This window comes from Streptomyces venezuelae (genome assembly GCF_008642375.1).
Lineage (GTDB): Bacteria > Actinomycetota > Actinomycetes > Streptomycetales > Streptomycetaceae > Streptomyces > Streptomyces venezuelae_G.
This window is the reverse complement of record NZ_CP029194.1, coordinates 4,076,998-4,190,567: the sequence shown is the minus strand read 5'-3', so window position 1 is coordinate 4,190,567 and position 113,570 is coordinate 4,076,998. Positions and strand designations below refer to the sequence as shown.

Sequence of the window (113,570 nt, the reverse complement as noted above, 5' to 3'; positions counted from 1 at the left end):
CGGCACGTGCACGGTCCGGACGTTGTCGCGGAAGTACCGCTTGATCTCGCCGACGACCGTCGGCATGGCGAAGGTCGGGAACTGCACGCCCCGGTCGGGGTCGAAGCGGTCGATGGCGTTGATCAGGCCGATGGTGCCGACCTGGACGACGTCCTCCATCGGCTCGTTGCGGGAGCGGAAGCGGGCCGCCGCGTACCGCACGAGCGGCAGGTTGGCCTCGATGAGGGCCCCGCGCACCCGGTGGTGCTCCGGAGTGCCCGGTTCCAGGTGCTTGAGCTGCCCGAAGAGCACCTGCGTGAGGGCGCGGGTGTCGGCGCCGCGGGTGCTCTGGGGGCGGGGGCGCGGGGGCTCCGCCCCACCTGCCTCGTGCTGGGGCGGGACCTGAGGCGCTGTACTGGCCGGCACGTTCACGCCACCCCTTTGGCTGGTCTTGCTGGTCGACTGGGTCAACAACGGTCAACTCATCCGTCAAAAGCGGTCATAGCATCACAAGACATGTCCACTGTGTGCAAGCACCGTATAGCCACGTGTTGAGGGCATGTTGGAGCAAAAGGGGAGGCCAGAACCCCGCGAGGCCCCCCACCATGACGGTGGGGGGCCTCGCCGGCGTGAATGCTCCGGGTGTGGCTAGAACGCGTAGTCCGCGATCACCCAGGTGGCGAACTCGCGCCACTGGGCGACGCCCGCCTGGTGGGCGGGGTGCTCCAGGTAGCGCTGGAGGGCGTCCTTGTCCTCAACGGCGGAGTTGATCGCGAAGTCGTACGCGATCGGCCGGTCGGTGATGTTCCAGTCGCACTCCCAGAACCTCAGCTCCGGGATCTGCTCGCCGAGCGCGCGGAAGGCCTCGACGCCGGCGACGACGCGCGGCTCGTCGCGCTCGACTCCCTCGTTGAGCTTGAAGAGGACCAGATGGCGGATCACGAAGGGCTCCTAGTTGATGAGTTCGGTCATGAACTCGCCGACACCCTGGGCGGCGCTGGAAATGCCCTCGAACCCTACCTGGACGAGATCGGCCGCTCTGGAGGGGGACGTGACGATCGTGTACAGCACAAAGACCACGATCGCGTACAGCGCGACCTTCTTCGCTTGCACCACTGCTCTGCCCTCCCCTGTCCCCCGCCGTACGACCGCGCCACTCTAACCGAGCCTTTATGGACCAAGGACCCGGAGATCGAGGCCTTTTGCCGCCCCCCGGAAGAGTGACGGGCGAGCAGGATGGATGTCGAGCCCGGAGGATCTGGCAGGAATCCGAAGGGCTTGTCGGAACCGGCCCGCACTGCGGGGTCCGCGCCGTGAGCTTCCCCCCTGACCGCGGCGCAGGCTTGTAGGACCGGTTCTCATCGGGGGGAGCGGCTTGTCCCCCCGATGCCGTTCCCCCCGTCCTACGGAGAAGGCCCCGGCCCACGCCACGAGCGCGGACCGGGGCCTTTCCCGTACGCGGCCACGACAGGACCGGAGATAAGCCGAAGGGCCCGGTGCCAATGCACCGGGCCCTTCGATCGAAGCGGTAGCGGAGGGATTTGAACCCTCGGTGAGTTTCCCCACACTCGCTTTCGAGGCGAGCTCCTTCGGCCGCTCGGACACGCTACCGAGAGAGAGCTTAGCCGAAGTTGGCGCTGCGATGAAATCCGTATCCCCGACGAGGTCAGCGGGGGTGTCAGCGGGTGCGGAAGAAGGCCGTCAGCTGCTCCGCGCACTCCTCGCCGAGCACGCCGTGGATCACCTCGGGGCGGTGGTTCAGCCGCCGGTCCCGTACGAGGTCCCAGAGCGAGCCCGCCGCGCCCGCCTTCTCGTCGAGCGCGCCGAACACCACCCGCTCGACGCGCGACTGGACGAGGGCGCCCGCGCACATCACGCACGGCTCCAGGGTGACGACGAGCGTGCAGCCCGTCAGGCGCCACTCCCCGGTCGCCGCGGCCGCCCGTCGCAGGGCGAGGACCTCGGCGTGCGCGGTCGGGTCGCCGACCGCCTCCCGCTCGTTGTGCGCGCGGGCGAGGACCTCGCCGTCCGGGCCGAGCACGACCGCGCCGACCGGTACGTCACCGGCGGGCGCGGCCGCGTCGGCCTCGGCGAGCGCGAGCCGCATGGCATCCCGCCAGGGATCCCGTACGGGGTCGGGGACGGGGTTCCGTACGGGGTCGGGCGCGCGGTCCCGTACGGGCTCGGGCTGGGGTACGGGACCGGCCACGGGGTCGGGTACGGGACCGGCCACGGGGTCGGGTGCGGGTACGGCGTGCGGCACTAGCGGACGGCCTCCAGGACCTCCGCGGCGCCCAGCGCGTCCGCGATCACCGACAGCGCGTCGCTGTCGAGCGCCCGGAGCTCGCGCTCCGAGAGTCCGAGGTCCGCGAGGACCAGCACGTCGCCCACGGGTGCGGACGGCACGAGCTCGGCCGCGACTCCGCCCGGCTCGTCGGCATCGTCGGCATCGTCGGCGAGGGGTTCCCCGTCCTCCGTGCCGTCCAGGTCCAGCGACTCCAGCTCGTCGAGCTCGGCGTCGAGGTCGTCGCCGAGGATCTCCCGGGTGAGGATCTCCCCGTACGAGGAACGGGCGGCGGCGGCGCCGTCCGAGACGTAGATCCGAGGGTCTTCCTCACCCTCGATCCGCACGATCCCGAACCACGCGTCCTCCTGCTCGATGTAGACGATCACCGTGTCGTCGTCCGAGGCCTCACGGGCGAGCTCGGCCAGATCCGACAGGGTCTCCACGTCGTCGAGCTCCGTGTCGCTCGCTTCCCACCCGTCTTCGGTGCGCGCGAGCAGTGCGGCGAAGTACACCTGACTCTCTCCCACTGATCAGAGGTGTGACGTTCCGGCGGTGCGCTCCTGATGCCCCGCCCAATCGGCATCGTGACAGAAACAGCGCGTTCAGGAGAGGTCTTCGGCTCTTGCGTCGTGCATCAGTCTGAAGGGCACCGCCATCGGGCGGGCGTGCGACCCCGGCGCACACAGGGGGCGCACGGCGGGCCGCGCCCGGCGGTCTCACCAGCGGAACGTCCGCATGCGCATGGCCTGGCGCATCCGGGCGGCCCGGGCGCGTCGCGGCTGCACGCGCTCGCGCAGCGCCTTGGCCTCGTTCAGCTCGCGGAGGAACTGGGCGCGGCGCCTGCGGCGCTCCGCGTCGGTCTCCGGTGCCGGCCGGTCGGCCGCCCCCTCGGCGGCTTCCTCGGCCGGTTCTTCCAGGTCGGGCATCGGCCACACCACCCCATCGCTGGGTCCCTGTGCCCCCACTTTCCCCCAGCGGCGTGGGTCGACGCCAGTGCGCGGCGGGCTACTGTTGAGTCATGCGTCTCCACGTCGTCGACCACCCTCTGGTCGCCCACAAGCTCACCACCCTGCGCGACAAGCGCACGGACTCCGCGACCTTCCGCCGTCTCGCCGACGAGCTGGTCACCCTGCTCGCCTACGAGGCCACCAGGGACGTCCGGACCGAGCAGGTCGACATCGAGACCCCTGTCACCCCGACGACCGGTGTGAAGCTCTCGTACCCGCGTCCGCTGGTGGTCCCGATCCTGCGCGCCGGGCTGGGCATGCTCGACGGCATGGTCCGCCTGCTCCCGACGGCCGAGGTCGGCTTCCTGGGCATGATCCGCAACGAGGAGACGCTGGAGGCGTCGACCTACGCCACGCGGATGCCGGAGGACCTCTCGGGGCGCCAGGTGTACGTCCTGGACCCGATGCTGGCCACCGGCGGCACGCTGGTCGCGGCGATCCAGGAGCTGATCAAGCGCGGCGCCGACGACGTGACCGCGGTCGTGCTCCTCGCCGCCCCGGAGGGCGTCGAGATCATGGAGCGCGAGCTCGCGGGCACCCCGGTGACCGTCGTGACGGCCTCGGTCGACGAGCGGCTCAACGAGAACGGCTACATCGTCCCGGGCCTGGGCGACGCGGGCGACCGCATGTACGGCTCTGCCGAATAACTCACGCAGCCGGCTCCGCCGAGTAGTCAGCACTTCCCGGTCGGTACGGGCGCGGGCCTGGTCAGGGCGACCAGGGCCGCGTCCGCCGCTGTTTTCGGGGTCAGCGTCTTGAACGCCGTCCCGATGATCAGGTCCACGTCCGCCGTGCCCCGGGTGTCCGTCTTGGTCGTGGCGCCCTTGAGCTGGGTGCCGAGGACCGGGAAGGCGCCCTTGGTGGCCGTGGGCGCGCCGAGCAGCAGCCCCGCGCCGGGGACCTTCTTGTCGAAGGCGGCGGGCGCGTTCCCCACCTTGCCGACCTTGAAGCCGCGCTTCTTGAGCTCGTCGGCGGTCGTCTTGGCGAGTCCGCTGCGCGGGGTCGCGTTGTAGACGTTGACCGTGATCTGGCCGGGCTTCGGAAGGGCGGCCACGGGCGGGGTCGTCGCCTTGGGCGCGGGTTTGCAGTCCGCCTGCTTCCCGGCGGTCGTCTTCTTGCCCTCGTCGCCGGAGAAGACGTCGACGAGCTGGAGTGTGCCCCAGCCGGCCGCGCCGAGCACGACCACGGAGGCCGCGGCCGCGAGGATGATCCTGCGCCGGCGGTGGGGGCGGCGCATGCGCGGGTAGACATCCCCCGTGATGCGGTACTTTCCGCCCATTCCGGGGGGTGTGAGCATGCTCATGAACGCAGCGTAATACCGCCCGTCGGCGATGCCTACTTGATGATCATGTGATCGCGTCCGGATGGGGGCGAACTGACCCCGAAAGGGTCAGTGGCGGTGGAACGTCAGTCGAGTTCCAGCACGCGGGCGTGCAGCACCTGGCGCTGCTGCAGTGCCGCGCGGACGGCGCGGTGCAGTCCGTCCTCGAGGTAGAGATCGCCGCGCCACTTCACGACGTGCGCGAAGAGGTCGCCGTAGAAGGTGGAGTCCTCGGCGAGCAGCGTCTCCAGATCCAGCTGGCCCTTGGTGGTCACCAGCTGGTCGAGGCGGACCGGGCGCGGCGCGACGTCCGCCCACTGCCGGGTGCTTTCCCGGCCGTGGTCGGGATACGGCTTTCCGTTTCCGATGCGCTTGAAGATCACACGGAAAGCCTACCGGGCGAGCGGCTCCCGGCGCAGCCACGCAAGGCCGGTGGGATGCTGGTGCGAACCGTGACAAAAGCGAAATCAAGGTGTCGTCATGAGCGTCAGTGAGCAGAGCGCACAGCCGCCCACCCCCCTTGCGGGGCCCGCCGCCGAGATCGCCGCCGGGTACGCCTTCGACGGTGCCGCACTCGAACTGGGGGCGCTCCTCTGGGACGGCGCCTGTCACCCGGACGCGCCGGTCCGCATCCCGCTGCCGATGCTCAACCGCCACGGTCTGGTCGCCGGAGCCACCGGCACCGGCAAGACGAAGACGCTCCAGCTGATCGCGGAGCAGCTCTCGGCGCACGGTGTGCCGGTCTTCCTCGCCGACATCAAGGGCGACGTCTCCGGGATCTCGGCCCCCGGGGAGGACGGCGAGAGGGTGCGGGAGCGGGCCGCGCAGGTCGGCCAGGAGTGGCGGGGTACGGGCTTCCCCTGCGAGTTCTACGGACTCGGGGGCATCGGCCCGGGCATCCCGGTGCGCTCCACGGTGACCGGCTTCGGTCCCGTACTCCTCTCCAAGGTGCTCCGGCTCAACCAGACGCAGGAGCAGTCGCTCGGCCTGATCTTCCACTACGCCGACTCCAAGGGGCTCGAACTGGTCGACCTCAAGGACCTGCGGGCGGTGGTGGCCTTCCTGGTCTCGGACCCCGGGAAGGCCGAACTGAAGGGGATCGGCGGGCTGTCGACGGTGACGGCCGGGGTGATCCTGCGGTCGATCACGGCCTTCGAGCAGCAGGGCGCGGGGGACTTCTTCGGGGAGCCGGAGTTCGACACGTCGGAGTTCCTGCGGACGGCGGCGGACGGACGGGGGACCGTCTCGGTCCTGGAGCTGCCGGCCGTGCAGGACAAGCCGCAGCTCTTCTCGACCTTTCTGATGTGGATGCTCGCGGACCTCTACAACGACCTTCCGGAGGCCGGCGACCTGGAGAAGCCGAAGCTGGTCTTCTTCTTCGACGAGGCGCATCTGCTGTTCAACGGGGCGTCGAAGGCCTTCCTGGAGTCGATCACGCAGACGGTCCGGCTGATCCGCTCCAAGGGTGTCGGCGTCTTCTTCGTGACGCAGACCCCGAAGGACGTCCCCTCGGACGTGCTCGGCCAGCTCGGCAACCGGGTGCAGCACGCGCTGCGCGTCTTCACCCCGGACGACGCCAAGGCGCTCAAGGCGACCGTGCGGACCTTCCCGAAGTCGCCGTACGACCTGGAGGAGGTGCTCACCGGGCTCGGTACGGGCGAGGCGGTGATCACCGTACTCAGCGAGAAGGGCGCCCCGACCCCGGTGGCGGCGACCCGGCTGCGGGCGCCGGAGTCGCTGATGGGCCCGATCGACGCCGCCGCGCTGGACGCGGCGGTGAAGGCGTCGCCGCTGTACGGGCGGTACGCGCAGGCGGTGGACCGGGAGTCGGCGTACGAGAAGCTGACGGCCGAGCAGCTGGCGGCGGAGGCGGCGGCCCTGGAGGCGGCTGCGGCGAAGGAGGCCGCGAAGGCGCAGGCGCAGGACGGAGCGAGGGCTCCCCGACAGAAGGAGGAGCCCTCGCTCGCCGAACAGGTGGTGGGCAGCGGGATCTTCACGTCCCTGGCGCGGTCGATCGGCACCCAGCTGGGCCGGGAGATCAGCCGCTCGATCTTCGGTACTGCCCGCCGTAAGAGGTGACCGCGATCGTGACCGTGACCGCTGCCGGGCGGTTACTCGGTGACCTCGTGGTGGTCGTTGTGCAGGCCGCCGCCGCTGCTCTCGCCACCCGAGGTCGGGACGGAGACGACCGGCTTGCGCAGGGAGGAGATGTCGTGGGCGTAGGTGCCCACGGCGTTGGCGATGACGTCGATGTTCGCGTCGAAGGCCGTCATGTTGACGTTCTTCAGGTCGTCGCCCTTGGCGTGGTAGTTCACGTCGTACGCGACACCCGCCTCGCCGCCGAACTTGGCTGCCTGGGCAGCGGTCTTGATGCCCTCGGCGCCGGTGAAGGTGCCGCCGGAGGGGATGCCGACCGCGATGAACGGGCCGTAGTCGGAGCGGCCGGAGAAGTCGGTGCCCTCGTGCGGGAGGCCGCGCTTGTCCATGAAGTCGGTGATGTCGCGCTCCAGCTGGGCGGAGCCCTCGGGGCCGGCGCCCTCGCCGACGTTGTCCGAGTTGTCGCCGTCGTACACGAACAGGCCGTAGTTCGGCGAGGCGATCATGTCGAAGTTGAGGTAGAGCTTGATCTCCTTCTTGGAGAGCTCCGAGAGGGTGTCCACGTAGTGCTCGGAGCCGAGGAGGCCGTTCTCCTCCGCGGACCACCAGGCGAAGCGGACCTTGTTGCGGACCTTGTCCTTCGACTCGGCGAGCTCCAGGGCGGCCTGGAGGAGACCGGCGGAGCCCGAGCCGTTGTCGTTGATGCCGGGGCCGGCGGTGACGGAGTCGAGGTGCGAGCCGAGCATCACGGTGTTGGCGGCGTTGCCGCCCTTGGTCTCCGCGATGACGTTGTTGGTGGTGCGCTGCTCCTGGAGCTGGCGGATCTCCAGGGAGAGGGTGACCGGGCCGTTGGCGAGGTCGGCGGCGAGCTGCTGGCCCTCGGCCAGGGTGAGACCGCCGGTGGGGATCTTCCCGGAGGCCGCGTCGCCGAGGGTGCCGGACAGGACGCCGGGGACGTTGTTGTAGATCGCGGCGGCGGCGGCACCGGCCGCGGCGGCGTTCTGCTGCTTGATCGCGAAGGAGCAGCCACCGCGCTTGATCAGCGCGATCTTGCCGGTGAAGGTGCCGGAGGCGAAGTCGCCCGGCTCGCAGCCGGTGGTGCCGTCGGCGTCGACGGGGACGGCCACGAGGCCGGCGTTGATGCCGCCGATCGGGGTGGACTTGGTGTACGTCATCGCCTTGATGTCGAGGGCCCGGGGGGCGGGGCTGACGACGGAAGCCTTCTCGGCGAGTGTCTGCGTGTACCAGAACTGGAACTTCTGGTAGGTGACGGCGTAGCCGGCCTTCTTGAGCTGCGTGTACACGTACGCGGCGGAGGCGTCGTGTCCGAGCGTGCCGGCCGCGCGGTGGCCGCCGGCCGAGTCGGCTATCGCCTGGAACTTCTGCAGGTGCTTGTAGGCGCCCTGGCCGGAGGTTTCGCGGACCAGCTTCTTCGCCAGCTTGGCGGCGTCGCGGGCCGGCGCGGCCGCGGGGTCCTGGCCGGCGGTGGCGGGAGAGGCGATGACCAGCGGGGTGGCGAGGGCGGCGGCGGCCAGAATGGCTGCGGCACGGCGCTGGGTTGCGTTCACAGAAGTCCTTCCCGGTACGGACGAGGTTGAGGGGAAGTTAGCGATCTCGGGGGGGTTCTGTGAACAGGTTCTGCGTAATTCCTCTCGCCTTGAGCAGGATTGACATCTGGAATTATCAATTCCCGGACGTTTTGCCAGCCTTGGTGACTTTCTCCCTCTTTTCACCATTCTCACCGTTCCCGGCATTCTTTCCCTTCGCGGCTTTCTCGGCCTTCGCGGCCGCCTTCATCTCCTGCTTGTGCGCGCGCACCTTCGCGAGCGACTCGGGCCCGGTGATGTCGGCGGCCGAGCGGTACGAGCCCTGCTCGCCGTACGCCCCCGCCGCCTCCCGCCAGCCCGTGGGCCGCACGCCGTACTGCTTGCCGAGCAGCGCCAGGAAGATCTGCGCCTTCTGCTTGCCGAAACCAGGCAGCGCCTGGAGCCGCGCGAGCAGCTCCTTGCCGGTCGCCGCGTCCGCCCAGACGGCCTCGGCGTCGCCCCCGTACTCCTCGACGAGGAAATGGCAGAGCTGCTGGACGCGCTGGGCCATCGACCCCGGATAGCGGTGCACGGCCGGCTTCTCGGAGAGCAGCGCGGCGAACTCCTCCGGGGCGCGGGAGGCGATCTCGTGTGCGTCGAGATCGTCCGCCCCGAGCCGCGAGGCGATCGTGTACGGGCCGGAGAACGCCCATTCCATCGGAACCTGCTGGTCCAGGAGCATGCCGACGAGCGCGGCGAGCGGCGAGCGGGCGAGCAGCGCGTCGGCCTCCGGCTGCTGGGCGAGATGGATCTCGGGGGCTGCCTTGGAACTCATGCTTCGATCATCCCGCCGGTCCCGGGCGCGCGCCCGGTGGGCTCACCCTCCCCCGAGCTCAGGGCCTCGCCCGCGCAGGGGGACCCCCCTCGCGAAGCGGTCCAGGGCCGCGAGGATCAGCTCCCGGGTCCGCAGGTCGCCCAGGTGCCCCGCGTCCTCGATCACGTGCAGTTCGGCGTCCGGCCAGGCCCGGGACAGCTCCCAGGCGGTGGTGGGCGGGCCGGCCATGTCGAGCCGGCCCTGGATCAGGACGCCGGGGGTGCCCGCGAGCCGGTGCGCGTCGCGGAGCAGGGCGCCCTCCGCGAGCCAGGCGCCGTGGGCGAAGTAGTGGGCGCAGATCCGGACGAAGCCGAGCCGGGTGTCGTCGACCCGGTCGGTGTACGGGGTGCCCTGGCCCTCCGTGGAGAGGACGGCGTCCTCCCAGGCGCACCAGTCGGCCGCGGCCTTCTCCCGCACGGCCCGGTCGGGGTGGTTCAGCAGCGCGGAGTACGCCTCCACCAGGGCCTGTGCCCCGTCCGCCCGGGGCAGGTCCTTCGCCCCGTCCGCCCGGGGCAGGTCCTTCGCCCCGTCCGCCCGGGTCGGGTCCGACGGCGCGCCGGCCCCGGCCCTGAAGCGCTCGTGGGCCTCGGGGAAGAAGCGGCCGGCTCCCTCGTACAGCCAGGCGATCTCGGAGCGGCGGGTGGTCGTGACGGCCGCGAGGACGATCCCCGTCACGCGCTCGGGGTACGCCTCCGCGTACGCCAGGATCAGCGTGGCGCCCCAGGAGCCGCCGTACAGCAGCCACTGCTCGATGCCCAGGTGCTCGCGCAGCCGCTCCATGTCGGCCACCAGGTGTGCGGTGGTGTTCACGGACATGTCGGCGGCCGGGTCGCTCGCGTGCGGGGTGGAGCGCCCGCAGCCGCGCTGGTCGAAGAGGACGAGCCGGTACGCCTCCGGGTCGAAGTAGCGCCGGTTGTGCGGCGAGGACCCGGAGCCGGGCCCGCCGTGCACGACGAGCGCGGGCCGGCCCGCCGGGTTGCCGGAGACCTCCCAGTGGACGAGGTTGCCGTCTCCCACGTCGAGCAGGCCCTGGTCGTACGGTGCGGTCTCGGAGTACATCCGCCCGAGACTACGGGCGGTGGTCCCGTGGGCGCTCCGCTACCGGCCCTTGATCCGTACCGCCGGGTCCTCGCACCACTCCAGGACCGAGGCCCATTCCCCGTACCCCGAGTCGGGGTTGAGGTGCTCGCCGCCCGGGACGTGGTCCGTGTCGAGGCCGAGCGGGGTGCCGTAGTGGACGTCCGCGCCCTCGGGGCAGTACGGGTCCCCGTCCCCGTACACGAGCCGTGCGCGCACACTCGCTTCCGCGAGGCCGAGGTCGAGGTCGAGGCCGTCGGCGAACGCGGCGATCTCCGGGATCGACGCCGTCACCTGCGGCGACGGCGGGGCGACGAGCAGCACCCGGTCGGCGTCCGGCCGCCGCGCCCCGGCCCGCAGCCACAGCAGCACCGACAGGCTGTGCGCGAGCACCACGAACTCCCCGTCGGCCGGCCGCTCGCCGTGCTCCGCGAGCGCGGCGAGCCAGTCGTCGAGGACGGGCGCGTCCGCCTCGGGCAGCTGCGGATACCGCACCTCGTGCCCGCGCGCCCGCAGCTCACCGGCGAGCCAGTGCTGCCAGTGACCCGGCGGACGGTGGTTCTGGAAGCCGTGCAGGATCAGATACGTGGTCATGCCACGATCCTGCGGCCGGGGCCCGCTTCCGGTCCAGCACCGTCCATGCGTCGGAAACCCGCCTCAGGCCCGCAGGGTCAGCAGCTCCCGCACCCCGGCCTTCAGGCGCTCGCTCGACAGCTCCTGCTCGACCGTCAGGTGGTGCATCACGTCCGGTGAGAACGACGCGAGCGCGAGGTGAGCGAGGAGCGTGGCGTCGGAGCCGGGCCTCAATTCCCCGATGAGCAGGGCCATGTGCGTGTGCATCACCCGGTAGGCGCCGCTGTGGTAGCGGGCCCGGGGCGCTGCGGAGTGGGCGGCGAGCAGGATCTCGCGCTGCTCGCCGACCCGGTCGACGAGGGCGTCGAGGAAGGCGTCGAGCCGCTCGGCGGCGGGGGCGCCGGGCCCGAGGGGCGGCGGACCGCTCATGTAGGCCTCCTGGAACTGGCGCTCGCGGTCGTCGAGCAGGGCCCACAGGAGCTGGGAGACGTCGCCGAAGCGGCGGTAGACGGTGCCGACGCCGATGCCGCTGGCGTGGGCGACCTGGTTCATCGTGACGGCCTGGGGGCCGTCCTCGGCGACGATCCGGGCGGCCGCGTCGAGGATCTTCCGCCGGTTGCGGGCGGCGTCCGCGCGCTCGGGGGCGGGGCCGCCGCCGACGGTGGGGAGCAGGCCGAGCGTCGGCGCGGGCGCGGGCGCGGGCGCAGTTGCAGGTGTGGGCGCGGGTGCAGGGGAGGGCGGGGTCGCGGCCGCGTCCCCGGTCCGCGGTTCTCTCGTGCTCATCCAGCCGGCTCCTGTCCTGTTCGCCTGTTCGCCCGTGCGCCCGATGCCCGTGTCCCCCTCCGTAGGCCTCGATCCGAGCATACCTGCCGCCCTTGCGAACCGGATAGCAATCCACTTAACCTCGGAACATCGAAGCGGAAAGTAATCCGGTTGAGGGAGTTCGTCATGTCCGTCAAGGTCGCCGTCATCTACTACTCGGCCACCGGGGCCGTCCACCAGCTCGCCCAGGCCGTCGCCGAGGGCGCCGAGAAGGCCGGTGCGGAGGTGCGGCTGCGCAGGGTGTCCGAGCTCGCCCCGGACGCCGCGATCGACGCGAACCCGGCCTGGCGCGCCCACGTCGACGCCACCGGTGGCGTGGAGGTCGCCACCCTGGACGACCTGGAGTGGGCCGACGCGTACGCGCTGGGATCCCCGACCCGCTTCGGGAACGTCGCCGCCCAGCTCAAGCAGTACGTCGACACCTCGGGCGGCCTCTGGCAGCGCGGCGTCATGGCGGACAAGCCCGCGACCGCCTTCACCAGCGCCCACAACCTCCACGGCGGCAACGAGTCGACGCTGCTCGCGCTCTACAACACCTTCCACCACTGGGGCTCGGTCATCGTCTCGCCCGGCTTCACCGACCCCTCCGTCTACGCGGCCGGCGGCAACCCCTACGGCACCTCGCACCCCGGCGCCAACGGCGCCCCTGAGGAGAACGTCCTCCAGGCCGCCCGCTACCAGGGCGCGCGCCTGACGCGGATCGCGAAGCGCCTGAAGGGCCTCGCGGACGACTGACGACTGACGACTGATTGCTGACGACTGACGACTGACGACTGACGACTGACGACTGACGACTGACGTTTGACGTCCGACGAGGAGCGCGGGAAAACGCGGAGCACCCCCAGGGGATGTCCCTGGGGGTGCTCCGCTTCAGAGGCTTTCGTTCTCCTACGCCAGCGACAGGAAGAGCTTCTCCAGCCGGGCCCGCATGGCGTCGCGGTCCTCGCCGTCCTTCCGGCCGTCCTCGATGTCGGTCAGGCACTGCTGGAGCCCGGTCGCGATGATCGCGAACCCGGCCCGGTCGAGGGCGCGGGAGGCGGCGGCGAGCTGGGTCACGACCTCCTCGCAGTCCCGGCCCTCCTCGATCATCCGGATCACGCCGGCGATCTGGCCCTGCGCCCGGCGCAGCCGGTTCAGTACGGCCTTGAGCTCCGCGCCCGCGAGATCGAGTTCCACGACTACTCCTCCACAGATACCCCGGGGGGTAATTTACTCCCCCGCACGGGGCTACGCCGAAGACCAAGGATGACACCTGCTCCGGGAGGCGGCGCTCAGCAGCCGTGAGCAGGGCTCATGGCGCGTAGCGGCGGAGGAACATCTCGACCCCGTCGGTGACGAGCCGCTCGCTCAGGTCCTCGGCGATCTCCGTCCCGTACTGCTCGAAGACCATCTGCGGGAAGACGAGCAGGGAGTAGAGCTGGAGCACCGCGACCTCCAGGTCGGGGATCTCCAGGCGGCCCCGGTCGGCGAGGGTGCGCAGCGCGTCGGCGACGGCGGGGTGGTGGCCGGCCGGGCCGTGGGCGTGCCAGGCGCGGCCCAGCTCGGGGAAGCGGTGCAGCTCGGTGGCGACGAGGGTGCGCAGCGCGCGGCCCTCCTCGTCGGCGCGTACGGCCCGGGCCCAGGCACGGCCGGCCTCGGTGAGGGCGGCGCGCAGGTCCTCGGCGTCGGCGAGGCGGGAGAGGTCCGGGCCCTCGGGGCCCTGGTGCAGCGGCTCGTCGAGGGCGCCGGCGACGACGGCGGTGAAGAGCGCTTCCTTGCTGCCGAAGTGGTTGTAGACGGTGACCTTGGAGACGCCCGCCTCGGCGGCGATGGCGTCCATGCCGACGCCGAAGCCCTCGCGGAGGAAGAGGTCGCGGGCGGCCCGCACGACGGCCTGCCGCTTGCGGGCGGCGCGGGCTCCGCCGGGGGCGGGCTTGGGGGCGTCGGGCTGCGCGTTCATGGCCGAACGGTACCAACTCAACTGTACCGTTGAGTTCAACTGTACTGTGCCGTACAGTTCAGTTATGCCCACCGACATCGCCGTACCGACCCCTGCCTCCACGCATCCACGCCGCTGGACGGCACTCGCGCTGATCTGCGCGGCCCAGTTCATGCTGGTCCTCGACGTCACCGTCGTGAACGTCGCCCTGCCGTCCCTCTCCGCCGACCTCGACCTCGACCGCACGGCCCTGACCTGGGTCGTCACCGCGTACACCCTCTGCTTCGGAGGGCTCATGCTCCTCGGCGGCCGGCTCGCCGACGCCCTGGGAGCCCGCCGCGTCCTCCTGGCCGGGCTCGCGCTCTTCACCGCGGCGTCCCTCGTCTGCGGCCTCGCCGCGAGCGCCCCCGTGCTGCTCGGCGGCCGCGTCGCCCAGGGCGTGGGCGCGGCGCTCCTCTCCCCGGCGGCGCTCGCCCTCGTCACGACCGCCTTCCACGGCGCCGAGCGCGCCAAGGCCCTCGGGGCGTGGGCGGCGATCGGCGGCACCGGCTCGGCCGTCGGCGTCCTCCTCGGCGGAGCCCTCACCGAGGGCCCGGGCTGGCCCTGGGTCTTCTACGTCAACGTCCCGGTGGGCCTGGCCCTGCTGGCCGCACTCCCGAAGGTCCTGCCGGACGACCACCGACGGCCGGGGCGCACGGGGCGCACGGGCGGCCGGCTGGACGCCCCCGGCGCCCTCGTCGTGACCGCCGCCACGGGCGCGCTCGTCTACGGCCTCGTCCAGGCGGGCGACTCGGGCTGGGCGTCCGCCGAGACCCTGCTGCCGCTGCTCGGCGCGGTCGCGCTGTACGGGATCTTCGTGGCGGTCGAGCGGGCGAGCAGCGCCCCGCTGATGGACCTCAGGATGCTGAGGCGGCGCCCGGTCGTCGCGGGCTCGCTCCTCATGCTGGTCGCGACCGCGCTCCTGATCTCGTTCTTCTTCCTGGGCTCGATGCAGCTCCAGCACGTGTACGGCCTCGGGGCCCTCCGTACCGGGCTGCTCTTCCTCCCGGTCGCCCTCACGACCGCGATCGGCGCCCACCTCGGCGCGCGCCTCGTGACGACGCAGGGCCCGCGCGCCTGCGCCACCGGCGGCCTGGCCCTGGCGGCCCTCGGCTGCCTCCCGCTGACGGTCCTCACCCCGGGCGCCAACCCCTGGGCCACCCTCCTGCCCACCCTGGCCACGGCTTCCTTCGGCCTCGGCGCGGTCTTCGTCGCGGCGACGACGACCGCCCTGGGCCTGATCACCCCGCACGAGGCCGGCCTCGCCTCGGGCATCGTGAACACCTTCCACGAGGTGGGCGGCTCGATCGGCGTGGCCGCGGTCTCCACCCTCGCCCTCACCACCACGACGGGCACGGGCTTCACGACGGCCTTCACCCTCTGCACGGCCGCAGCGGCCGCAGCAGCCCTGACGGCCCCCTTCCTCATCCCCCGAGGCACCCCCCGCCCGACGGGCGGCCCCCACGGGGTGCACTGAGGGCGGGCGGTGGGGCCCGGGGACTCAGCGAGCTCCTGAAGCGTCAGCGGCGGCCTTGCCACGGGAGGTCCGCCGCTGCTCGAACTGGCCCACGTGCGCGACGACCGAGGCGTGGAAACGGTCGACGGCCTCGTCGATGCTGCGGATGAACCCCGATTCCGTACCGCCCCGGCTGCCGCCCATGCCCTTGAAGAGCGACAGCCTGAAGCCGGTGATGGCCGCGCCGTCCTTGGGCAGCAGGTCGCCGGGCTCCGGGCGTAGCCGCTCCAGGGTTCCGCGGGTCCCGCTCCGCCCCTCCACGAGGGTCTCGACATGCAGGTCGGCTGGGGCCTCGTCCAGGACCCCGCAGGAGCCGCTTCGCGACCGAGAGAGGGTAGGCGCCCTCCGGTGCGGGGACGTCGATGGACGTACGGATCTTCCCGGTGCGGAGGTCCGCCGTGATGGCCAGGATGCTCTGCGCGCCGTCGACACGCAGCTCGGCGGCGAGCTTCCCTTCCTCGCAGAGCCGGTCGGCGAGTTCCGTACGCCGTGACTTCGGGTCGGTGCCCCGCTTCGCCCGCTGCACGGGCAGCGCCTTCTGCCCGAGCTCGCCGCCCAGCCGCAGACAGACCTGGCGGATGAGCCGCTCCCAGCTCTCCACGACCTCCACGGCGCGCGGGTCGCCCTGGCACAGGGTCTCGGAGTCGATGCCGTTGCGCACGGGCACCCACGACGGCCCCATGTTCTGGAAGCCGTGACAACCGGAGTTCTCGTGCTGGAGGTAGTGGAGCAGCTCCTGCAGGAGCCAGGCGTGGGCGGCGTTCCCCACACCTTCGTGACGGATCAGCATCTGCGCCTGATGGGCAACCTCGGCCCATGAGAGGTGCCAGAGCGAGACCTTGTGCTTGCGCCGCCCGTCGGTCTTCACGTCGACGAGCGGACTCCCCTCCAGGGCCACGTCGTTGGAGAGGGTGATGACGGCCTCGTACCCCCGCCTGGCGGCGATGTCCATGTAGTTCTGGACCTGCTCGGACTTCAGCGGGTTGCCGTTGGTCTTGGTCTCCACGAGCGCGGTCCAGAGCTTCCCGGCCCGCTCCACCCGGATGACGCCGTCCGGGCGCTTCGGGGTGTCGCCGTGCGGGAGGGAGACCTCGGTGAACGTCTGCATCCGGCCCGCGGGGGCTCCGAAACCCGCGGTGAGGCGACGGCCGAACTCCGGCACCTCCGCCATCACGGAGAGGAGCACCGAGGTCGCGCGCACCTCGCGCTCCCGATCGCTCTTGTAGGAGGGGACGGGGAAGAGCCGGGCGGGCTTCCAGGAGTCGTTCTCCGCCAGGGACTTCTTCGTGGCCTTGGGGAGAGTGACCTTCTTCTTGGCCGTCCGCGTGCCCCGGCGCCGGGCGGGTTCGGGATTCCCGCCGGGCGGGGTGGGGCCGTCCGCGACGCGGTCGGCGGAGGAGGTCGCCTGGGCGGGAAGAGCGACGGCGCCGGAGCCGGCACGGGGAGCCTGAGGAGCGAGAGCCGTACGGGCACCGGTATCCGTGCCCGTACTCGCTTCCGCACCCGTGTCCGCCTCTGCTTCCGCTGCCGTACTCGTACCCGCGGCGTCGCTCTCGTCGGCCTCGTCGCTCTCGTCGTCCTCGACGACGGTGATGCCGAAGTCGGTGGCGAGACCGGTGAGACCGGTCTCGTAGCCCTGACCCACGGCACGGAACTTCCACTCGTCGTTCCGGCGGTACAGCTCGCCGAAGATGAAGGCCGTCTCGACGGTGGCGTCCGTGATGGAGAAGCCGAGAAGGGCCTCGCCCGAGCGGTCGGTGACCGCCATGCGCAGGTCGTCCAGATCGCCGAAACGGGCGCCGCCGTACTGGCTCGCGGCCACGACGATGGTGACGATGTCCGAAGGGATCGCCGTGAGGTCCAGGCTGATCCGGTCCTCGCTGCCGTTCTCCGTCGGGACCTTGCCCAGCAGCTGCACGCTGCCGTCATCGGCGGCGGGGTGGTTGTAGAAGTAGAAGTCGGTGTCCCCCCGCACCTTGCCGCTGCCGTCGAGGAGCAGTACGGAGACGTCCGCGTCGCCGTCGCCGGACGCGCTGCTCCAACTGAGGCTGACGATCACCGCCCCGGCGTCCTCGCTGAGGGCGGTCAGCCCGATGTTCGCTCCCTTGGACATCTCCTGCATGCGTCCCCCCGGACCCCTCGCGATGTGATGTACGCCTCAGGGGAACCGTAACGTCCGCAACGGACGGACGGGGAGGCAATGTGAAAGTCGGACGAAAGACGTGGGTCCGTACGCCGAAGCCCCGAGAGATCCCTGCGGAGGGAGCGCTCGGGGCTCGGGGCGTGGCCCCGCTCGGTCCTGGCCCGGTCCTTGCTCAGTCCTGGCTCGGACCCCGCTCGTCGACCGGGCGGATCACCACCGCGTACTCCGGGGAGCCGGCCGGGGCCGGGCAGCGGGCGACCTGGGCGGCGATCTCCGTGACGCGCTCCAGGGAGGCGCAGTCGAGGAGCCAGTAGCCGGCGAGGACCTCCTTGGTCTCCGCGTACGGGCCGTCCGTGACGACCGGCCTGCCGTCGCCGTCCACCGTCACGAAGCGGGTCGTGGACGGGGCGGCGAGGCCCTGGCCGTCGAGCATCTCGCCGTTGGCGGTCAGCTCGGTGTTGATCGTGTTCATGTGGTCGAACATCGCCTTGAGGTCCGCCTTGCTCCAGGCGGGACTCGCGGCGGAACCGTTGCCCACCATCGCCTCGTAGTCGACCTGAGAGCCCTGCACCATCACCAGGTACTTCATGACGTCCTCCTCGTATCCGTGTCCGGTACTGCCTCTCGCAGGAGAGTCGGAGCCGGGAGGCGGTTCTCGACACCGCGCGGGATTCGGCCGGAAAAACGGGAGAAATCACCCGGGCGTCCCATGATTCCAGGGTGCACGCACTCAGCTTCTCCACCGCCTTCATCGCTTTCTTCTCCGTCGTCGGCCCGCCCAAGGTGCTCCTCTCCTTCGCCGGCCTCGCCCAGATCCACTCCGCCCGCCAGCTGCGCTCCGTCGCCCTCGTCTCCTCGGGCCTGGCCGTCCTCGTCGGGCTGGGCACCGGCATCACGGCCCCGTGGCTGCTGAACCTCTTCCACATCAGTACGCCCGCGCTCATGCTCGCGGGCGGGGTCATCTTCTTCCTCTACGCCCTCGGGCTCGTCCTCGGCTTCCACATCGGCCCCGTCAGCGTCCACCGGGACGCCCCGGACCTGGTCAGCGGCGTGCGCGAGTTGCTCACGCCGTACGTGGTGAGCCCGCTCGCCATGACGGCGATCCTCCTCGGGGGCGCCTCCGGCGACTCCTTCGCCTGGCGCTCGACCGTCGTCCTCGCCTACGCGGCCGTCATCGCCCTCGACCTGGCCTGCGTCCTGCTCCTCGCCGGCGTCCTGCGCCGCGCCCAAGGCACCACCATCGAGCTCCTCGGCCGGCTCCTGGGTCTGCTGCTCGCCGCGGTCGCCGTCGACCTCGTCCTCAACGGCCTCGCCGACCTGGGGGTCCCCGGGCTCGACGACAGTGAGTAGGCGCCGGTGATCAGGACGCGGCCAGCTCCCGCTCCAGCGGGGTGCGGAAACGGGGCGTCACCCGTACGTCCCCCACCCACCCCGCCAGCCGCGCCGACTCCGCCCCGATCGCCCGCTCCGCCTCCCCGCCCACGTCGGCCAGGAGCCGGTGGACGATCCCGCCGTCCGGCCGCTGCGCCCAGACCCCGACGATCCGGCCGTCCCACCACACCGTCGGCGCGATGTTCCCGCTGCGGTCGTACAGCGCGGCCCGGTGCCCGGGGTCCTGGTACCAGTCCCGGGCCTGCCAGCCCATCGCCGTCGGGTCGAGGGCCGGCAGCAGCGCCGCCCAGGGCTCCGGCGCCGGTACGGGTCCGAGGTCGTCCGGCAGGACGAAGCCCGTCCCGTCGGCCAGGGTCACCGCCACCGCCCCGACCGCCGCGAGTGCCGCGCGCACGTCCGTGACCTTCCACCCCGTCCACCACTTCAGGTCCGCCTCGGTCGCCGGCCCGCAGGCCGCCAGCCAGCGCCCGAGCAGCTCGGCCCGCGCCTGCGCCGCCGGCACCGCCGGGTGCTCCTCGGCGAGCGCCCAGCGGAACCGGCTCGACGTCCACGTCCCCTGCGGCCGCCCCCGGACGATCCGCCCCTCCATGCCGAGGACCCGCAGCGCCCGGCTCGCGACGGACTGGACGCCCTCCTGGCGGGTGCCCGGCCCGTACACGTACGTCTCCCTCAACCTCGGTACGGCCGCACCCAGTTCGGCTCCGGTCGCCTCCCCCCGTACGGCCAGCTCGGCGAGGACCAGGCGCTCGGTCTCCACGAGCCAGGCCTCGTCGAAGGAGCCTCCCGCCGCCAAGTGCCGCAGCAGCATGGTGCGTTCGCGGACGGCAGCGGGAAGGGTCGTCGAGGACTGGACGGCGGGCGCCAGAGAGGACGGGAAGACGAAGAGCGTGTGCCGCATGCCGTGCATCCGGACCAGGGACCGTTCCTCGTACAGCGCCCGCTCGACCGGCGCGACCGGCCCGGCCTCGCCCGCCAGCCGCGCCCCCACCGCGAGGAACACGCTCGCCGGGTCCGTCCCGTGCAGCGCCACCAAGGAGTCCCCGACCTCCTCGGCGCTCTCCGCCCGCGCGGCCCCGGCCAGCCGGTGCCGGACCGCGAGCCGGGCCCGGCGCTCTGCGTCGCCGATCGTTCTCGTACGCGTCTCACTCATGCGGCCAGCATGGATTCAGGCGCGGCCGGAGCGGAGCACATCCGCCCCAGCGAGCCGCGAGACGCGAGCCGCGAGACGCGAGCCGCGAGACGGGAGCCGCGAGCCGCGTGGTGCGGGGTGGCGCCGGGCCCGCCACCACCCGCTCGGCCACCCGCTCGGCCACCCTCCCGCTCAACCCGCCGCGCGCTCCTCCAACGGCCGTCGGCGCAGGGCGGGTTCCGTCAGGGCGCGCGGGCGCCAGACGCCGTCCGGCGGGTAGATGTTCGTCCCCGGCGGCACGATCGCGTCGATCCGGTCGAGGATCTCGTCCGTGAGGACCACCGGCGCCCCCTTCAGCAGCCCCTCCAGCTGCTCCATCGTGCGCGGCCCGATGATCACGGAGGTCACGGCCGGGTGCGCGGTCACGAAGGCGATCGCCAGCTCGGGCAGGCTGCACCCGATCTCGTCGGCCAGCGCGACGAGCTCCTCGACGGCGTCGAGCTTGGCGGCGTTGACGGGGAGCGAGGGGTCGAAGCGGTGCGGGTTGAGCGCGGCCCGCCCGCTGGTCAGGTCGATCGGCGCGCCCTTGCGGTACCGGCCGGTGAGGAAGCCGGACGCGAGCGGGCTCCAGGTCAGCACCCCCATCCCGTACCGCTGGGCCACGGGCAGCACGGAGGCCTCCACGCCCCGCGCGAGCAGCGAGTACGGCGGCTGCTCGGAGCGGAAGCGGCGCAGCCCGCGCCGGTCGGCGACGGCGTGCGCCTCGACGATCTCCTCGGCGGGGAAGGTGGAGCAGCCGAACGCCCGGATCTTCCCCTGCGTGACGAGGTCGCCGAGGACGTCGAGGGTCTCCTCGATGTCGGTGCGGGGGTCGGGCCGGTGGACCTGGTAGAGGTCGATCCAGTCGGTCCCGAGCCGCCGCAGGCTGTTCTCGACGGCGCGGGTGATCCAACGCCGTGACAGGCCGCCCTTGTTGGGGCCTTCGTCGCCCATCGGGAAGTACACCTTCGTCGCGAGGACGGTCGACTCGCGGCGCCGGGAGTCGCGCAGGGCCTTGCCGACGATCTCCTCGGACTCGCCGGCCGAGTACATGTCGGCGGTGTCCACGAAGTTGATGCCCTGGTCGAGGGCGGCATGGATGATCCGTACGGAGTCCTCGTGGTCCGGATTGCCGACGGCACCGAACATCATGGTGCCGAGGCAGTAGGTGCTGACGTCGATCCCGGTCCCGCCGAGTGTTCGATAGCGCATGCGCGCACTGTAGGAATTGGAGTGCACTCCAAGGCAAGGGGGCAAGGGGGCAAGGGCGGCGAGGGCGGCGAGGGGCAGGGGACGGGGGACGGGGACGGGGGCGAGGGGGTGAGGGGGCGAGGGGCGATCCCCGGGGCCGAGTGCCCGGTCACCGTCCGGCCCGACCCGGCGGCTCAGCCGCCCAGGAAGCCCGTGACCAGCGAGTGCAGCACCTCGGGCCGCTCCAGATGCGTGTCGTGCCCGGTGCCGGGCACGCTGACGCCGTGCAGTCCGGGCAGGAGCCGGGCCATCTCCGCGTACTCCTCGGCCCCGATGATCCCGCCCTCCTCACCCTGCCCGAGGACGGCGAGGACGGGGCAGGTGATCGCCGCCCATTCGCTCCAGAAGGCGCGGGCGGCGTTGTCGTCGAGCGACCGGACCATGACGTCGGCGTCGAAGCGGGGCCACAGCCCGTCGCCGCGCTCCTCGAGCCCGCTCGCCCAGCCCTCCCCGACGAGCCGCTTGCCGCCGCCGAGGTACGCGACGGCCGCCTCCCGCGTCGGGAAGGGCACCGGCCAGTCGGCGAACCACTCCGCGATGCCCGCCTGGACACCCGGCTCCGATCCGCCGGGCCCGGCCTCGACGAGGACGAGGGCGCGGGGCAGCCCGGGATGGGCGGCGGCGGTGAGCAGGGCGGTGTGCCCGCCGAGGGACTGCCCCACCAACACGGGCTGTCGGAGCCCGAGTTCCGTCACCACCGCGACGACATCGGCGACGTACGCGGCGCGCGAGACGTCCTCGGGCCGCCGCTCGCTGCTTCCGTGCCCGCGCTGGTCGAGGGCGAGGACGCGGTGTCCGGCGTCCCGCAGGGCGCGGGCGGTCACGTCCCACTCACCGGCGTGCCCGGCGAGCCCGTGGAGGAGGAGGACGTCGGCCCCGGTGCCTCCCCAGTCGTGACAGGACAGCCGCACGCCGTCACGCGCCACGACGACCCGCTCGACGGGCTCGCCCGGCTCGCTGCAGGAAGAGGACAGAGAATCAGCCATCGCACGATCCTCCCTGGTCGAGGAGTTGATCGGCAATGGATGTGCGGGCGTAGAGGACGGAGCGCCCGCTGCGGTGGGCGGTGACGAGGCCGGCGTTCCGCAGGGCGATGAGGTGCTGGGAGACGCCGGCCGCGGACAGGCCGCAGTGCGTGGCGAGCTGCGTGGTGGAGGCCGGGGTGTCGAGCTCGGTGAGGAGCAGGGTGCGGGAGCGCCCGAGGACGGCGGCGACGGCGTCCGCGGAGGCGGTCGTACGGGGTTCCCACAGAGTGCCGATGCCCCGCGCGGGGTAGGCGAGTTGGGGCGGATCGGGGTGGACGGACCGGGTGAGGACCTTGGGCCAGGCGAAGGCCGAGGGGATGAGGAGGAGCCCGGAGCCGGCCTTGTCGCGGGTGAGCGCGCAGTGGCGGCGTACGAGCCGCAGGGTGCCGTCGTCCCACCGTACGGTCTCGTGGAGTTCGCTCAGGACCCGGGCCGAACCGTGCTCCGCGACCTGGCGGGCCCGGTGGAAGACGTCGGCCTCCAGGAGCTTCTGGATGCGGGCCCAGTAGGGCGCGAGACCGATCTCCCAGTACGTGTCGATCTCGTCGGCGACCTTGCGGAGGGCGGCTTCGGGGGCCTCGTGCAGGAGTCGGCGGCGGGGGCCGTCGCCGACCTCCACGCCGAGGCGCCTGAGGTCGTCGCGTACCTGCTCGGGAGGGGTGCGGCGGATGGCGTCGAGCTCGGCTTCGAGGGTGGGGAAGGGGCCGGTGGGGGTGGGGTTGAGGAAGTCGGCGAGATAGCCGTGGGCGGGTACGAGGGTGGCGAGCCAGCCGCGGTCGAGCCCGGCCCGGACGAGCCGGGGCCGGACCTGGGCGACCCAACGCCGGTGGTGGGAGGTGCCGGTGGCGCCGGGCTGCCGGGCGAGGAGGCGGAAGCTGGTGACGACCTCCCACATGGGGGAGACGGCGAAGCGGGTCTGGGCGAGGTCGGCGGCGGAGAAACGGAGCCCGGATTCCATGGAGTTACCGTCCTGGTCGGCGCGACACGGCGAAGAGATGCGTAATGGATTCGTCCTGAGCTTAATCATTGGAGGGGGAGGCAGGAGCACCCACAGACTCCCCCCATGCCCTCCTCCTTCCGCGGTCTCCCGCCCGTCGTCTGGACGATCTTCGCCGGAACGATCGTCAACCGCCTCGGCTACCTCGTCACGCCGTTCCTGGTCTTCTTCCTCGCGTCGCGAGGGGTGACCGGCGCCGACACCTCGTACGTCCTCGGCGCCCTCGGCGCGGGCAACCTCATCGGCCCCGCCGTCGGCGGCATCCTCGCCGACCGCATCGGCCGCCGTCCGACGATGCTGATCGGCCTGATCGGCGCGGCGGCGGCGCAGGGGGCACTGTTCCTGGCCCCTGGGGTGTGGACGATGGCGGCGGCGTCGCTGCTGATCAGCACGGCGGGCAGCACGGTGTCACCGGCGGCGTCCGCGCTGCTGGCCGACGCGGTGGACAGCGACCGCCGCCGGCGCGCGTACGCCCTCTTCGGTTGGGGAGTGAACATCGGCACCGCGGTGGCGGGCGTCCTGGGCGGCTACCTGGCGGCCCACGGCTACTGGCTGCTGTTCGCGGTGGACGCGGGTTCGATGCTGCTGTACGCGGTGGTGGTGGCCACCCGCCTCAAGGAACCGACCCACGCGAAGGCCATGGGGAAGAAGGACGGAATCGGCTACGGAGTGGTCCTCCGGGACCGCCTGGCCCTGCTGCTCCTCCCGCTCTTCGGCATCCAGCTGTTCGTGTACTCGCTGACCGAGGTCGCGCTGCCGCTCGCGGTCCGCGACAGCGGCCTCTCCCCGGCGGTGTACGGGGCGATGGCGGCGGTCAACGCGGTCCTGGTGGTCGCCTTCCAGCCCTTCGTGACCGCCCGGCTGGCCGGGCTGCCGCAGCTCGCGGTGCAGAGCTCCGGCAGCGTCCTGATCGCGGTGGGCGTGGCGCTCACGGGCCTGGCGGACGGGATCGTCGGCTACACGGTGTCGGTCGTGGTCTGGTCGCTCGGCGAGGTCGTGGTCGCCGGCATCGCGGCGAGCGTCGTCGCCAACCTGGCCCCGGCACACGCCCGGGGCCGCTACCAGGGCGCCTTCAGCTGGACCTGGGGCGTGGCCCGCTTCGCGGCCCTCACCGCGGGCGTGGCCGCGTACACGACGCTGGGCCCGGACGTCCTGTGGTGGACGGCCCTGCTGGCGGGCACGGCGGCCGCGGCGGCGACCCTGACCCTGGTGCCGCGAGTCCACCACCGGACGGCGGCCCACGAACTGGCGGCCTGAGCCGCCGTACCCTACTTACCTTCCGCCAGGGTATGGGCGACGAGAGCATTGGCATGCCCGTGCCCAAGCCCGTGCTCGGCCTTGAGCCAGGAGACGAGCTCCATGTGCTTGCTGAGCGGCGAGGCACGGATGAGCTCCTGCCACTCGGAGACCGGCCGCCCGTACTTCTTCTCGATGGAGGGGAAGTAGCTGGCGGGTCCCTTGGGGGTGTTCTCGGCCATGGTGATCTCCTGGGTGAGGCGGGCAACTGAAGGTATGACCCCCGCTGCACCCGGAACTCATCGCCGGCCACGAGATCAGTCCCGCCGAATGTGCTCGGGGTCGATGTGCCGCCGGACCATGGGCACGGAGGCGAGGGCGGCGACGACCAGCACGCCCAGGGCGCAGGCGAGGAGCAGCGGCAGCCCTTCCCAGTCCCAGTGGACCGCGCCGCCCCCGGTGATCAGATAACTGGACTCGGCAAGCCACCCGGTGACGATGGCCGCCCCCAACCCCACGACGAGCGGCAACCCGACCTGCAAGACCTGCACAACCCGCAGCGTCCCGGCCCGAGCCCCCAAGAGGGCGAGCGCGGTCACCTGCCCCCGCCGCTCCATGGCCCGATCGGCCACGGACACGACGAACGCGGCGACCCCGATGACCAACCCCAGCACCATCCCGACGGCGAGCAGACTGCGAATCACGGTGAGCTGCGCAAGCGAGTCGATCACGATCCCGACAGGATCGACGGCCGCGGTCGGTGCAATGGCCCCGACACCGTCGAGGACGGCCCGGATGGTGGCGGGGTCGGCGTCGCTGGCCAGCGTCAGAGTGCCGGCCGAATCCAGCAGGTTCGGAGGTGCGAGAGCAGGCGGCACGAGCAGAGCAGCGGTGCGGAAGACGGACGGCTGGTACGCGGTCATGTCGACGCGTTCGTGGGGGACGGTAAGCGTGATCTTTCGCCTGTCGCGCGTCTCGAAAGGGAATCGGTCACCGGGCTGAGGGTCGTCCGGGTATGCCGCATTGGCATCGTGCAGCTGCATGGCTTTTCCGTCCACACAGCCCTGTGCCCGGAGCGTGGTTGCGGCGAGCTGGGCGCAGGTGGCGACCACCAGGTCCAGGCGCGGCTGCCATTCACCGTCCATGGGAGCCCATGAGCTGTACGTGAGCATCTGCATCCGCACGCCGGGCACCTGCGTGAGCTGTTGCCTTTGCTTGGGGCTCAGTTCGCTGAGGCTGATGTTGTACTCCTGGACGGGAGTCGTCCGCCGACTGACCTGGTCCAGCTCGACGAGCACACCTTGCGTGAGCGACGCGCCGAACACGAGGAGGACCAGCCCGGTGACCACCCGCAGTGACGAACCGGGATCGACCTCCGTACGCCTCATCGCCAGCGCCACAGGAAGCGACTTCGACACTCCGGCAAGCCGCCGCGCGAGCCACGCCGTGATCGGCGCCAAACCGAAAACGAGCCCGGCACCGGTCAGCAGCACGGCGCCGGGTACAAGCACGGAACTGGCAGAACCCCCGGACGGGTCGCGGCCCATCACACTGAGCACGCAATACCCGCCGATGACCCCGAGTCCCGGGATCAGCAGCAATGTTCCGTACATCCTCGGAGGTTTGCGCTCCCCGGTCCGCCGGACGCTGATCGGCGACAGGGCTGCCCGCCGCGCACTGAACTGCCCCACGACCCACGCGAGCGCCGGACACCCGAGCAGACACACGGCCACGGTCGACGCCTCGGGCCGCCCGTCGGCCGGATACCAATGCAGCCCCGGCAGCCCGACCCGCGCCATGACCTCATTGACCCCGAGATACCCGACGACCCCGAGCACGGCCCCTACAAACGCGGCGGCCACGCTCTCCCCGGCATTGACCCGCAGCGTGTCCTTCACGCTGAGCCCGACGAGCCGAAGGGCGGCGAGCCGACGAGCCCGGGACTCTCCGGAGAGCCTTGCGCAGACGGAGAGAAAGATGACGAGGGGAAGCAGCACGATGCACCCGAGGGTGAATCGCAGGATGTCGAGCGTTGATTCATCGATGAGTTCGTGCCAAGGGTGCTTGGCGCCGAAACTGCCGAGCGGGATTGCTTGGGGGAGCTCGGCCGGAGTGGTGCCAACATAGGCGTAGAGCTCTTCGGAGCCACCCAACCCTTCCGGCGAGATCATCCCAATCACACGGCCAGGAACGAGACCAGCGGTGCCGGGGTGTGCTTCCAGGGCTTCGGCGAGCTTCGGCGAGATGATGGTCTCGCCAGCTCGGGGAAGTCTATTGATGCCTGGCGGCACTGGTGTAGGGCCAGGCTTCGTACGAGCGACGAATACCCGATGGAGTGGCGTTGATCCAAACGGATCGCGGAACTCTTGGTAAACGAAATGATTGTTCGGGCCCGGTCGCGGTTCACGGCTGGCTGCGCGAGCATCGTGCGCAGCGATGATCGACGGAATGGTGAGGGCAGCGGCAAGGCACGCTGCGCCGAGCCCGGAGCCGATTGCCATCAAGAGGAAGCGTGCCCGACCTCTCCGGCCGCTGCCCCATACCAGACGCATTCCGAGGAGGAATGTGTTCACACTGCCACCCGTTGGGCCAAGACACCGTCCGACATCGTGTACTGCGTATCGGCCTTTGCCGCGACGTTTACATCGTGGGTGACGATGACCACGGCTGTCTTCTGCCTCCGCGCCAGCTGCAGGAACTCAGCCAGAACCGCTGCCGCATTGGCGCTGTCTAGTGCCCCGGTCGGCTCATCCGCAAACACCACGTCTGGCCGGTGGACCAGAGCTCGCGCAACCGCTACACGCTGTGCTTGGCCTCCCGACAGCTTTGAGGTCCGGCGCCGCAACAAGTCGCCCATCCCAAGACGGCCCAGTACTTGGCCAGCCATCGCATGAGCATGTGTCTTGCTGATCCCAGCAAGGCGGAGCGGAAGAGCCGCGTTCTCCTCGGCGGTTAGCTCCGGGAGTAGTTCCCCGTACTGGAACACGAACCCCAGGCGTGTACGGCGCAGGGCACTTAGCTCCCCATCGGGTAGGGATGAGAGTTCGATCCCGTCGAAAGTTACGATGCCGCTTGAAGGTGGAAGCACTCCGGCTAGGCAGTACAGCAAGGATGATTTACCTGATCCGCTGCTGCCCATGATGGCGGCTACTTCGCCGCGCTTAAGCGTGAAGTCGACGCTGCTGACTGCCTGGTGCATGCCATAGCTGAGATCCACGCTCTCGGCGCGGAGGATGGCGTCCATCGTGGTGTGCACTCCCTAGAGGACGGGGGCCGCCCCGGCGGCCCCCGGAACCGTCGACTATCGCCGCGTGAACACCTTGTTTGTCGAGCAGTTGTCCGGCCGCAGTGATCCGCGATCTCGGCATGTCTGAAGCTCTACCTGAGTCGTCAGGAGTTGTGCACCGTCGTAGAACGTGTAGTCGATGGGAATGGTCCTCTTCTGGGCACCCTTGATGCGCATCCAAGGGTGCCCCTTGACCTTCGCCCGGAGGTACACGTTGTGCCCGTCGCCATTGGAGGTGTCCTTCAGATTCCCCTTTGCGCGGAGCCCGCCATGCTTTTGCAGCTGGGGCTCCCACATGTAGGAACCCTTGAACTCGGCGCCCGTCGTAGTCATCGTCAATCCGTGCCACGAGTCGGCCACCGCCACCCCCATCCCGCCGAAGAACAGCCCCGCGGCCACCACCGCAGTCGCCAACTTCCTCATCGATAACCCCTGTCTGGTCGAACCGGAAGGTCATCACAGAAAGTATCGGCATCACTACACACCGATGGCCGCAGGAACGTCCCTCCCTCCCATCACCCCTCTAACCGGTGAACGAAGCCCTTTCCGGTGCCAGCGACACCTTCCGCCGTACCTGTCCGCCCGCGCTTCCGGCCAGGTCCAGAGACCGTCAACCCGGGAGGCCAGGCCCTCTGCCCCTGGCGGCTACCAGTGCCGCCTCGCTCGCCGCGCAGCAGTCCCGGGTCCGTGAACTCGGCTCGGCTCGCGAATACTTCGCGGATCTGGTCTCCATCTGGCTGTTCAAGGCGGACTGGATCAGCTGGGTGTGGCCGTTCGGGAGAGCGTCCTTCGGGCGGTCGGCTACGGCGTCGGTCGAGGATCAGCCGGAGCGGCGAGTGCTCCACGGCTCCGGCACCCTCGGGCGCATCACGGTCTACGTGGCCACGATCGGGTTCGCCGGGCATCCGGCCTCCTCGTAGGAATGATCACCGGTACGCCTGCGTGCAGGGGTGCGCTGCTCCCCTTCATCGCTGCAGTCGCGCTGCCGGGTACCGCCGGCACGTCCGTGGGCACTGCCGCGGAGTCGTGCGGATCGATCATCGCGGCCCCCGCTCGCTCGGCCAGTCTCTGACGGCGAGTCTGGTCCCAGCGGACGCGGATGCGGCACCGCGGGCTCTTGAAGAAGCGGAACCTCGCCAAGTACGGCAACCTCCTCGGCCCTGGACGCCGATCGGCTGTACGCCAAGTACGCCTCCTGGCAGCGGGTCACCGACGCCTCGATGCGGACGAGCCACCCCGTCGACCGCGAGGTCGGCCTGGAATGCCGCCCTGCCTCGTGTAGTGGGGAGGAACGGAAGAAGGGCCCCACCGTTTCCGGTGGGGCCCTTCTTCGTGCTCAGGAGGCGTCGGCTCCGGCCTCGGTCCCGGTACCGCTTCCGTCCCAAGTCCCGGCCCCGGCCTCGTCGCCCGACGGGGTGACCCACTCGACGAGCTGGATGACGACGCCGTTGGGGTCGGTCAGCTGGAAGAGGCGCTCGCCCCACGGCTCCTCGCGCAGCGGCATCGTGATCGGCGCGCCCGCCGCCCACAGTCGGGCCTCGTGCTCGGCGAGGTCACTGACGGTGAGCGCCAGGATCAGGCCGGACGCCCGCTGGTCGCGCTGCTCGGCGGGGAGGACCTCGGTGCCCTGCCGGAGCAGCACGATGTCGGCGGCGGCGTCGTCGCGGGTCAGGGAGGCGAAGCCGTCCGCGGCCATGGCGACCTGGTAGCCGAGGTGGGTGGTGAAGAAGTCCTGCGACGCGTTCACGTCGGCGACGGTGAGGGAGAGGGTGGAGGTGGTGACGTTCAGGGTGACTCCTCGGAGAGATTTTTGCGACGGACGTAACTTTACGCGCGACCACCAAGGTTCGTCAAGCGTAATTTTGCTACGAGTGTAAGATTCCCTCATGGGTACCGAGAGCATGGGACTCCGTGAGTCCAAGAAGCAGGAGACCAGGCAGCTGATCTCCGACCACGCCACCCGACTGTTCCTGGAGCAGGGCTTCGAGCAGACGACGATCGCCGAGATCGCGACCGCGGCCCGGGTGGCCAAGAAGACGGTCACCAACTACTTCCCGCGCAAGGAGGACCTGGCCCTCGACCATCACGAGCAGTTCACCGCGAGCCTGGCCGTCGCGGTCGCGGGCCGCGCGGAGGGAGAGTCTCCGCTGGCCGCGCTGCGCCGGGAGTTCACCGCCGCACTCGACGCGCGCAACCCTGTCGCGGGCTTCGCCGGCCCTGACTTCGCCCGCATGGTCGCCGACAGCCCCACCCTCACCGCCCGCCTGCGCGACCTGCACGACCAGCGCGAGGAGGCCTTGGCCGTCGCCCTGGCGGAGACCGTCGCTGACGCCGAGACCGAGACCGAGACCGAGGCCACGTCCATCGCCCCTCGCGCGGCTGCCGCGCTCCTCGGAGCGGCGCACCGGCTGCTCTTCCGGCGGATCCAGGAGCTGACCCTGGCCGGCCGGTCGAACGACCTGATCGCCGCCACCCTGGCCCCCGAGGCGGCTCACGTCTTCGACCTCCTGGAGGGCGCCCTCGGCGACTTCCAGGCAGTCGCCGCGTGAACGCCAGAGGGCCGGACCGCTGATGCGGTCCGGCCCTCTGAAGCTGCCGCGCCGGGGACGGCGCAGCAGGTTCTACAGCTTGCTCATCTTGGTGTACGGGCTGAGGATCCGCTCTTGCAGCGAGCCGAAATCGACAAGTGCTGCGACTCCGTCCTCGATGCCGATCACTCGGCCGAGGCCGTACATGTCGTGTGTGACCTGGTCGCCCACGGCGAATTCCTTGGGCGGATGGGCGACCGGGGCCTTGAAGGGACTGGTCGGCAAGTGGCGCTTCGGCGCGGGAGGCTTTGTCATCCCCACCAGTATGCGCCCGCGCGCCCCCGCCCGGCGGCTGTCGCCTGCCGGCGAACGCCGCGCACCCGCGACGGGGAGCGCGAGAATGCCCGCGACGGGGAACGCCAGAGGGCCGGACCGCTTACGCGATCCGGCCCTCTGAGCTGGCGGAGGATACGAGATTCGAACTCGTGAGGGGTTGCCCCCAACACGCTTTCCAAGCGTGCGCCCTAGGCCTCTAGGCGAATCCTCCGCTCGGAACATTACATGACCGAGGAGGGTGCTCGCGAACTCGATTCGATCACTCGATTCGATCCGGGGTCCGGTGGAGTCGGCGGGGGTGTCGGGGAAGGGTGCCGGGGAGGTGCTGGGGAGGGGCGAGGAGGGTGCTGGGGAGGGGGCGAGGGGAGGGGTGGGGCGTGGGGCTGCTGGGATCGGGTACGCTGGGCGGAGCCCCTCACGCGGCGCTATCTGACTGAACTCCCCCAGGGCCGGAAGGCAGCAAGGGTAGGTTGGCTCTGGCGGGTGCGTGGGGGGCGCTTGCGTTCTCCGGCCAGTGGTCCGGGCGGGGGTTCCCGCGGCGGTTCCCGCGGGGTGTGAGTGGTGGCGGCGTCAGGTCCCGTCCGGTGGTTTTTCCCGGGTTGTCGGTGGGCGCCTATAACCTCGTATACGTGTCGTCTCTCGCGCTGTACCGCCGCTATCGCCCCGAGTCCTTCGCCGAGGTCATCGGGCAGGAGCATGTCACCGACCCGTTGCAGCAGGCCCTGCGGAACAACCGGGTCAATCACGCGTACCTGTTCAGCGGGCCCCGCGGCTGCGGAAAGACGACCAGTGCGCGCATTCTCGCCCGGTGTCTGAACTGCGAGCAGGGCCCGACGCCGACGCCCTGCGGCGAGTGCCAGTCCTGCCGCGACCTCGCGCGGAACGGGCCGGGGTCGATCGACGTCATCGAGATCGACGCCGCGTCCCACGGTGGTGTGGACGACGCCCGTGACCTGCGGGAGAAGGCCTTCTTCGGGCCCGCCTCCAGCCGGTACAAGATCTACATCATCGACGAGGCGCACATGGTCACCTCGGCGGGCTTCAACGCCCTCCTGAAGGTGGTCGAGGAGCCGCCGGAGCACCTCAAGTTCATCTTCGCCACGACCGAGCCCGAGAAGGTCATCGGAACCATCCGGTCGCGGACCCACCACTACCCCTTCCGGCTCGTGCCGCCCGGCACCCTGCGGGACTACCTGGGCGAGGTCTGCGGGCGCGAGGGCGCCCGCGTCGAGGACGGCGTGCTGCCGCTCGTCGTGCGCGCCGGCGCCGGGTCCGTCCGTGACTCGATGTCCGTGATGGACCAGCTGCTCGCCGGCGCCGCCGACGACGGTGTGACGTACGCCATGGCGACCTCGCTGCTCGGATATACGGACGGGTCCCTGCTCGACTCCGTCGTGGACTCCTTCGCGTCCGGTGACGGCGCCGCCGCGTTCGAGGTCGTCGACCGGGTCATCGAGGGCGGCAACGACCCTCGCCGGTTCGTCGCCGATCTGCTGGAGCGGCTGCGGGATCTGGTGATCCTGGCCGCCGTGCCGGACGCCGCCGAGAAGGGGCTCATCGACGCACCGGTCGACGTCATCGAGCGCATGCAGGCGCAGGCGTCGGTCTTCGGTGCCGCCGAGCTCAGCAGGGCCGCCGATCTCGTCAACACAGGATTGACCGAGATGCGCGGTGCCACCTCGCCCCGGCTCCAGCTGGAGCTGATCTGCGCGCGCGTGCTGCTGCCCGCCGCCTTCGACGACGAGCGTTCGGTCCAGGCGCGCCTCGACCGGCTGGAGCGCGGGGCCGCCGCCGGATCCGGGCCCGCGCCCGTCTTCACGCCCGCGGCGTCCGCGCCCGCCATGGCGTACGTGCCCGGGCCCGAGGCCCACACCCCGATGGCCCCGCCCCGCTCCCGCCCGCCCCGGCCCCCGCGCAGCAGCCCCAGTCCGCGCCCGCTGCCGCCCCCGCCGCTCCCGTGCAGGACCAGCCCCCCGTCTCCCGGCCCGGTGCCTGGCCCGGGGCCGCCGCCCCCGGCAGCGGTGCGCCCGGTGCGTGGCCCGGCGCTGCGGCCCCGGCGGCCCCTGCCCAGGCCGCTCCCGCCCAGGCGGCTCCCGCCCCTTCCCCCGTGCAGGCGCAGCAGCCCGCCCCGGCCCCCGCCGCCGGGGGAGGCGGGGACACCGCGCAGGTGCGGAACCTCTGGCCGCAGATCCTCGACGCCGTCAAGAACCGGCGCCGCTTCACCTGGATCCTGCTCAGTCAGAACGCGCAGGTGGCAGGCTTCGACGGCACCACCCTCCAGCTCGGCTTCCTCAACGCCGGTGCCCGCGACAACTTCGCGAGCAGCGGCAGCGAGGAGGTCCTCAAGCAGGCCCTCGCCGAGCAGTTCAACGTGCAGTGGCGGGTCGAGGCGATCATCGACCCCTCGGGCGGCGCCTCCCCGCCGCCCGCCGCGGCCAACTTCGGCGGCGGCCGCCCGCAGGCCGCCCCCGCGCCCGCCTTCCAGCAGGCCCCGCCGCCCCCGCCCGTACAGGCGCAGTCCGCCCCGGCGGGCGGCTTCCCGCAGGCGGCCGCCCCCGCCCCGGCGCAGGCCCCCGCGCCCGCGTACACGCCGCCCGCGCCGCAGCCCGTGGCGCCCGAGGACGACGTGCCGGAGGAGGACGACCCCGACCTCGTCGACTCCGCCCTTTCCGGGCACGACCTGATCGTGCGCGAGCTCGGAGCCACCGTTGTGGAGGAATACACGAACGACTAGGAGCGTCTCGCTCGGTGGCCCGCACAAGGGGCATCCCGGCCAGCGGGCTACCCTGGCTGGCGTGAAGGTCCTCGTCATCGGCGGCGGCGCCCGCGAACACGCCCTGTGCCGCTCTCTCTCCCTCGATCCCGACGTCACCGCTCTGCACTGCGCGCCCGGCAACGCCGGAATCGCGGAGGTCGCCGAGCTGCACCCCGTCGACCAGCTGGACGGCGAAGCCGTCACGCGCCTCGCCACCGAGCTCGGCGCCGAACTGGTCGTCGTCGGCCCGGAGGCCCCGCTGGTCGCCGGTGTCGCCGACGCCGTCCGCGCGGCCGGCATCCCGGTCTTCGGCCCGTCGCGGGAAGCGGCGCAGCTGGAGGGCTCCAAGGCGTTCGCCAAGGACGTCATGGCCGGCGCCGGCGTTCCCACCGCCCGCAGCTACGTCTGCACCACCCCCGAGGAGATCGACGAGGCGCTCGACGCCTTCGGCGCTCCGTACGTCGTCAAGGACGACGGCCTCGCCGCCGGCAAGGGCGTCGTGGTCACCGAGGACCTCGCGCAGGCCCGTGCGCACGCCCTCGCCTGCGACCGCGTCGTCATCGAGGAGTTCCTCGACGGCCCCGAGGTCTCCCTCTTCGCGATCACCGACGGCGTCACCGTCCTCCCGCTCCGGCCCGCGCAGGACTTCAAGCGCGCGCTCGACGGCGACGAGGGTCCGAACACCGGCGGTATGGGCGCGTACTCGCCGCTGCCCTGGGCCGACCCCAAGCTCGTCGACGAGGTCATGGACAGCGTTCTCCAGCCCACGGTCGACGAACTGCGCCGCCGCGGCACGCCGTTCTCCGGCCTGCTGTACGCCGGTCTGGCGATCACCAGCCGCGGTGTCCGGGTCATCGAGTTCAACGCGCGCTTCGGCGACCCCGAGACCCAGGTGGTCCTGGCCCGGCTGAAGACCCCGCTCGCCGGCGTCCTGCTGAACTCGGCCAACGGCACCCTGGACGACCAGGCGCCGCTGAGCTGGAGCGACGAGGCCGCCGTCACCGTGGTCGTCGCCTCCCACAACTACCCGGACACCCCGCGCACCGGCGACCCCATCGAGGGCCTGGCCGAGATCGCGGAGCAGGACGCCCCGCACGCGTACGTCCTCCACGCGGGCACGAAGCGGGACGGCGACGCGATCGTGAGCGCGGGCGGCCGGGTCCTCTCGGTCACCGCCACCGGAACGGACCTGGCGCAGGCCCGCGAGCGTGCGTACGCGGCGGTCGGCCGTATCCGGCTCGACGGCTCGCAGCACCGTACGGACATCGCGCGGAAGGCCGCCGAGGCCTGACCCGGCACGGCGATCCGCCGTCTTCTCGTGCGGCCGTGCGGTGAACCGTACGGCCGCACGAGCGCCATCACCTTTGCCCAAAGCCATTCCATCGAGTGACGGCTCGGCCATCCGGATGACGCCTGCCACCGCCCCAACTAGGGTGCGGCGGAGGCGTTCCGGCACTTGGCCCACCGGCATTGCGATGTCAGTGACGGGTGCCACAGTGGGGGAGTGAGCAACACCGCCACAGGCAGTCCCGACATGGGCAGGAGGGGGTGATGTACGGCGTGTCCGGTACCGGCGCCGTTGTCGGCGAGGAGTGGGGTGCGCGCGCCGCGCGCTCCCGGGCACTCGCCGTCCTCCGTGTCCGAGGCAGGGCCCTCGGCCTCGCCGTGCTCCCCGCCGCGGTGGCCGTCGTCCTGTACGCGGGCGGGGCCACCGGCCACTTCACCGGGGCCGGCTGGGACACTGCCCGCTGGGTCGTGACCGTCCTCGCGGTCGTCGTCCTCCTCGCCGCCACGGCCGTCGCCCTCGTCGTCGCCCGCGCCCGGCCGGCCGCCACACCCACCGTGGAGCTCTCCGAGACCGCGGCCCCCGATCTGTACCGCCTCGTGCGGGACCTGGCCGACCGGCTCGGCGTCCCCGCGCCCTCCGCGATAGCCCTGACGCCGGACTGCGACAGCTGGCTCGAGGACCGCACCCACCGGGCCCACCGCGCGCTCCGGACGGCGCACGACGGCGACGGCGCCCCCGTCCTCGTCATAGGTTCCCCCTTCCTCTGGTGGATGCGGGTCGCCGAGCTGCGCGCGGTCCTCGCTCCCGTCGTCGCCGGTACGGGACCGGCCGCCCACCCCGACATAGCCGCCGCCCGCCGCTTCATCCGCGGTCTCGACGCCGCCGTCGCCGTCCCCGGCACCCCCGGGCTCGACCCCTTCCGCAGGGCCGGTGCCCACGGCGTCGGGAACGTCGCCCGCGTCCTGCTGCGCGCCTGCCGCGGGCACGCCGCCGAGATGGAGCGCGGTGTCGCCGCCGCAGGCTCGGAGCGGGCGCAGTCCGTCGACTACGGCGTACGGATCGTCGCCCAGGAGCAGGTCGGCCTGGCGTACGCGGGCTGGGACCGGCTCCTGACCCGGGTCGCGCTGCCCGCCTGGCGCATGGGCCGCTGGCCCGCCAAGCTCGACGCGGGCGTCGTCTCCGCACTGACCGAGCTCTCCCGCCGCGACCGGCTCGCGGACGGCTTCTCCTCCCGGCTCGGCGAGCGCCCCGCCTGCGACCTCCTGGAGGAGCCGGGCGCGGTCGACGAGGCGACCTCGCTGCTCGCGGCCCGCCTGTTCCACGGCGGCCCGGCCGAGGCCGGCCCCGACTGGTCCCCGGTGGAGTGGAGCCAGTACCCGGAGGAGGTCGTCGACCGGAAGTGGCGTACGGACGCGGCCCGGCTCCACGAGGTCCTCGACCGGCTGGGTGTCGCCGGGTCGACCGCCGGGTCCCGGACGGCCTCCGAAGGGCCGACGCTGACCCGCGTGATGGCCCACCTGTCCACCACCCCGCCGACCGCCCCGAGCAGCACCGGCACCACCGACGCCTCCGGCACCTCCGGCACCTCCGGCACCACCGGCACCACCGACGGCGGTCCGGGCGACGAGGGCCTGCGTGACGAGAGCCTCGGTGACGACGGCCTCGGCGGCGACGCTCCCGGCGACAGCCTCGACGGCGTTCTCGACGACGAGCCGCACGCCAACCCCGCCGCCGACGCCCTCGCCGCCGCGCTCAGCGCGCTCCTCGCGCGGGAGGAGGCCGCCCGGGAGACCCGTGCGGCCGCCGAGGCGGCGAAGACGGCGAGTACGGCGAAGCCGGCCGCGCCGGCCCCGGGCGCCACGACCCCGCACGCGGCCGTCAGCGGCCCCGACGGGCCCCTGCCGCTCTTCCCGCTCCAGCCGCCCCGCACCGGCCGCGACCTGCTCGCCGACCACGTGACCGCGATGGTCTGCTGCGCGGCCGTCGACACCGCGGAGGCCGTCCCCGGCCTCGACTGGCTCGACGGGCCCGCCCTGCTCGTCGGCGGCGAGCGCACGGTGGACCTCGGCCCCCGGGTCCTCGCCCTCGTCGAGGACGGCGATCCGGAGCCCCTGCGCGCCTGGCTCACCCGCACCGGGGTCCGAGCGGAGAAGCCCGTGCGCCTGGTCTGAATGCCCGGCCCGAACGAAGCCCCGGACGAGCACCGGACGAGCACCGGACCCGCCTCGAAGCCCTCCGTCCCGGAGCCCCGGCTTCCACTCTCGCCAATTCACGACGAACGGTGACGGAGTGAGTGCGTTATGTGATGTGCTGGAGACCGTCACTGACAAAGGCAAGAACCAGAGGCACTGACCAGCCGACCGGGGGAGTCGAGGGAGGGGCGCAGCATGGGGGCCGAGCAGATCAGACGGTGGGAGTCCGGCGCGCTGGCGCACGCCGTGAGCGATCCCTTCGGGCAGGGCCCGCTGCCCTGGCTCCGCGGTTCGGAGAACTACTTCGACGACACGGGCCAGATGGTCCCCTGGTACGCGGACGAGATCCTGGCCCGCGGTGGCGGCGGCGGCCCGCGCACGGCCGACGACGTCAAGCGCCAGATCAAGGGCTTCGCCTCGACCGGGGCCGTGGCGCCGGGCGAGTCGATCGACTTCCACATCACCGTGGACCCGCCGCAACAGTTCCTGGTCGACGTCTACCGGATCGGCCACTACGGCGGCGACGGCGCCGCGAAGATCACCACGAGCCCGCGGCTCTCGGGGATCGTCCAGCCCGCCCCGCTCACCGCCGACCGCACGGTCTCCTGCCACCACTGGTGGCAGTCCTGGCGGCTCCAGGTCCCCTCGTACTGGTCGATCGGCGCGTACGTCGCGGTCCTCACCACCGCCGACGGCTACCGCTCGCACATCCCCTTCACGGTCCGCGACAGCCACCCGGCCGACCTCCTGCTCGTCCTCCCGGACGTGACCTGGCAGGCGTACAACCTCTACCCGGAGGACGGCCGCACCGGCGCCAGCCTCTACCACGCCTGGGACGAGGAGGGCCGGCTGCTCGGCGAGGAGGACGCGGCCGCCACCGTCTCCTTCGACCGCCCCTACGCGGGCGCGGGCCTGCCCCTGCACGTCGGCCACGCCTACGACTTCATCCGCTGGGCCGAGCGGTACGGCTACGACCTCGCCTACGCGGAGACCCGCGACCTGCACGCGGGCCGCGTCGACCCCAGCCGCTACCGGGGCCTGGTCTTCCCGGGCCACGACGAGTACTGGTCGGCGCCGATGCGCAGGACCGCCGAACTCGCCCGCGACCAGGGCACGTCCCTCGTCTTCCTCTCCGCCAACACCATGTACTGGCAGGTGGAGCTGGGCCCGTCCCCGTCGGGGGTGCCGGACCGCCTCCTCACCTGCCGCAAGCGCCGCGGCCCCGGCCGCCCGGCTCTCTGGCGCGAGGTCGACCGGCCCGAACAGCGGCTGCTCGGCATCCAGTACGCGGGCCGGGTGCCCGAACCGCACCCGATGGTCGTGCGGAACGCCGAGCACTGGCTCTGGGAGGCCACCGGGGCGGGCGACGGAGACGAGCTTCCCGGCATGGTCGCGGGCGAGGCCGACCGCTACTTCCCGCGCACCGCGCTCCCCGAGCACCAGGGCCGCATCCTGCTGGCCCACTCGCCCTACCGGGACGGCGACGGAGCGGTGCGCCACCAGGAGACCTCGCTCTACAGGGCGCCGTCCGGCGCCTGGGTCTTCGCCTCCGGCACCTTCGCCTGGTCCCCGGCGCTGGACCGTCCGGGCCATGTCGACGCCCGGGTCCAGCGCGCCACCGCGAACCTCCTCGACCGGATCTGCAAGAGGGACTGAGGGGCCGCCGCGGGCCCCGGACGTCGTACCCGTGTCTCCGCGCGAGCGAACGTGCGAGAGAATCGGACACGCTCCTGGATCAACCTACGCGGAGGAACCGTGTCCGGATTCGTAGAAAAGCCCGAACCTGTCCAGGTCCCGGGCCTCACCCATCTCCACACGGGCAAGGTCCGCGACCTGTACCGGAACGAGGCGGGCGACCTCGTCATGGTGGCGAGCGACCGCATGTCCGCGTACGACTGGGTCCTGCCCACCGAGATCCCCGACAAGGGCCGGGTCCTCACCCAGCTCTCCCTGTGGTGGTTCGACCGGCTCTCCGACCTGGTCCCGCACCACGTCCTCTCCACCGAGCTCCCGGCCGGTGCCCCCGCCGACTGGGCCGGCCGCACCCTGGTCTGCAAGTCGCTGAACATGGTCCCGGTCGAGTGCGTCGCCCGCGGCTACCTCACGGGCTCCGGCCTCGCGGAGTACGACGAGTCCCGCACGGTCTGCGGCCTCGAACTCCCCGAGGGGCTCAGCGACGGCTCCGAGCTGCCCGACCCGATCTTCACCCCGGCGACCAAGGCCGCCGTCGGCGACCACGACGAGAACGTCTCCTTCGAGGAGGTCGCCCGCCAGGTCGGCGAGGACACGGCCGCGCTGCTGCGCCGGACGACCCTCGCCGTCTACTCGCGGGCCCGGGACATCGCCCGCGAGCGCGGGATCATCCTGGCCGACACCAAGTTCGAGTTCGGCTTCGAGAGCACCCCGGACGGCGACCGCCTGGTCATCGCGGACGAGGTCCTCACCCCGGACTCCTCGCGCTTCTGGCCGGCCGACCAGTGGCAGCCGGGCCGCGCCCAGCCCTCGTACGACAAGCAGTTCGTGCGGGACTGGCTGACGTCCCCGGCCTCGGGCTGGGACCGCAAGAGCGAGACGCCCCCGCCGCCGCTCCCGCAGGAGATCGTGGACGCGACGCGCGCCAAGTACCTGGAGGCGTACGAACTTCTGACCGGCGAGGCCTGGTCCGACAGCTTCTAGCAGCAACCCAAGGGCACGAGAAAGCCCCCCGGTCGGATCGACCGGGGGGCTTCTTCATGGAGCGGACGACGAGATTCGAACTCGCGACCCTCACCTTGGCAAGGTGATGCTCTACCAACTGAGCCACGTCCGCATGCGCCGTAGCGCGGGGCTAACTATACCCAACCTTTCGCCTGCGCGAGACGCACCGCCGTGTGACGGTTCTCGGCACCGAGCTTCGCGGCGGCAGAGGAGAGGTAGTTCCGGACGGTTCCGGGGGACAGCGAGGCGCGCCGGGCGATCTCCGTGACGGGTGCTCCGTCGGCGGAGAGTTCGAGGACCTCGGCCTCCCGGGCGGTCAGCGGGGAGTCACCGGCGGCGATGGCGTCGGACGCCAACTCCGGGTCCACGTAACGGTTTCCGGCGTGCACGGTGCGGATGATCTCGGCGAGCCGCTGGGCGCTGACGGTCTTCGGGACGAAGCCCCGGACGCCGGCGGAGAGGGCCCGCTTGAGATGTCCGGGGCGGCCGTGACCGGTCACGATCATGGTGCGGCAGCCGGGCAGTTCGTCCCGCAGGACCGTGGCGACCGTCACACCGTCGGCGCCCGGCATCTGCAGATCGAGCACGGCGACGTCGGGCTGGTGGGCGCGGGCCATGGCGAGCGCCTCCGGGCCGGTCGCGGCCTCGGCGACGACGACGAGGTCGTCCTCCAGGCCGAGCAGCGCGGCGAGCGCGCCGCGGATCAGATGCTCGTCGTCGGCGAGCAGGACGCGCACGGGGGCGGGAGCGGGGACGGTCATCTGCCCACCTTCGCACCGGACGTGCCGGGTGTACGGGGCAGGGGGACCCGGGCCGCCACCCGGAAGGTCCCGTCGCCGGCCGGCCCCGCCTCCAGGGTCCCGCCGACGGCCGCGAGCCGTTCCCGGAGCCCCGCGAGCCCCGAACCACCACCGGACCCGAGCCCTGCACCTCTGTCGGACCCGAGCCCTGCACCTCTGTCGGACCCGAGCTCCGACCCGAGCCCCGAACACTCCCGCGTACCGGCCCCGGCCGGTTGCCCCGCCCCGTCGTTCTCCACGGTCAGCAGCACCTCGTCCTCCTCCTCGCGGACGGAGATCGCGCAGCGCCGCGCGTCCCCGTGCCGCAGGACGTTCGTCGTCGTCTCCCGGACCACCCACCCGAGCGCCGACTGCACCTCGTCGGGGAGGGCGGGCCCGGCCGGGCCGAAGGACGGGGAGAACGGCGAGGCGATGGCGCAGTCGATCCCGGCCGCGCCGAGGACGCCCCGGGCGCCCTCCAGCTCCACCCGCAGGTCCGCCTCGCGGTAGCCGCGTACGACGTCGCGGACCTCCCGCTGGGACTCCCGGGCGATGCGCTGCACCTCGATCATCTGGTCGACGGCCTCGGGGCGTTCGCGCCGGGCGAGCTGGACGGCGAGCTCGCTCTTGAGGGCGATGACCGACAGGTTCCGGCCCATGACGTCGTGCAGGTCGCGGCCGAAGCGGAGCCGTTCCTCGGCGACCGCGAGCCGGGCCTTCAGGTCGCGGGAGCGCTCCAGCTCCCAGACGATCTTCATCAGCCAGCCGGAGAAGCCGCAGGCGGCGGCGAGGCCGTAGCCGCCCAGGAGGATCCCGATCGCGGAGCCGAGGCCCTCGGCCGGATGGAGGCCCAGCGCCGCGATGGCGCCGCCGGTCGCGAGTGCGACGGCCGGGACGACGTACAGCATGCGCCGGGGCCGGCGCACGCAGAGCACGAGGCCGCCCAGGGAGAACACGACGATGCCGGTGACGACGGCGGTGCCGACCGCGGGATCTGTGAGCACCCCCGTGGCCCGCAGCGCGATCACGGTCAGCGCACCGCCCGCCGTCAGGACGACGAGCGCGGTCGCGAGCCGGACCGGCCGGTCGCGCCGGTCCAGGGCCCAGTCCAGGGCGCGCGAGGAGAGCACGGCGGTCAGCACGGCGTGCGCGCAGACGAACAGCGCGAGCGCGAGGCCCAGGGGGAGGCCGAGGGGGCGGGCCGTCAGGCCGTCACCTGCTTCCGAGAGCGGCACCAGGGCGATGGAGCCGATCTCGATCACCGTGAAGAAGTGGAAGCTCCACCGTGTGTACAGCTCCACCTTGGCCGCACTGCCGCGCCGGCTCCACCACCCCGTCAGCCTGGACACGCGCCCGGCCTCCCTTCCCCCACCCCGCCTACCTGCGGGGTTCCCAGCGGAACCACTTCCGGACAGCAAACACGGTGAGGACGCCCCAGGCCAGTGTGGTGAGCGCGGCGGTCACGAGGTGCTTGGTGTCGCCGACGCCGAGCCATCCGGCCCGGACGAACTCCATGACCCCGCTGAACGGCAGCAGTTGGGTGAGGCTCGCGACCAGGTCCGGCAGGAGGTCGCGGGGGACCATCAGTCCCGAGCCCATGGCGGAGATCAGGAAGAACGGCAGGGTGGTGAGGCCCGCGCTCTCGACGTTCCGCGTGATGGCGGTGGTCGCGGCGGCCAGTCCGGCGAGCAGCAGGACCGCGGCGAGCAGGCCGAGGACGAGCAGGTCCGGCCGGCGCGGCGCGGGGACGTCGAGGACGAGGGCGCCGCCGACGGACAGGACGACGCACTGGACGAGGGCGATGGCGGTGGAGGGGAGCGCGGCGCCGCCGAGGATCTCCAGGTCGGTCGCCTCGCCGGTGCGCAGCCGCTTGAGGACGAGCTCCTCGCGTCGGGCCACGAGTGCGGAGACGAGGCCCATGTAGACGACGAGGACGAGGACCATGCCGGTCCCGCCGATGAGGGTGGTGCCGGCCATGCCGCCGGGCAGCTCCTCCGGGCTCATCTGCCCGAGCGAGGACCGCAGGACGAGGATCATCAGCAGCGGCATCAGGAGGGCGATGAAGAGGTTGTTCTTGTTCCGCCCGAGGAGGGTGAGTTCGGCCCGTCCGAGGGAGGTCATCCGGCGTGCGGTCGCGTTCATCGGAGACCCTCCAGGTCCGCCGTCAGGTCCCCGTTCAGGTCCTGGTCCAGGGCTTCGGTGCGGGAGGCGATCTCCAGGAACGCCTCTTCGAGGGTGGCCGAGCGGGCGTCGAGCCCGTCGAGCCGTACGCCGGCCTCGTGGGCCCAGCCGAGGAGTTCGCCGAGCGCGTCCTGCAGCGCGTGGGTACGGATCTCCACGCGCCGGCCATGGGCGGCGGCCTTCAGGGAGAGCGGCAGGCGGGCGGGCGCGACTCCCTCGGGGAGGGTGAAGCGGATGCGGGCGGGCCGGGCGGCGGTGACCTCGTCCGGGGTGCCGGTGAGCACGATCCGCCCCTGGTGCATGATCGCGAGCCGGTCCGCCAGGGACTCGGCCTCCTCCAGGTAGTGCGTGGTGAGGAGCACGGTCGTCCCCTCGTCGCGCAGTCTCCGCACGAGGTTCCAGGTGTCGCGCCGTCCTTCGGCGTCGAGTCCGGTGGTCGGCTCGTCGAGGAAGAGGACCTCGGGGCGGCCGAGGAGCGCGAGGGCCAGATCGAGGCGTCGCCGTTCGCCGCCGGAGAGTTGCTTGATCCGGACCCGGTGGCGGGAGCCGAGGCCGACGGCCTCCAGGGCCTCGCCGGTGGGCCGGGCGCCGGTGGTGCAGCCCGCCCACATCCGTACGGTCTCGGCCACGGTCAGATCGCTGGGGAAGCCGCCCTCCTGGAGCATGACCCCGATGCGGGGGCGGACGACGGCCCGTTCCTTGTACGGGTCGTGGCCGAGGACGCGGGCGGTTCCGGCGCTGGGGGCGGCGAGGCCCTCCAGGAGTTCGACCGTGGAGGTCTTGCCGGCGCCGTTGGTGCCGAGGAGGGCGAAGATCTCGCCGTGGGGGACGGTGAAGGAGATGCCGCGCACGGCCTCGAAGCCGCCGGAGTAGCCGCGGCGCAGGCCTTCCGCTTCGATCGCGTTGGTCATGTGTCCAGACTCCCGGCGTCCGGGGCCGTCCGGCAGTGCGCGGTGTCATCACCGCTTCTGACAAATGTCATGGCGTCAGGCGTGGGCGGGCGGGACGGACACGACGGCGGAAGGGGACACGACGAAGGCCCCGGTTCCAGAGAACCGGGGCCTTCGACTTCCTGAGCGGACGACGAGATTCGAACTCGCGACCCTCACCTTGGCAAGGTGATGCTCTACCAACTGAGCCACGTCCGCATGCTCCCGACCGACTTTCATCGGGCGGTGCGAGCACCACTCTACCTGATGCACCGGAGTGCTCGGTAATGCGATGCAGAGCGGGTGACAGGAATTGCACACTGCGCCTTCCCCCTGGAAGGGGGATGTTCTGCTACTGAACTACACCCGCACGCTGCGTGAGGTCCGGCCCTGCGGCCTTGCCCCTCGGCGTGTTCCAGACTCTAGCGGATCATGGGGGGTGCAATGCAAATCGGCTCGGCCCCGGCTCGCGTCGGCCCGGCGCGCGTCGGCTCAGCTCGCGGCGTGGAACGCCTCGTAGACCTTCTTCGGGATGCGGCCCCTGGCGGGCACGTCCATCTTGTTGGACTGGGCCCAGGCGCGGACCGCCGCCGGGTCGGGCGCGAGCGAGGTGCGGGTGTAGGTCTCGGCCCCGCCCTTCGGTCCGCCGGCCGAGCCCTTCGCGCCTCCCGGTCCGCCCTTCGTGCCCGCCGACTGCTTGCGGCCGGCCGCGAGGTAGGGGGCGAGGGTCTTGCGGAGTTTCTTTGCATTGGCAGCATTCAGGTCGATCTCGTACATCTTCCCGTCGAGGCCGAACGCGACCGTCTCAGCAGCATCTCCGCCGTCGATGTCATCGGAGAGAGTGACCACCACACGCTGAGCCACGGATATCGGTCCTTTCCTGCGGCCGCCGGGGTCGGAACGACGCTTGTGACGTCTCTGACGTGCGACGATGCCGACCGTTCGGCTGTGCCGGGACAATGCTGCTTTCCTCTGCATTCCTTTGTACAGCGGTAGGTGTCGCATTGTGAAGCCCCGGCAATTGTTTCAGCGTGTCCCGGCGGATTGAGGTCCGCAATATTTCGCTGGAATTTTGCGCTCGGGTGTGCCTGTGAGGGGCGGGTGGCGTTCGCGCTCTGTTCGTGGTCCGTTCACGGGTCTTTGGGGATCTCTTTGTAGGATCCTTCAGATCTCTACCCGCGTAGAATTTGGAGGCAGGTACGCTGAGGGAACCGCCCACGCAACACACCACCGGGAGTGCCAGTGGCACGCGTCGTAGTCGACGTCATGCTCAAGCCGGAGATTCTGGACCCTCAGGGGCAGGCGGTGCAGCGTGCACTGCCCCGCCTGGGATTCGCCGGAATCGCCGACGTCCGTCAGGGGAAGCGCTTCGAGCTGGAGGTGGAGGGGCCGGTCGACGACGCCGCCCTCGCCCGCATCCATGAGATGGCCGAAACCTTCCTTGCCAACACCGTGATCGAAGACTTCGTCGTGAAGGTCGAGTCGTGACCGCACGCATCGGCGTCGTCACGTTCCCCGGAACTCTCGACGATCAGGACGCGCTGCGCGCCGCCCGCCTCGCGGGCGCCGAGCCCGTCTCGCTCTGGCACCGCGACAAGGACCTCAAGCAGGTCGACGCCGTGGTTCTCGCCGGCGGCTTCTCCTACGGCGACTACCTGCGGGCCGGAGCGATCTCCCGCTTCTCGCCGGTGATGGAGAGCATCATCGAGCAGGCCAAGGCGGGCATGCCCGTCCTCGGCATCTGCAACGGCTTCCAGATCCTCACCGAGGCCCATCTGCTGCCGGGCGCGATGCTGCGCAACAACCACCTCCACTTCATCTGCCGCGACCAGAAGCTGCGGGTGGAGAACGCGGAGACCGCCTGGACGTCCGACTACGAGCGGGGCCAGGAGATCGAGGTCCCGCTCAAGAACATGGACGGCCGGTACGTCGCCGACGAGCGCACGCTCGACGAGCTGGAGGCCGAGGGGCGGGTGGCCTTCCGCTACCTGGACATGAACCCCAACGGCTCGCTGCGCGACATCGCGGGCATCACCAACGCCGCGGGCAACGTGGTCGGCCTCATGCCGCACCCGGAGCACGCCGTCGAGCCGCTGGTCGGTACCGGCAAGACGGACGGCCTCGGTTTCTTCACCTCGATCCTCAAGAAGCTGGTCAACGCCTGATGAGCCTCGACACCGTCAAGCACGCGAGCGAGACGCCGGACAGCGAGCAGCCCTGGAAGGAGCTCGGCCTCAAGGAGGACGAGTACGCGCGCATCCGCGAGATCCTGGGCCGCCGTCCCACCGGCGCCGAGCTCGCCATGTACTCGGTCATGTGGTCCGAGCACTGCTCCTACAAGAGCAGCAAGGTCCACCTGAAGCAGTTCGGCGAGAAGGTCCCGGAGAACGACGCCATGCTCGTCGGCATCGGCGAGAACGCCGGCGTCGTCGACGTGGGCCAGGGGTACGCGGTCACCTTCAAGGTCGAGTCGCACAACCACCCCTCGTACATCGAGCCCTACCAGGGCGCGGCCACCGGCGTCGGCGGCATCGTCCGCGACATCCTCGCCATGGGCGCCCGCCCGGTCGCGGTCGTCGACCCGCTGCGCTTCGGTGCGGCCGACCACCCCGACACCAAGCGCGTGCTGCCCGGTGTCGTCGCCGGCATCGGCGGCTACGGCAACTGCCTGGGCCTGCCGAACATCGGTGGCGAGGTCGTCTTCGACTCCTGCTACCAGGGCAACCCGCTGGTCAACGCCGGCTGCATCGGCGTGATGAAGCACGAGGACATCCACCTCGCCAAGGCCTCGGGCCCGGGCAACAAGGTCATCCTCTACGGCGCCCGCACGGGCGGCGACGGCATCGGCGGCGTCTCGGTCCTCGCGTCCGAGACCTTCGACGACACGAAGCCGGCCAAGCGCCCCGCCGTCCAGGTCGGCGACCCCTTCCAGGAGAAGCTCCTCATCGAGTGCACCCTGGAGATCTTCAAGGAGAAGCTCGTCGCGGGCATCCAGGACCTCGGCGGCGCCGGGCTCTCCTGCGCCACGTCCGAGCTGGCCTCCGCGGGCTCCGGCGGCATGCACGTCGACCTCGAGAAGGTCCACCTGCGCGACGCCACGCTCTCGCCCGAGGAAATCCTCATGAGCGAGTCGCAGGAGCGCATGTGCGCGATCGTCGAGCCGCAGCACGTCGACCGCTTCCTGGAGATCTGCGAGAAGTGGGACGTCATCGCGGTCGTCATCGGTGAGGTGACGGACGGCGAGCGCCTGGAGATCTTCTGGCACGGCGAGCAGATCGTCGACGTGCCGCCGCGCTCCGTCGCCCACGAGGGCCCGACCTACCACCGGCCGTTCGCGCGCCCGGACTGGCAGGACGCGCTCCAGGCCGACGACGCCGGCAAGCTGCCCCGGCCGCAGAACGGCGAGGAGCTGAAGGACCAGGTCCTGAAGCTGGTCTCCTCCCCGAACCAGGCGTCGAAGTCCTGGATCACGGACCAGTACGACCGGTTCGTGCAGGGCAACACGGTCCTGGCGCAGCCCGAGGACGCGGGCATGGTCCGTATCGACGAGGAGACCAACCTCGGCGTGGCCATGGCGACCGACGGCAACGGCCGGTACGCGAAGCTCGACCCGTACACGGGTGCGCAGCTCGCGCTGGCGGAGGCCTACCGCAACGTCGCCGCGTCCGGCGCCAAGCCGCTGGCCATCTCGGACTGCCTGAACTTCGGTTCGCCCGAGGACCCGGCCGTGATGTGGCAGTTCGCCGAGGCCACCCGTGGTCTCGCGGACGGCTGCCTCCAGCTCGGCACCCCGGTCACCGGTGGCAACGTCTCCCTGTACAACCAGACGGGCGAGACCGCGATCCACCCGACGCCGGTCGTGGCCGTGCTCGGTGTGATCGACGACGTCAACCGCCGTACGCCGATCGCCTTCGCGGAAGAGGGCCAGCTCCTCTACCTGCTCGGCGACACGCGTGAGGAGCTCGGCGGTTCGGCCTGGTCCGAGGTGATCCACCAGCACCTCGGTGGCATGCCGCCGGCCGTGGACCTCGACCGCGAGAAGCTGCTCGGCGAGATCCTGATCTCGGCCTCCCGCGACGGCATGATCGACGCGGCGCACGACCTGTCCGACGGCGGTCTCGTGCAGGCGGTCGTCGAGTCCTGCCTGCGCGGCGGGAACGGCGCGCGCCTGGTCGTCCCGGAGGGCCTGGACGCCTTCACCTTCCTCTTCAGCGAGTCGGCGGGCCGTGCGGTCGTCGCCGTCCCGCGCAGCGAGGAGCTCCGCTTCACCGACATGTGCGGTGCGCGGGGTCTGCCGGCGACCCGGATCGGTGTCGTCGACGGTGACGCGGTGGACGTCCAGGGCGAGTTCGCGCTCTCCCTGGAGGAGCTGCGTACGGCCCACGAGGCGACGATCCCGGGCCTGCTGGCCTGATCCGACGCTCTGCGAGAGAGCCCCCGCCCCTTCCGGGCGGGGGCTTTCCCGTTTCCCTCTTGCCAGTGATTACGTAATTACGTAATCTCCGAGGAATGGAGCTGGAAGAGCGGGTGGCCGAGCTGGAACGGCGCATGGCCGCCCTTGAGGGTGCCGAGCACCCCGCACCCGAGGCCGTCGACGCCACCTTCTGGGCCCTGGAGGGGTTCAAGGCGGAGCTCGCCGAGGCCGGGGAGCGGGGCGCCGACGGCGGTGTGCTGTTCACGGGTTCGGTCCGGCTGCCGACCGACGAGCGGTACGAGTGGCAGTTCGGCGCGCTCACCGAGCGGCTGCTCGACGAGGAGTGGGCCGGGGCGGCGGACTCCTTCGCCGCGCTCGGTCATCCCGTACGGCTCAGGCTGCTGCGGGAGATCCTCGGCGGCCGTCGGACCGCCGCCGAACTGGCGGAGTCGGCGGAGATCGGCACGACCGGCCAGATCTACCACCACCTGAAGCAGCTGACCGGCGCGGGCTGGCTGCACACCACGGGCCGTGGCCGCTACGAGGTCCCCGGGGCCCGGGTCGTCCCGCTCCTGGTGATGCTCACCGCCGCCCGCCCGTAGAACGTGCACACAGGGGGAACGTCCATGCTTTCGCGTAAGTCCGTACTGCTGCTCCACCGCCTGCTCTGGCTGCTGTTCGCCGTGCAGGCGCTCGCCTCGGTGGCCTTCGACCCGCCGTATCCGTACGGGGCGGGCTGGCTGCCGGCGCTCGCCGCCGCCGCTCTCGGCATCGGCCTCGTCGTGACCGGCCGCCGCCGGATCGCCGCGGGGCCGCGCGCGACGGTCGAGGTGGGCCCGCCCGTCGTCGGCCGCTGGTCCGCGATGAACAGCCCGGCCGACCGGACGCCGAGCCACGGCACGCACCAGTACGGCCAGACGTACGCCATCGACATCGTGGAGGAGGGCGAGGAGCGCCCGCGCCCCGCCTTCGCCCCGCTCTGGCCCCTCGTCCGCCGCAACCGCGACTTCCCGGCCTTCGACGCGCCCCTGCTGGCGGTCGCCGACGCGACCGTCGTGCACGCCGAGGACGGCCAGCGCGACCACCTCAGCCGCAACTCCCTGCCCGCGGTGCTCTATCTGATGCTGATCGAGTCCGCCGTCCGCGTTCTCGCGGGCGCCCGCCGCGTGACCGGCAACCACCTGGTCCTCGACCTCGGCGACGGTACGTACGCGATGTACGCGCACCTGCGGCGCGGCTCGCTGGCGGTCCGTGCTGGCGACCGGGTCGTCGCCGGCCAGGAGCTCGCCCGGTGCGGCAACTCGGGCAACTCCACCGAGCCCCACGTCCACTTCCAGCTGATGGACGGCCCGGACCTGGAGACGGCCAGGGGCGTCCCCTTCACCTGGCGCGGCATCGGCGTGCCGGCGAACGGCGAGACGTTCACGACGCCGGGCTACGCGGCGGCCTGATCCCAGAAGGCGTCGGACTCCTCGATGTCCGCCACGCACTCGTCCACATCGGTCATCTTGCCGCCGACGATGGTGAAGAAGAGCCCGCCGTCCATCTCGATGCCCCGGTCCCCGCGGTCGGCGTGCCACTTGTGCACCGACATGACATGGCCGCGGCCGTCCGGGTAGATGCCCCGCTCCTCGACCCGGAAGGTGCCGTTGGTCAGCTCCATGAGCTGCCCGAAGTGGGCGAGGACGTTGTCCGCTCCCTTGAAGTGGCCGGACATCCGGCTGCTGCCCGGCGAGTGGTGGGTGCAGTCCGCGGTCATCAGTGACCGCAGGGTCTCCGTGTCGCCCTTGGTGAACGCCTCGTAGCCCTTGCGGACCAGGGCGGCGTCAGGGTGCTCAGCCATGGCTCATCGACCCCTCTGTACGCGTAGACGCTGTGCTGAAGCCCTCTGCCTCCAGTCTCCGGCTACCCTCGCCCCCATGCCACCGGCCAAGAAGCGCACCCGCAGCTACGACTCCACCAAGACTCGGGCCGCCGTCCTCGCCCAGTTCCGGAACGTACAAGAGGGGGTCACGGCTCTCACGCCCGAGCAGCTGGCCGCGCCGACGCGGCTGGGGGAGTGGACCGTGCGGGAGCTCGCGGCCCACGTGACGATGGCCCTGGGCGCCGTCGCCCGGCACCTCGGCGAGCCCGAGCCGGCGCGCCGGGAACTGGCCCTGGTCGACTGGCCCATGGCCACGGTCACCGCCGCCGCGCGGATCGACACGGACACGCGGGCGATCGACACGAGTGATCTTCCCGGGCTGTACGAGCGGACGGCCGCCCTGTACGAGGAGCGGGTCGCGGAGGCCGCCGACGGACGGCTGGTCGGGGCCCGGCTCGGCGCCATGACCCTCGCCGACTTCCTGGTCACCCGGACCCTCGAACTGGTCGTCCACACCGACGACCTGAACGCGGCGACCGGCGCCGGCATCCCGTACGACCGGCAGGCCCTCGCCGCCTGCGTCCGGCTGCTCGCCGACGCCCTCGCGACGAAGGCACCCGGGGGCGCGGTCGAGGTGCGGATCCCGCCGTACGCGGTCGTGCAGTGCGTGGAGGGCCCCCGGCACACCCGGGGCACCCCGCCCAACGTCGTCGAGACGGACCCGCTGACCTGGATCAGGCTCGCGACGGGCCGCGCCGAGTGGGCGGCGGAGAAGGAGGCCGCCCACATCAGCGCGAGCGGCGAGCGTGCGGACCTGTCGGCCGTCCTGCCGGTCCTCTCCTAGCCACCTCGCGGAACCGGACGGCGGGCCCGCCCGTCCCATCTCCATGCCGAAGCCACGCGCCCTCGCCGCCCTGGTCCCGCTCCTCCTCCTCGCTGCCTCCGCCACCGCCTGCGGTACGGACGGGGGCCCCGGCGCCGGTCAGGCCGGGACCGTCGACCCCGCCCTGCCCGTCAGCGGTACGCACTGGTCGGTCAAGGCCGTGACGGTCGACGGGCGCAGGTCGACGGCCCCCGCCGACGCGCGCGTCGAGTTCAAGGAGGACGGCCGGGCCCAGGGGAACACCGGCTGCAACCACTTCGGCGCCACCGTCGGCGTGCAGGGCGACACCCTCACCGTCACCCAGGACGAGATCACCGCGATCGGCTGCCCCGGAGACCGGGAGCGCTTCGAGAAGGCGCTGATCACGGCCTTCTCGGGCGAGCTCAAGGGCACGATCAAGGGGGAGCGGTTCACCCTCGCTTCCGCCGACGGCCGGAACGGCCTCGAACTGACCACGGAGCCGGGCGCCCCGCTGCGCGGCACCACCTGGAAGATCGCCTCGCTCGTCTCCGGCACGACGGCCGCCTCCCTGCCCGCCGGCAGCGGCGGCAAGGCGCGGATCGTCATCGGCGAGGACGGCCGGGTCACCGGCAATCTGGGCTGCAACAACTTCTCCGCGACCGCCCGGGTCGACGGCACCACCCTCACCGTCGAGGGCCCGGCGGCCACCACCCGCATGATGTGCGCGAGCCCGGAGATGGAGCTGGAGACGAAGCTGTACGAGCTCCTCGACGGCCCGCTCACCTACCGCCTCGACCACCGGACGCTGACCCTCACGGACCCCTCGGGAGAGGGCCTCACGGCCACGGCGGCCCGCTAGCACCCGCCGGAGAAGGTGCACTCCGTCACATCGCGGGGGGCCTCGATCGCTGGTACGAGCGTCTGCTCATGGGGGCCCGGGGGCGGGAATCCCTTCCCGCGCCTGCTTCGTAGGCCTCTCCAAGCCCGAGATGATCATTTCGTGCGATCCCACGAGTGGCACAGTCGCCGCTTTTCTTCAATTCGGACCAGTGGGCGAGCCCGTCTACACTCGGAAACGTGCCACGTGGTGACGGTCGACTCAATCACGACTTGCTCCCCGGAGAGAAAGGCCCCCAGGACGCTTGTGGCGTCTTCGGTGTCTGGGCTCCGGGTGAAGAGGTCGCAAAGCTCACGTACTTCGGGCTCTACGCCCTCCAGCATCGGGGCCAGGAATCCGCGGGTATCGCGGTTAGCAACGGCTCCCAGATCCTCGTCTTCAAGGACATGGGCCTCGTGTCCCAGGTCTTCGACGAGACCTCTCTCGGCTCCCTCCAAGGTCATATCGCGGTCGGTCACGCCCGCTACTCGACCACCGGGGCGTCCGTGTGGGAGAACGCGCAGCCGACGTTCAGGGCGACCGCCCACGGCTCGATCGCGCTCGGCCACAACGGCAACCTGGTGAACACGGCGCAGCTCGCCGAGATGGTCGCCGACCTTCCCAAGAAGGAAGGCCGCTCGACCCGGGTGGCCGCGACCAACGACACAGACCTGCTCACCGCGCTCCTCGCGGCCCAGGTCGACGAGGACGGCACGCCGCTCACCATCGAGCAGGCCGCCGCGAAGGTCCTCCCCGACGTCCGGGGCGCCTTCTCCCTCGTCTTCATGGACGAGCACACGCTCTACGCGGCCCGTGACCCGCAGGGCATCCGCCCGCTGGTCCTCGGCCGTCTCGAGCGCGGCTGGGTCGTCGCCTCCGAGTCCGCCGCCCTCGACATCTGCGGCGCCAGCTATGTCCGCGAGGTCGAGCCGGGCGAGATGATCGCGATCGACGAGAACGGCATCCGTACCTCGCGATTCGCGGAAGCGAAGCCCAAGGGCTGTGTCTTCGAGTACGTGTACCTGGCTCGCCCCGACACCGACATCGCCGGGCGGAACGTCTACCTCTCCCGTGTGGAGATGGGCCGCCGCCTCGCGAAGGAGGCGCCCGTCGAGGCCGACCTGGTCATAGCGACTCCGGAGTCGGGCACCCCGGCCGCCATCGGCTACGCCGAGGCCTCGGGCATCCCCTTCGGCGCGGGCCTGGTGAAGAACGCCTACGTCGGGCGCACCTTCATCCAGCCCTCCCAGACCATCCGGCAGCTCGGCATCCGGCTGAAGCTGAACCCGCTCAAGGAAGTCATCAAGGGCAAGCGCCTGGTGGTCGTCGACGACTCGATCGTCCGCGGCAACACCCAGCGCGCGCTCGTCCGGATGCTCCGCGAGGCCGGCGCGGCCGAGATCCACATCCGGATCTCCTCGCCGCCGGTGAAATGGCCCTGCTTCTTCGGCATCGACTTCGCCACCCGCGCGGAGCTGATCGCCAACGGCATGTCGATCGACGAGATCGGCAAGTCGCTCGGGGCGGATTCGCTCTCGTACATCTCCCTGGAGGGGATGATCGAGGCGACCACCATCCAGAAGCCGAACCTCTGCCGTGCCTGCTTCGACGGCGAGTACCCGATGGAGCTCCCGGACCCCGAGCTCCTCGGCAAGCAGCTCCTGGAGACCGAGCTGGCCGCGGGACCGGCCGCGACCGCGGCCTCCGACGCCCTGCGCCGCCCGTAAGACCCCGCTGCACACCCCGCAGTACGACACGAAAGTTCTTCAGCATGTCTGAGTCCACCAGTGCCGGAAGCGGCGCCAGCTACGCGAGCGCGGGCGTCGACATCGAGGCGGGCGACCGCGCCGTCGAGCTCATGAAGGAGTGGGTGAAGAAGACCCAGCGCCCCGAGGTCCTCGGCGGCCTCGGCGGTTTCGCCGGTCTCTTCGACGCCTCCGCCCTCAAGCGCTACGAGCGTCCGCTGCTCGCCTCGGCGACCGACGGCGTCGGCACGAAGGTCGACATCGCCCGCCAGATGGGCGTGTACGACACGATCGGCCACGACCTGGTCGCGATGGTCATGGACGACATCGTCGTCTGCGGCGCCGAGCCGCTCTTCATGACCGACTACATCTGCGTCGGCAAGGTCCACCCCGAGCGGGTCGCCGCCATCGTCAAGGGCATCGCCGAGGGCTGCGTCCTCGCCGGCTGCGCCCTCGTCGGCGGCGAGACGGCGGAGCACCCGGGCCTCCTCGGCCCGGACGACTTCGACGTCGCCGGCGCCGGCACGGGTGTCGTGGAGTACGACCGGCTGCTCGGCGCCGATCGCATCCGTACGGGGGACGCGGTCATCGCCATGGCCTCCTCGGGTCTTCACTCCAACGGGTACTCGCTCGTCCGGCACGTGGTCTTCGACCGCGCCGGGATGACCCTCGACCAGCAGGTCGAGGAGCTCGGCCGGACGCTCGGCGAGGAGCTCCTGGAGCCCACCAAGATCTACTCGCTGGACTGCCTGGCCCTCACCCGGACCACGGACGTCCACGCGTACAGCCACATCACCGGTGGCGGTCTCGCCGCCAACCTGGCCCGGGTGATCCCGGACGGCCTGCACGCCACGGTCGACCGTTCCACCTGGACCCCGGGCGCGATCTTCGACCTGGTCGGCAAGGCCGGTCAGGTGGAGCGCCTGGAGCTGGAGAAGACGCTGAACATGGGCGTCGGCATGATGGCCGTCGTGCCGGCCGACTCCGTGGACGTGGCCCTGACGACCCTCGCGGACCGCGGGGTCGAGGCCTGGGTCGCGGGCGAGATCACCGAGCGCGGCGCGCACACGACCGGCGCGGAGCTGGTCGGGGACTACGCGAAGTAGGAAGGCCGCCCAGCGGGCAGGCCTACGGCGACGGCCCGGCAGTACCCCTCAGGGGTGCCGCCGGGCCGTTCGCGTGGACCGTCCCGCTCCGTCCGTACGGAGCGGGACAGCACAGAAACCCGGCCGGGTGTACCGGACCGGGTTTCGGTGATTCAGAAGGTCAAGCGCGACGCGGGGACGACGGACCGGACTCGTCGTCCTCGTCCTCGTCGTCGTTGTAGAGATCCGCGTACTGCGCGTACGGGTCGTCTTCCTCGTCGTCGTCCTCGAACGGCTCGCCATTCGGCGGCTGGTTCGAAGTCGAAGCGCCCAGCTCATTGGCCAGACGCGACAGGTCAGTCCCGCCGCTGCTGTACTTCAGCTGGCGGGCGACCTTGGTCTGCTTGGCCTTTGCCCGGCCGCGCCCCATGGCTCGACCCCCTCGGTGACGGGGCTCGATGGCCCCAGAGTCTTGACACGCGTTCATGATTCGGAACGGACTCTCGACAGAGAGACCGGCCCGTAGGGCTTCAACGGTACCTGTTTCCTCGGGTCTACGGTACGCCGTGCGCATCACATACCTCGGTACAGAACCTTCGAGGCGCCCTTTCCTCGCTGGTCAATCGCGATTTTAACCTCTTCTTGAGGGTCGACCCGCCGAGGGGGGTGAGGGATGTCTCTCCGGTGTCCCTCCGGAGCCTCCCGGTATCCCCCGCGACGGGTCGAACCTGCGTGCGACCAGGTCGCACGGGCGGGGCGGGTGATCAGCCCCGGCGGGCCTCCGCCATGCGCTGCTCGGCGATCCGGTCGGCGGCGGCGGCCGGCGGAATCCCGTCCGCCTTCGCACGTGCGAATATGGCCAGCGTGGTGTCGAAGATCTTCGTGGCCTTCGCCTTGCAGCGGTCGAAGTCGAAGCCGTGCAGCTCGTCGGCGACCTGGATCACGCCACCGGCGTTGACCACGTAGTCGGGCGCGTAGAGGATCCCGCGGTCCGACAGGTCCTTCTCGACACCGGGGTGCGCGAGCTGGTTGTTGGCCGCGCCGCAGACGATCTTCGCGGTGAGGACGGGCACGGTCTCGTCGTTCAGGGCGCCGCCGAGCGCGCACGGCGCGTAGACGTCCAGGCCCTCGACGCGGATCAGCGCGTCGGTGTCGGCGACGACGGTGACCTGCGGGTGCTTGTCGGTGATCCGGCGGACCGACTCCTCGCGCACGTCGGTGATGACGACCTCGGCGCCGTCCTCCAGGAGGTGCTCGACGAGGTAGTGGCCGACCTTGCCGACGCCCGCGACGCCGACCTTGCGGCCGCGCAGGGTCGGGTCGCCCCACAGGGTCTGCGCGGAGGCGCGCATGCCCTGGAAGACGCCGAAGGCGGTGAGGACCGAGGAGTCGCCGGCGCCGCCGTTCTCGGGGGAGCGGCCGGTGGTCCACCGGTTCTCGCGGGCGACGACGTCCATGTCGGCGACGTAGGTGCCGACGTCGCAGGCCGTGACGTAGCGGCCGCCGAGGGACGCCACCATGCGCCCGTAGGCGAGCAGCAGCTCGTCCGTCTTGATCTTCTCCGGGTCCCCGATGATGACGGCCTTGCCGCCGCCGTGGTCGAGGCCGGCCATGGCGTTCTTGTACGACATGCCGCGCGAGAGGTTGAGCGCGTCGGCGATCGCCTCGGCCTCGGTGGCGTACGGGTAGAAGCGGGTTCCGCCGAGGGCCGGGCCCAGGGCGGTGGAGTGGATGGCGATGACGGCCTTGAGGCCGGTGGCGCGGTCCTGGCAGAGCACGACTTGCTCGTGGCCACCCTGCTCCGAGTGGAACAGGGTGTGCAGCACGTCTGCGGGAACGACAGGAACGCCGGTCACATCGGTCACGGTGGTGACTCCCAAGTACGAAGCGGCGGTTGGGGCGGCCCTCCCTATGGGTGGGGGAGGACCAGTTCGGCAAGAGAGTAAGTCCTACCTGTGCGTAGATCGGCAGCAGTGCTCAGGATCACCCTCTGTACTCCGGGATCATCCCCTCCCGGGGTACCTCCGTGGAAGGATTCGCGGCATGTCGGTCGCCTCCTCGGTCCTCGTCCCTTACGCGTCCTATCTGCGGGTGTACGAGCCGCTGGCCGCGTTTCCGGAGCCGGAGCGGAGCCACTGGGCGCGGTACGCGCGGCGGCCGCGCACCCCGGGGGCGCAGGAGGAGCTGCGGCGCTCGCTCGCCGATCTGCTGGCGACGCCCCCGGTGGCCGTGCCGGTCCAGGAGAGCGGTGAGGCCTTCGTCGCACATCTGGACGGGGTGGTGGTGATCTGCCCGTGGCGGACCCGGCTGCGGAGCTGGCTGGCCGTCGAGGAGCTGGTGGCCGACGGCTACCCGGGGCCGGTGCTGGACGCGATGCTGCCGCCGGTCGTGCGGTCCCGGATCGCCGGCGACTACGAGCGGTGGCTGAGCGGGAACCCGGACGCGCGGCCGTGGATCCGCACGGCGGTCTGGCAGGTGCCGCTGCGCTGGTTCGCGCTCTTCGGCGACGAGGACCGGCTGTACGAGCCGGGGGTGCCCGCCGTCGAGGGAGGCGCGGAGCAGGGCCGGCCGCCGGTGCTGCGCTACCGGACGACGATGGCGCAGGCGCGGCGGCGGCTGGCGCGGGCGCTGCGGGCCCTGCGGGAGTCGATCGAGGAGGGCCCGATGACGGAGGGCCTGGTCGATGTGGGCCGGTGGCTGGAGGAGTTTCATCCGCGGGCGCTCGTGGAGCTGGACTTCGGGGGTCTTGTGCACGCGGTCGCGGAGGAGTGGCTGGCGGCGGAGCGGTCGGCGGCGGAGATGGCGGAGGGGATCGCTGCGCTGCGGGCGGGGGACGGCGAGCGGGCCAGTGAGGTGTACGGCCGGCTGGCGGAGCGCTGGCGGGTCGTCAGGGACCTGCGGGGCGCGAACTGACATCAGTCGGGCATCTTCGTCAGGTCGCCATCGACAAGACATGTCCGGCTGGGGTAAATGATCTTCAAGCATCCGGACCCCTCGGCTCCGGGTGCCTCTCGGCGCGCTCTCCGCGCCGGGGTCTTTCGGCACGTGGGTGACGAGGACGTTGGTCCCGATCCGGGCCTTTGGCTCAAGCGTGACGGACAGCACTTAACGCACCCTTGCGTCCATCACCCACCCTCGTGCCAAAATAGGACAAGGAGTCCGGGGAGGGTTCCTTCCGTCCAAGTTTGGGCGGAACGCTCAGCATTGCACTCTATGGGGGGTCTGAGGACTCCTGATCGCCCTGTGACTGATCGTCACAGGCGCGTGACTGTCCGTTATGGCATGGTCCATCGACTTCCGCCGCTGATGAACACCTGCGAGGGCAATTCCATCGGTTTGGCCGACGTGGCTGGACGGATGGTGTAGTTGTAGTGCCGAGGACAAGCCGTTCGTCCTATAACCGACTCGACCCGCTTCTGCCATTTCGGGCAACGCGGGTCAAGGTGCAGAATTTAGAGGAAAGAACCGAGATTGGTTCGGTTCTCCCGAGGAGGCCGCTCATGACCGCTCGCACCCCTGATGCCGAGCCGCTGCTGACCCCCGCCGAGGTTGCCACGATGTTCCGTGTGGACCCGAAGACGGTTACCCGTTGGGCGAAGGCGGGCAAGCTCACGTCCATCCGCACCCTGGGTGGGCACCGCCGTTACCGCGAGGCCGAGGTTCGCGCACTGCTCGCGGGTATTCCGCAGCAGCGCAGCGAGGCCTGAGGCTCGCTCAACACCCCGCAGCACCCCGTAACACCGGGCCTGTCCGGATCCCCCAATCCGGTCGCCCACCCCTAGTACTGCCGACGGATTCCTGCCCCAACAGGCCTTCGTCAACGATCGCGCTGGACTCCGCCGGGTCTGGCGCGATCTTTTTTGTGCCCGGCGCCACTCCGTGAGCGGTGGTGCAATTGCACATATTAAATCGGGCCGGTGTAGGAGAGGTGTAAGTGCAGGGGTTCCAGAAACTCTTTCGGTGACTCCCGTCACACCGGCGAAGTCTTGCCAATCACCAGCCTGCCACTTGCGGGAACGCTTCCAACCCGCCGTTGGTCATGGGTCGGTGGGACTTTCGTCCTCCTCGGGTCCCACGGGCTCCTCGGCATCGGGAAGCTCCATGACGAGCCGCAGGAGGCGATGGCAGACCACGCAGTGGCGTGTGACGTGTCCGTACCGGGAAGCGGCCGCCAGATGGGCACGCAGCAGCGCGTGCGTGTCGTGCCGTGCCGCTGACGCCGCAGCCATGCGCGACCACCTCCGGTGGGGGACCCGACTCCCTGAGTCCGGGGTACCGGCGGGCGCCCCGCGCCGTCAATACACGAGAACACGCCGAAGGCCCGCATCTCACGATGCGGGCCTTCGGTAAAGCGATCCTGACGGGACTTGAACCCGCGACCTCCACCTTGACAGGGTGGCGAGCTAACCAACTGCTCCACAGGACCTTGGCTGCGAGACAGACTGTACAGCAGGTCAGGGGGTGCGGTCGAACTCACCGGCGGCGGCCGCCCGGCAAGGCCGTCTCTACGGGGCGGCCGCGTCGATCGCCTTCACGATCCGCTTGTCCGAGACGGGGTACGCCGTGCCCAGCGCGTGCGCGAAGTAGCTCACCCGCAGCTCCTCGATCATCCAGCGGATGTCGGTCACCTCGGTCGGCACCGGGCGGCCCTTCGGGAGCTGTTCGAGCAGCCACGCGTACTCGTCGAGCATCTCGTGGACCTTCTCCATACGGGTGGTGTCCCGCTGGACGCCGGTCGCCATCTGCTGGAGCCGCCGGTCCACCGCCACCAGATAGCGCATCAGGTCCGGCAGCCGCTTCAGCCCCGTACGGGTGACGAAGCCCGCCGGCACCAGCCAGGCCAGCTGCTCGCGCACGTCCGTGAGGTTGTTGATCAGGGCCAGGCTGTTCGTGGACTTCAGCCGGCGCTGGCAGGCCTGCCAGGCCGCCAGGATCTGCTGGACCTGACCCACTGTCCGGACCGTCGTGTCCACGAGGTCCGCGCGGACCTTGTCGTACAGCTTCCGGAAGGACTCCTCGTCCCAGGCCGGGCCGCCGTGGTCGGCGATCAGCTTGTCGGCCGCGGCGGTGGCGCAGTCGTCGAAGAGGGCCTGTATCGAGCCGTGCGGGTTCGACGACAGGGCCAGCTTCTGCTGGTTGGTCAGCTTGTCCGAGGCGAACTTCGCCGGGTTCACCGGGATGTTCAGCATGATCAGCTTCCGGGTGCCCCGCCACATCGCCTGCGCCTGCTCGGCCTCCGTGTCGAAGAGCCGCACGGCCACGCTCTCGCCCTCGTCCACGAGCGCCGGGTACGCCTTGACCGGCTGGCCTCCCCGCTTGGTCTCGAAGACCTTCGTGAGGGCCCCGATCGTCCAGTCCTTGAGGCCCGTGCGCTCCAGGGAGGGCCCGGAGCCGTCCCGGCCGCCCGTGGCCGCCGCGGCGGCCTGCGAGAGGGCCTTGCGGGCCTTGGGGCGCAACTGGAGCCGCAGCGTCTCCAGGTCCTTGTCCTCGGCCAGCTTGCGGCGCCGCTCGTCGACGATCCGGAAGGTCACCTTGAGGTGCTCGGGGACCTTCGCCCAGTCGAAGTCCTCGGCCGTGACCGGGACGCCGACCATCCGCTGGAGCTCACGGGCGAGCGCGCCCGCCAGCGGCTCCTGCACGGGCACGACGGCGTCGAGGAAGCGGGTCGCGAAGTTCGGCGCAGGCACGTAGTGGCGGCGGATCGGCTTCGGCAGGGAGCGGATCAGCTCCGTGACGACCTCCGCGCGCAGCCCGGGGATCTGCCACTCGAAGCCCTCGTCCGTCACCTGGTTGAGCACCTGGAGCGGTACGTGGACGGTCACGCCGTCCGCGTCCGCGCCCGGCTCGAACTGGTACGTCACCCGGAACTTCAGCGGGCCCTGCCGCCACGAGTCCGGGTAGTCGTCCTTGGTGACCGCCCCCGCCTTCTCGTTGATGAGCATCTCGCGCTCGAAGTCGAGGAACTCCGGCTCCTCGTGACGCTTGTGCTTCCACCAGGAGTCGAAGTGGGCTCCGGACACGACGTGTTCGGGGACGCGCTTGTCGTAGAAGTCGAAGAGCGTCTCGTCGTCGACGAGGATGTCCCGGCGGCGGGCCCGGTGCTCCAGCTCCTCGACCTCGGTGAGCAGCTTGCGGTTGTCGGCGAAGAACTTGTGGTGGGTACGCCAATCGCCCTCGACCAGGGCGTTCCGGATGAACAGGTCGCGGGAGACCTCCGGGTCGATCCGGCCGTAGTTCACCTTGCGGTCGGCGACGATCGGCACGCCGTACAGCGTCACCTTCTCGAAGGCCATCACGGCCGCCTGGTCCTTCTCCCAGTGCGGCTCGCTGTACGTCTTCTTCACCAGGTGCTGGGCGAGCGGCTCGATCCACTCGGGCTCGATCCGGGCGTTGACCCGGGCCCAGAGCCGCGAGGTCTCGACCAGCTCGGCCGACATGACGAACCGCGGGGGCTTCTTGAAGAGCGCGGAACCGGGGAAGATCGCGAACTTGGCGTTCCGCGCGCCCAGGTACTCGCCCCGGCCGCCCTCGCGGCGGGAGCCGTCCTTCGCCCCGTCCTTGGACTCCTTCACGTCCTTCAGACCGACGTGGGAGAGCAGGCCGGAGAGGAGCGAGACGTGCACGGACTGCTCCGGCGCGTCCTCCTCGTTCAGATGGATGCCCATCTGCTTGGCGACCGTCCGCAGCTGCGCGTAGATGTCCTGCCACTCGCGGATGCGCAGGAAGTTCAGGTACTCCTGCTTGCACATCCGGCGGAAGGAGCTGGAACCGCGCTCCTTCTGCTGCTCGCGGACGTACCGCCAGAGGTTGAGGAAGGCGAGGAAGTCGCTCGTCTCGTCCTTGAAGCGGGCGTGCTGCTGGTCGGCCTGCGCCTGCTTCTCGGACGGCCGCTCGCGCGGGTCCTGGATGGAGAGCGCCGCCGCGATCACCATGACCTCGCGGACGCAGCCGTTCTTGTCGGCCTCCAGCACCATCCGGGCGAGCCGGGGGTCCACGGGCAGCTGCGACAGCTTCCGGCCCTGCTGCGTGAGCCGCTTCTTCGGGTCCTTCTCGTTCGGGTCGATCGCCCCGAGCTCCTGGAGGAGCTGCACGCCGTCCCGGATGTTGCGGTGGTCCGGCGGGTCGATGAAGGGGAACTTCTCGATGTCGCCGAGGCCGGCGGCGGTCATCTGGAGGATGACGGAGGCCAGGTTCGTACGGAGGATCTCGGCGTCCGTGAACTCCGGACGGGTCAGGAAGTCGTCCTCCGAGTACAGCCGGATGCAGATGCCGTCGGACGTACGGCCGCAGCGGCCCTTGCGCTGGTTGGCGCTGGCCTGGCTGACCGCCTCGATCGGCAGGCGCTGGACCTTGGTGCGGTGCGAGTAGCGGGAGATGCGGGCGGTGCCCGGATCGATCACGTACTTGATGCCGGGGACGGTCAGGGAGGTCTCGGCGACGTTCGTCGCGAGCACGATCCGGCGGCCGGAGTGGGCCTGGAAGACGCGGTGCTGCTCGGCGTGCGACAGGCGGGCGTAGAGCGGGAGGATCTCGGTGTTGAAGAGCTTCTTCTTGAGCAGCGCGTCCGCCGTGTCGCGGATCTCGCGCTCGCCGGAGAGGAAGACCAGGACGTCGCCCGGTCCTTCCTTCTGCAGCTCGTCGACGGCGTCGCAGATCGCGGTGATCTGGTCCCGGTCGGACTCCTCGGAGTCCTCCTCCAGGAGCGGCCGGTAGCGGACCTCGACCGGATACGTACGGCCGCTGACCTCGACGATCGGGGCGTCGCCGAAGTGGCGGGAGAAGCGCTCCGGGTCGATCGTCGCGGAGGTGATCACGACCTTGAGGTCGGGGCGCTTCGGCAGCAGCTGGGCCAGATAGCCGAGCAGGAAGTCGATGTTGAGGGACCGCTCGTGGGCCTCGTCGATGATGATCGTGTCGTAGGCGCGCAGCTCGCGGTCCGTCTGGATCTCGGCGAGCAGGATGCCGTCCGTCATCAGCTTCACGAAGGTCGCGTCCGGGTTCACCTGGTCGGTGAAGCGGACCTTCCAGCCGACGGCCTCGCCCAGCGGGGTCCGCAGCTCCTCGGCCACGCGCTCGGCGACCGTGCGGGCGGCGATCCGGCGGGGCTGCGTGTGCCCGATCATGCCCCGGACGCCCCGGCCGAGCTCCATGCAGATCTTCGGGATCTGGGTCGTCTTGCCCGACCCCGTCTCACCGGCGACGATCACGACCTGGTGGTCGCGTATCGCCTCCAGGATCTCGTCCTTCTTCTGCGAGACGGGCAGCTGCTCGGGGTACGTGATCGCGGGCACGCGGGCGGCGCGCCCGTCGACGCGCTCCTTGGCCTTGGCCGCCTCGGCGGCGATCTCGTCCAGGACGGCCTCACGGGCCTCGGGCTTACGGATGCGGCGGGCGCCTTCGAGACGACGGCCGAGCCGGTGGGAGTCCCGCAGCGAGACCTCGGCCAGGACGGACTGGAGGGCGGCGAAGGAAGTAGACATACGGATCCCAGGATCGCACCTGCGGCCGAGAAGCGGCGAACCGATTTCCGGGTGGGGGGTGCGTACTATTTCGGGCACGTCGACCGGACCCGAGAGGTATCGCATGTTCCGCACCACCCGCGCCCTGGCGGCCTTCGCCGCGCTGGCGGGGCTGGTGCTGGGCCTGCTGGTGTGCGGGACGGCGGCGAGCGCTTCCTCCGCGACGAGCGCGTCCCCGGCCCTGAGTACGGCTCCGGCCCTGAGCGCTGCCCCCGTCCTGGGCGCCGTCGTGCCGGGCTGCGATCCGGGTCACGCCGCCGACGCCGGGGCCTCGGGCCCCGTCGTACCGCCGCGCCCCGGCGGCTTCGCGGAGCTGCTGCCCGCCCTGGCCGCCGACCGCACGCCGTCCCCGGCCCGGCACGGGGAGCCGGACGGGCGGGGGACCGCGCCGGGACGGGAGCCGCCCGAGCGCGTGGCGCCGTCACCTGTGGAGCTGTCGACCCTGATGAGGGTGTAGACGGACGGCGCACTCCGCGCCGTCCCTCGCCTTCCCCTTCTCTCTCCCTCCTCAGGAGCGCTTCCGCATGTCCAAGTCCAAGCCGATCGTGATCGTCTCCGGGGTGGCGGCCGCCGCCGTACTGCTCGGCGTCGTCTCGTACACCGCCACCGCGCCGTCCTCCGGCGGCGGCGCGGGCGGCTCGTCCGCCGTCGCCGAGGTCTCCGCCGACCCGTCCGCCGGCGTCTACCCCGAGCTGGAGGCGTACGCCCGCCGCGACGCCTCCGACAAGCTCGCCCTGGGCCGGGCCGACGCGCCCGTCGTCCTCATCGAGTACGCCGATTTCAAGTGCGGCTACTGCGGGAAGTTCGCCCGGGACACGGAGCCGGTCCTCGTGAAGAAGTACGTGGACAAGGGCGTCCTGCGCATCGAGTGGCGGAACTTCCCGATCTTCGGCGAGGAGTCGGAGGCCGTCGCCCGCGCCTCCTGGGCGGCCGGGCAGCAGGGCCGGTTCTGGGAGTTCCACCGGGCCGCGTACGCCGAGGGGGCCAAGGAGAAGGGCTTCGGGAAGGACCGGCTCGCGGCCCTCGCGAAGGAGGCCGGCGTCCCCGACGCGGCCCGGTTCGCGAAGGACGCCGACGGGACGGCGGCCCGTGCGGCGGTCAAGAAGGACCAGGAGCAGGGGTACTCGCTCGGCGCCACCTCCACCCCGTCCTTCCTGATCAACGGCCGACCGATCGCGGGCGCGCAGCCCCTGGAGACCTTCACCGAGGCCATCGAGGCGGCGGCGAAGAGCGCCGCCGCGAAGGACAAGCGGTGACCTCCGGCATCGGGTACTTCGCCGCGTTCCTCGGCGGCCTGCTCGCCCTCCTCAGCCCGTGCAGCGCCCTGCTCCTGCCCGCCTTCTTCGCGTACTCGATCGACACGCGCGCGAAGCTGGTGGCCAGGACCGGCATCCTCTACGCGGGCCTGGCCACCACCCTCGTCCCGCTGGGCGCGGCCGGTTCCTTCGCGGGCCGGTTCTTCTACGGCAACCGCGACCTCCTGGTGACCGTCGGCGGCTGGCTGATCGTCGCGCTCGGCGTCGCCCAGCTCCTCGGCCTGGGCTTCGCCTCCCGCCGCATCGCCGAGGCGAGCGGCCGGATCAGGCCCACCTCGGCGCTCTCCGTCTACGCCCTCGGCCTGGTCTACGGCCTCGCGGGCTTCTGCGCGGGCCCGATCCTGGGCAGCGTCCTGACGGTGGCGGCGCTGAGCGGCAGCCCGGCCTACGGCGGGCTGCTCCTCGCCGTGTACGCGCTGGGCATGGCGGTCCCGCTCTTCGTCCTCGCGCTGCTCTGGGAGCGGTACGACCTGGGCCGGCGGCGCTGGCTGCGCGGCCGGCCGCTCCGGGTCGGCCCCCTCACGCTCCACTCGACCTCGGTCCTCTCGGGCCTGTTCTTCATCGCCCTCGGCACGCTCTTCCTGGTCTTCGACGGGACGACCGCGCTGCCGGGGCTGCTCTCGGTGGACGAGTCGTTCGCGGTGGAGGAGCGGGTGGCCGAGCTGGGGCGCGCGGTGCCGGACTGGGCGCTGCTCGTCGCGGTGGTGGCCGTGGTGGCGGTGGCACTCGCGCTGCGGGGCCGCCGGGGGAGCCGTACGCGGGAGCGCGAGGAGGCGTGACCGTACGCGGGGAAGGGGCGCGGGCCCCTTCCCCGTACCGCCCTCCTTCTTCCTTTCTGTTTCACGTGGAACGAAGAAGGGCCCCGTTCTTTCGAACGGGGCCCTTCTCTTTGTGGCTGGGGCCGGGGTCGAACCGGCGACCTATCGCTTTTCAGGCGATCGCTCGTACCAACTGAGCTACCCAGCCACGAGACTGTTTCCAGCCTCAGCGATCCTGACGGGACTTGAACCCGCGACCTCCACCTTGACAGGGTGGCGAGCTAACCAACTGCTCCACAGGACCTTGCAATGTGCGAGACAAGTCTCGCACACGGTAATGCGTACCCCCAACGGGATTCGAACCCGTGCTACCGCCTTGAAAGGGCGGCGTCCTGGGCCACTAGACGATGAGGGCTAAGGGCCCGCCGGGGCGCTTCGCAGCGCGTCGGGGACGTGAGAAGCATATGGGATGTCGGCCGGGATCGCCAAAACGGTTTCCGCCGACCCCCGGCGAGTCCCCCTGACGGGGGGACAATGGGCGCGTGCTGGAGATGACGCGCGAGGAGTTCGAGGAACTTGTCGCCGAGGCCCTGGACCGGATTCCACCGGAACTCGCCCGGCTGATGGACAACGTCGCGGTGTTCGTGGAGGACGAGCCCGCCCCGGACGATCCCGAGCTGCTCGGGCTGTACGAGGGGACGCCGCTGACCGAGCGCGGTGAGTGGTACGCCGGGGTGCTGCCGGACCGGATCACGATCTACCGGGGGCCGACGCTGCGGATGTGCGAGTCGCGGGAGGACGTGGTCGCGGAGACCGAGATCACGGTGGTGCACGAGATCGCCCACCACTTCGGCATCGACGACGAGCGGCTGCACGCGCTGGGCTACGGCTGAGCCGGGGCGTGTCCCTTGCGGCGTCAAGGGAGTTGGGCAGGGTGACGCGTTCCTTCCCTGCCTGTTGTGTCCTGGAGGTGCCCCCGTGCGCCATTTGCCCACCCGTTTGCCCGCCCGCGTGCGATGGGTCGCCGCGGCGCTGGCCGTCGCGGCCTGCGCCGGTCTGAGCGGCTGTATGAGTGTGAGTGACGAGGGGGCGAAGCCGGCGCCCGGCGCGTCCGGGGGGAAGCGCGGTGTGGCGGCCGAGGCCGCCGCGGGCGGCGGGCTCCAGGACGGCGGTGGCGGCTCCTGGAACGGCAGCTCGGAGAAGGGCGGGCCCGAGGCGGACGGCGGCGGGAAGTCCCCGGTGCCGAGCGGTTCGCCGACGGGCTCCGCGAAGCCTTCGCCGGGCGCGTCGCTGCCCTCGACGGGCCCTGCCGGCATCGATGGCGCCACGAAGCCCGGGGGCGCGGGGGGCGGAGCCGGTGGCGCCGCCGCGGGCGGCGGTCAGGGCTCGGGCGGGGGCCCTGTCGACGGCGGGAGCGGTGGGAACGGCGGGAGCGGCGGCAGCGGGGGCGGTGCGGGCAGTGGCGGGAGCGGGGGCAGCGGCGGCGGGGACGGCGGCGCGGGGAGTGGTGACAACGGCGGCGGGGCCGGTGGCCCGGGGGGCGGCGGGGTGACGCCGACGCCGGAGCCGACGCCGAACCCGACCGAGCCTCCGACGCCGGAGCCGACCCCGGAGCCCACTCCGGAGCCGACGCCGGAGCCGACCTCGAATCCGACCGATCCGCCGACCCCGGGACCCGAGACCCAGCTGGGTGCGATGCGGGCTGCGGACGGGCCGGGAGCGCCTTCGGAGCCGTCCGCATCACCGCAGGTCGGGCCGGTGTGACGTAGTCCGGTTTGCCATAGGTGGGGGAGGGTGCGTATGGTGGTAGATCGTTTGATCCCATTGCCCGGCGCCGACACAGAAGAGCGCCGTGTGGCGCGTACTCTCCCTAGCCGTGGCTGACCGCATTGAGGCGGTCGATTTGCGAATTCACGGAGTTGACGGGCGCGTGCCGAGACTCCGGAAGGTTTCGCATTTCGCATGTCCATTTTCAGTTCTGACCACGCCGTCATGCCCGAGAACGACGAGATCGTCGAGGCCGTAGAGGCCACCGAGACCGTCGAGGCGGCCGTCATCGAGGCCGACGACATCATCGACGCCGTCGACACCGACGACATCGACACCGACGCGGACGACTCCGTCGAGGAGCCCGCCGAGCCCACCATCACCTTCGGCGACCTCGGTCTGCCCGAGGGCGTCGTGCGCAAGCTCGCGCAGAACGGCGTGACGACCCCCTTCCCGATCCAGGCGGCGACCATCCCGGACGCCCTGGCCGGCAAGGACATCCTCGGCCGTGGCCGTACCGGCTCCGGCAAGACCCTCTCCTTCGGTCTCCCGCTGCTCGCCGGCCTGGCCGACGGTCACACCGAGAAGAAGAAGCCCCGCGGCATCATCCTCACGCCGACGCGTGAGCTCGCGATGCAGGTCGCGGACGCCCTCCAGCCGTACGGCGACGTGCTCGGCCTCAAGATGAAGGTCGTCTGCGGCGGTACGTCGATGGGCAACCAGATCTACGCCCTGGAGCGCGGCGTCGACGTCCTCGTCGCCACCCCGGGCCGTCTGCGCGACATCATCAACCGCGGCGCCTGCTCCCTGGAGCAGGTCAAGATCGCCGTCCTCGACGAGGCCGACCAGATGGCCGACCTGGGCTTCCTGCCCGAGGTCACCGAGCTGCTCGACCAGATCCCCGGCGGCGGCCAGCGCATGCTCTTCTCCGCCACCATGGAGAACGAGATCGGCACCCTGGTCAAGCGCTACCTGACCGACCCCGTCACGCACGAGGTCGACAGCGCGCAGGGCAACGTCACGACCATGACCCACCACGTCCTCGTCGTGAAGCCGAAGGACAAGGCCCCGGTCACCGCGGCGATCGCCGCCCGCAAGGGCCGCACGATCATCTTCGTCCGCACCCAGCTGGGCGCCGACCGCATCGCCGAGCAGCTCTGCGACTCCGGCGTGAAGGCCGACGCGCTGCACGGCGGCATGACGCAGGGCGCCCGTACCCGCGTCCTGGAAGACTTCAAGAAGGGTTACGTCAACGCCCTCGTGGCGACCGACGTCGCCGCCCGAGGCATCCACGTCGACGGCATCGACCTGGTCCTCAACGTGGACCCGGCCGGCGACCACAAGGACTACCTGCACCGCTCGGGCCGTACCGCCCGTGCCGGCCGCTCCGGTGTCGTGGTCTCCCTGGCCCTGCCGCACCAGCGCCGTCAGATCTTCCGCCTGATGGAGGACGCGGGCGTCGACGCCTCGCGCCACCTCGTCGGCGGTGCCGGCGCCTTCGACCCCGAGGTCGCCGAGATCACCGGCGCCCGTTCGCTGACCGAGGTCCAGGCCGACTCCGCGAACAACTCGGCCAAGCAGGCCGAGCGCGAGGTCGTCGACCTGACCAAGCAGCTGGAGCGCCTCCAGCGCCGTGCGGTCGAGCTCCGCGAGGAGGCCGACCGTCTGGTGGCCCGCGCCGCCCGTGAGCGTGGCGAGGACCCCGAGGCCGCTGTCGCCGAGGTGACCGAGGCCGCCGAGGCCGAGGTCGCGGCTGCCGCCGTCGAGGCCGAGCGCGCTGCCGCTCGCGCCGAGGAGCAGCGTCGTGAGGAGCGCCCGGCGTTCCGCGACGAGCGCGGCAACTACGAGCGCCGTGACCGTGGCGGCGACCGCGGTGGCGACCGTGGCGGCTTCCGCCGCGACGACCGCCCGTCCGGTGGCTTCCGTCGTGACAACGACCGTCCGTCCGGCGGCTTCCGTCGCGACGACCGTCCGTCGGGTGGCTTCAACCGTGACGACCGCGGTGGCGACCGTGGCGGCTTCCGTCGCGACAACGACCGTCCGTCCTCCGGTGGTTTCCGTCGTGACGACCGTCCGTCGGGCGGCTTCAACCGTGACGACCGTGGCGGCCGTTCTTTCGAGCGTCGTGACAACGACCGTCCGTCCGGCGGCTTCCGTCGCGACGACCGTCCGTCGGGTGGCTTCAACCGTGACGACCGCGGTGGCGACCGTGGCGGCTTCCGTCGCGACAACGACCGTCCGTCCTCCGGTGGTTTCCGCCGTGACGACCGTCCGTCGGGCGGCTTCAACCGTGACGACCGTGGCGGCCGCTCCTTCGAGCGTCGTGACAACGACCGTCCGGTCGGCGGCCACCGCGGCAGCGACCGTCCGTTCAACCGCGACCGTCGTGACGACCGTCCCGCCGGCGGCTTCCGCTCCGGTGGCGGCGACCGCCCGTTCGGCCGCCGTGACGACCACCGTGGCACCGGTTCGACCGGTTCGACCGGCGGCTCCTTCGGCCGTCGCGACGACAAGCCGCGCTGGAAGCGCAACGGCTGAGGTCGAGTGACCTGACACAGCAGGGCCCGTACGAGCACTTCGGTGCTGGTACGGGCCCTGTCCCGTCGCACCGACCCGTATCGCCCTCTCGGACCGCTGTTCGACCGGATACGCTCAGCCGATCATCAGGTTGCCCCGGGGAGGGACCTCTCTTTGTCTCGTTTCGCACGCGTGCGGCGCCCCCGCGCGCGTATCGCCGTCCTCGCCACCACGCTCCTCGCCTCGGCCGTCGGCCTCTCGCCCGCCGTGGTGGCCGAGGCGTCGCCGATCGTCGGCGTCGACCAGCTCGACATCGCGCCGAACTGGCGGGCCGTGCCCCGGCAGGTGACCGTCACCGCGGCCGGCCCCACGGGCTACGTGCACGAGACGGAGGACCCCGACCATCCCGACGGGCAGCTGGAGTGGACGGACCTCACCGACCCCGCGAAGAGCGTGCCGCTGGGATACGGGACGTCGGCGGCCATGCCGTTCGCCGAGTCCGGCACCGGCGGGCGCCACCTGTACGTCGAGCGCGGCATCGGCGTCCACGCCGTCCGCGACCTGGAGTCCGGCACCGAGCAGTCGTTCGACATGCCGGAAAACGCGAGCTACCGAGGGCTGCTCGGCTCCACGCTGCTCTTCCAGCAGCGCGCCTCCGCCGAGGGCTCCTCCACGACCACCGGCTACTACCTGGTGAGCGCCGCCGACCCGAACGGGGCCCGCACGCCCGTCACCGGCTGGCCCGAGGGCGCCTACCTGGACACGGCGCCGCTCGTGGCCGGCGACGACTCCGTCGCCGTGCTCCGCTTCGGCCGCTCCGGCGAACCGGCCGCGTACGGCTACTCCGACCTCGGCGTGGTCGACCTGCGCACCGGGCAGATGACCGTGATCCCGGCCCCCACCCCGACCGGGACCGCCCTCTTCGCGCCGGTCGCCGTGAGCCCCGAGCGGATCGCCTGGATCGACAAGAACCGCACCGTGCACGTGCGGCAGCGTGCGGCCCTGACCGGCGCCGAGCAGACGATCACCCTCCCCGAGGGCCTGAGCACCGCCCGTGTCGCCCTCGTCGGCGACTGGGTCCTCGCCCTGGGCGAGGCCTCCGGAGCCGACGCCTCCCTGAAGCGGCGGCTCGTCGCGCTGCACCCCGACGGGCGGACGAAGACGCTCCTGGAGAAGGCCGAGGCGGAGCTCACCCAGATCGCGGGCGGGGGTGCCGCCGTCGTCGGCGGTACGTCCTCCTCCGACTGGTCCGCCTTCAAGGCCGTCCCGGCGAAGGACGGCGGCGCGCCGCTCCTGGAGAAGCTGAGCCGTGTGGAGCCGCTGCCCGCCGAGGTGCGCTCGCTCGCCCTCGGCGCGGGCCGGCTCTCCACGCTGGAGTCGGACACCAGGATGGGCAGCGGCTTCTACGGACGGACGCCACTGCCGGTGGGGCCGGTGCACACCGGTCATCCGCAGCCGGTGTGGGCGGGCGCCGAGACGAAGCGGCTGAAGACCAGCACGCCGCTCCTCGACAGCGGTGACGGCCGTACGGTCTATCTGGCCCAGGACGATTTCAAGCCGTGGGAGGTCACCTCCCGTACGTCCGACGGCCAGGTGCGCCGGGTGTCCACCGGTGAGACGGACGGAAAAATCGTCGACGTCTTCGGCAAGCGGGCGGTCTTCCAGGGCCGCGGCAAGACGATCGTCGTGGATCTCGACGCGCAGAGCGTCGTCAGCAACAAGGTGTCCGCGGCGCCGGTGGCCCTCTGGGGCGACACCCTGTACGCGGGCACGGCCACGGCGGGCGAGGTGGCGCGGACCGACCTGGCCACCGGCGGTCAGCTCGGCAAGGTCACGACCGGGACGGCGTGCGTCCCGACGGAGCTCCAGGCTTCCGCGGGTCGCTGGCTGTACTGGTCGTGCGGGCGGACCCAGCAGGGAGTGGTCGACCTCAGGACGAACACGAAGCTGAGGTTGGCTCCGGAGATGTCCGCCGACACCCTGCTGGGCGACGGCTACGTCGTCGACCGGGACCCCGACGCGTACCTCCGGCTCACCGATCTCACCAAGGTCACCAACGGCAAGCCCGCGGTGCGCAGGCTCGTCGACTCCGAGCCCGTGCGCGGCTCCCGCCGCGAGTACTGGACCGTCGACCGCTTCGGCGGGGCCGTCGCCTACAAGGACCGCGAGCACCTCGTCCACGTGGTGTGGCCCGGCGTCCCCACCTCCAGCCTCACCGCCGCCTCGTCGAAGGTGCCGGCGAGCATGCGGATCCAGGACGGCTGGAAGGCGTACTGGACGCTGTCCAAGCCCTCGTCGTACTGGCAGCTGACGGTGCGCGACCTCTCCGGGAACCCGGTCCGTGCCTACGGGGGCGGCGAGACCCGGAGCCGTATCGACGTCTCCTGGGACGGCAGGACGGCGGCGGGGAAGCCCGTCACGAACGGCCGGTACACCTGGCACCTCCAGGCGAACACGGCGGACGGGCAGGGCAGCGACCTGTCGCTGACCGGCCCGGTCACGGTCTCCGGCGGCCAGCCGTCCTGGCGCGACATGGCCGGGAACGACACGCAGGGCGACCTCCTGGTGATGGACACGACCGGGCTCGTGTCGATGTACAAGGGCACCGGGTACAGCGGTCTGTCGGCGCGGATCGCGGGCACCGGGGCGAAGTTCCCGACGGCGTCCGTCCTGGTGCCGTTCGGCGACGTGAACGCCGACGGGTGCGCGGACGTGCTCGTGCGGGTCGGGGACCAGCTGCGGGCCTACCGGCCCGGGTGCGGGAAGGTCGTCTCGGCGTCCTCGCCGTACACGTCGATCGGCTCGGGCTGGGGTCAGTACGACGTCCTGACGTCCCCCGGCGACGCGAACGGTGACGGGTTCACCGATCTGATCGCGCGCCAGACGTCGACGGGCGACATGTACTTCTACGCCGGTACGGCCGACCACCGCGTGAAGCCCCGCGTCCGGATCGGCACCAACTGGAAGCTGTACAAGAAGGTCGTCGGTGCCGGAGACCTCAACGGCGACGGGCGCGGCGACCTCCTGGGCGTGGACGCGGCGGGCGTGCTGTGGCGGTACTACGCCACGACGACCGGCGGCGTGACCGCGCGGGTGCGCGTCGGCAGCGGCTGGGGCGTCTACACCTCGCTGGTGGGGGTGGGCGACATCTCCGGCGACGGCTGCGCGGACCTGGTCGCCCGGGACACGTCGGGCCGGCTCTACGACTACGACGGCACCTGCCGCGGCCCGTACGGCTCGCGCATCCTGATCGGCGGCGGCTGGAACGCCTTCAGGAGCCTCCACTGACCTGACGGATGTCCGAGGGGAGGCGCGGCGCGTGCCGCGCCTCTGTCGGATACCCGATCGGTTCCGGGGGGCTCTCGGGCTATGCTGCTCGGGTGTGCTTGTGCACGGGCCGTTAGCTCAATTGGCAGAGCAGTGGACTTTTAATCCATTGGTTGTGGGTTCGAGTCCCACACGGCCTACCGAAGGCTTCACCGGAAGGGCCCCCGCCGACCTCGTGTCGGCGGGGGCCCTTCCGTTGGGGGCGCGTGGGCCTACAGGGCGCTCCAGTTCAGGACCGGGCGGGTCAGGGCGGCCACGTCGTCCAGGAGCGACAGGCGGGCGGCGCGGAGGGCGGGGTCGGGGTCCATGACCAGGACGTCGTCGAAGAAGGCGTCGACCGCGGCGACCAGCGGGGCGGAGGCCTCGGTCAGGGCGTCGAGGTCGTCCTCACGGCCGGTCAGGGACGCGCGGACGGCTTCGGCGGCCTGGGCGAGGCGGAGTTCGGCGGGCGCGGTCAGGAGGGACTGGTCCCCCGGGGCCACGTCCTTCGGGAGGATACGGAGCACCCGCTGGAGCGCGGCCGTCAGGTCGGCGAACGCGGTCGTGGCGATGTGGCGCTCCAGCGCGGCCAGCGTGCGGTCGCCCTGGGCGGGGCGGTCGGCCCACGGCAGGACGGCCTGGACGAGGCGGTGCTCGTGGCCCGCGTCCGCGAGCTGCTGCTCGTAGCGGCGGGTGATCAGCTCGGCCGCCTCGGCGAGCCGCTCGGCGGGCACCTCGACGCCTTGGGCGGCGTAGCGGTCGGCCGCCGCGCGCAGTCCGTCGCTGACCCGCAGGCCGGCGACGGAGGGCACGCTGCGGAGGACGTTGAGGAGGCCGATGGCGGCCCTGCGCACCCCGTACGGGTCGGAGCTGCCCGTCGGCGCGGCGCCGATCACGAACATGCCCGTCACCAGGTCGAAGCGGTCGGCGAGCGACAGGACGACACCCGCGTCGCCGGCCGGCAGGGCGCCGCCCGAGGAGCGCGGCAGCTCCATCTCGGCCAGGGCGCGCGCGACCCGCGCGGGCTCGCCGGCGCGCAGCGCGTACTCCTCGGCCATCACACCGGCCAGGCTCGAGAACTCGACGACCATCTGCGACGCCAGGTCGAACTTGGCCAGTTCACCGGCCCGGCGCACGGTGTCGGCCGTCTCCGGCGCGAGGCCCGTACGTCCGGCCAGGTGGGCGGCGAGGGCGGCGATGCGCTCGGCGCGGTCGGCGACCGTGCCGAGCCGCTCCTCGAAGGTCAGCTTGTCGAGCCGGCCGCGGAACTCCTCCGGGGCGACCTTCAGGTCGGCGCGCCAGAAGAAGGCGGCGTCCTCGTAACGGGCCCGCAGGACCGCCTCGTTGCCGGCCCGCACCACGTCCTCGTCGCAGGTGCCGTTGGCGAAGGTGAGGAAGTGCGGCAGGAGGCGGCCGTCGCCGCCGAGCACCGGCAGATAGCGCTGGTGCTTGCGCATCACGGTCGTCAGGATGCTCGGCGGCAGGTCGAGGTAGCCCTCGTCGAAGGAGCCGAGGACCGGGCGCGGGTACTCCACGATGTCGGTGATCTCGTCGATCAGTGCGGCCTCGCCGGTCACGTCGACCACGCCGCCGACCTCCGCCGCCGACGCGTGGGCGCCGCGCACCACCGTGTCGCGCCGGGCCTCCCGGTCGAGCAGGATGCCGTGCTCCGCGAGGAAGCCGGCATAGCCCTCGGCGGACGTCACCGGGACGACCGGCTCGGGGGCCGTGCGGTGGACGCGGGTCGTGGTGCCCGACGCGAGCGAGGACACGGCGACCGGCAGGGGCGTGTCGCCGAGGAGGGCGAGCAGCCAGCGGACCGGCCGGGAGAACGACAGGGACGGGTCGTTCCACCGCATGTTGCGGCCCGCGCGGAGCTCGGAGACGACCTCGGCGAGGAGCTCGCTGAGCACCTCGACGGCCGTGCGGCCGGGCGCCTCGCGGGTCAGCCCGATGTAGTCGACGCCGTCGACGTCGAGGATCTCCAGCTCCGCCGGGTCGACGCCCTGGCCGCGGGCGAAGCCGAGCAGGGCGGGGGTGGGGGCGCCGTCCCGGTAGGCGGCGGCGGCCTTGGGACCGCGCACGGTCCTGACGGTGTCCGGCTCCTGCGGCTCGACGCTCTCGACCGTCACCACGACCCGGCGCGGTGTGGCCATGGCGGTGACCGGGCCGTGCGTCAGCCGGGTGGCGGCGAGCTTGGCGGTGATCGCCTCGCGTACCGCGTCGGTCGTCGCGCGGACGTCGGCGTACGGCAGCTCCTCCACACCGATCTCGAACAGCAGCGTCTCGGTGCCGGGCACGGTGGGCAGCTCGGCCCGGACGGCCGGGGCCGGGGCGGCGGCCGTGCCGAGGGGGTGCTCAAGCGCGGCGCGGCGCTGCCCCCACAGCTTGGCCGACTCGTGGGTGAGCCCGCGCATCAGCGAGAAGGCCTTGGCGCGCTCGGTGGTGCTGAGCGCGCCGCGCGCGTCGAGCACGTTGAAGGTGTGGCTGCACTTGAGCACGTAGGTGTACGCGGGGATGGGCAGCTCCAGGTCGAGCATGCGCCGCGCCTCGGAGGCGTACGCCTCGAAGAGCCCGTGGTGGGTCCCGACGTCGGCGTCGTCGAGGTGGTGGCGGCTCATCTCGTACTCGTTCTGCCCGAACACCTCGCCGTAGGTGATGCCCGGCGCGTAGGCGATGTCCTTGAAGTGGGACACGCCCTGGAGGTTCATCAGGATGCGTTCGAGGCCGTACGTGATCTCCACGGAGACGGGGGAGAGGGTGACCCCGCCGACCTGCTGGAAGTACGTGAACTGGGTGATCTCCATGCCGTCCAGCCAGACCTCCCAGCCGAGTCCCCAGGCGCCGAGCGCCGGGGAGGCCCAGTTGTCCTCGACGAAGCGCACGTCGTGGGCGTCGAGGTCGATGCCGAGGGCCTGGAGGCTGCCCAGGTACAGCTCCTGCGGGTTGCCCGGGTCGGGCTTGAGGATGACCTGGAACTGGGTGTGCATCTGGAGCCGGTTCGGGTTCTCGCCGTAGCGCGAGTCGTCGGGCCGGACGCTCGGCTCGACGTAGGCGACGCTCCAGGGCTCGGGACCGATCACGCGCAGCGCCGTGGAGGGGTTGGCGGTGCCGGCTCCCACCTCCGTGTTCAGCGGCTGCGTGATCATGCAACCGTTGTCGCTCCAGTACTCCTGCAGGGTGAGGATGGCGTCCTGCATGGTCAGCGCTGTCCGGCCGTTGTTCATGGTGATCGAATCGCCTGCTTTCCCGGGTCGGTTCCCGAGCAGTCAAGCTACGGGAGAAGCGGCCTCGGCCTCGGGGGATTTTGCGGGGCCCGGGAGTGCGGGACGGGGGGCGCGGCCGCCCGCGGGGCACCGGGGTGAGGTGTCCCGCGGGGCGGTGTGTCCTGCGATACCGGGGCGTCAGATCACCGGGCGTCCGGCGCGCAGGAGTTCGCGGCCCTGGAGTTCGTTGGCCTCGCGCCAGGCCTGTATGCGGTGCGGGGTGATGCGGAACCAGCGGTACGAGTTCGGCTCGGCGCGCGGGTCGAAGCCGGTGCGTTCGGCGAAGCGGTCACCCCGTTCCCGCGGCAGCGCGTCGATCTCCAGGACCTCGACCGTGCCGTCGATCATCGACACGTCTCGGGTGAGGCCGAGGCCCAGGCGGACGCGCCGGGTGGCGGCCATGTTCCGGCCGGTCGGGCTGTTCGCCGGGGTGGAGACGAGCACGGCCTCGCCGTCCCAGTCGAAGGAGAGCGGTACAAGGTACGGGACGCCGTCCGGTGAGGCGGTGGCCACCCAGACGTCGACGTCGTGGGCGAGCCGCTGCTCGGTGTCGTGGCGGCGCTGGGCGCGGGAGCGGGGCGCGGCGGCGGTGGTGGTCATCGGCCGGGCTCAGCTGTCCTGGATGAGGCCGAGGTGGTTGCCGTCGAGGTCGACGACCGTGGCGACGAGTCGGCCGCCGCCGACGTCCTGCGGCGCGTCCTTCACGGTGGCGCCCGCGGCGGTCATCTCGGCGATCTTCGCCTCGATGTCCGGCACGTGCCAGTAGGCGAGCGAGGAGGTCAGGCCCTGCGGGCCGCCGCCAGGCAGCAGCCCGATGTGCTGGCCCTCGGCCTCGAAGGCGACGTAGTAGGGCTGGTCGATCTGCGGTTCGACGCCGAGGAGGGCGGCGTACACGGCCTTGGCCTTGGCGAGGTCGGAGACGGGGTGCAGCACGGTCTTGATGCCCTGGGTGGTGGTCGTACCGGTCATGGTGGTCGCTCCTGTGGGTCGTGTCGTTCGGTGTCGTTCGTTGTGGTTCCACTCTCCGCCAGCGGGCCGGAGTCCGCCTCCGTGGTGACCACGGAACGCACCACGGAACGCACCACGGAGTGCGGCACGGAGTCCGGTACGGAGTCCCGCACGGATCGGACTGCGGACGGACCCCGCAAGTCGCCGCGCACCGGCCGATAATGAGCCGGTGTCGACTCCAGCGATCTCGTCCCGGGAAGCCGAGGTGCTCGCGCTCCTCGGGGAACACCTCAGCAACGCGGAGATCTCCGCGCGGTTGTTCATCTCCGTGCGGACCGTCGAGTCGCACGTCTCCTCGCTGCTCCGCAAGCTGGCGGTGCCGGACCGGCGGGCGCTGTCCCGGCGCGCGGCCGAGGCGGCGCCCGTCGACGCGCCGGCGTCCGTCGGCATGCCGGTGCCCGTCCTGCCCGCCCCGCTGACGGCGTTCGTCGGCCGGGTGCGGGAGCGCGGGGAACTGATGGAGGCGCTGAAGGCGTACCGCCAGGTCACCGCGGTCGGACCGGGCGGTGTCGGGAAGACCCGGCTCGCGCTGGCCGTCGCCGCGGAGCTGGCCGGCGACTTCGCCGACGGGGTGTGGTTCGTCGACCTGGCCCCGGTCACCGATCCGGGCCGGGTGGGCGCGGCCGTCGCGGAGGCCGTCGGGGTGGGCGAGCAGCCCGGGCGCGGGGTCGACGAGTCGGTGTTCGCCGCGCTGGCGGACCGTCAGGCACTGCTGGTCTGGGACAACTGCGAGCAGATACGCGACGGGGTCGCGCCCTTCCTGGAGCGGCTGCTCGCGGCCTGCCCGCGCGTACGGGTGCTCGTGACGAGCCGGGCCCGGCTGATGGTGCCGTTCGAGCGGGTCTTCCCCGTGCCGCCGCTGTCGCGGGCCGGGGGCGGGGAGTCGGAGGCCGTGGCGCTGTTCCTGGAGCGGGCGGCGGCGGTCGGTCTGCCGTCGCCGGATCCGGCGGTACGGGACACGGTCGTGGCCCTCTGCGAGCGGCTCGACGGCATGGCCCTGGCCATCGAACTGGCGGCGGCGCGCTGGCCCACGCTCGGCCTCGACGGGCTCGTGGCCGGGCTCTCCGACCAGTTGAGGATCCTGGCCGGCGGGCCGCGCGCCGCGGACCGGCACCGGTCGGTGCGGGCGGTCCTCGACTGGAGCCACGACCTGCTGGAACCGGCGGACCGGGCCCTGCTGCGCCGGGTGTCGGTCTTCGTGCTGCCCTTCACCGCCGGGGCGGCGGCGGAGGTCGCGGGCTTTGAACCGCTGGAGCCCGGCGAGGTCGCCGACGGCCTCGGCCGGCTGGCCGAGCAGAGCCTGCTCACCGTGACGCCGTCCGCCGCCGGCACCCGCTACCAGGCGCTGGAGACCATCCGGCAGTACGGCGCCGAACGGCTCACCGAGGCCGACGAGTCGGCAGTCGTCCGTACGCGTCACACGGCGTGGTGCCTGGCCGGGGCGACGGGGCTCCTGGACACCGGGGGCGCGGACTGGCGCGCCCGTTTCGACGCCGTGGCCGAGGACCTCAGGGCCGCCCTCGCCTGGGCCGCCGAGCGGCCGGAGCTGCGCGCGGAGGCCCACCGGCTCGCCCTGGCCCTGGCGGAGTCGGCCTTCACCCGCAACCTGCTGGGCGAGGCGCAGGAGCGGTACGAGCAGGCCGCCGTGCTGGCCGGTGCGGATGCCGAGGCCGCGGAGTCCTTGCGGCTCGCCGCCGCGGTGGCCGGGTGCCGCCGGCTGGGCGACGACATGTTCCGCCTGCACCGGGCCGCCGCGGAGGCCGCCCGCCGCGCCGGCGACCTTCCCGGAACGGCCCACGACCTGGCGACCGCCGCCACGGTCGCGTACCGCTTCTCCAGCGAGTTCGCCCGAGTCCCGGCACCGGAGGAGGCGAAGGCCCTCCTCGCGGAGGCCGGGGAGCTGTCGGGGACGGGTGACACCGCTTCCGCCGTCCTCCCCGACACCGCTCCCCCCGCTGCCGCGCTCCCTGATGCCGCCACCCCCGCCGTCGCCGCCGTCGCGCTCGCCGAGGCCGCCGTCGTCGCCGATGCGTTCGGTGCCGTCCAGGGGGAGACGGACAACACCGTGGAGGAGACGATCGCCCTGGCCGAGCGGGCCGTCGCGCTCGCCCGGCTCGCGGGCGACCCCGTGGCGGAGTCCGCCGCTCTCGACGCGCTCTCCGGAGCCCGGAGCTGGGCCGGTGACACCTTCGCCGCCGCAGCCGCGGCGCGCCGCCGGATCGACCTGCTCGCTCCCCTGCCGCCGGCCCCCGCCAGTACCCACGAACTCCTCGACGCCCTCGCCATGGCCTCAGGCACCGCCCTCGGTGCGGGGCGGCTGGCGGAGGCCCGCCGGTGGGGCGGGGAGCTCGCCGGGCATCCGATCCTCGCCGAGGTGGGCCACCACGCCACGTCCTGGCTCCTGGTCGCCGACGCGTTCGCCGGCCGGGTCGACGAGGTGCTCACCGGCAGCGGGCGGTTCCTCGACGCCTGGGAGCGCAGCGGCCGTCAGCAGTCGTTCTCGCTCGGCCCCGCCGCCGCCTCGGTCGCCATGGTGCACGGCCTGCGCGGCGACCTCGCCGCCCGGGCGGAGTGGCTCGCGATCGTCGACCGCGCGGGCACCTCGGAGGAGTACCGCCACGGCTACGGCGCGATCCTCGACGCCCTGGTCCTGCTCCACGACGGGGACGCCGCCGGGGCCCTCGACCGGGTCGCGCCGGAGCCGGAGCAGGTCTGGAAGTGGGTCACCTGGATCTGGCTGCACTGGTACGTGGCCCTCAGGGCCGAGGCCTCCGTGCTCGCGGGGCACCCGGACGCCCGGGCCCGGACGGCCGCCGCCCGGACCGTCGTCACCGGCAACCCCGTCGCCACCGCCCAGCTGGACCGGGCGGAGGCGCTGCTCGACGGCGGCGACCCGCAGCGGCTCCTCGCCGCGGCGCGGGCGTTCGACGCGGCCGGCGGCCGCTACCAGGCGGCCCGCACCCTGCTCCTCGCCGGTGGCGAGCACGCCGCCGCAGGGAGGGCCGCCCTCGCCGGACTGGGCCTGAGCACGGGCCCGGGCAACCTTCCGGGTCCCGGCCCGCGTCCGTGAGGGCGTACACCCCTGACAGATCGAAGATCTTTTTCCTCCGAACGGGCCGTGCCGGGGCGCAGGGTGAGGGACCGTGGGGGAATGTGGATCCGGAGCAGGGCGGTACGGAGGTGGGGCCGGTGACGGCGAGCGGTTGGGGTGATCCGGGGGAGGCGGCCCGGCGACTGGCCCGTTGTGCGCTGGCGGCGGCGGCCGCCGCGATCGTGGCGCTCCTGACCGCGCTGACGGGCGGGCTGCTGATCCTGCTGGCGGGGCTCGTGGGGTTCGCCGCCGCGGCCATGGGCGTCTGGTGGTTCCTCGCCCACCGCGGGCTGCCGCGCGTGGCCGGCGCGGTGGTCGCCGTCGGCGCGCCGATCGGCGTCCTCGTCCTCTTCGTCGTCGGCGGTGTCTGGGGCAACGCGCTGGTGGCCCTCGCGCTCTGGGGCGTGGCGCTCGGCTGCGCGCGGACGGCGCTGCGCCGCCCCGACCGGGAGTGGGAAGCGGTGATGCGGGGCACCCCCGCCGCCCGTCCCCGGCAGCCCGTCCTGATCATGAACCCGAAGTCCGGGGGCGGGAAGGTCGGCCGCTTCGGGCTCGTGGCCCGCGCGGAGGCCCTGGGCGCCCGGGTCGTGCTGCTCGACCCGTCCGTGCAGTCCGATGTCACCGCGCTCGCCCGGAAGGCCGTGGCCGACGGCGCGGACCTCCTCGGGGTGGCCGGCGGCGACGGCACCCAGGCGCTGGTCGCCGCGGTGGCGGCCGAGCACGACCTGCCGTTCCTCGTCGTCTCGGCGGGCACCCGCAACCACTTCGCCATGGACCTCGGCCTCGACCGCACCGACCCGGCGAACTGCCTGAAGGCGCTGACCGACGGCGAGGAGCTCCGGGTCGACCTCGGCTCGGTCGACGGGCGCCCCTTCGTCAACACCGTCTCCTTCGGGGTGTACGCGGACGTCGTCCAGCGCCCCGAGTACCGCGACGCGAAGGCCGAGACCGCGGTCGAGGTCCTGCCCGACCTGCTCCAGGGCGGTGAGGGCCCGCGCCTCGACGCGATCGTCGACACCGTCCGGCTCCCGGCGCAGCAGGCGCTCCTCGTCAGCAACAACGCCTACTCCGCGCCCGACCCCTTCGGCGTCTACTCCGCCCACCGGCCGCGCCTCGACCGGGGCGAGCTCGGGGTGATCGGCATCCGGGTGGACGGCGCCGCGCAGGCCGCCGAGCTGGCCGTCCGGGGAACCCAGGCGGCCGGCCTGAACGTTCTGACGGCTCGTAGGGTCGAAATCGTGGGGAACCCGGGAAGCTCCCGCGGCACCGCCGCCTCCGGCACCATCTCGGTCGCCGTGGACGGCGAGGCCCTGACCCTGCCCACCCCGGTGGTGTGCACGCTCCGCCCCGCCGCGCTGCGGGTCCTCGTGCCCCGCGACCGGCCGGGGATCGTGCCTCCCCTGCCGCCGCTCGACTGGCGGCGGATCACCAAGCTCGCCTTCGACACCCCCCGTACCTCCCCTACCTCACGTACCCCCTATACCTCTTGACCCCCTGAACCTTCCGAAGGAGCGGCGCATGACGGACATGACAGCGGAGACGGTGGGACCCGAGACCATCCGGGCGGTCCTGCGCGACGTCCGGGCCGTCGACGGCGCCGTGTACGCGGCCGTCGCCGCCACGCCCACGCCCACGCTCGACACGGCGCTGCGCCGCCTCTCCACCGCGGCGAACCACTCCAAGCTCTCGTTCGCCGTCGCCGCCGCGCTCGCCCTCGTCCCCGGCCGCCCCCGCCGAGCGGCGATCGCGGGCGCCGGGGCGATCGCTGTGGCCTCGGCGACGGCCAATCTGCTGGGCAAGCGGCTCGTCCGCAGGCAGCGGCCGGACCGGGAGGCGGCCCGGGTGGCCGTGAGCCGGCACGTTCCGATGCCCGACTCGGCCTCGTTCCCGTCCGGGCACACCGCGTCGGCGGTCGCCTTCGCCGCCGCCGTGGGATCGGTGCTGCCCGGCGCCGGTGTGCCCCTCGGGGCGCTGGCGGGGGCCGTGGGCTACTCCCGGGTGCACACCGGGGTGCACTACCCGGGGGACGTCGCCGCGGGCGCGGTGCTCGGCGTCGCGAGCGCCGCGGTCTCCCTGGTGGCCGTGAGCTGGGTGACCGCCAGGGAGAAGTGAGAGCGGCGGCGGCCCGGTTCGTGCGTCAGGCCCCCGGCCGCGGGCTCGCCCCGGCCGCAGGCTCGCCCCGGCCCCGGGCTCGCCCCGGGCCCAGGCTCGACCCCGGCCCCGGGCCCGCCCCCGGCCTCCGAGGGCACCGGATTCGGTAGCGCCGATCCGCCTGTTTTAATGATCGTCTGCTTCAGCTTGTTGATAACACACTGTCAACGGCGGTGGGTGTTCCCCGAGTTCGACTGTGAGGCCGGGTCCGACCCGGCGCCGCGATCTGCACGGGGGTTTCTGACATGGGACGACGTATCGCCAGGGCCGGACTCGCGGCGAGTGCCGCGCTGCTGCTCGCCGCCTGCGGCGGAGGCACGGACCCGGCCACGATCGGAAGTTCCGGTTCCGGCGGCGGCGGGGGCGGGAAGGGTGAGGCCGGGGGCGGCGACGTCAAGACGGCGTCGCTGGCGCAGCCGAACACCGTCACCCTCTCCTTCTGTCACAAGATCGAGTATGGCGGCGGAGGGTGGGACTACGCGCTGACCGTGGAGTCACTCTCCCTCAAGGACGGCTCGATCGTGGCCACGCGCAGCACCGTCCTGCCGAACGGCGTGGAGCCGGCGCGTGGCTGCCCCACCAGCGAGAGCGGGGGTCCGCAGCACCAGGTCGCCCTCGCCTTCAACAAGGACTACACGCTCGTCGCCGGCATGAAGGGCATGTCGCGGGCCGGCGCCTGGGACGTCGCCACCGGCAAGGAGGTCGGCGCCCCCGACCCGGACGCCTTCAGCAAGCGCCCGAAGAACCGGGGGGTGGCCTTCCACCCGGTCACCGGCCGGCTCTGGTACGACATGGGGGAGCACGACTTCCAGTCCAGCGACGACGTCGCCTCCCGCGACCCGAAGGCGGGCCTGGCGTCCGAGGAGAGGGTCGCCTACGAGAAGCTCGGCGATCTGATGAAGCAGGACGGGCCCACCGCGACGACCGTGCTGGCCACCGATGACGGCGACTACGTGGCCGCCCCGGACGGGGGGATCGTGGCCGGGGGCACGATGAACGGCATGTGGCTCGCACGCGTCGCGGCCGAGGGCCGCGTCGGCGCGGGCGACTTCCTGGAATCGATCGGGACGGCGGGCCTCGACGCCCCGGAGCTCGGCTGCCAGCCGGTCTTCTGGCGGGACGCCACCACCCTGGTCTGTGACGAGTTCCGGCAGATCACCTTCTCGGCCGACTACAAGAAGGTCGTGAAGACCGAGGAGCTGATCCCGGCGAACGACCGCTCCAACTCGGACCCGGTCCTCGCCCCGGACGGCAAGAGCTTCGCGTTCCTCTCCGAGGGCGAGAACGGCAAGACGGGACTGTTCCGCGCCGACTTCGTCCCCGGCGGCGAGCCGGTGAAGATCGCCGACGTGGAGGAGCCCGCCGACGCGCCGCGCCACATGACGTTCCTGCTGCGCTGGAACTGACGGTCGGGCAGTTCGCGTGAACGCCCGAGCCGCGGGCCCGGATCCGGGCCCGCGGCTCGGGAGCCGCCGCTGAAGCGGTTGTTCTTTCGGCGAGAACCACCGGAACTCTCAGAACGTCGCGCGGGCCAGGTCCTCGTCCGAGAGGCCGAGCGTGGCGAGCCGCTCCGGGTCCGCCAGGATCTCGAGGCCGACGATCCGGTCCCCGGAGATCGTGAACGACATGAGCACGGTCGGGCGGCCGTCCACGACCGCGACGAAGGCGGGCGCGCCGTTGGCCAGGACCGGCAGCGACGCCTGCTTGAACTTGGCGTACATGAGCGCCTGCGAGATGACGGCCTCGGCGCCCCGCACCACCTTGGAGGCGGCCGCGAGGATCCTGCCGCCGTCCGCCCGCAGCACCACGTCGGGGTCGAGGACCGCGAGCAGGCCCTCGAAGTCGCCGCCGTTCGCGGCGGCGAGGAAGGCGTCGGCGATCTCCCGCCGGCGCCGGGCGTCCGGGCCCGGGGCGGGGGTGGCGTCCTGGACCCGGCGGCGGGCCCGGCTGGCGAGCTGGCGGGTCGCGGCCGGGGTGCGGTCCACGATCCGCGCGATCTCGTCGAAGGAGACGGCGAACATGTCGTGCAGGACGAAGGCGAGCCGCTCGGCCGGCGACAGCGTCTCCAGGACGACGAGGAGCGCGAGGCCGACGGACTCGGTGAGCTCCGCCGTGTGCTCGGGGTTCGTGGCGTCCAGGACGGTGACGACCGGGTCGGGGACGAAGTACTCCAGCGGGTCCTCGCGGCGCGAGCCGCGGGAGCGCAGCATGTCGAGGCAGACGCGGCCGACGACCGTGGTCAGCCAGCCGCTGAGGTTCTCCACCGCGCTGACGTCGGCGCGGCTGAGCTTGAACCAGGCCTCCTGGACGGCGTCCTCCGCCTCGCTCAGCGAGCCGAGCATCCGGTAGGCCACGGCCCGCAGGTGCCCGCGGTCGGCCTCGAACCGCCGGGCCAGCTCCTCCTTGGAGCGGCCGCGCCCGCCGTCGGTCAGTCCGCTGCGGTTCTGCCCGCCGTCGTTCGGCCCGTCGTGGTTCAGCTCGCCGTTCACGCGTCGATCTCCCCCTTCGCCTCCGTCATGCCTTCATGACGGATGGAACCCTGCCGATGTGACACGAACTGCGGCGGCCGAGCGGGCCCGAACGGTCTTGTCACGTGAGATCCCCGCCGCCCTGTGGCGAACGCCCGGGATTCCCCGGCCGTGGCCCCCGAGCGCCGTGGATCCGCACTTCAGCACGATGATCTTCGTCCGTAGATTGATCACCATGACGACGACAACGACGCAGGTCAACCCCGTGCTCCGCACCCCGCCGGCCTCTCCCGCCGCTGCTGCCGCCTACTTCTCCGCCAGCCTCGCCTTCCACGCCGACGTCTCCGACGTGGCCTCCGCGCTGGCCACCGCGACCGCCGAGGGCACGGACCCGGGCTTCGTCGTGATCGACTCGCGCTCCACCGCCTCCTGGGACCAGGGCCACGTCCCCGGCGCGCTCCACCTGCCGACCGCGCTCATCCCCGAGCAGGCCGAGCAGCTGCTCGACAAGTCCGTGCCGGTCGTCACGTACTGCTGGGGCCCCGGCTGCAACGGCGCCACGCGCGCCGCGCTGGCCCTCGCCGAGCTGGGCTTCCAGGTGAAGGAGATGCTCGGCGGCTTCGAGTACTGGGTGCGCGAGGGCTTCGCCTACGAGACCTGGGAAGGGCCCGCGGAGAAGGCCGCGGACCCGCTCACGGCGCCGGTGGACTCCGACGACTGCGGCTGCTGAGAAACCGATTTCACGATTGCGCCGGTCATGACGTAGAGTCGTGTTTACCGACGCGGGGTGGAGCAGCTCGGTAGCTCGCTGGGCTCATAACCCAGAGGTCGCAGGTTCAAATCCTGTCCCCGCTACTCAGTAGCAACGAAGGCCCGGATCCGATTTCGATCGGATCCGGGCCTTCGTCGTTTCCCCCGCGCCCGCGGCCGCGCAGGTCGGCTTGACCTTGACGCGACGTCAAGATTTAGCGTTGTCGGCATGGAGTGGTCGATCCAGGAGATCGCCAAGAAGGCCGGCACCACCAGCCGCACCCTCCGCCACTACGGCGAGCGGGGCCTGCTGGAGCCGAGCCGGATCGGCGCGAACGGTTACCGGTACTACGACCAGGCGGCGCTCGTGCGTCTGCAGCGCATCCTGCTGCTGCGCGAGCTGGGGCTCTCACTGCCCGCGATCGCCGAGGTCCTGAAAGGACAGCGCGACCCGTCCGCCGCGCTGCGCACCCATCTGCTCCTCCTGGAGCAGGAGCGGGAGCGCATCGGCCGGCAGATCGAGGCCGTCCGCACCACTCTCCACAAGACCGAGAAGGGAGAAGAGCTCATGGCAGAGGAAGTCTTCGACGGCTTCGACCACACGCGGTACGAGCAGGAGGTCACCGAGCGCTGGGGCCGCGCGGCGTACGAGCAGGGCGACCGCTGGTGGCGCTCGCTCGACGCCGAGGGGAAGAAGGCGTTCCTGGACGAGCAGACCGGCATCGCCCGCGACTTCGCGCAGGCGGTACGGGACGGGCTGACGGCCGGCAGCGACGAGGTGCAGGCGATCGCGCGGCGCCAGATCGCATGGCTGTCGGCCACCACGACCCCGACCAGGGAGTACGTGATCGGACTCGGCCGCATGTACGTCGACGACCCGCGCTTCACCGCGAACTACGACAAGCACGGCGAGGGGACCGCGGTCCTCGTCCGGGACGCGATGGCCGTCTACGCGGAGCGGAACCTGTAACCACCGCGCCGGAAGTGCTCGGAAGTAGTCGGAAGTAAACGGTGGCCAAAACCGCGCCCGTCGCTTTGCCGGGGCGCGAAATCCCACCGTAGTCTCACGCGCACCATGAGTGACGAGTGTGTGAGTGACGTGCGAAGGCGGGCGCCCGCCGTCCTCGTCCTGCTCGCGCTCCTCGCCCTCCTGATGAGCGTCTGCCACGGAGGGAACGGGCACGCCCTGCCCTCCTCCGGCGCCGTGACCGTCTCCGCCCCCGCCCTGCCGCACGGCTGCGAGGGGTCCGAGGAGGTGTGGTCCTTCGACGCCCACCTGCCCGCGCAGACCACCGCCCCGCAGTTCGCCGCGCCCGATGCCGGCGCGGCCGTGACCCCGTCCTCGTACCCGGCGGACCTCCGTACCGACCCCCGCGCGCGCTGCGTCCGGGGCAGGGCGGGACCCGGCCCCGAGCCGGGCCGTCTGCTGATCGCCCTCGGAGTGGACCGGAACTGAGCCGGGTCCCGCACTCACCCGCGTGACCAGGTTCCTTTCGGCGTACCACCTCAAGGACGTAGACACCATGAACAGTCGCCTGTTCGGCAACACCCTGCCCATCGCCGTACAGACCGTCGGCAACACCCCCGTCCTCTGGACGGACGACGGCTACTGGGCCAAGCTCGAAGGCTTCAACTTCGGCGGCATCAAGGACCGCGCCGCCCTCTACATGGTCGAGCAGGCCCGCCGCCGCGGTGAGCTGCGGCCCGGCGCGCCGATCGTCGAGTCGTCCTCCGGGACGCTCGGCCTCGGGCTCGCCCTCGCGGGTGTCCTCCACGGCCACCCCGTGCACGTCGTCACCGACCCCGGCCTCGAACCGATCGTCGAGCGGATGCTCGTCGCCCACGGCGCCCGGGTCCACGTCGCCGCCGAGCCCAGCCCGCAGGGCGGCTGGCAGCAGGCCAGGATGGACCTGGTCGCCGACCTGCTCCTGCGGCTCGACGGGGCCTGGTGGCCCAACCAGTACGGGAACCCCGACAACTGCGACGCCTACACCGGCCTCGCCGCCGAGCTGTCCGAGCAGCTCGACCGCATCGACGTCCTCGTCTGCGCGGTCGGCACCGGTGGCCACTCGGCCGGGATCTCCCGCGCGCTGCGCGCCACCGGCAGCCCCGCCCTGGAGCTGGTCGGCGTGGACTCGGTCGGCTCCACGGTCTTCGGCCTCCCCGCCGGGGACCGGCTGATGCGCGGCCTCGGCTCCTCCATCCACCCGGCCAACGTGGATCACGGGGCCTTCGACGAGGTGCACTGGGTGGCTCCCGCCGAGGCGGTACGGGCGGCCCGGCGGCTGGCCTCGCGTCAGTTCGCCACCGGTGGCTGGAGCGTGGGCGCGGTCGCGCTCGTCGCCGGCTGGCTGGCCCGGACCCGGCCGCGCGGGACACGGATCGCGGCCGTCTTCCCCGACGGGCCGCAGCGGTACTTCGACACCGTCTTCAACGACGAGTTCTGCGCGGCGCACGGCCTCCTCGACGGGCCGGTGCGGGAGGACCCGGTCGCGTACGAGGCGGACACGCCCGTCGACGGCTGGACCCGCCGGGTCCTGGAGCGGGCCAAGTGACCACGACGGCGCCTCCCCGCGGGGGCATCTGGAAGCAGAGCCGCACCTTCGACCCGGCCGTCCGGCTGCTCTTCCTCAACCAGCTCACCATCAACCTCGGCTTCTACATGCTGATGCCGTTCCTGGCCGCGCACCTCGCGGACGGGCTCGGCATGGCCGCCTGGGCGGTCGGCCTCGTCCTCGGCGCCCGGAACCTCTCCCAGCAGGGCATGTTCCTGGTCGGCGGGGCGCTCGCCGACCGGCTCGGTTTCAAGCCGCTCATCGTGGCGGGCTGCGCGCTGCGGACGGTCGGCTTCGGGGCGCTCGCCTTCGCGCAGTCGCTGCCGATGCTGATCGCCGCCTCGCTCGCGACCGGGCTCGCGGGGGCGCTGTTCAACCCCGCGGTCCGGGCCTGCCTCGCGGCGGAGGCCGGAGAGGAGCGGCGGGTGCAGGCCTTCGCGCTGTTCAACGCCTACTACCAGGCCGGCATCCTGCTCGGGCCGCTCGTCGGGGTGGCGCTCACCGGGGTGTCGTTCCGGCTGACGTGCACGGTGGCGGCGGTCCTGTTCGCCGGTCTGACCCTCGTACAGCTCCGGCATCTGCCCGTCAGGGGCGGGGACGCCCTCTCGGCGGGGAAGGACGGGCGGGGGCAGTTCCGCACGGTCCTCTCGCACCGCACGTTCTGGCTCTTCTCGCTCGCCATGACCGGCTCGTACGTGCTGTCCTTCCAGGTCTATCTGGCGCTGCCGCTCGCGGCGGAGGGCACGGGGCTCACGACGGCGCTGTTCGTCGTCTCGGCGCTCGTCGCGCTCGCCGGGCAGCTGCGGATCACGGCCTGGTGCCGGCGCCGCCTCGACCGTGAGCGGTGCCTGGTCCTCGGGCTCGCGCTGATGGGCGGTGCCTTCCTGGTCCCGGCGGCCCTGGGCCGGGGCGTGGCGGGGCTGCTGCTGTGCGCGGCGGTCCTGGCCGTGGCGAACGCCGTGCTCTACCCGTACGAGATGGACACCGTCGTCGCCCTGTCCCGGGGGCGCTGGGTGGCCACCCACTACGGGCTCTACAACACGGTCTGCGGGATCGGGATCACCGTGGGGAACCTGGCGACGGGCGCGCTGCTCGACGTCACCGGGTGGTCGGCGGTGCCGTGGCTGGCGCTGTGCGCGGTGGGCCTGGTGTGCGCGGGGGCGGTGGCCCTCCTCGCCCGCGGGGGCCGCCTCGCGGAGCCGACGGCACGGGAGGCGGAGACCCCGGAGGCGGAGACCCCGGAGGCAGCCGCTCCTTAGGGCCTGTCCGGCGGCGGGGACGGTCGCCCTCCGGGCCCGGCCCGGTACGCCAGTCGGCCCCGTGGGGGTCGCCGCCGGGTGCGGCGGCGGCCACCCTGGGAGGCGCGGTACGGAACACCGTGGCCGGTACGGACCGGGGCAGGAGAGCACAGGTGGGGCACCCCCAGGAGCGGCGGCGGGCGGACGGCGGGCGGCGGCGTGGCGACGGCCGCACCGCGTACGGCCGTCCGGCGTACGGCGGCGCCCGGCGGTTCATCCGGGCGCTGCCCCCGCTGGTCATCGTGGGCGGGGTCGCCTACGACGTGGCGACACCGCCCGCGTACACGGCGGCGCCGCTCTTCTCCGCCGCCCCGCTGATCGCCGCGCCCTTCTTCTCCACACCGACCACCCTGCTCACCGGGATCGCCGCCGTCCTCGCCTCGGTCGGGCTGCACGTCTACAACGGCACCGTCGACCAGATCCCGGCCCTCACGGAGACGCTGACCGTCGTCACCGTGTCCGCGCTCGCCCTCCTCGTCAACCGGGTCGTGCGGCGCAGCGGCGAGCGGCTGGCCTCCGCCCGGGTCATCGCGGAGACCGCGCAGAAGGCGGTGCTGCCGACGCCCGTCGAGCGCATCGGCGGGCTGCAGTGCGCGGCCCGCTACGAGGCGGCGCAGGCGGACGCGTTCATCGGCGGCGACCTCTTCGCCGTCCAGGACACCCCGCACGGGGTGCGGCTCGTGGTCGGGGACGTACGGGGCAAGGGGATGGAGGCGGTCGAGGCCGTCGCCGTCGTGATCGGGGCGTTCCGGGAGGCGGCCGAGCAGGAGCGGAGCCTGGAGGGGGTGGCGCAGCGGCTGGAGCGGGCGCTGGCCCGGGAGGGGACCCGCAGGCACGGGCTGGACGCCTTCGAGGGGTTCACGACGGCCGTCCTGGCAGAGATCCCGCGCGCCGACGGGGCGGGGGAGAGGAGCGTACGGATCGTCAACCGCGGGCATCCGCCGCCGCTGTTGCTGTACGCGGACGGGGGTCTCGACGTGCTGGATCCGGCGGAGCCGGCGCTGCCGCTCGGGATGGGCGAGCTGGCGGCGTGGCCGGACCGGGCCGAGGAGCGGCCCTACCCGCCGGGCGCGACGCTGCTCTTCTACACGGACGGCCTCTCGGAGGCGCGGGACGCGGAGGGCGTCTTCTACGACCCGGCGTCCCGCCTCGCCGGGCGGATCTTCCCGGGACCCGAGGAGCTGCTCGACGCGCTCGTCGACGACGTACGCCTCCACACGGGCGGCGGGTCGACGGACGACATGGCGCTGCTCGCGCTGAGCAGGCCCGCGGCGGGGCAGCCGGAGAGGCGCCGGACGATGCCGGTGGTGCCGCCGGTGCCATCGGTGCCGCCGGCGCCGCCGGACCGGCCCGGTCACCAGGCGTAGTCGAAGGGTGTCGCTGCGATAACAATTGACATAACGTCAGATCGCGAGGGTTTGGCCTCTCCTTGCTGAAGGGGGGTCAACTCGGGCGATTCCCCACCAATTCAATGAATGATCACTGGGAACAGCTTGGAATCGGGCCCCCCTGTCTATTAACGTTCGATAACGCAGCGCGGTCGTCACAACCGTCGCAAGAGACGGCACCGTGCGCACGCGCCGAATCCTGAAAAGGAACCGGGGAACCACCACTTGGGGTGAATCAGGCCCTCGCACCCGTGCGACGAGCCCGTAGGAGACCTTCCTGCTCCGAACCCGTCAGCTAACCCGGTAGGCGAGAAGGAAGGAAAGGAGCGCGCCTCCGTGGCGTCCAACACTCCCGCACCCGAAGCCCCCTTCGATGCCTTCGGTGGCCGTGCGGGTCCCGCCGCTCCGGACACCGAGTGGAACCCCACCGAGGGATCCCTCCGCGCCGAGAGCCGCTCCGGCGGCCGGCACCGGGTCGTCAAGCAGCGCTCCAACTTCGCCCGCTCCTCCACCGTCCTCGGCGTCGGCGTCATCGCGGCCGTCGGTGCGGGCGGCCTCGCCACCGCGCAGGAGAAGCCCCCGGTCGCGATATCGCTCCCCGACCTCCCGAACCTCCCCGACCTGAACCTCCCGGCCGCCGAGGACCTCCCCGGCGTCGGCGAGCTCTTCGCCGACGACGAGGCCGACGAGGCCGACCGGCAGATCCGGGACACCATCGAGGCGACCGGCGGCAACCCGAACCCGCTCACCGCCGCCACGTACGTCACCCCGGCCGGGGAGAAGGCGGACGCCACCGCCCGGACCACCCAGGCCTCCTTCACCACGCAGACCGGGACCGCCGAGGCGGCCCCGAACCGCGCCGTCGACGCCGGCGAGATCCTGCGCGCCCGCATCCTCCAGCAGGCCGAGCAGCAGCAGGCCTCGGCCGACGCCGCCGAGAAGCTCGCCGCCGAGAAGGCCGCGGCGGAGAAGGCCGCGGCCGAGGCCGCCGCGGCGGAGAAGGCGGCCGCCGAGGCGAAGGCCAAGGCCGAAGCGGAGGCCAAGGCCAAGGCGGAGGCGGAAGCCAAGGCGGAGGCCGAGCGGATCGCCGCCGAGAAGGCGGAGGCCGAGCGCCTCGCCCGGCTCGCCGCGAGCTACTCGATGCCGCTCTCCTCGTACAGCGTCAGCGCGACCTACATGCAGTCCGGCTCGATGTGGTCCTCCGGTTACCACACCGGCCTCGACTTCGCGGCCCCCACGGGCACTCCGCTCAAGGCGGTCCACAGCGGCACGATCAAGTCGGCGGGCTGGTCCGGCTCGTACGGCTACCGGGTCGTCCTGGAGCTGGAGGACGGCACCGAGGTCTGGTACGCCCACCTCTCCTCCATGACGGTCGGCGCCGGCCAGACCGTGACCACCGGCGAGACCATCGGCCGCGTCGGCGCCACCGGCAACGTCACCGGCGCCCACCTCCACATGGAGGTCCACACCGCGGGCGGCGACGGCCTCGACCCGGCCGCCTGGCTCCGTTCCAAGGGCCTGTCGATCTGACGCTCCCGCGTCCCGCACGGAATAGCCCCGGTGGCGCGGAAGGTTGATCACCCCATGACGACCCTCCGCCCGCTGGGCGCTTCCGACCTCCACGTCTTCCCGCTCGCCCTGGGCGGCAACGTCTTCGGCTGGACCGCCGACGAGGCCGAGTCCTTCGCCGTCCTCGACGCCTACGTCGCCGCCGGCGGCAACTTCGTCGACACCGCCGACATGTACTCCTCCTGGGCCGAGGGCCACGAGGGCGGCGAGTCCGAGACGGTCATCGGCCGCTGGCTCGCCTCCCGGGGCCGGCGCGACGACCTCGTCATCGCCACCAAGGTCGGCGCCCACCCCCGCTACAAGGGGCTCGCCGCCACCACCGTCAAGGCGGCCGTCGAGGAGTCGCTGCGCCGCCTCGGCACCGACCACATCGACCTCTACTACACGCACTTCGACGACGAGACCGTCCCCGTCGAGGAGATCGTCACCGCCCTCGACCAGCTCGTGAAGGACGGCAAGGTGCGGGCCGTCGCCGCCTCCAACATCTCCCCGGAGCGGCTGCGCGCCTCCCTCGACTTCGCCGAGGCGGAGGGCCTCGCCCGGTACGTCGCGCTCCAGCCGCACTACAACCTGGTCTCGCGCGAGACGTACGAGGGCCCGCTCCAGGAGACCGTCGAGCGGGCCGGCCTCTCCGCCGTCCCCTACTTCGGCCTCGCCTCCGGCTTCCTCACCGGCAAGTACCGCCCGGGAACGGCCGTCGACAGCGTCCGCGCCTCCGGGGCCTCCGCACACCTCGACACCGACCGGGGCCGGGCCGTGCTCTCCGCGCTCGACGCGGTCGCCGAGGCCCACGAGGCCGAGGTCGCCACCGTCGCCCTCGCCTGGCTGGCCGCGCAGCCCACGGTCGCCGCGCCGATCGCCTCGGCCCGCACGGTCGACCAGCTCCCGGCCCTCGTCGCGTCGGCGGACCTCACGCTCACGGAGGCGGACCTGAAGCTCCTGAAGGAAGCCTCGTCTTCTTAGCTTCGATAGGGGTTGTAGCCGCCGTAGTCCAGGTACTGCGGCGGCGCCCACACCCGGCCGGTGGCCCGTGCGGCGTACGTGAGCGCGGGGGAGGCGACCGCCCGGCGCTGCCAGAGGTGGTGCAGGAGCTCCTGCTCGCGGGCCGGGAAGTCGGGTCCGGCGGTGCCGCGCCGGGCCCGGTCCCTGAGGAACGCGAGGGTCGTCGCGAAGGACTCGTACTCGCCGACCGCCTGCGCCGCCGGAGGGCCGTAGGTCCGGGCGGCGAAGGAGCGGGCCAGCTGGCGGGCGCGCATCGAGGAGAGGGCGAGCGGCTCGGCGGGGGAGAGCCAGCCGGCCGCCGCGTACGCCGGGAGCTCGCCGGATATCGTGCGCAGCTCGCGCTGCCGGCTCCACACCGCGAGCCAGGTCAGCAGGCCGAAGGCGGGGACCATGAAGCACGCGTACACGAGATAGAAGGCCCAGGGGCCGCCGAAGGTGGCCGAGCCGTTCCAGGCGGCGTGCATGCCCATGGCGAGCAGCAGCCCGGCGAGCGGCAGCAGCACGCGGCGCAGCCGCTTGCCGCGCGGCGCGAGGGCGGCGAAGCCGAAGCCGATGCCGGTGAGCACGGTGAACAGCGGATGCGCGAACGGCGACATCACGATCCGTACGAAGAAGGTCGCGGCGGTCACGGAGCCGATGCCGGTGGAGCCGAACTCCTGGTCCTCGCCGAAGGCATTGCCGAGATAGAGGATGTTCTCGGTGAAGGCGAAGCCGGTCGCGGTGAACCCGGCGGCGACGACCCCGTCGACGAGCCCGCCGAAGTGCCGCCGGCGGAAGAGGAAGAGGATCATGATCGCGGCGGCCTTCGCGGTCTCCTCGACGACCGGTGCGATCACCGTGGCGCCGAGGGTGTCGGCCGAGTCCGGGTCGGCGGTGGCCGTCGCGATCCAGCGGACCGCGAAGGAGTTCGCGAGGATCGCGACGAGCGCGGCGGCGAAGGCGCCCCACGCGAAGGCGAAGAGCAGGTTCTTCCAGGGGCCGGGCTCGACCCGGTCGAGCCAGCGGAACGCGGCCATGAGCAGCGGTACGGGAAGCACCGCGAGGCCCAGGCCGACGAGGAAGCCCTGGGTGCCGGTCTGCTCGCGGACCAGCGCCAGGATGACCAGGGCGCAGAGCGCGAGCAGCGTGATCACGGCGACGGCCCGGAACAGCCGACTGCGCCAGAAGGCGCGGCGGGGCCGGTAGCGCCACTGGGACCGGTCGGCGGCGACCGGAAAGACGGGGTCGTCGGTGTCGAGACGAGGAACGGGAGCGGCAGACCCCACTCCCGCTCCCCCCTCGACTTCGCCGCGGACTTCGCCTCGTACATCACCTTCGGCGGGGACGGAATTCGACACGTGATCGACCCTAACGACCGCCACCGACACAGGGCCAAGGAGTGACGAACTCCCTGTCACTTCCTCCGGAAGAGGAGGTCGTGCACGACGTGTCCCTTGTCCAGGCCCTGACCCTCGAAGCGGGTGACGGGCCGGAAGTCCGGGCGGGGCGCGAAGCCGCCGTCGGCACGGGTGTTCTCGAAGTCGGGATGCGCGGAGAGCACCTCCAGCATCTGCTCGGCGTACGACTCCCAGTCGGTGGCGCAGTGCAGCACGCCGCCGGGCTTGAGCCGGGTCGCGAGGAGGCTGAGGAACTCGGGCTGGATCAGGCGCCGCTTGTGGTGGCGGGCCTTGGGCCAGGGGTCGGGGAAGTACACCCGGCAGCCGTCGAGGGAGTCGGTGGCGAGCATCTCGCGGAGCAGGATGATCGCGTCGCCGTTGGCGACCCGGACGTTGGTGAGCCCGTTGCGGTCGGCGAGGCCGAGCAGATTGCCCTGCCCGGGCGTGTGCACGTCCACGGCGAGGATGCCGGTCCCGGGGTCGGCGGCGGCCATCTGCGCGGTCGCCTCGCCCATCCCGAAGCCGATCTCCAGGACGACCGGGAGCCCGTCGAACATCTCGCCGAGATCGAGGACCCGCTTGCCGTCGATGTCGAGACCCCAGTCGGGCCACCGCTTGAGCATGGCCTCGGCCTGCCCGTAGGTGACACGGCTGCGCCGCGGCTGGAAACTCCGGATCCGCCGCTCGTGATGAGCCCCGGCGGGATCGGGCAGGGGCCCCTCACCGGGGGCGAACATCCGACTGCCCCGCCGAGCGACAGGCTGGACGGGTTCGGCGGCGGAACGGGAACTGTTCTCTGGCTGCTCAGACACAATGCCCCGATTCTACGATCGCTCCACCCCGACCCGAGTCACGAGCACCCGATCCTGAGGCGACAGAGCGACCCCGAGGCCCGGGACGACTGGCCGAGCGCGAGCCGCCCGGAGCCGCCGACCCTCGGGGTTCGGGTGCCTGGTCCGGCGGGCGGCTCGTGCTGACGGCGCGGAGATGCCGTGCTCGGGGGTTCGGGCGCCCGGTCCGCCGGGGCTGCTCGTGCCGGCGGCGCGGAGCTGCCGTCCTAGGGGTCCGGGGCGGAGCCCCGGAGAAGAAGAACTTCCCCCTCCACCCCCGCCAGCCCCCGGCAGGGTTTCGGGGAGGGGCGGGGTGGGGGATCCAAGCCCTCGCGCCGCACCCCACGCCCGCCCGCCCGCGAAGCTACAACCGCTCCAGCGCCCGCCGAGCCACCTCCCGCCCGATCGGCAGCGAAGCCGTCGCCGCCGGCGAAGGCGCGTTCAGCACGTGCACCGTCCGCGCCGCCTCCCGGATCAGGAAGTCGTCGACCAGCGTCCCGTCCCGCAGCACCGCCTGCGCCCGCACCCCCGGCGCCGCGCGCCGCAGGTCGGACTCCTCCACCACCGGGAGGAGTCTCCGGACCGCCTCCGTGAAGGCCCGCTTCGACAGCGAGCGCCGCAGCTCACCCGCCCCGTACCGCCAGTGGTCACGGGCGATCGCCCACGACCCGGGCCATGCCAGCGTCGCGCCCAGTTCGCGCGGGCGGACGACGGACCAGCCGTATCCCTCCCGGGCGAGCGCCGGCACCGCGTTCGGCCCGATGTGGACGCCGCCGTCGATGCCCCGGGTCAGATGCACCCCGAGGAACGGGAACGCCGGATCCGGCACCGGATAGACCAGCCCCCGCACGAGCGAGGGGTCCGCCAGTTCGTAGTACTCCCCACGGAAGGGGACGATCCGCATCCCCGGGTCGTCGCCCGCGAGCCGTGCGATCCGGTCGCAGTGCAGCCCCGCGCAGTTCACCAGGACCCGCGCCCGCACGACCCGTCCGTCCGCCGTCCGCACGGCGACGCCCCACGGCCGGCGGTCGATCACGGTGACCTCGGCCCCGTAATGGATCCGCGCCCCCGACGCATCCGCGAGCTGCTTGGCGACGGCCGTGTAGTCGCAGATGCCGGTCGTGCCGACATGGATCGCGGCCAGCCCCCGCACCCGAGGCTCGTACTCGCTGATCTGCGCGGGCCCGAGCTCCCGCACCGGGATGCCGTTCTCCCTGCCGCGCTGCACGAGCGCGTGCAGCCGGGGCAGCTCCTCGCGCGAGGTGGCGACGACGAGCTTCCCCGTCACCTCGTGCGGAATGCCCCACTCCGCGCAGAACTTGACCATTTCGGCCGCGCCCTCGACAGCGAACCGCGCCTTCAGCGAGCCGGGCCGGTAGTAGATCCCGCTGTGGATCACCCCGCTGTTGCGCCCGGTCTGGTGCCGCGCGGGGGCATGCTCCTTCTCCAGGACCGTGACCCGCGTGCCGGGGGCGGCGCGCGTCAACGCGTACGCCGTCGACAGACCGACGATCCCACCACCGATCACCAGCACGTCACAGTCGAACACCAGCGCCACCTGTCACCTCCCACCCCTGATAGTGCACTGGCCCACTGACAATCCCGCGAAACCTCACGAGACGCAGCTCACGCCGACCGCACGGATCACACCGGTGCCACCAGCAGAGGGCGTGCCCGCTCCCGCAGCTCCACGACGCGCGGCTCGTCCCCGTACGGTTCGAGCCGGTGCAGCAGATCCCGTACGTACTCGGTCGTCCGTGCCGACGAGATCCGCCCGGCCACCTCCACCGCGCGCGTGCCCGCCGCACAGGCCGCGTCCAGGTTGCCCGACTCCAGCTCGGCGACGGCGGAGACGACGAGCCGCAGCCCGTGCGAGCGGACGAACTCCTCCGTCGGCCGGGACAGCGCCTGCTCGGTGAAGCGCCGCACCTCGCGCGGCATCCGCAGATCCCGGTAGCACTCGGCGGCGTCGGCGCAGAACCGGTCGTACGAGTAGAACCCCAGCCACGTCGGGTCGGCGTCGCCCGACCGGGACCGCTCCAGCCACCCCTCGGCGGCCTTCAGCGCCGCCGCCGCGGCCGGCCCGTCCCCGGCCTTGGCGTGCGCGCGGGCCTCGACGAGCCGGAAGAAGGACATGGTGCGGGCGGTGGCGAGCCCCCGGTTCCGCTCCAGCGCGGCCTGGGCGAGGTCGACGCCCTCGTCGGCGAAGCCCCGGTAGGTGGCCTGGAGGGACATGGAGGCGAGGACGTAGCCGCCGAGGGGCACGTCGGCGGCGGCGCGGGCGAGCCGCAGGGCCTGGATGTAGTAGCGCTGGGCGGCCTCCTGCTGGCCGGTGTCGAAGGCCATCCAGCCCGCCAGGCGCGTGAGCTCGGCGGTCGCGCCGAAGAGCGCGCGGCCGACCTCGTCCGAGTACGAGCCGAGCAGCAGCGGCGCCGCGTCCACGCGTAAGCACTCGGGGACCATCGACGAGCGCCAGTCCCCGCCGCCGTACTTGGAGTCCCAGCGGCGCGCGTCCTCGGCGGCCTCACGGAGCTTGGCGACGTCGCTGTGGCCCACGCGCACGTGCTCCGCGCCCCCGCCTGCGCCGGATCCGGACTCCTCCCCACCGGAACCGGAACCGGGCCCCGAGCCGGCGCCGGGACCGGATCCCGCTCCGGCCCCTCCGCCCCCGGCCCCGAGACGGGGCGCCTCGCGCTCCACCGACGGGTCGGCGGGGGTTATCAGCCAGCGGGAGGCCGGCGTCGCGTACGCGCTGACCGCGAAGGAGCCGGCCAGCGACTGCCAGATGCCGCCACCGCCGGCCCGCCGCCCGGCGAGATCCAGCCGGTACAGGTCGGTGGCCGAGCGGACCGCCTCGCCCACATCGCGCGGGAAGGCGAGCCCCACCTCGGGCGCCGGATCGGCGTCCGCGAGCCCGATCTCGTGCAGCGGCACGGGCCGGCCGAGCTTCTGGCCGATCGCGGCGGCGATCAGGTGCGGGGCGGCGCCCTGCGGCACCATGCCCTTCGACACCCACCGGGCGACCGACGTCTTGTCGTAACGAAGCGTCAGCCCCCGCTGCGCACCGAGGTCGTTGACGCGCCGGGCGAGCCCGGCGTTGCTGATTCCCGCGAGGGCGAGAACCGTGCCGAGCTTTTCGTTCGGCCCGCGTTGCTCCCTGGACATGACGCCACCCCTCGACAACCCAGACGGCCGCCACGACGCCGGGCATAGGCGTGCGGCATTCGTAAACACAGCGTAGTTCGCCGCATCCCTACCGTTAAGGGGCGGTGTTCCGTATGGCGGGATTGTTGTGTGAAAGGACGGCGCCGGGGGCCGCCGGCCCGCCCCGTGCTCCCGCCGTGTGGCCGTGCGCCCGGCCGTGCGCTCTCGTCCGGCCGGCGCGGGGAGCGCTTCCATGGGTGGTGCGTGGGTCGGCCCGCTCGGCCGGGAACGGTGTCCCGGACCAGTGGGCTGGGGGACACCGCCGCTCCATTCCCCGCGGGCGGCGGACGGCGCCGGGAGGCGGGAGCGCCTCCCGGGCTGCCGGTGACGCATGAGGGCGCTGGGCGTCCGGGCGGCCACCCGGACGCCTCGCCGGCCCTCCGGGGAGGGTCGATATTTGGCCGAATGACGCTGGTGCCCAACTGGCCCATGCCAGGGGCGCATTCGGCTTTCACGCGCGTGCACCCGGACTCCGCCCCGTGCGCCGTTGTCGTGGCAGCATGTCCTCCACCGAAACGAACGTGGAGGCGCCGATGCGATGGCTGGTGGGCTGGAGCAGTGTCGCCGCGAGCTTCGCAACGACAGCGGGGTACGGCGCCGGCGCGGGCCACGGCTCCACCGGGGGGTACGGCTACGACTCCGGTACGGGCTACGGCTCCGGCGCGAGTTACGACTCCGGTACGGGCTACGACTCCACAAGGGAACACGGCTCCACCACGGCGGCCGAGGCCCGCACGGTGCAACCGGTGGGCGCGCAACCCCTGTGGGGCGGCCCCGATCCCTTGTGGGCGGTCGGCGACTGGCGCCCCGACGAGGTGCGCGTGGTGGCCGTCGACGACCACACCCGCCTCGCCGTGCTCGGCTGTTGCGCCGCCACCGACGAGGAGCTGCGGCTCGGCCTGCTGACCGCGCGCGGGGGCGCACTGCGGCATCTGACGGCATGGCCGGGGAGCTACACCGCCGTCGTCAAGGCGGGCCGCCGGGTCACCGTCACCGGTGATCTCGCGGGCGCCCGACCGGTGTTCCACACCCCGTGGGCCGGCGGCACCGCCTACGCGACCGCCGCCCTGCCGCTCGCCGACCTCGTCGAGGCCCAGCTCGACATCGGCCACCTCGGCGCGCTGCTCGCCTGCCCCGAGACTCCGGAGGCGCTGCGCGACTCGACCCCGTACGAGGGGGTGCGACGGGTCCCGCCGGGCCACGCGCTGATCCTGCGGGAGGGTTCGCGGGAGATCGCCGGGTACGAGACGGTGGCCTCGCTCGCGGTCGCGGCGCCCGAGTCGGACGCCCGGCAGGCCGTCGAAGGAGTACGGGACGCCCTGGTCGAGGCCGTCAGGGCCCGGCTCACCGCGCCCCGGCACGCGCCCGAGGCCCCGCTGCCCGATCCGGGCCCGGTGCCCGGGATGGGGCCCGCCGACCGGCGCGCGGCCCGGGGTGGCGGCCCGGCGCCCGGCATCGGCGCGGACCTCTCCGGCGGCAGCGCCTCCGGCACGCTCGCGCTCCTCGCGGCGGGGCTTCCGGGGGTGCCGGGCACGATCCTCGGCCACGGCGCGGGCGCGGGGGAGCGACTGCTGGCGGTCACCTTCAACGACCTGGTGACCCGGGCGGGTTCGGACCGCGAGGAGGAACTGAAACGGGCCGGGGAGATCGCGGCGGACCCGCGCCTGCACCACGTGGTGGTCGCGGCGGGCGAGGAGGCGCTCCCGTACGCGGCGCTGGACGGGCCGCTGACCGACGAGCCGGGCCCGTCGCTCGTCACGGCGGAGCGCCACCGGCGGAGGCTCGCGGGCGGCAGCGCGGACCACTTCACGGGGATGGGCGCCAAGCAGGTCCTGGACGCGCACCCGGCGCGCCTCGCCGACCTCCTGATGGACCGCAGGCGCCGCTCCCTGGTGCGCCCGGTGGCGGCGCTCGCCAAGGCGTCGGGCGCGCCGGGGGGCGCGCTCCTGGTGCCGCTGACCGTGTACAGGGCGGCGCGGAAGCTGGCCCGTACCCCGTACCGGACGGGCCTGGAGGCGGCGGCGCGACGGGTCCTGGAGGCGAACCGCGCGGCCCCGGACGGCTTCGGCCCCCTGGAGGCCTCGCTCTCCGCACTGACCTGGTCGCGACCGGGGCCCGCGGCGCGCTGGATGACGGGGGAGGCGCTGGCTGAAGTATCGGTTCGCCTGAACAGGGCGGCGACGCTGCCGACCTCGGTCCAGCGCCCGGGCGAGGCACGCGCGCGTGCCGCCCTCGCGCGGGCGGCGGCGGACCACCGGGTCCTGGAGCAGGCGGCGGAGATCCGCGGCCAGCGGCTGCACGCCCCGTTCCTCGACAACCAGGTGGTACGGGCCTGCCGCGCCCTCCCCGAGTCGCTCCGGGTCCAGCCGGACGCCCGGGCGTCCATCCTGCGCACGGTCCTCACGGGCGCCGGCGTCCACCACCTCCCCCCGGGCTGGGGCGCCCCGCACCCGGCGGTCCCGGCCGCCGCCGCGCGCGCGGGCCTGCGCGCCGCGCTCCCCCACCTCCTGGCCCTCTTCGACGCCCCGCTCCTCGCGGACGCGGGCCTGATCGAGGCCCGCGTCGTCCGCGAGGCCCTGACCGCGGCGGCCGACGGCGCACCGGTCCCGCTGGACGGCCTGGCCGACCTGGTCTCCACCGAACTCTGGCTCCGCCGCCTCCTGTCCCGCCGAGGCTCCTGCTGGACGAACACGACGGAACCCCGAGCCCACCGCGCGGTCCAGGGCCCGCTGATCCCGGCGTCGAGGTCGCTGCCGGCGTGAGGGGGGCGGGCGATGGGGGTGAATCGTCACAGCACGCTCGTTCGAGTGAACGCGTTCCGGACCTTGCCGCGCTGCCCGCCCTAAGCTGAGAGCGTCGCACCGAGCGAAGGAGGTCCAGCGTGGCGATGCCGCTGCCGGTTCCGGAAGACGCGTTCTCCGAGGGCATGCCCGAACGTGAGGGTGCGAGTGTCCAGGAGGCCTTCGAGCTGTTCAGCGCGCTGGCCCCCAAGGGCTGGCGCGTGGAGCTGATCGAAGGGGAGATCTGCGTGGTGCCTCCGGCCAACGGCGAGCACGAGGAGATCGTGACTGAGGTGGTGGAACAGGTCATCGCCCGTCGCGTCGACAGGGAGCTCCGCAACTTCACGGGCATCGGCCTCAGCCTGCCGGGAGCCACCGACACGGTCAGGGTCATCCCCGACCTCGTCATCGCCCCTAAGGGCAGCTTCGACGACCAGCAGGAGTGGCACGGTCCCGACCCGGTTCTCCTCGTCGCCGAGGTGACCTCCTCCTCCACCGCGAGCCGCGACCGCGTCCAGAAGATCCGGGCCTACGCGCGGGCCGGCATCCCTGTCTACCTGCTGATCGACCGTGAGACGGGTGAGGCCGTTGTGTGTTCCGGTCCTTCCGGTGACGACTACGGACACAAGTCCATCCACAAGCTGGGGACAGTCGTCCCGCTTCCCCGCCCTCTCGGCTTCGAGCTCGACACCTCGGCGTTCTGACGGCCTGACGCTCAGGGTCCCACCCGGCTAAACCCCGAGGCGCACCCCGAGGACACCGGACACAATGACCCGGTGCGGTATCTCATCCTCGGCACCACCGAGGCCCTTCGTCCCGACGGCACCCCCCTCCCTCTCGGCGGCGCACGGCTGCGCGCGCTCCTCGCCGCGCTCGCGCTGCGCGGTGGCCGGGCCGCGACCGCCACCGAACTCGCCGACGACGTGTACAGGGACGACCCGCCGCAGGACGCGCCCGCCGCCCTCCAGGCCCTCGTCGGCCGCCTCCGCCGGATCCTCGGCGCCGAGGCCGTCGCCTCCACCCCCGGCCCCGGCTACCGGCTCGCCGCCGGTCCCGACGACATCGACCTGTACGTCTTCGAGCGCCTGGCCAGGGACGCGGGCACCCGCCTCGACGCCGGCGACCCCGACACCGCCGCCACCCTCCTCCGGGAGGCCCTCGCCCTCTTCCGGGGCCCCGCCCTCGCCGACCTGCCCGACCCGGCGGGCCTCCGGCCCGAGGCCCAGCGGCTCGCGGCCCTGCGCCGCCGCGTCGAGGCCGACCTGCGCCGGGGCGCCACGGACGGACTCGTACCGGAGCTGACCGAGCTCACGACCACGTACCCGTACGACGAGGCCTTCCACGCCCACCTCATCCGCGCCCTGCGGGCCGAGGGCCGCCACGCCGACGCGCTCGCCGCGTACGAGTCGGCCCGCCGCACCCTCGCGGACGCCCTCGGCACCGACCCGGGCCCCGAACTCGCCGCGCTCCACCACGAACTCCTCGCGGCCACCCCCCGGCCCGGCCCCGAGCCCCGGCCCGAGCCGCGTACGCAACAACCGTCCATCACCCCCGCACGACCCACCGTCCCCACCCCCACCCCCGCCGCCACCCCGGGCAACATCCGCCCCCGCCTCACCTCCTTCGTCGGCCGCGAGCCCGAGATCGCCGCGCTCCAGGACGACCTGGCCCGCTCCCGCCTCGTGACGCTCACCGGCCCCGGCGGCTCCGGCAAGACCCGGCTCGCCGAGGTGGCCGCGGTGCGCGCCGCCGGCCCCGACGCCTGGATCGCCGAACTCGCCCCCCTCGACGACCCCGAGGCGCTCCCCGGCGCCGTGCTCTCCGCGCTCCGGCTCCGCGAGATCAACCTGATCAGCCGCGACGGCGTGCCCCTCCAGGACGATCCGACCGCCCACCTCGTGGAGCACCTCGCCCGCCGCCCCCTCCTCCTCGTCCTCGACAACTGCGAGCACGTGATCGGTGCGGCGGCGGCCCTCGCCGAGACCCTCCTCACCCGCTGCCCGCGGCTCCGCATCCTCGCCACCAGCCGCGAACCCCTCGGCGTCCCCGGCGAATCGGTCCGCCCCGTCGAGCCCCTCCCGCCCGACCCGGCCCACCGCCTCTTCGCCGAGCGCGCCCGCGCCGTACGCCCCTCCTTCGACCCGGCCGCCGGGACCGACGCCGACGCCGGCACCGTCGCCGAGATCTGCCGCCGCCTCGACGGCCTGCCGCTCGCCATCGAACTGGCCGCCGCCCGCCTCCGCCTGCTCACCCCGCGCCAGATCGCCGACCGCCTCGACGACCGCTTCCGTCTCCTCACCTCCGGCTCCCGCACGGTCCTGCCCCGCCAGCAGACCCTCCGCGCGGTCGTCGACTGGTCCTGGGACCTGCTCGAACCCGCCGAGCGCACCCTGCTCCGCCAGGTCTCCGTCTTCGCCGGCGGCTGGGACCTCGCCGCCGCCGAGGCCCTGGCCTCCGGGGCGGCCGACACCCTCGGCGCGCTCGTCGACAAGTCGCTGGTCGTGGCCACGCCCACCGACGAGGGCGAGATGCGCTACCGGCTCCTGGAGACCATCCACGAGTACGCCGCCGAGCGCGCCGCCGAGACGCCCGAGCTCCTCGCCGCCACCGGGGCCGCCCACACCGCCCACTTCACGGCCCTCGCCGAGAAGGCCGAGCCGAAACTGCGGTCAGGGGAGCAGCTCCCCTGGATCGGCCGGATCGAGCGGGACCTCGACAACATCCGCGCCGCGCTCCACCGCGTCCTCCTCACTGCCCCCGACGAGGCCGCCGCCCACCGGCTCGTCTTCGCGATGGGCTGGTTCTGGTGGCTGCGCAACTACCGCCCCGAAGGCCTGGCCTGGGTGGACCGCGCGCTCGCCCTCGGCGAGGACCCCGACGACCCGGCCGACCCGCGGTACTGGCCGCGCATGCACCTGCGCATGCTGCACTTCTTCCTCGCCGTCGAGAACCACACGGCCGCCCACTACCGCGACGACCGCGACGCCATCGCCCTGGTCGCCCGGGTGCGCGACGCGTTCGGCAGCGAGCCGGGCCCCGAGGCCGCCCGCTTTCCTGGCCTGCTCTGGCCGTTCACCGCGTACCTCAGCGAGGAACCGGCCCGGATCCGCGCCCTGCTGGACGCCTCCGTCGCCAACTGCCGCCGCCACGGCGGTGACTGGGAGGTCGGCGTCACCCTCATGTTCCGTACGCATCTGGTCGTCGACATGCCCGGCGGCCTGTCCGGCGGTGTCGCCGGGATCGACGCGGACCTGGCCGAACTCCGCGTCCTCTCCCGCAGGGTCGGCGACCGCTGGATGGGCGCGCAGATCGCGAGCGCGGCGGCCGAGGCCAACATGATGCGGGGCCGCCACGAGGAGGCGGGGGAGGCGTACGAGGAGGCCCTCGGCCTGGCCCGCGAGGTCGGAGCCCACGCGGAGACCCCGTTCCTCATCGCCCGGCTCGCCGAACTGTCCTACCGCGCCGGTGACATGGATGCCGCGGTGAAGGGGCTCGAAGAAGCGACCCGGGAGGCGGAGCGCTACCACGTGCGGGACACGGAGATGTTCGTGTGCTTCCTGGGCGCGGCCATCGCCTGCCACCTCGGCGACGTCGAGGCGGCCCGCGCCCGGCTCGAGGCGGCCGGCCGGCTGATCGGCGTCGGCCCTCCGCCGCCGCACTTCGAGGCCGCGATGACCGGACTCGCCGCCCGCGTCGAGGCGTACGAGGGCGGGGGTGCCGCCGCCGTGGCCGCCGCCGCGGCCGCGCTGCGCGTCGCGCGGGACGCCCAGTGCGCGGACCTCATCGTGGCGGCACTCGGGGAGGGGCTCGCGGTCACCCTGGCCGAGGCGGGTGAACCGGCCCTCGCGGTGACGGTCCTTGCCGCCGTCGACACCTGGCGCCACGAGCTGCCCCGCTCGGTCCCGGAGCTGCGGGAGGCGGAGGACGTGACCGCGCGGGCGCTCACCGCCCTCGGCGCGTCCGGCCTCGCCGCCGCCCGCTCGGCCGGCACGGGCCTCGCCCCGGACGACGTCCTGGCGCTCGCGGCCGCCTACACGGCGACGGAACCGGAGGGACCGGAGGGACCGGAGGGACCGGAGGGACCGGTCAGGAGCAGCTGATCCGGGACTGTGCCCAGTCGGCGATCGCGGCCCTGCCGAAGGGCGTGTGCTCCTCGACCACGAGCCGGAGCATGGAGCGGCCCGTGATGTCGACGTGCACCGGGAGCGGCGGATCGCCCGCCCGGACGACGTCGGAGCGCCAGAGCCGCTCGCCGTCCCCGTAGACCGAGAAGCGGACGCCGCCCTGGCCGAAGAGGGCGCTCATGTCGTCGATGCCGACGACCGCGTCGTAGCTCGTGCACTGCCGGTTGAGGTTGATGAGCAGCGAGGACGGCGCGTGCACGCTCACCCCGTGGGCGTACCGGGTGTCGTTGATCGAGAGGCCGTTCCGCGGCCACATCCAGCTGCTCTCGGAGAGGGACACCTCGGGCTTGGTGCCGTCGCCGAAGATTCCGTACTCCAGCTCGTCGACCGGGTAGACGGTGGCCGGCGCGGGCGGGGGCGGCGGCTTCGGGGTGGTCTTCTCGGCGCTTGGCGTGGGCGTCGGAGTCGGTGTGGGCGTCGGCGTCGGTGTGGGCTCAGGACTGACCGTCGGCGTGGGCTTGGGCGTCGGCTCGGGAGACGGCTTCTCCGGGCCGGGTGTGGGCGTAGGCGTCGGCTCGGGTGTCGGAGTCGGCTTCGGCGTGGGCTTCGGCGGATCGGACGGTACGGGCGGGGGCGGCGGTTCGGGCGTCGGCGTCGGCTTCGCCGGGGGAGCGGGCTCCGGCGGTACGACGGGGGTGACGACCGGCTGCGTGGGCTTCGGCGCGGCGACGGGCTGCGGGTCACCGGCCATGGCCCAGACGAGCCCGGCGGCCGCGGCGACGGCCAGGCCGGCCGCGATGCCCGCCTTCGCGGGCAGGCCGAGCCCCTCGGCGGCGGCGCCGCCCGAGGCCGCGCCACCGGAGGTCCCGCCGGACGCGCCGGAGGCCGCGGCCGCCGCGCCCGCGCCGGCGGCGCCGACGGCACCGCCCGCGACGACCCCGGCGGCCTTGAGGGAGTACCCGGCGGCGAACCAGCCGATCACGGCGATCGGCAGCAGCGCGGGGATCCCGGCGTTGACATGGGCCAGCTCACCGGCGGCGAGCCGGCACTTGGCGCACTCCTCCAGGTGCTTGCGCAGCCCGCGCTCGGCCCGCATCCGCAGTCCGCCGCGCGCGTAGGCGCCGAGCCGGTCCGCGTACCGGGCGCAGTCGCCGCCGGCGGTGAGGGACTGGCTGACATGGGCCTGGAGGTAGGCCTGCTTGAGGCCCTCGCGGGCCCGGCTGGCGAGCACGGCCGTGGCGTTGGCGGTGAGCCCGAAGAGCGGGGCGACGTCGCTCGGGGACTCCTCCTCGACGGTGGTGTGCCACAGCACGGCCTGCCAGCGCTCGGGGAGCGAGCGGAAGGCCTGCATGGCGAGCGACTGCTCGGCCTCGTGCATGGCCCGGACCTCGGCGCCGAGGTCCATCGTGTCCTGGTCGGACACCTCGGAGGAGCGGGAGGCCTCCGCCGCGAAGACGGCGAAGTCCTCGACGAGGTGCTCGCGCTTCTGCGTCCTGGCCCAGTTCGCCGCGACGCGCCGGACGGTGGTCATCAGATAGGCGCGCACGGCCTGTTCGGGACCGGCCCCGCCACGGACCGCCTGGAGGGTGCGGGCGAAGACCTCGGCGGTGAGGTCGTCGGCGGTGTGCGCGTCCCGGCAGCAGGTGCGCGCGTAGCGCCGGACGGCCTCGGAGTGGCGTCGGAACAGCTCCTCGTACGCGGAGTCGTCGCCGTCCCGCATGAGCTGGACGAGCTCGGAGTCGGAGGGGGGCAGCTCGACGGGCGGCGGCAGGACACCACCGGCCTCGTCGGCCGTGTCGTCCGCGGCGAAGCCCGCTCCCCCGCCCCCGACACCCGACCCGGCACCCGCCTTGCCCTCGCGCTGCTGAGGGACGCTTGCCTCGACCGTCCCCGCCCCGCTCGCGTGCACACCGGGCAGGCTTCCCGGGCCACCCTGGCTCGGGACCTGGCGGGGAGGCAGTCCCCCGGTCTCCGCGCCGCCGCTGCCCAGCGGATCGTCCCGACCGTCACCGCTCATCGCGGAAGCCCCCGTACGCACGCCCAGACCCGAACACCGGCCAAGACTGCCACAGAGCGCGAGCACGCCGAAGCGCCGCGTCCACTTACCACTCGTCCGGGGCGACTTCCTGTATCCGGGCGTAACCGCTCACACGTTCGTGCGATGCTCGTTGGTCCGCCCGGAGCACAGAAACACCGCTCCCGCCGTAAGTCCCCCGAGAGTCCCCAGGGCCCCTCGCGAATCCCCTACCGGGAGCGCAGGCCCTCAAGAAGGATGTCGAGGAGACGCGTCGAGGCCGCCGCCTGCTGCGCCGCGTCCGGCAGCGCCGGAGCAGCGGTCGCGATGACGAGCAGCACGTCGGCCACGGTCACGTCGGCCCGCAGCTCACCGGCCTCACGCGCCCGGTCCACGAGCCGGCCGACGACGTCGAGCAGCTCCGCGGCCCCCGCGTCGTCCCGCTCCTCGGCCGGCACGGGGCGCGGCGCGACGACACGGGCGTCGGGATCGGCGACGCCCCGCTGGTACGGCACCCGGGCCGCGTCCCCGGAAGCGGAAGCGTCCGCGCCGACCGGTCCCGTGGGCTCGTCCACACCCACCCGCAGGACCTGCGGAGGCAGCAGCCGACCCGCACCCGAGGCGACCGAGGTCCGCAGGAACCGGGAGAGCGCCGACCACGGCTCCTCCTCCTGTCCCAGCGCCGCCCGCGCCTGCTCGGTCAGCCGGGAGGTCTCCTCCTCGGCTATCCGCCGCACCAGCACGTCCTTGCTGGGGAAGCGCCGGTAGACCGTGCCGACGCCGACCCGGGCGCGGCGCGCCACGTCCTCCATGGGAGCCCCGTAACCGAGCTCGCCGAAGACCTCGCGCGCGGCGCGCAGCACGTGCTCCAGATTGCGCTGGGCGTCCACCCGCAGCGGCGCGGACCTGCCGCCCGCCGACAGGGACACCGTCCCGGCACCCTGGCTGTCGTCAGCGGTCGCCGTACCGGCGCCCGACTGCCACCGTGAATCCTGAATCTGCATAAGCGTTCCCCCGCTCATGATGTCTCCCCCCGGAGACTCCCCGCCCTGACACGGGGCTTCCGGCCCGCGAGCGCTTCGGTCCACGCGCTCCCGTCCCACACCCCGATGAAGTACGAACATAGTTGAGTCCGGGTCAATTCAGAAGGGGCAGTTCCGTACGGTGCGCCCCCCGATCGGAGCAAGGCCCGGAAGACTCCCGATTCCGACCCCACGACCCACCCGTCACGCCCACTGTGACCTGCATCGTTTCCCCTGTCCCCCGCTCGCGCGCCACCCCGCGCCTCCGTACCCCACCGGTCACACAATTTGTCGAGCCTGTGGACAAACCACGGACGGCGTTGCGTCATGGGACAGTGACCGAACCTGCGCGCATTCTCGTGGTCGGCGGTGGATACGTCGGCATGTACACCGCGCTGTGCCTCCAGCGGCAGCTCAGGGCCGAGCTCAGAGCCGGCACGGTCGAGATCGTGGTGGTCACCCCCGAGCCGTACATGACGTACCAGCCGTTCCTGCCCGAGGCCGCGGCCGGCTCCATCTCCCCGCGCCATGTCGTCGTCCCCCTCCGCCGGGTCCTCGACCGCTGCCGGATCCTCATCGGCGAGGTCCGATCCGTCGACCACGCCAAGCGCACGGCCGCGCTCTCGACCCTCGCCACCGAGGAGGAGGGCAGCGGCGGCCTCGAGCTCACCTACGACGAGCTCGTCCTCGCCCCCGGCTCCGTCTCCCGCACCCTCCCGGTCCCCGGCCTCGCCGACCACGCCATCGGCTTCAAGACGGTCGAGGAGGCCATCGGCCTGCGCAACCACGTCATCGAACAGATGGACATCGCCTCCTCCACCCGCGATCCCGCGATCCGTGACGCCGCCCTCACCTTCGTCTTCGTCGGCGGCGGCTACGCGGGCGTGGAGGCCCTCGCCGAGCTGGAGGACATGGCCCGCTACACCGCGCGGTACTACCACAACGTCAAGCCCGAGGACCTGCGCTGGGTCCTCGTCGAGGCATCCGACCGGATCCTCCCCGAGGTGGGCGAGGACATGGGCAAATACGCCATCCGCGAGCTCCGCGGCCGCAACATCGACGTCCGTCTGGAGACCCGCCTCGAATCCTGCGAGGACCGGATCGCCGTCCTCAGCGACGGCACCCGCCTGCCCACCCGCACCGTCGTCTGGACCGCCGGCGTCAAGCCCGCCCCCGTCCTCGCCGCCACCGACCTGCCCCTGAACGAACGAGGCCGGATCCGCTGCACCGCCCGCCTCGCCGTCGAAGGCGTCGAGCACGCCTGGGCGGCGGGCGACGCGGCGGCCGTCCCCGACATCACCTCCGGAGAACCCGGCAAGGAATGCGCCCCCAACGCCCAGCACGCCGTCCGCCAGGCCAAGGTCCTCGCCGCGAACATCGCCGCCTCCCTGAGCGGCCGCCCGCTCACGGAGTACGCGCACGCGTACGCGGGGTCCGTCGCCTCCCTCGGCCTCCACAAGGGAGTGGCCCACGTCTACGGACGTAAACTCAAGGGCTACCCGGCCTGGTTCATGCACCGCGCCTACCACCTCAGCCGCGTCCCCACCTTCAACCGCAAGGCCCGCGTCCTCGCCGAATGGACCCTTTCCGGCCTGTTCAAGCGGGAAATCGTCTCTCTCGGCTCGCTGGAACACCCACGCGCCGAATTCGAACTCGCCGCCGCACCGCCACCCGCAGACGGCGACAAGCCGTCGTCCTGACATCACTGTCAGTGCACTCGTCCACACTGGACGTGTGACCATAGGTGGGCTCACACCTGCACAGCGTGACTCTGCACGGCACCGACACCACGAGGCATACAGATCCGTGAACTTCACCCGTTGGAGCGCCCGGCTCCCCGGCACGCAGCGCCGCGCGGCGCGGGGGACCGAAGGCTCCGTGCCCGCAGCCCGCGGTGAGTACGGGCAGCAGCTGGAGCAGCTCGCCGAAGGCGCCGCCGCCGACCCCGCCGCCGAGGTCCCCGCCCTGGAGGACTTCTCCGTACGGGAGCTCCTCGGCCGCCTCCCCGGCCTGGTCGCCCTCGTGTACGGCCCGGAGCACCGCATCGCGTACGTCAACGACGCCTACGCCGCCGCGTTCGGCCCCCGCCCCGCGGGCGCCACCGTCGCCGACACCTGCCCGGAGGCCGAGGACCTCGGCCTGCTGCCCCTCATGGACCAGGTCCTGCGCAGCGGAAAGCCCCGCACGGTCAAGTCCCGCCGCACCCAGGACGGCGGCTCGTACACGGTCACGTGCCTGCCCGTCGACAGCCCCCACATCGAGGGCGGCGTCCTCGTCCACGCCACCGACGTCACCGACCACGCCGAGGCCGCCGAGCGGCTCCGCACCAGCGAGCGCCGCCACCGCGAGACCGCCGTCACCCTCCAGCGCTCCCTGCTCCCGCAGGAGCTGGAGCAGCCCGACGACCTGCGGATCGCCGCCACCTACCAGCCCGGCGGCACGGACGCGGCGGTAGGTGGCGACTGGTACGACGTGATCACCCTCGGAGCGGGCCGCACCGCGCTCGTCATCGGCGACGTGATGGGCCGCGGCGTCCGCGCCGCCGCCGTCATGGGCCAGCTCCGCACCGCCGTCCGGGCCTACGCGCGCCTGGACCTGCCCCCGCACGAGGTGCTCCAGCTCCTCGACGGCCTCGCCGCCGAGATCGACGCCAGCCAGATCGCCACCTGTGTGTACGCGATCCACGACCCCAGCGAGGGGAAGCTGGTGTACGCCTCGGCAGGCCACCTCCCGATCCTCGTCCGGGACGAGGACGGCACCGTGCGCCGCGCCGAGGACCCCACGGGCCCGCCCCTCGGCACCGGCGGCTGGCTGCACGCCTCGGGCTCCATCGCCCTGCCGCCCGGCTCCACCGCCGTCCTCTACACCGACGGCCTGGTCGAGCGCCGCCGCGAGGACATCGACGAGGGCGTCGAGGCCCTGGCCCGCGCCCTCGCCGGCGCGAGCGGCACCCCGCAGGTCGTCTGCGACCGGCTGCTCCGCGCCCTGGGGGTCACCGCCGAGCACGACGACGACGTGGCCGTCCTCGTCGTCCAGCACCCCTCCCGCCAGGGCTCGGACGCCGAGCTCTTCCACAACGCGGCCCTGGAGCTCCTCGGCGGGGTGGAGGCCGCACCCCGCGCGCGTGCCTTCGCTTCGGGAGTCCTCTCGTCCTGGCGCTTCCCGGTCGAGCTGCGCGACCTGGGCGTCCTCGCCACCAGCGAGCTCGTGGCGAACTCCCTCCAGCACGGCACCCCGCCCATGCGGCTGCGCCTGCGCCGCACCGACCGCCGCCTGATCATCGAGGTCACCGACGGCGACGACCACCTCCCGCGCCGCCGCAGGGCGGAAACGGAGGACGAGGCGGGTCGCGGTATCTCCATCATCGCGACGATCGCCTCGTCCTGGGGCAGCCGCCGCACACCGGGCGGAGGCAAAGCGGTCTGGTGCGAGTTCGCCCTGCCGAACAAGCCCTGACCGGGTCGGTCTAAACGGCCGCGGTCTCCTTCTCCGGCAGGTGCCGCGCCACGACCTTCGACGGCTTGGCGACGACGAGCGAGGGCTGGTTCTGCTCGGGGGTCAGCTGCCGGCCGAGCCGGACCGCGAGGAACGTGATGCCGAGCGAGAAGAGCACGAACGTCACGATGTACGGACCGTGCAGCGCGGCCCCCATGGGCCCGCCGACGGCCGGACCGACGGCGAGCGCGAGCTGCTTGACCAGGGCGAAGGCCGAGTTGTACTGCCCGACCATCGACTCAGGCGCCAGATCGGCCACCAGCGGCGCCACGGTCGGCGACAGCATCGCCTCGCCGAGCCCGAAGAGCGCGTACGTGGAGACGAACGCGGCGGTCGCCATGGCCTGGCTGCCGTGCCCGAGCCCCGCGTACCCGGCGATCAGCCACGCCACGGTCCAGATCAGACCGACGGCCGCGATCACCCGGGTCCGCTTGCGGCGCTCGACGAACTTCAGCACCAGGAACTGGGCGGCCACGATGACCGCCGTGTTGGCGGCCAGCGCGATGCCCAGCGTCGACGGCTGGATCCCGGCGGCCTCGGTGCCGTAGGCGGCGAGACCCGACTCGAACTGTCCGTAGCAGGCGAAGAAGAGGACGAAACCGAGGACGCACAGCTGCACCATCGCCTTGTGCCCGAGCAGCGCGCGGACACCGCCGCCCTTGCCGCCCTCGGAGGGACGGGCACCGCGCAGCGCGGGGGAGCCCGGCATCCGCACGGTCCCCACGACCGCGGCGAGCACCAGGAACATCGCCGCCTCGATCGAGAACAGCAGGATGAAGCTGCCGGGACGGCTCGTGTCGACGAGCAGACCGCCGATCAGACCACCGACACCGAGGCCGAGGTTCTGCAGGAAGAACTGCATGGCGAAGGCCCTGGTCCGGCCCGCCGGCGTCGAGCACCAGACGATCATCGTGGCGAGCGCCGGCTGCAGCACCGCCGTACCGGCGCCGAGCAGCGCGGCTGCCGCCACGGCAGCGGGCACGCTGGAGGCGAAGCCCATCGCCACCGCACCCACGGCGGCCACGACCGAGGCGACGAGCAGGACGGGCACGGGCCCGCGCCGGTCGATGGCCCGCCCGCTGAAGGGCAGCACCACGAGCGCGGCCATGGCGAAGACGGCGAGAACGATGCCCGCGGTCGCCGCGCCCAGATCCCGCACCTGAGCGACGTACACATAGAGGTACGGCACGGTGAAGCCGAGTCCGAACGCGCTCAGCGCGCTGCCTGCCTGAATACGGCGCATCGCAGCGCCCCTCGCCTTGGTCACACTCACCCACTTCGGTCGCAGGTTCAGAGGTGTAGCTCTGAACCTTGAAGACTTCAACACTAAAGTTAGATCCTTAACAGTACACAGTGAAGGACTTCAACGCCAACGGACCGCGTGGGATACTCACCGCATGTCCGACACCCCCGAGCGGTCCGGCCCGCAGGCCCCCCAGGAACCGACCCTCGACGAGCAGATCGCCGCCTACCAGCGCGAGTACCGCGACCTCGACCCTCAGGTGGAGAAGGTCGTCTCGGCCCTCGGCCGACTGAACCGCCGGATGAATGTGGCGTACGGTCGCCAGCTCGCCGACCTCGGCATCAGCAACGCCGAGTGGGAGGTCCTCAAGACCCTGGTCCTCGCCGGAGCGCCGTACCGCCTGGGTCCGGGCGAGCTCGCCAAGCGACTGGGCCTCACCCCGGCCGCCATGACCCACCGCATCGACCGGATGGCGGGCGAAGGCCTGGTCACCCGCGACCGCGACGAGAACAACCGCGTCCGCGTGATCGTCGAGCTCACGGACGAGGGCCGCTCGAAGTGGCTGGAGGCCATGCGCATGGCCACGGGCTTCGAGGAGGACCTCCTCCAGGACCTCACGGCAGAAGAGAGGGGAGTCCTCGGCGAGGTCCTCATCCGCCTCCTGCGCCGCGTGGAGCTCACCCAGCCGGACGCCGGCGGCCGCCT

Annotated in this window: 96 protein-coding genes, 11 tRNA genes, 1 other RNA gene and 1 riboswitch (2 of these 109 only partly in view); of the genes, 51 read left to right on the top strand and 57 right to left on the bottom strand. The window is 72.3% G+C overall.

Going from position 1 to position 113,570, the window contains the following annotated elements; translation table 11 throughout:
- The 7 genes from DEJ46_RS19095 to DEJ46_RS19070 all read right to left on the bottom strand — a co-directional run.
- On the bottom strand, positions 1-405 hold the start of the coding sequence (locus DEJ46_RS19095; RefSeq protein ID WP_150268038.1) for an RNA polymerase sigma factor SigF. The gene continues 441 nt to the left of window position 1, outside the view; 405 of the gene's 846 nt are visible here — the first part of the coding sequence; its start codon is at positions 403-405; the stop codon falls past the left edge of the window.
- Positions 406-627: 222 nt separating this feature from the next.
- Positions 628-921: a Dabb family protein gene (locus DEJ46_RS19090; RefSeq protein ID WP_055642352.1), complete on the bottom strand. Its 294-nt coding sequence runs from the start codon at positions 919-921 to the stop codon at positions 628-630.
- 9 nt (positions 922-930) lie between these two features.
- On the bottom strand, positions 931-1,095 hold the full coding sequence (locus DEJ46_RS39200; protein ID WP_190622747.1) for a hypothetical protein: 165 nt from the start codon (positions 1,093-1,095) through the stop codon (positions 931-933).
- 410 nt (positions 1,096-1,505) lie between these two features.
- A tRNA-Ser gene (locus DEJ46_RS19085) sits at positions 1,506-1,590 on the bottom strand.
- 67 nt (positions 1,591-1,657) lie between these two features.
- A complete protein-coding gene (gene tadA / locus DEJ46_RS19080; protein WP_411757765.1) occupies positions 1,658-2,242 on the bottom strand; it encodes a tRNA adenosine(34) deaminase TadA in 585 nt (194 codons plus the stop codon).
- Positions 2,242-2,778 (bottom strand): hypothetical protein, encoded by a 537-nt coding sequence (locus DEJ46_RS19075; RefSeq protein ID WP_150268036.1) that lies wholly within the window; start codon positions 2,776-2,778, stop codon positions 2,242-2,244. Before DEJ46_RS19075 ends, tadA begins: the two co-directional genes overlap by 1 nt.
- A 204-nt stretch (positions 2,779-2,982) precedes the next feature.
- Complete coding sequence (locus tag DEJ46_RS19070; protein WP_055646140.1) at positions 2,983-3,192, bottom strand: hypothetical protein; 210 nt, start codon at positions 3,190-3,192, stop codon at positions 2,983-2,985.
- Between the two features lie 92 nt (positions 3,193-3,284).
- Between DEJ46_RS19070 and upp the strand changes: the two genes are divergently transcribed.
- Positions 3,285-3,920 (top strand): uracil phosphoribosyltransferase, encoded by a 636-nt coding sequence (upp, locus tag DEJ46_RS19065; protein ID WP_150268034.1) that lies wholly within the window; start codon positions 3,285-3,287, stop codon positions 3,918-3,920.
- Positions 3,921-3,946: 26 nt separating this feature from the next.
- Here the strand turns inward: upp and DEJ46_RS19060 are convergent, their stop codons facing one another.
- Together DEJ46_RS19060 and DEJ46_RS19055 are read right to left on the bottom strand one after the other, a co-directional pair.
- Positions 3,947-4,576, bottom strand: coding sequence for a LytR C-terminal domain-containing protein (locus DEJ46_RS19060; RefSeq protein WP_150268032.1), 630 nt, complete (start codon positions 4,574-4,576; stop codon positions 3,947-3,949).
- A 104-nt stretch (positions 4,577-4,680) separates the two neighbouring features.
- Positions 4,681-4,977 carry a type II toxin-antitoxin system VapB family antitoxin gene (locus tag DEJ46_RS19055; RefSeq protein ID WP_055642348.1) on the bottom strand — a complete coding sequence of 99 codons (297 nt, stop codon included), beginning with the start codon at positions 4,975-4,977 and terminating at the stop codon, positions 4,681-4,683.
- A 97-nt stretch (positions 4,978-5,074) separates the two neighbouring features.
- Here DEJ46_RS19055 and DEJ46_RS19050 point away from each other — a divergent pair, with 97 nt between their 5' ends.
- On the top strand, positions 5,075-6,673 hold the full coding sequence (locus tag DEJ46_RS19050; RefSeq protein WP_150268030.1) for a helicase HerA-like domain-containing protein: 1,599 nt from the start codon (positions 5,075-5,077) through the stop codon (positions 6,671-6,673).
- A gap of 32 nt (positions 6,674-6,705) precedes the next feature.
- Here DEJ46_RS19050 and DEJ46_RS19045 read toward each other — a convergent pair whose 3' ends face one another.
- The 5 genes from DEJ46_RS19045 to DEJ46_RS19025 all read right to left on the bottom strand — a co-directional run bounded on the left by DEJ46_RS19045 (position 6,706) and on the right by DEJ46_RS19025 (position 11,524).
- Positions 6,706-8,259: a M28 family metallopeptidase gene (locus DEJ46_RS19045; protein WP_150268028.1), complete on the bottom strand. Its 1,554-nt coding sequence runs from the start codon at positions 8,257-8,259 to the stop codon at positions 6,706-6,708.
- A 115-nt stretch (positions 8,260-8,374) separates the two neighbouring features.
- Entirely contained in the window at positions 8,375-9,052 is a 678-nt protein-coding gene (locus DEJ46_RS19040) for an HhH-GPD-type base excision DNA repair protein (protein ID WP_150268026.1), read from the bottom strand.
- Between the two features lie 42 nt (positions 9,053-9,094).
- On the bottom strand, positions 9,095-10,150 hold the full coding sequence (locus DEJ46_RS19035; RefSeq protein WP_150268024.1) for an alpha/beta fold hydrolase: 1,056 nt from the start codon (positions 10,148-10,150) through the stop codon (positions 9,095-9,097).
- 39 nt (positions 10,151-10,189) lie between these two features.
- A complete protein-coding gene (locus tag DEJ46_RS19030; RefSeq protein ID WP_150268022.1) occupies positions 10,190-10,762 on the bottom strand; it encodes an RBBP9/YdeN family alpha/beta hydrolase in 573 nt (190 codons plus the stop codon).
- Between the two features lie 63 nt (positions 10,763-10,825).
- Complete coding sequence (locus DEJ46_RS19025) at positions 10,826-11,524, bottom strand: TetR/AcrR family transcriptional regulator (protein ID WP_150268020.1); 699 nt, start codon at positions 11,522-11,524, stop codon at positions 10,826-10,828.
- Positions 11,525-11,689: 165 nt separating this feature from the next.
- Here DEJ46_RS19025 and wrbA point away from each other — a divergent pair, with 165 nt between their 5' ends.
- Entirely contained in the window at positions 11,690-12,298 is a 609-nt protein-coding gene (gene wrbA / locus DEJ46_RS19020; RefSeq protein WP_150268018.1) for an NAD(P)H:quinone oxidoreductase, read from the top strand.
- A gap of 153 nt (positions 12,299-12,451) precedes the next feature.
- On the opposite strand, the gene DEJ46_RS19015 is transcribed toward wrbA, so the two are convergent.
- A complete protein-coding gene (locus DEJ46_RS19015) occupies positions 12,452-12,739 on the bottom strand; it encodes a metal-sensitive transcriptional regulator (RefSeq protein WP_150268016.1) in 288 nt (95 codons plus the stop codon).
- A 115-nt stretch (positions 12,740-12,854) separates the two neighbouring features.
- A complete protein-coding gene (locus DEJ46_RS19010) occupies positions 12,855-13,502 on the bottom strand; it encodes a TetR/AcrR family transcriptional regulator (RefSeq protein ID WP_150268014.1) in 648 nt (215 codons plus the stop codon).
- Positions 13,503-13,566: 64 nt separating this feature from the next.
- Between DEJ46_RS19010 and DEJ46_RS19005 the strand changes: the two genes are divergently transcribed.
- Entirely contained in the window at positions 13,567-14,997 is a 1,431-nt protein-coding gene (locus tag DEJ46_RS19005; RefSeq protein WP_150268012.1) for a DHA2 family efflux MFS transporter permease subunit, read from the top strand.
- Positions 14,998-15,040: 43 nt separating this feature from the next.
- Here the strand turns inward: DEJ46_RS19005 and DEJ46_RS19000 are convergent, their stop codons facing one another.
- Entirely contained in the window at positions 15,041-17,149 is a 2,109-nt protein-coding gene (locus DEJ46_RS19000; protein WP_411757764.1) for a TerD family protein, read from the bottom strand.
- Positions 17,150-17,351: 202 nt separating this feature from the next.
- Complete coding sequence (locus tag DEJ46_RS18995) at positions 17,352-17,768, bottom strand: YciI family protein (protein ID WP_150268010.1); 417 nt, start codon at positions 17,766-17,768, stop codon at positions 17,352-17,354.
- A gap of 131 nt (positions 17,769-17,899) precedes the next feature.
- Here DEJ46_RS18995 and DEJ46_RS18990 point away from each other — a divergent pair, with 131 nt between their 5' ends.
- Positions 17,900-18,529, top strand: coding sequence for a MarC family protein (locus tag DEJ46_RS18990; protein WP_150268008.1), 630 nt, complete (start codon positions 17,900-17,902; stop codon positions 18,527-18,529).
- Positions 18,530-18,539: 10 nt separating this feature from the next.
- Here the strand turns inward: DEJ46_RS18990 and DEJ46_RS18985 are convergent, their stop codons facing one another.
- From DEJ46_RS18985 to DEJ46_RS18970, 4 genes are all read right to left on the bottom strand, one after another.
- Positions 18,540-19,721, bottom strand: coding sequence for a winged helix DNA-binding domain-containing protein (locus DEJ46_RS18985; protein ID WP_150268006.1), 1,182 nt, complete (start codon positions 19,719-19,721; stop codon positions 18,540-18,542).
- Positions 19,722-19,892: 171 nt separating this feature from the next.
- Positions 19,893-20,951, bottom strand: coding sequence for an aldo/keto reductase (locus tag DEJ46_RS18980; protein WP_150268004.1), 1,059 nt, complete (start codon positions 20,949-20,951; stop codon positions 19,893-19,895).
- A 173-nt stretch (positions 20,952-21,124) separates the two neighbouring features.
- Positions 21,125-21,976, bottom strand: coding sequence for an alpha/beta fold hydrolase (locus DEJ46_RS18975; RefSeq protein WP_150268002.1), 852 nt, complete (start codon positions 21,974-21,976; stop codon positions 21,125-21,127).
- Complete coding sequence (locus DEJ46_RS18970) at positions 21,969-22,973, bottom strand: ArsR/SmtB family transcription factor (RefSeq protein WP_150268000.1); 1,005 nt, start codon at positions 22,971-22,973, stop codon at positions 21,969-21,971. The genes DEJ46_RS18975 and DEJ46_RS18970 overlap by 8 nt, the downstream gene beginning before the upstream one ends.
- A gap of 105 nt (positions 22,974-23,078) precedes the next feature.
- On the opposite strand from DEJ46_RS18970, the gene DEJ46_RS18965 reads away from it, so the two are divergent.
- Positions 23,079-24,269 carry an MFS transporter gene (locus DEJ46_RS18965; RefSeq protein WP_150267998.1) on the top strand — a complete coding sequence of 397 codons (1,191 nt, stop codon included), beginning with the start codon at positions 23,079-23,081 and terminating at the stop codon, positions 24,267-24,269.
- A gap of 11 nt (positions 24,270-24,280) precedes the next feature.
- Here DEJ46_RS18965 and DEJ46_RS18960 read toward each other — a convergent pair whose 3' ends face one another.
- From DEJ46_RS18960 to DEJ46_RS18935, 5 genes are all read right to left on the bottom strand, one after another.
- Complete coding sequence (locus tag DEJ46_RS18960; RefSeq protein ID WP_150267996.1) at positions 24,281-24,490, bottom strand: DUF4287 domain-containing protein; 210 nt, start codon at positions 24,488-24,490, stop codon at positions 24,281-24,283.
- Between the two features lie 75 nt (positions 24,491-24,565).
- The gene (locus tag DEJ46_RS18955; RefSeq protein ID WP_150274556.1) at positions 24,566-26,800 is read right to left on the bottom strand and encodes an FtsX-like permease family protein; all 2,235 of its coding nucleotides are present in this window, start codon (positions 26,798-26,800) and stop codon (positions 24,566-24,568) included.
- A 17-nt stretch (positions 26,801-26,817) separates the two neighbouring features.
- Positions 26,818-27,492, bottom strand: a complete 675-nt coding sequence (locus DEJ46_RS18950; RefSeq protein ID WP_150267994.1) for an ABC transporter ATP-binding protein — start codon at positions 27,490-27,492, stop codon at positions 26,818-26,820.
- Positions 27,493-27,549: 57 nt separating this feature from the next.
- Complete coding sequence (locus DEJ46_RS18945; RefSeq protein WP_150267992.1) at positions 27,550-27,957, bottom strand: hypothetical protein; 408 nt, start codon at positions 27,955-27,957, stop codon at positions 27,550-27,552.
- Between the two features lie 913 nt (positions 27,958-28,870).
- Entirely contained in the window at positions 28,871-29,323 is a 453-nt protein-coding gene (locus tag DEJ46_RS18935; protein ID WP_150274554.1) for a VOC family protein, read from the bottom strand.
- A 97-nt stretch (positions 29,324-29,420) separates the two neighbouring features.
- Between DEJ46_RS18935 and DEJ46_RS18930 the strand changes: the two genes are divergently transcribed.
- Positions 29,421-30,083: a TetR/AcrR family transcriptional regulator gene (locus DEJ46_RS18930; protein ID WP_223834774.1), complete on the top strand. Its 663-nt coding sequence runs from the start codon at positions 29,421-29,423 to the stop codon at positions 30,081-30,083.
- Between the two features lie 72 nt (positions 30,084-30,155).
- Here the strand turns inward: DEJ46_RS18930 and DEJ46_RS18925 are convergent, their stop codons facing one another.
- Positions 30,156-30,377, bottom strand: a complete 222-nt coding sequence (locus tag DEJ46_RS18925) for a hypothetical protein (RefSeq protein WP_150267991.1) — start codon at positions 30,375-30,377, stop codon at positions 30,156-30,158.
- A 144-nt stretch (positions 30,378-30,521) separates the two neighbouring features.
- Positions 30,522-30,609: transfer RNA gene (locus tag DEJ46_RS18920), tRNA-Ser, on the bottom strand.
- Positions 30,610-30,804: 195 nt separating this feature from the next.
- Between DEJ46_RS18920 and ffs the strand changes: the two genes are divergently transcribed.
- The 6 genes from ffs (at position 30,805) to DEJ46_RS18890 (ending at position 39,309) form a co-directional block, all read left to right on the top strand.
- Positions 30,805-30,903: signal recognition particle sRNA small type (ffs, locus tag DEJ46_RS18915), an RNA gene on the top strand.
- A gap of 49 nt (positions 30,904-30,952) precedes the next feature.
- Positions 30,953-33,082: a DNA polymerase III subunit gamma and tau gene (locus DEJ46_RS18910; protein ID WP_411757763.1), complete on the top strand. Its 2,130-nt coding sequence runs from the start codon at positions 30,953-30,955 to the stop codon at positions 33,080-33,082.
- A gap of 111 nt (positions 33,083-33,193) precedes the next feature.
- A complete protein-coding gene (gene purD / locus DEJ46_RS18905; protein ID WP_150267989.1) occupies positions 33,194-34,444 on the top strand; it encodes a phosphoribosylamine--glycine ligase in 1,251 nt (416 codons plus the stop codon).
- 260 nt (positions 34,445-34,704) lie between these two features.
- Positions 34,705-36,612: a hypothetical protein gene (locus DEJ46_RS18900; RefSeq protein WP_150267987.1), complete on the top strand. Its 1,908-nt coding sequence runs from the start codon at positions 34,705-34,707 to the stop codon at positions 36,610-36,612.
- Between the two features lie 216 nt (positions 36,613-36,828).
- On the top strand, positions 36,829-38,289 hold the full coding sequence (locus DEJ46_RS18895; protein ID WP_150267985.1) for a N,N-dimethylformamidase beta subunit family domain-containing protein: 1,461 nt from the start codon (positions 36,829-36,831) through the stop codon (positions 38,287-38,289).
- A gap of 99 nt (positions 38,290-38,388) precedes the next feature.
- Positions 38,389-39,309 (top strand): phosphoribosylaminoimidazolesuccinocarboxamide synthase, encoded by a 921-nt coding sequence (locus tag DEJ46_RS18890; RefSeq protein ID WP_150267983.1) that lies wholly within the window; start codon positions 38,389-38,391, stop codon positions 39,307-39,309.
- 57 nt (positions 39,310-39,366) lie between these two features.
- Here DEJ46_RS18890 and DEJ46_RS18885 read toward each other — a convergent pair.
- The 8 genes from DEJ46_RS18885 to DEJ46_RS18850 form a co-directional block, all read right to left on the bottom strand.
- Positions 39,367-39,442, bottom strand: a tRNA-Gly gene (locus tag DEJ46_RS18885).
- 22 nt (positions 39,443-39,464) lie between these two features.
- Positions 39,465-40,091: a response regulator transcription factor gene (locus DEJ46_RS18880; protein ID WP_150267981.1), complete on the bottom strand. Its 627-nt coding sequence runs from the start codon at positions 40,089-40,091 to the stop codon at positions 39,465-39,467.
- Positions 40,088-41,458 (bottom strand): sensor histidine kinase, encoded by a 1,371-nt coding sequence (locus DEJ46_RS18875; protein ID WP_150267978.1) that lies wholly within the window; start codon positions 41,456-41,458, stop codon positions 40,088-40,090. The genes DEJ46_RS18880 and DEJ46_RS18875 overlap by 4 nt, the downstream gene beginning before the upstream one ends.
- A 28-nt stretch (positions 41,459-41,486) precedes the next feature.
- A complete protein-coding gene (locus DEJ46_RS18870; protein ID WP_150267976.1) occupies positions 41,487-42,251 on the bottom strand; it encodes an ABC transporter permease in 765 nt (254 codons plus the stop codon).
- A complete protein-coding gene (locus DEJ46_RS18865; protein ID WP_150267974.1) occupies positions 42,248-43,201 on the bottom strand; it encodes an ABC transporter ATP-binding protein in 954 nt (317 codons plus the stop codon). The genes DEJ46_RS18870 and DEJ46_RS18865 overlap by 4 nt, the downstream gene beginning before the upstream one ends.
- A 164-nt stretch (positions 43,202-43,365) precedes the next feature.
- Positions 43,366-43,438 (bottom strand) — tRNA-Gly (locus tag DEJ46_RS18860).
- A 79-nt stretch (positions 43,439-43,517) separates the two neighbouring features.
- Positions 43,518-43,589, bottom strand: a tRNA-Gly gene (locus DEJ46_RS18855).
- 122 nt (positions 43,590-43,711) lie between these two features.
- Positions 43,712-44,083 carry a histone-like nucleoid-structuring protein Lsr2 gene (locus tag DEJ46_RS18850; protein ID WP_150267972.1) on the bottom strand — a complete coding sequence of 124 codons (372 nt, stop codon included), beginning with the start codon at positions 44,081-44,083 and terminating at the stop codon, positions 43,712-43,714.
- A 378-nt stretch (positions 44,084-44,461) separates the two neighbouring features.
- On the opposite strand from DEJ46_RS18850, the gene purS reads away from it, so the two are divergent.
- The 5 genes from purS to DEJ46_RS18825 all read left to right on the top strand — a co-directional run bounded on the left by purS (position 44,462) and on the right by DEJ46_RS18825 (position 49,084).
- A complete protein-coding gene (gene purS / locus DEJ46_RS18845) occupies positions 44,462-44,707 on the top strand; it encodes a phosphoribosylformylglycinamidine synthase subunit PurS (RefSeq protein ID WP_015035032.1) in 246 nt (81 codons plus the stop codon).
- Positions 44,704-45,384: a phosphoribosylformylglycinamidine synthase subunit PurQ gene (purQ, locus tag DEJ46_RS18840; RefSeq protein WP_056654072.1), complete on the top strand. Its 681-nt coding sequence runs from the start codon at positions 44,704-44,706 to the stop codon at positions 45,382-45,384. The genes purS and purQ overlap by 4 nt, the downstream gene beginning before the upstream one ends.
- On the top strand, positions 45,384-47,633 hold the full coding sequence (gene purL / locus DEJ46_RS18835; protein WP_150267970.1) for a phosphoribosylformylglycinamidine synthase subunit PurL: 2,250 nt from the start codon (positions 45,384-45,386) through the stop codon (positions 47,631-47,633). The genes purQ and purL overlap by 1 nt, the downstream gene beginning before the upstream one ends.
- 95 nt (positions 47,634-47,728) lie before the next feature.
- The gene (locus tag DEJ46_RS18830) at positions 47,729-48,235 is read left to right on the top strand and encodes an ArsR/SmtB family transcription factor (protein WP_150267968.1); all 507 of its coding nucleotides are present in this window, start codon (positions 47,729-47,731) and stop codon (positions 48,233-48,235) included.
- 24 nt (positions 48,236-48,259) lie between these two features.
- Positions 48,260-49,084, top strand: a complete 825-nt coding sequence (locus DEJ46_RS18825) for a M23 family metallopeptidase (RefSeq protein ID WP_150267966.1) — start codon at positions 48,260-48,262, stop codon at positions 49,082-49,084.
- On the opposite strand, the gene DEJ46_RS18820 is transcribed toward DEJ46_RS18825, so the two are convergent.
- Positions 49,069-49,476 (bottom strand): nuclear transport factor 2 family protein, encoded by a 408-nt coding sequence (locus tag DEJ46_RS18820; protein ID WP_150267965.1) that lies wholly within the window; start codon positions 49,474-49,476, stop codon positions 49,069-49,071. The two genes, DEJ46_RS18825 and DEJ46_RS18820, sit on opposite strands and share 16 nt — an antisense overlap.
- A 76-nt stretch (positions 49,477-49,552) precedes the next feature.
- Here DEJ46_RS18820 and DEJ46_RS18815 point away from each other — a divergent pair, with 76 nt between their 5' ends.
- The 4 genes from DEJ46_RS18815 (at position 49,553) to purM (ending at position 54,069) form a co-directional block, all read left to right on the top strand.
- The gene (locus DEJ46_RS18815; RefSeq protein ID WP_150267963.1) at positions 49,553-50,341 is read left to right on the top strand and encodes a maleylpyruvate isomerase family mycothiol-dependent enzyme; all 789 of its coding nucleotides are present in this window, start codon (positions 49,553-49,555) and stop codon (positions 50,339-50,341) included.
- 43 nt (positions 50,342-50,384) lie between these two features.
- Positions 50,385-51,200 carry an META domain-containing protein gene (locus DEJ46_RS18810; protein WP_150267961.1) on the top strand — a complete coding sequence of 272 codons (816 nt, stop codon included), beginning with the start codon at positions 50,385-50,387 and terminating at the stop codon, positions 51,198-51,200.
- A gap of 218 nt (positions 51,201-51,418) precedes the next feature.
- Positions 51,419-52,945 (top strand): amidophosphoribosyltransferase, encoded by a 1,527-nt coding sequence (gene purF, locus DEJ46_RS18805; protein WP_150267959.1) that lies wholly within the window; start codon positions 51,419-51,421, stop codon positions 52,943-52,945.
- A 44-nt stretch (positions 52,946-52,989) separates the two neighbouring features.
- A complete protein-coding gene (gene purM, locus DEJ46_RS18800; RefSeq protein ID WP_150267957.1) occupies positions 52,990-54,069 on the top strand; it encodes a phosphoribosylformylglycinamidine cyclo-ligase in 1,080 nt (359 codons plus the stop codon).
- 160 nt (positions 54,070-54,229) lie between these two features.
- On the opposite strand, the gene DEJ46_RS18795 is transcribed toward purM, so the two are convergent.
- A complete protein-coding gene (locus DEJ46_RS18795) occupies positions 54,230-54,478 on the bottom strand; it encodes a DUF3073 domain-containing protein (RefSeq protein ID WP_150267955.1) in 249 nt (82 codons plus the stop codon).
- A gap of 334 nt (positions 54,479-54,812) precedes the next feature.
- Positions 54,813-55,913 carry a Leu/Phe/Val dehydrogenase gene (locus tag DEJ46_RS18790; protein ID WP_150267954.1) on the bottom strand — a complete coding sequence of 367 codons (1,101 nt, stop codon included), beginning with the start codon at positions 55,911-55,913 and terminating at the stop codon, positions 54,813-54,815.
- A gap of 178 nt (positions 55,914-56,091) precedes the next feature.
- Here DEJ46_RS18790 and DEJ46_RS18785 point away from each other — a divergent pair, with 178 nt between their 5' ends.
- Both DEJ46_RS18785 and bldC read left to right on the top strand, forming a co-directional pair.
- Entirely contained in the window at positions 56,092-56,961 is an 870-nt protein-coding gene (locus DEJ46_RS18785) for a hypothetical protein (RefSeq protein WP_150267952.1), read from the top strand.
- Between the two features lie 587 nt (positions 56,962-57,548).
- A complete protein-coding gene (gene bldC / locus DEJ46_RS18780) occupies positions 57,549-57,755 on the top strand; it encodes a developmental transcriptional regulator BldC (protein ID WP_003949541.1) in 207 nt (68 codons plus the stop codon).
- A gap of 330 nt (positions 57,756-58,085) precedes the next feature.
- Here the strand turns inward: bldC and DEJ46_RS18775 are convergent, their stop codons facing one another.
- The 3 genes from DEJ46_RS18775 to hrpA all read right to left on the bottom strand — a co-directional run bounded on the left by DEJ46_RS18775 (position 58,086) and on the right by hrpA (position 62,528).
- Positions 58,086-58,277, bottom strand: a complete 192-nt coding sequence (locus DEJ46_RS18775) for a DUF6274 family protein (protein ID WP_150267950.1) — start codon at positions 58,275-58,277, stop codon at positions 58,086-58,088.
- Positions 58,278-58,400: 123 nt separating this feature from the next.
- A tRNA-Asp gene (locus DEJ46_RS18770) sits at positions 58,401-58,474 on the bottom strand.
- Between the two features lie 79 nt (positions 58,475-58,553).
- Positions 58,554-62,528: an ATP-dependent RNA helicase HrpA gene (hrpA, locus tag DEJ46_RS18765; protein WP_150267948.1), complete on the bottom strand. Its 3,975-nt coding sequence runs from the start codon at positions 62,526-62,528 to the stop codon at positions 58,554-58,556.
- A gap of 103 nt (positions 62,529-62,631) precedes the next feature.
- Here hrpA and DEJ46_RS18760 point away from each other — a divergent pair, with 103 nt between their 5' ends.
- From DEJ46_RS18760 to DEJ46_RS18750, 3 genes are all read left to right on the top strand, one after another.
- Positions 62,632-63,024, top strand: coding sequence for a hypothetical protein (locus DEJ46_RS18760; RefSeq protein ID WP_150267946.1), 393 nt, complete (start codon positions 62,632-62,634; stop codon positions 63,022-63,024).
- Between the two features lie 67 nt (positions 63,025-63,091).
- Positions 63,092-63,823: a DsbA family protein gene (locus DEJ46_RS18755; protein WP_150267944.1), complete on the top strand. Its 732-nt coding sequence runs from the start codon at positions 63,092-63,094 to the stop codon at positions 63,821-63,823.
- Positions 63,820-64,662, top strand: coding sequence for a cytochrome c biogenesis CcdA family protein (locus DEJ46_RS18750; RefSeq protein ID WP_150267942.1), 843 nt, complete (start codon positions 63,820-63,822; stop codon positions 64,660-64,662). The genes DEJ46_RS18755 and DEJ46_RS18750 overlap by 4 nt, the downstream gene beginning before the upstream one ends.
- Positions 64,663-64,775: 113 nt before the next feature.
- On the opposite strand, the gene DEJ46_RS18745 is transcribed toward DEJ46_RS18750, so the two are convergent.
- The 3 genes from DEJ46_RS18745 to DEJ46_RS18735 form a co-directional block, all read right to left on the bottom strand.
- Positions 64,776-64,849 (bottom strand) — tRNA-Phe (locus DEJ46_RS18745).
- Positions 64,850-64,871: 22 nt separating this feature from the next.
- Positions 64,872-64,945 (bottom strand) — tRNA-Asp (locus DEJ46_RS18740).
- Positions 64,946-64,983: 38 nt separating this feature from the next.
- Positions 64,984-65,056: transfer RNA gene (locus DEJ46_RS18735), tRNA-Glu, on the bottom strand.
- Positions 65,057-65,183: 127 nt separating this feature from the next.
- On the opposite strand from DEJ46_RS18735, the gene DEJ46_RS18730 reads away from it, so the two are divergent.
- The 5 genes from DEJ46_RS18730 to DEJ46_RS18710 all read left to right on the top strand — a co-directional run bounded on the left by DEJ46_RS18730 (position 65,184) and on the right by DEJ46_RS18710 (position 72,392).
- Positions 65,184-65,534, top strand: a complete 351-nt coding sequence (locus tag DEJ46_RS18730; protein WP_055642303.1) for a metallopeptidase family protein — start codon at positions 65,184-65,186, stop codon at positions 65,532-65,534.
- A gap of 118 nt (positions 65,535-65,652) precedes the next feature.
- Positions 65,653-66,405, top strand: coding sequence for a hypothetical protein (locus DEJ46_RS39195; protein WP_190622742.1), 753 nt, complete (start codon positions 65,653-65,655; stop codon positions 66,403-66,405).
- Between the two features lie 198 nt (positions 66,406-66,603).
- Positions 66,604-68,946 (top strand): DEAD/DEAH box helicase, encoded by a 2,343-nt coding sequence (locus DEJ46_RS18720; protein ID WP_150267941.1) that lies wholly within the window; start codon positions 66,604-66,606, stop codon positions 68,944-68,946.
- Between the two features lie 171 nt (positions 68,947-69,117).
- On the top strand, positions 69,118-72,213 hold the full coding sequence (locus tag DEJ46_RS18715; RefSeq protein ID WP_150267939.1) for an FG-GAP-like repeat-containing protein: 3,096 nt from the start codon (positions 69,118-69,120) through the stop codon (positions 72,211-72,213).
- Positions 72,214-72,319: 106 nt separating this feature from the next.
- Positions 72,320-72,392: transfer RNA gene (locus DEJ46_RS18710), tRNA-Lys, on the top strand.
- 72 nt (positions 72,393-72,464) lie between these two features.
- Here the strand turns inward: DEJ46_RS18710 and DEJ46_RS18705 are convergent.
- From DEJ46_RS18705 to DEJ46_RS18695, 3 genes are all read right to left on the bottom strand, one after another.
- Positions 72,465-75,458 carry a glycine--tRNA ligase gene (locus DEJ46_RS18705; RefSeq protein WP_150267937.1) on the bottom strand — a complete coding sequence of 998 codons (2,994 nt, stop codon included), beginning with the start codon at positions 75,456-75,458 and terminating at the stop codon, positions 72,465-72,467.
- A gap of 177 nt (positions 75,459-75,635) precedes the next feature.
- A complete protein-coding gene (locus DEJ46_RS18700) occupies positions 75,636-76,097 on the bottom strand; it encodes a pyridoxamine 5'-phosphate oxidase family protein (protein ID WP_150267935.1) in 462 nt (153 codons plus the stop codon).
- Positions 76,098-76,106: 9 nt separating this feature from the next.
- On the bottom strand, positions 76,107-76,466 hold the full coding sequence (locus DEJ46_RS18695) for a VOC family protein (protein WP_150267933.1): 360 nt from the start codon (positions 76,464-76,466) through the stop codon (positions 76,107-76,109).
- Between the two features lie 208 nt (positions 76,467-76,674).
- On the opposite strand from DEJ46_RS18695, the gene DEJ46_RS18690 reads away from it, so the two are divergent.
- The 4 genes from DEJ46_RS18690 (at position 76,675) to DEJ46_RS18675 (ending at position 83,153) form a co-directional block, all read left to right on the top strand.
- Positions 76,675-79,575: an ATP-binding protein gene (locus DEJ46_RS18690; protein WP_150267931.1), complete on the top strand. Its 2,901-nt coding sequence runs from the start codon at positions 76,675-76,677 to the stop codon at positions 79,573-79,575.
- Between the two features lie 119 nt (positions 79,576-79,694).
- Positions 79,695-81,086 carry a diacylglycerol/lipid kinase family protein gene (locus DEJ46_RS18685; protein ID WP_150267929.1) on the top strand — a complete coding sequence of 464 codons (1,392 nt, stop codon included), beginning with the start codon at positions 79,695-79,697 and terminating at the stop codon, positions 81,084-81,086.
- 37 nt (positions 81,087-81,123) lie between these two features.
- Positions 81,124-81,708 (top strand): phosphatase PAP2 family protein, encoded by a 585-nt coding sequence (locus tag DEJ46_RS18680; protein WP_411757828.1) that lies wholly within the window; start codon positions 81,124-81,126, stop codon positions 81,706-81,708.
- 284 nt (positions 81,709-81,992) lie between these two features.
- Positions 81,993-83,153: a PD40 domain-containing protein gene (locus DEJ46_RS18675; RefSeq protein ID WP_150267926.1), complete on the top strand. Its 1,161-nt coding sequence runs from the start codon at positions 81,993-81,995 to the stop codon at positions 83,151-83,153.
- A 108-nt stretch (positions 83,154-83,261) separates the two neighbouring features.
- Here DEJ46_RS18675 and sigJ read toward each other — a convergent pair whose 3' ends face one another.
- Positions 83,262-84,179 (bottom strand): RNA polymerase sigma factor SigJ, encoded by a 918-nt coding sequence (sigJ, locus tag DEJ46_RS18670; protein ID WP_223835478.1) that lies wholly within the window; start codon positions 84,177-84,179, stop codon positions 83,262-83,264.
- Between the two features lie 271 nt (positions 84,180-84,450).
- Here sigJ and DEJ46_RS18665 point away from each other — a divergent pair, with 271 nt between their 5' ends.
- The 9 genes from DEJ46_RS18665 to DEJ46_RS18625 all read left to right on the top strand — a co-directional run bounded on the left by DEJ46_RS18665 (position 84,451) and on the right by DEJ46_RS18625 (position 92,738).
- On the top strand, positions 84,451-84,945 hold the full coding sequence (locus tag DEJ46_RS18665; RefSeq protein WP_189508567.1) for a rhodanese-like domain-containing protein: 495 nt from the start codon (positions 84,451-84,453) through the stop codon (positions 84,943-84,945).
- A 51-nt stretch (positions 84,946-84,996) separates the two neighbouring features.
- Positions 84,997-85,070 (top strand) — tRNA-Met (locus DEJ46_RS18660).
- A gap of 124 nt (positions 85,071-85,194) precedes the next feature.
- Positions 85,195-85,935: a MerR family transcriptional regulator gene (locus DEJ46_RS18655; RefSeq protein ID WP_150267924.1), complete on the top strand. Its 741-nt coding sequence runs from the start codon at positions 85,195-85,197 to the stop codon at positions 85,933-85,935.
- Between the two features lie 120 nt (positions 85,936-86,055).
- The gene (locus tag DEJ46_RS18650) at positions 86,056-86,421 is read left to right on the top strand and encodes a hypothetical protein (RefSeq protein ID WP_150267922.1); all 366 of its coding nucleotides are present in this window, start codon (positions 86,056-86,058) and stop codon (positions 86,419-86,421) included.
- Positions 86,422-86,488: 67 nt separating this feature from the next.
- Positions 86,489-87,520 (top strand): PLP-dependent cysteine synthase family protein, encoded by a 1,032-nt coding sequence (locus DEJ46_RS18645; protein WP_150267920.1) that lies wholly within the window; start codon positions 86,489-86,491, stop codon positions 87,518-87,520.
- Positions 87,517-88,779, top strand: coding sequence for an MFS transporter (locus DEJ46_RS18640; protein ID WP_150267918.1), 1,263 nt, complete (start codon positions 87,517-87,519; stop codon positions 88,777-88,779). Before DEJ46_RS18645 ends, DEJ46_RS18640 begins: the two co-directional genes overlap by 4 nt.
- A gap of 152 nt (positions 88,780-88,931) precedes the next feature.
- Positions 88,932-90,185, top strand: coding sequence for a PP2C family protein-serine/threonine phosphatase (locus tag DEJ46_RS18635; RefSeq protein WP_150267916.1), 1,254 nt, complete (start codon positions 88,932-88,934; stop codon positions 90,183-90,185).
- A 201-nt stretch (positions 90,186-90,386) separates the two neighbouring features.
- A riboswitch (cyclic di-AMP (ydaO/yuaA leader) is annotated at positions 90,387-90,531 on the top strand.
- Between the two features lie 11 nt (positions 90,532-90,542).
- Positions 90,543-91,736 (top strand): M23 family metallopeptidase, encoded by a 1,194-nt coding sequence (locus DEJ46_RS18630; RefSeq protein WP_150267914.1) that lies wholly within the window; start codon positions 90,543-90,545, stop codon positions 91,734-91,736.
- A gap of 54 nt (positions 91,737-91,790) precedes the next feature.
- Complete coding sequence (locus DEJ46_RS18625; protein ID WP_150267912.1) at positions 91,791-92,738, top strand: aldo/keto reductase; 948 nt, start codon at positions 91,791-91,793, stop codon at positions 92,736-92,738.
- Here DEJ46_RS18625 and DEJ46_RS18620 read toward each other — a convergent pair.
- The 4 genes from DEJ46_RS18620 to DEJ46_RS18605 all read right to left on the bottom strand — a co-directional run bounded on the left by DEJ46_RS18620 (position 92,735) and on the right by DEJ46_RS18605 (position 98,148).
- Positions 92,735-94,042, bottom strand: coding sequence for a PrsW family intramembrane metalloprotease (locus DEJ46_RS18620; RefSeq protein ID WP_223834767.1), 1,308 nt, complete (start codon positions 94,040-94,042; stop codon positions 92,735-92,737). The genes DEJ46_RS18625 and DEJ46_RS18620 overlap by 4 nt on opposite strands.
- Before the next feature lie 128 nt (positions 94,043-94,170).
- The gene (trmB, locus tag DEJ46_RS18615; protein WP_223834765.1) at positions 94,171-94,890 is read right to left on the bottom strand and encodes a tRNA (guanosine(46)-N7)-methyltransferase TrmB; all 720 of its coding nucleotides are present in this window, start codon (positions 94,888-94,890) and stop codon (positions 94,171-94,173) included.
- 457 nt (positions 94,891-95,347) lie between these two features.
- Complete coding sequence (gene lhgO / locus DEJ46_RS18610; RefSeq protein ID WP_150267906.1) at positions 95,348-96,532, bottom strand: L-2-hydroxyglutarate oxidase; 1,185 nt, start codon at positions 96,530-96,532, stop codon at positions 95,348-95,350.
- Between the two features lie 95 nt (positions 96,533-96,627).
- Complete coding sequence (locus DEJ46_RS18605; RefSeq protein ID WP_150267904.1) at positions 96,628-98,148, bottom strand: MFS transporter; 1,521 nt, start codon at positions 98,146-98,148, stop codon at positions 96,628-96,630.
- Positions 98,149-98,720: 572 nt separating this feature from the next.
- Here DEJ46_RS18605 and DEJ46_RS18600 point away from each other — a divergent pair.
- From DEJ46_RS18600 to DEJ46_RS18590, 3 genes are all read left to right on the top strand, one after another.
- Positions 98,721-100,949 carry an asparagine synthase-related protein gene (locus tag DEJ46_RS18600; protein WP_150274549.1) on the top strand — a complete coding sequence of 743 codons (2,229 nt, stop codon included), beginning with the start codon at positions 98,721-98,723 and terminating at the stop codon, positions 100,947-100,949.
- Positions 100,950-101,074: 125 nt separating this feature from the next.
- Positions 101,075-101,671, top strand: coding sequence for a Uma2 family endonuclease (locus DEJ46_RS18595; RefSeq protein WP_190623228.1), 597 nt, complete (start codon positions 101,075-101,077; stop codon positions 101,669-101,671).
- 72 nt (positions 101,672-101,743) lie between these two features.
- Complete coding sequence (locus DEJ46_RS18590) at positions 101,744-105,067, top strand: ATP-binding protein (protein ID WP_150267902.1); 3,324 nt, start codon at positions 101,744-101,746, stop codon at positions 105,065-105,067.
- On the opposite strand, the gene DEJ46_RS18585 is transcribed toward DEJ46_RS18590, so the two are convergent.
- Both DEJ46_RS18585 and DEJ46_RS18580 read right to left on the bottom strand, forming a co-directional pair.
- Complete coding sequence (locus DEJ46_RS18585) at positions 105,054-107,108, bottom strand: sigma-70 family RNA polymerase sigma factor (protein ID WP_150267901.1); 2,055 nt, start codon at positions 107,106-107,108, stop codon at positions 105,054-105,056. The genes DEJ46_RS18590 and DEJ46_RS18585 overlap by 14 nt on opposite strands.
- A gap of 227 nt (positions 107,109-107,335) precedes the next feature.
- Entirely contained in the window at positions 107,336-108,127 is a 792-nt protein-coding gene (locus tag DEJ46_RS18580) for a TetR/AcrR family transcriptional regulator (RefSeq protein WP_150267899.1), read from the bottom strand.
- 335 nt (positions 108,128-108,462) lie between these two features.
- On the opposite strand from DEJ46_RS18580, the gene DEJ46_RS18575 reads away from it, so the two are divergent.
- The gene (locus DEJ46_RS18575; protein ID WP_150267897.1) at positions 108,463-109,827 is read left to right on the top strand and encodes an NAD(P)/FAD-dependent oxidoreductase; all 1,365 of its coding nucleotides are present in this window, start codon (positions 108,463-108,465) and stop codon (positions 109,825-109,827) included.
- Between the two features lie 106 nt (positions 109,828-109,933).
- A complete protein-coding gene (locus DEJ46_RS18570) occupies positions 109,934-111,583 on the top strand; it encodes a SpoIIE family protein phosphatase (RefSeq protein WP_150267895.1) in 1,650 nt (549 codons plus the stop codon).
- 10 nt (positions 111,584-111,593) lie between these two features.
- Here the strand turns inward: DEJ46_RS18570 and DEJ46_RS18565 are convergent, their stop codons facing one another.
- The gene (locus DEJ46_RS18565; RefSeq protein ID WP_190622740.1) at positions 111,594-112,865 is read right to left on the bottom strand and encodes an MFS transporter; all 1,272 of its coding nucleotides are present in this window, start codon (positions 112,863-112,865) and stop codon (positions 111,594-111,596) included.
- Positions 112,866-113,019: 154 nt separating this feature from the next.
- Here DEJ46_RS18565 and DEJ46_RS18560 point away from each other — a divergent pair, with 154 nt between their 5' ends.
- On the top strand, positions 113,020-113,570 hold the 5' portion of the coding sequence (locus tag DEJ46_RS18560) for a MarR family winged helix-turn-helix transcriptional regulator (RefSeq protein ID WP_055642278.1). It continues 16 nt past the right edge of the window; only the first 551 of its 567 coding nucleotides appear in the window; it begins with the start codon at positions 113,020-113,022; its stop codon lies off the right edge, out of view.

Excerpts from the sequence above, each read along its gene's own strand:
- DEJ46_RS18585 (WP_150267901.1), bottom strand. The coding sequence starts at position 107,108 with ATGAGCGGTGACGGTCGGGACGATCCGCTGGGCAGCGGCGGCGCGGAG.
- DEJ46_RS19070 (WP_055646140.1), bottom strand. The coding sequence starts at position 3,192 with ATGCCCGACCTGGAAGAACCGGCCGAGGAAGCCGCCGAGGGGGCGGCC.
- DEJ46_RS18565 (WP_190622740.1), bottom strand. The coding sequence starts at position 112,865 with ATGCGCCGTATTCAGGCAGGCAGCGCGCTGAGCGCGTTCGGACTCGGC.
- DEJ46_RS18925 (WP_150267991.1), bottom strand. The coding sequence starts at position 30,377 with ATGACAAAGCCTCCCGCGCCGAAGCGCCACTTGCCGACCAGTCCCTTC.
- DEJ46_RS18870 (WP_150267976.1), bottom strand. The coding sequence starts at position 42,251 with ATGAACGCGACCGCACGCCGGATGACCTCCCTCGGACGGGCCGAACTC.
- DEJ46_RS19030 (WP_150268022.1), bottom strand. The coding sequence starts at position 10,762 with ATGACCACGTATCTGATCCTGCACGGCTTCCAGAACCACCGTCCGCCG.
- DEJ46_RS18900 (WP_150267987.1), top strand. The coding sequence starts at position 34,705 with ATGTACGGCGTGTCCGGTACCGGCGCCGTTGTCGGCGAGGAGTGGGGT.
- DEJ46_RS18970 (WP_150268000.1), bottom strand. The coding sequence starts at position 22,973 with ATGGAATCCGGGCTCCGTTTCTCCGCCGCCGACCTCGCCCAGACCCGC.
- DEJ46_RS18760 (WP_150267946.1), top strand. The coding sequence starts at position 62,632 with ATGTTCCGCACCACCCGCGCCCTGGCGGCCTTCGCCGCGCTGGCGGGG.
- DEJ46_RS19060 (WP_150268032.1), bottom strand. The coding sequence starts at position 4,576 with ATGAGCATGCTCACACCCCCCGGAATGGGCGGAAAGTACCGCATCACG.
- DEJ46_RS18895 (WP_150267985.1), top strand. The coding sequence starts at position 36,829 with ATGGGGGCCGAGCAGATCAGACGGTGGGAGTCCGGCGCGCTGGCGCAC.
- DEJ46_RS19005 (WP_150268012.1), top strand. The coding sequence starts at position 13,567 with ATGCCCACCGACATCGCCGTACCGACCCCTGCCTCCACGCATCCACGC.
- DEJ46_RS18955 (WP_150274556.1), bottom strand. The coding sequence starts at position 26,800 with ATGCGTCTGGTATGGGGCAGCGGCCGGAGAGGTCGGGCACGCTTCCTC.
- trmB (WP_223834765.1), bottom strand. The coding sequence starts at position 94,890 with ATGTTCGCCCCCGGTGAGGGGCCCCTGCCCGATCCCGCCGGGGCTCAT.
- DEJ46_RS19040 (WP_150268026.1), bottom strand. The coding sequence starts at position 9,052 with ATGAGTTCCAAGGCAGCCCCCGAGATCCATCTCGCCCAGCAGCCGGAG.
- DEJ46_RS18720 (WP_150267941.1), top strand. The coding sequence starts at position 66,604 with ATGTCCATTTTCAGTTCTGACCACGCCGTCATGCCCGAGAACGACGAG.
- bldC (WP_003949541.1), top strand. The coding sequence starts at position 57,549 with ATGACCGCTCGCACCCCTGATGCCGAGCCGCTGCTGACCCCCGCCGAG.
- DEJ46_RS18960 (WP_150267996.1), bottom strand. The coding sequence starts at position 24,490 with ATGGCCGAGAACACCCCCAAGGGACCCGCCAGCTACTTCCCCTCCATC.
- DEJ46_RS18605 (WP_150267904.1), bottom strand. The coding sequence starts at position 98,148 with ATGTCCAGGGAGCAACGCGGGCCGAACGAAAAGCTCGGCACGGTTCTC.
- DEJ46_RS18965 (WP_150267998.1), top strand. The coding sequence starts at position 23,079 with ATGCCCTCCTCCTTCCGCGGTCTCCCGCCCGTCGTCTGGACGATCTTC.
- hrpA (WP_150267948.1), bottom strand. The coding sequence starts at position 62,528 with ATGTCTACTTCCTTCGCCGCCCTCCAGTCCGTCCTGGCCGAGGTCTCG.
- DEJ46_RS18820 (WP_150267965.1), bottom strand. The coding sequence starts at position 49,476 with ATGGCTGAGCACCCTGACGCCGCCCTGGTCCGCAAGGGCTACGAGGCG.
- DEJ46_RS19000 (WP_411757764.1), bottom strand. The coding sequence starts at position 17,149 with ATGTCCAAGGGAGCGAACATCGGGCTGACCGCCCTCAGCGAGGACGCC.
- DEJ46_RS19025 (WP_150268020.1), bottom strand. The coding sequence starts at position 11,524 with ATGAGCACGAGAGAACCGCGGACCGGGGACGCGGCCGCGACCCCGCCC.
- DEJ46_RS18675 (WP_150267926.1), top strand. The coding sequence starts at position 81,993 with ATGGGACGACGTATCGCCAGGGCCGGACTCGCGGCGAGTGCCGCGCTG.
- DEJ46_RS18755 (WP_150267944.1), top strand. The coding sequence starts at position 63,092 with ATGTCCAAGTCCAAGCCGATCGTGATCGTCTCCGGGGTGGCGGCCGCC.
- DEJ46_RS18695 (WP_150267933.1), bottom strand. The coding sequence starts at position 76,466 with ATGACCGGTACGACCACCACCCAGGGCATCAAGACCGTGCTGCACCCC.
- DEJ46_RS18795 (WP_150267955.1), bottom strand. The coding sequence starts at position 54,478 with ATGGGGCGCGGCCGGGCAAAGGCCAAGCAGACCAAGGTCGCCCGCCAG.
- DEJ46_RS18665 (WP_189508567.1), top strand. The coding sequence starts at position 84,451 with ATGACGACGACAACGACGCAGGTCAACCCCGTGCTCCGCACCCCGCCG.
- DEJ46_RS18700 (WP_150267935.1), bottom strand. The coding sequence starts at position 76,097 with ATGACCACCACCGCCGCCGCGCCCCGCTCCCGCGCCCAGCGCCGCCAC.
- DEJ46_RS18595 (WP_190623228.1), top strand. The coding sequence starts at position 101,075 with ATGCCGCTGCCGGTTCCGGAAGACGCGTTCTCCGAGGGCATGCCCGAA.
- DEJ46_RS18680 (WP_411757828.1), top strand. The coding sequence starts at position 81,124 with ATGACAGCGGAGACGGTGGGACCCGAGACCATCCGGGCGGTCCTGCGC.
- upp (WP_150268034.1), top strand. The coding sequence starts at position 3,285 with ATGCGTCTCCACGTCGTCGACCACCCTCTGGTCGCCCACAAGCTCACC.
- DEJ46_RS18980 (WP_150268004.1), bottom strand. The coding sequence starts at position 20,951 with ATGCGCTATCGAACACTCGGCGGGACCGGGATCGACGTCAGCACCTAC.
- DEJ46_RS18975 (WP_150268002.1), bottom strand. The coding sequence starts at position 21,976 with ATGGCTGATTCTCTGTCCTCTTCCTGCAGCGAGCCGGGCGAGCCCGTC.
- DEJ46_RS18815 (WP_150267963.1), top strand. The coding sequence starts at position 49,553 with ATGCCACCGGCCAAGAAGCGCACCCGCAGCTACGACTCCACCAAGACT.
- DEJ46_RS18600 (WP_150274549.1), top strand. The coding sequence starts at position 98,721 with ATGCGATGGCTGGTGGGCTGGAGCAGTGTCGCCGCGAGCTTCGCAACG.
- DEJ46_RS19010 (WP_150268014.1), bottom strand. The coding sequence starts at position 13,502 with ATGAACGCGCAGCCCGACGCCCCCAAGCCCGCCCCCGGCGGAGCCCGC.
- DEJ46_RS18985 (WP_150268006.1), bottom strand. The coding sequence starts at position 19,721 with ATGAGTGAGACGCGTACGAGAACGATCGGCGACGCAGAGCGCCGGGCC.
- purL (WP_150267970.1), top strand. The coding sequence starts at position 45,384 with ATGAGCCTCGACACCGTCAAGCACGCGAGCGAGACGCCGGACAGCGAG.
- DEJ46_RS18645 (WP_150267920.1), top strand. The coding sequence starts at position 86,489 with ATGAACAGTCGCCTGTTCGGCAACACCCTGCCCATCGCCGTACAGACC.
- DEJ46_RS18810 (WP_150267961.1), top strand. The coding sequence starts at position 50,385 with ATGCCGAAGCCACGCGCCCTCGCCGCCCTGGTCCCGCTCCTCCTCCTC.
- wrbA (WP_150268018.1), top strand. The coding sequence starts at position 11,690 with ATGTCCGTCAAGGTCGCCGTCATCTACTACTCGGCCACCGGGGCCGTC.
- DEJ46_RS18625 (WP_150267912.1), top strand. The coding sequence starts at position 91,791 with ATGACGACCCTCCGCCCGCTGGGCGCTTCCGACCTCCACGTCTTCCCG.
- DEJ46_RS18865 (WP_150267974.1), bottom strand. The coding sequence starts at position 43,201 with ATGACCAACGCGATCGAAGCGGAAGGCCTGCGCCGCGGCTACTCCGGC.
- DEJ46_RS18705 (WP_150267937.1), bottom strand. The coding sequence starts at position 75,458 with ATGAACAACGGCCGGACAGCGCTGACCATGCAGGACGCCATCCTCACC.
- DEJ46_RS18775 (WP_150267950.1), bottom strand. The coding sequence starts at position 58,277 with ATGGCTGCGGCGTCAGCGGCACGGCACGACACGCACGCGCTGCTGCGT.
- DEJ46_RS18880 (WP_150267981.1), bottom strand. The coding sequence starts at position 40,091 with ATGACCGTCCCCGCTCCCGCCCCCGTGCGCGTCCTGCTCGCCGACGAC.
- DEJ46_RS18930 (WP_223834774.1), top strand. The coding sequence starts at position 29,421 with ATGGGTACCGAGAGCATGGGACTCCGTGAGTCCAAGAAGCAGGAGACC.
- DEJ46_RS18655 (WP_150267924.1), top strand. The coding sequence starts at position 85,195 with ATGGAGTGGTCGATCCAGGAGATCGCCAAGAAGGCCGGCACCACCAGC.
- DEJ46_RS18825 (WP_150267966.1), top strand. The coding sequence starts at position 48,260 with ATGCTTTCGCGTAAGTCCGTACTGCTGCTCCACCGCCTGCTCTGGCTG.
- DEJ46_RS18580 (WP_150267899.1), bottom strand. The coding sequence starts at position 108,127 with ATGAGCGGGGGAACGCTTATGCAGATTCAGGATTCACGGTGGCAGTCG.
- DEJ46_RS18945 (WP_150267992.1), bottom strand. The coding sequence starts at position 27,957 with ATGAGGAAGTTGGCGACTGCGGTGGTGGCCGCGGGGCTGTTCTTCGGC.
- DEJ46_RS18830 (WP_150267968.1), top strand. The coding sequence starts at position 47,729 with ATGGAGCTGGAAGAGCGGGTGGCCGAGCTGGAACGGCGCATGGCCGCC.
- DEJ46_RS19035 (WP_150268024.1), bottom strand. The coding sequence starts at position 10,150 with ATGTACTCCGAGACCGCACCGTACGACCAGGGCCTGCTCGACGTGGGA.
- DEJ46_RS18785 (WP_150267952.1), top strand. The coding sequence starts at position 56,092 with ATGTCGGTCGCCTCCTCGGTCCTCGTCCCTTACGCGTCCTATCTGCGG.
- DEJ46_RS19050 (WP_150268030.1), top strand. The coding sequence starts at position 5,075 with ATGAGCGTCAGTGAGCAGAGCGCACAGCCGCCCACCCCCCTTGCGGGG.
- DEJ46_RS18950 (WP_150267994.1), bottom strand. The coding sequence starts at position 27,492 with ATGGACGCCATCCTCCGCGCCGAGAGCGTGGATCTCAGCTATGGCATG.
- purM (WP_150267957.1), top strand. The coding sequence starts at position 52,990 with ATGTCTGAGTCCACCAGTGCCGGAAGCGGCGCCAGCTACGCGAGCGCG.
- DEJ46_RS18995 (WP_150268010.1), bottom strand. The coding sequence starts at position 17,768 with ATGAAGTACCTGGTGATGGTGCAGGGCTCTCAGGTCGACTACGAGGCG.